Origin of the sequence: Glutamicibacter sp. MNS18 (assembly GCF_026107515.2) — a bacterium.
GTDB lineage: Bacteria > Actinomycetota > Actinomycetes > Actinomycetales > Micrococcaceae > Glutamicibacter.
Genome location: NZ_JAPCHW010000007.1, coordinates 115,343 through 221,310, shown reverse-complemented (window position 1 = coordinate 221,310; position 105,968 = coordinate 115,343). Strand labels below are relative to the sequence as shown.

Below are 105,968 nucleotides of genomic sequence, written 5' to 3'. Positions count from 1 at the left end.
GCCCCGGCCCGCTGCAACAACGACCGGATAATGAACTGGGCCCGCTCGGTCCCCTGCGACTCGATCAACGAATCAAAAGAATCCAACCATTCCTGGGTCTCTTCCGGATCCCGATCAGAGAGCTGATACGTCAGACCACTACGGATCTGGGAGATATGTTCCTCGATAGCCACGGTTACTCCTTTTATTGAAGCGGCTACATGCCGGCGGTGAGTTTCAGACACCGACATGAGTGGGATTACAGACAGGTGCGCACTGGAGTGGCGTGCTTTGTCCGTTCACCTTCAACTCTAGTTCGACTTGTCGTGATTTGTGGACATGATTTCGTCGCCGGAAGCGAAAAATGACCAAAATTGAGTGAGCTATACAACAACGACAAGGTGTATCTTTATAGATGCACCTGACATCGAGATATGTAACACTCGGAGGTCAAGGGAAAATACCGGCGTGTTGTATCGCTAGCGCTTGAATGGGCAGGCAAAAGCGTGTTTCGTTGGTACTAACGCTTTGCACCAGCAGGAGGAATGAAGTGAGCGACGCCGTATCGGCAAATGTGGAACCCGCGAAGAAGTTGGGTTTCAAAGATGAAGACCTGGTCCAGGAATTGGGATATGACGATGACGTGGACTACGACCTTCGTGAGTCCATCGAGGATTTGATTGGCTCTGAACTGCTCACGGAAGAGGACCATGACGTTGTAGATGCCGTGATCTTCTGGTGGCGCGATGGCGACGGGGACCTGGCCGACGCGCTAATGGATGCACTGTCGAACCTTGAGGACAATGGTGTTGTCTGGCTATTGACCCCCAAGCAGGGACGTGATGGCCATGTCGCACCGAGCCTGGTCCAGCAGGATGCGCCTACTGCCGGCTTGCATGTCACCAGCAGCGAAGGCGTCTCCAGGGAGTGGTCCGCTACTCGACTGGTCCAGCGCCGTAAGAACTAATCCATGAATATCGGGGAACACCTCCCGGTGTTCCAACTAGAGAACCAATACGGGGAACGCATCTTGTCGACCGATCTATCGGTTGGCAAGGTGTTCCTTGTTTTCTACCCTTGGGCATTTTCCCGGGTCTGTGGATCCGAACTGGCTCAGTTGCAGGCAAACCTGCAACTATTCCATGACCGCTCGGTGCGCTTGCTAGCAGTATCCGTCGACCACAAGTTCGCGCTACGCTCCTATGCCGAGCAAGAAGGCATCGACTTCGAACTACTGGCGGATTTCTGGCCCCATGGCGGGGTGGCATCACTGCTTGGTGCCTTTGATACCGAACGTGGAGTAGCCCGTCGTGTCAGCCTGTACATCAAGGACGGCATCATCATCCGCGGGTTCGAAACCGGACTGGACCAACCGCGAAGCCTGGAACAATACATTCACGCCATGGAAACCTAGAACCAGCAAGAGAGCCAGATCACTGCGTTGCGATTTGCGCGCATGAACAAAGATCAGTAAAGTTATTCCCTGTTGGCAAGGGATAATCCCTCAGGCCGGCAAGGTTAGGGCCTTTAGCTCAGCTGGTAGAGCGTCACGTTTACACCGTGAATGTCATCGGTTCGATCCCGGTAGGGCCCACCAATAAGTAACCCGCTCTGACTAGTCTGAACAGACTGAACAGAGCGGGTTTTCTGCTGGTTCTGGCGGGTGTCACAAATGACCCAATGAGCGCGTATTAGCACGCTTTGATACGCCTTGTGCGATCCATACACCTAAACAGACCGTACATAACGGGCTCTACGGATAGGCGATGCCTTGCACACCGCCCAGGGGTCGGCACTTTTTTCAATCTTCTTGCCGCGCTCAGCGGGCCGCTGCTACCTCTATATGGGTACTACTGAACACTTTGATCGGCCCCGTGGACGACCCGTGATCTTTGCGTGTGCACTGAGGCAAAGCTTGCCGAAGAAGGCCCGGTTGGCGATGCGCCGCAGGACATCATCGATACTCACCTACAACGTGAATCCGATCACTTGTTGACATTCGACATCGGCAGGTTCTGTTTCAGTCCTTGGACGACAGGACAAGTTTTCGACTGCCGAAGGTAGCTGTGACTTCGAGGTTGCCACCAAGGGCTTCGACGTAGGCCTTCAGCGTGGCGAGGCCGGAGCGCTCGATATCACCGGCTTCGAGGGCGGATATAGTGGGCTGGGTGAGTGCCATGCGGTCGGCGAGTTCCTTCTGGGTCACACCCTGCTCTTCACGGATCTCGCGGAGCCGGTAGGCTCGTTCCTCAGCCCCCATCCGGGCGACATGCTTGGCCACTGCGACTTCGTCGACCGGGCGTTGGGCGCGCACGTCGTTCCACGACACGGTATTGGCATTGCTCATTTCATTCCACCTCACCGTCGAGCCACTCATCGAATCGTTCATCGGCTATCGGGATGTTCTGTTCGTACCATTGCTTCCACCTGCCCGTCTTGTCTCCTGCGACCAACAGAATGGCTCGGCGTTTAGGGTCGAAAGCGAAGAGGATCCTAACCTTGCTGCGTCCGGCAGAACCGGGGCGAAACTCCTTCATGTTGTGGTGGCGAGAGCCTTTAATCCGGTCTGCGGTCAGCCTCCCACGTGCGGGCCACTCGGACTCCAACCGGGATCGCCGCGGCGACCAGATGGTAGGTCTCATCATCGAACTCAAGGACCCACGAAGCCACGTCCTTCCAAAGCCGCACATCCCAGTGCACACTCTCATAATAGACCGTGTACGATATTGCTTTAACTCTATATGCGTCGGGATGCCCAGATCGGCGCGACCAGCACATGGTTGAGACTTCCCCAATGTCGTCGTCAGACACGCCTGCCATCAGGCGTGGACACACCGACTTCCTTGCGGCCAAGTAGTACCCCAGAGGCGATCAGCGACCTGACCCTAGGCCCGTCCATGTACGCCATCCAGGCGTTCAACTCGACTCGAGACACACCACGTGTTCGGGCTTTCGGCAAACCTGGCCGGACCAGACCGGACTGATCGGGAGAAGTAGCTCCCTCGGGTATCCCCGGCGTCCGGAATCGGCCTTTATCCGCTCCCGCCATTGGGCCTACACTGGGCGTCACCCCGGTCGTGGGCGATGGCTCCCGAAACCGGGAGGCCATCCTCCATAGTGGGAGTGAACATGAACCGGATCTACTCGCAGCTGAGCATCTCGGATTCAATCCGACTGGACTACGTGGTTCAGGGGTCATGCCACGCACCAGCCGTACTGTTGCTTCCCGGCCCAACGGATTCCTGGCGCAGCTATCATCCGGGGCTGGATGCACTACCCACCTCGGTGCGAGCCGTGACCATGTCACCTCGGGGACACGGAAATTCGGACAAACCCGCCGACGGCTAGGGCATCCGGGACCTGGCCGCCGACCTGTCCCAGGCGCTGGCGATCCTGGATCTTCAACAACCAGTGCTGGTAGGGCATTCGGGTTCCTGCCTGATGGTTCGCCGACTGGCCCTGGATTCTCCACGCCACGTGGCCGGATTGATCCTGGAAGCCTCCCCCGCCGCCATGGTCGAGCACCCGGCATTTGCCGACTTCGTCACCGGATCGCTGGCGCTGTTGCGTGATCCCATCGATCACGATTTCATTGCGCAATTCGTCCGCAACGGAGCCACCAGCCACGCCGAGACCCGCCGCGCCGAGGAAGAGATCAACGACGTGGCCAAGGTCCCCGCCCACGTCTGGCAGCGGCTGTCCACCGGCATGCTGGAATACGACGACCGCGCCGACCTGCCGCGCATTACCTGCCCGGTGCTGCTCCTCTGGGGTGATGCCGACCCGCTGGTGGATGGCAGCGTACAGCAACGGCGCTCCGCCCTGATGCCCAGGGCGCGACTGGTCATTTTCCCTGGCGCGGGACACAGCCCCCGGCTCGATTCGCCACAACGTTTCGCCGACGAAGTGGCCCACTTCATGTCACAGCTGGACCGTTAAGCTGTTCGCGCCCCAGTGAGTATGCTCTTAACCATGAACGACAAGGCCGAAGCCGTCTCCGCCCGGACCCGGAGCAGCCGTCTGGCCAAGCCCAGCCCGGAGACGATCAAACGGCTCAAATCCCATCTGGGCGTGCTGTCCACGACGGCGCTGAAATACCTGGACCAGTCCCTGCCCTGGTACCGGTCCCTGGAACCCGAGGAACGGGCAGCGCTCGGGTTGGTGGCGCAAAAGGGCATAGCCACCTTCGTGAACTGGTACGAACACCCCGAATCCACCCCGGCCTGGGTGATGACCGACGTCTTCGGCGCCGCCCCCACCGAACTGACCCGGTCGATCAGCCTGCAGAAGGCGCTGGCGCTGCTGCGCACCATCGTGGAAGTCGTCGAGTCCCAGGTCCCGGACATCGTCGCCGAATCCGAGCAGGGGCAGTTGCGCGAGGCGGTGCTGCGCTACTCCCGCGAAGTGGCCTTCGCCGCCGCCGATGTTTACGCCCGGGCCGCCGAAACCCGCGGTGCCTGGGACTCGAGGCTCGAAGCCCATGTGGTGGACGCGGTGCTGCATGGTGAATCGCAGGACTCGCTCTCCAGCCGGATCGCGGCCATCGGCTGGAAGTCCCAGCAGAACATCCGGATCATGGTGGGCACCACCCCGGCTTCCCCCCCGGTGAACTTCGTCTCGGCCCTGCGCCGGGTGGCCGTGCGCTTCGGACGGGACTCACTCATCGGCATCCTGGGCGACCGGGCGATCCTGATGCTCTCGGACACCCGTTTCGAGGACACGGACCTTTCGCGTTTCGTCAAGCTCTTCGGCCCGGGCCCGGTGGTGTACTCGCCACTGGCTCCCACCGTGAAGGAAATGCACTACGGTGCCGCCGCGGCGATGGCCGGCTATTCCGCGGCGGCCGGCTGGCCCGAGGCCGAGCAACCCGTGGCGGCCGACGACCTGTTGCCCGAACGCGTGGTCAACGGGGATCCGCTGGCCGCCGACGCCCTCTATGAGCGGGTCTACCAGCCGTTGCAGCAGGCCAGCAACGCACTGACCGAAACCCTGGCCAGCTACCTGGCCCTGGGGCATTCGCTGGAGGGCACCGCACGTGAGCTCTTCGTACATGCCAATACGGTGCGCTACCGGATGAAGCGGGTTAGCGAGGTCACCGGGTGGGATCCGCTGGTCCCCAGGGATGCCTTCGTGCTGCAAACCGCGCTACTGGTCGGACGCCTGCGCGAGGCCCGCGGCTAGTGCTCCCGAGACGGTTTTTGGAGGGTGCGCACAGTATGCTGGAACACAAAGACGTGGTTTGATGGGGTTTTCTCGACAGCCCGACGGAGATCTTTGTAGAATTCCTACAAAGAGGTGCCGCGAGCTTGGTACTGAAATAATGAGCGAAACCCTCCCCTTATTTGGAAAGCTGGAAGAGTGCTAGCAATTGTATGCCCGGGACAGGGCTCCCAGACCCCAGGATTCTTGACCGACTGGCTTGACGTGGCCGGTGTACGCGAGCACCTGGGGGAGCTTTCCGAACTGACCGGACGCGACCTCGTGGCCCACGGGACCATCTCCGATGAGGAGACCATCAAGGACACCGCGGTGGCCCAGCCACTGATCGTGGCCGCCGGCTTGGTGACCGCCCGGGCACTGTTCGGTGCGCAGCTGCCGGCCAACTCAGTGCTGGCCGGCCACTCGGTCGGTGAGATCACCGCCTCCGCGCTGGCTGGCGCCCTGGGCGAAGCCGATGCAATGGCCTTCGTGCGCGAACGCGCCAACGCCATGGCCCAGGCCGCCGCCGTACAACCCACCGGGATGGCCGCGGTACTGGGCGGGGATGCCGACGAGGTACTCTCCGCGATCGAGGCCGCCGGGCTGACCCCGGCCAATATCAACGGCGGGGGCCAGGTGGTCGCCGCCGGCACCATCGAGCAGATCGAGGCGTTCACCTCCAACCCGCCGGCCAAGGCCCGGGTGATCCCGTTGAAGGTCGCCGGCGCCTTCCACACCGCGCATATGGCTCCGGCCGTGGGCGTGCTGGAGGAACTCTCCGGCTCACTGGCCCCGCAGGACCCGGTACGTCCGCTGCTGTCGAACTACGACGGCCAGGCCGTGACCGATGGCGCTGCGAACCTTGAGTCCCTGGTGGCACAGGTTTCCCGTCCGGTGCGCTGGGACCAGTGCATGGACCAGCTGGCAGGCCTGGGAGTCACCGGCCTGCTGGAGCTGGCCCCGGCCGGCACCCTGGTGGGTCTGGCCCGCCGCGGCCTGAAGGGTGTGAAGACCCTGGCTGTCAAGACCCCGGCCGATCTGGAGGCCGCGAAGGCCTTCATCGCCGAACACACCGCCTAGCCCACCCACGCCCCACCCGCGAGGCACGGATTCAAGGAAAGAAGCAACCATGAGCGCCGTACTGAACCAACTCACGCCCAATGCCCACAGCCGCATCCTGGGCACCGGCTCCTATCGTCCGGACGTGGTGGTCACCAACGAGGATGTCTGCCAGTGGATCGATTCCTCCGACGAGTGGATCCAGCAGCGCACCGGCATCGTCACCCGCCACCGGGCCGATGAGAACACCTCACTGCTGGACATGTGCGAAAATGCCGGACGCTCGGCGATCAGCGACGCCGGGCTGGAACCGGATCAGATCGGCGCGGTCATCGTCGCCACGGTGACCTTCCCGCACGCCACCCCCTCGGCCGCGGCCGCGGTGGCCGACCGGCTGGGGCTGACCCCGGCCCCGGCCTACGACATCTCCGCGGCCTGCGCCGGCTACTGCTACGCGGTGGCCCAGGCCGACGCCCTGGTGCGCGCCGGGCTGGCGCAGAACGTGCTGGTCATCGGCGCGGAGAAGCTCTCCGACTACATCGACAACCACGAGCGCACCATCTCCTTCCTGCTCGGCGACGGTGCCGGCGCGGTGGTGGTGGGGGCCAGCGACACCCCCGGCATCTCCCCCTCGGTGTGGGGTTCGGATGGCGGGAAGTGGTCCGCCATCGGGATGACGCACTCGCAGCTGGAACTGCGCGATGTGGTGCTGGACGCCGAACAGGCCACCGCGGGCGATTCGGTCATGGCCTCCAGCGAGGCCAAGCTGTGGCCCACCCTGCGCCAGGACGGGCAGACCGTCTTCCGCTGGGCCGTGTGGGAAATGGCCAAGATGGCCCGCAAGGCCCTGGAGGACGCCGGGATCCAGGCCTCCGACCTGGCCGCCTTCCTGCCGCACCAGGCGAATATGCGCATCATCGACGAGATGGTCAAGCAGCTGAAACTGCCCGAGTCGGTGCTGGTGGCCCGGGATATCGCGGAGAACGGGAACACCTCCTCGGCCTCCATCCCGATGGCGATGGACCGGCTGCGCCGCGAACACCCGGAGGTCTCCGGCGGGCTGGCCCTGCAAATCGGATTCGGTGCCGGGCTTGTCTTCGGCGCCCAGGTCGTCCTCCTGCCATAAACTAAACACTTGACGGCGCAGTGAAATTTTCACCAAGCCGGGCGTACCCCTCCTCCCCGTGCGGGAAGGAATCGCGCCCAGATCATCGTCGGTATCACCGGCACAACACAAGAAAAGGAGCCATCCATGGCTAGCAACGAAGAAATCCTGGCGGGCCTCGCCGAAATCGTCAACGAAGAAACCGGCCTGGACGAAGCAGACGTGCAGCTGGACAAGTCCTTCACCGAGGACCTGGACATCGACTCGATCTCGATGATGACCATCGTGGTCAACGCCGAGGAGAAGTTCGACGTGAAGATCCCGGACGAGGAAGTCAAGAACCTCAAGACCGTCGGCGACGCCGTCAGCTTCATCGTTTCGGCCCAGGGCTAAGCACCCGGCCTTCCGGGACCGGAGATCCGGCCCCGGAGAACACCCCGAAGCCTGCATGGTCCGGCGGCATAGTTGCAACCTGCCGGACCATGCGCTTCACCGTGCGGATCCCGCACCGGTGGGACGCCCAGGCGCCCACCACCCCAAGATTTTGATTCCCGCCCAGTAGAGAGTTAGACGATGGCGCGCAAAGTAGTGATCACCGGTCTCGGAGCCACCACCCCGATCGGTGGAGATGTCCCCACCCTGTGGGCCAACGCCCTGAAGGGTGTATCCGGAGCAGCCACCTTGACCGACGAATGGGTGGAGGAATTCCAGCTTCCGGTGACCTTCGCAGCCCGGGCCTCGAACCCAGCCAGCGAGACCCTGTCCCGCGTGGAGATGAAGCGCATGGACCCGTCCACGCAGTTCGCCGTGGTGGCTTCCCGCGAAGCCTGGAAGGACTCGGGCATCGAGGAGGTGGACAAGGACCGCCTGTCGGTGGCCTTCGCCACCGGCATCGGCGGGGTGTGGACCCTGCTGGACGCCTGGGACACCCTCAAGGCCAAGGGCCCGCGCCGCGTGCTTCCGATGACCGTGCCGATGCTGATGCCCAATGGGCCGGCCGCCGCGGTCTCCCTGGACCTGGGCGCCAAGGGCGGGGCACATACCCCGGTCTCCGCCTGCGCCTCGGGCACCGAGGCCATGCATGTGGGACTGGATCTGATCCGCTCGGGCAAGGCCGACGTGGTGATGGTCGGTGGCGCCGAAGCGGCCATCCACCCGATGCCGATCGCCGCCTTCGCCTCGATGCAGGCGTTGAGCAAGCGCAATGACAACCCGGCCGGGGCCTCTCGGCCCTACGATGTGGACCGCGACGGCTTCGTGATGGGCGAAGGCGCCGGTGCCTTGGTACTGGAAGCCGAGGAGCATGCCCTGGCCCGCGGGGCGCGTATCTACGCAGAGCTGGCCGGGTCCTCGGTCACCGCCGACGCCCACCACATCACCGCCCCGGACCCGGAGGGCCTGGGTGCCACTCGTGCGTTGAAGGCCGCCATGTTCGACGGGCGGATCCAGCCCGAGGATGTCGTGCACGTCAACGCGCACGCCACCTCCACCCCGGTGGGCGACGTGCCGGAGTACACCGCACTGCGTGCCGCCCTGGGCGACGCGCTCGATGACGTGTGGGTCTCGGCCACCAAATCGCAAATGGGCCACCTGCTCGGTGCCTCCGGCGCCGTGGAGTCGGTGCTGACCACCCTGGCCATCTACAACCGCACCACCCCGGTGACCATCAACCTGGAGAACCAGGATCCGCAGATCCCGCTCAAGGTCGTCACCGGTGAGCCCAAGGAGCTGCGCGAGGGATCGATCGTCGCGCTGAACAACTCCTTCGGTTTCGGCGGGCACAATGCCGTGGTGGCCATCCGCAGCATCTAGGTTCCGCACCTAACTTCCTGTGGCGGCAGCCCCCGCATTACCGGTGGGGGCTGCCGCCACAGACCCGGTTAAGCCCGTCGATGCCCCGCGAACCCTTTGCAAGCACAGCCCGTCACGGTAGCTTGGAGGAAACCGAAGAGTCTGCGGAAGGCACACCATGCGCACCCTGATCGTCACGGCATTCATCTCCCTGGACGGCGTCGCGGAGGCTCCGGGAGGCGAGGAGGGCTACCGCAATACCGGCTGGACCTTCACCGAGGTTGAACACCTCGATGCCGTCTACGAGCTCAAGGCCAGCGAACAGTCCGAATCCACCGGCATGCTGCTGGGCCGCAAATCCTATGACTCCTTCAGCGCCGTCTGGCCGGATATGGACGAGGAATTCGCCGATTACAACGACCAGCCCAAATTCGTGGTCTCCAGCACGCTACAGGAACGGGACCTGCACCCCGGGTGGGGTCAGACCAGTATCCTGCGCTCCATGGCCGATGTGGCCCGGCTGCGTGCTTCGGACGGCGGGCCGATCACCGTCCATGGCAGCCTGGAACTGGTTCACTGCCTGCAGGAGCACAAACTGGTGGACCGCTATCACCTGCTGGTTTTCCCGTTGCTGCTTGGAGAAGGCCGGCGGCTGTTCAGCAGCGCCGAACTGCCGACCCAAAAACTGGATCTGGTTGAGTCCGAGTCTTATGCCAACGGGGTCCAGAAAATGGTCTTCGACGTGGTGCGTTAGCACGGGCGGAGCACCAGCCCTACTACGCCGGCCCTGGCCTGGAGCCCGTGGCTACCTGGATTGCCGGGCAGAGCAAAGGGGCCCGGTGGGGCCCCTTCACCTATTGTGGTAACACCCCGCACCATGTGGGGCATCAACCGAGTGGCTCGTGACAACTCACTCGGAGACTTGATGACTATTGGCTAAACCACCTGGTTGAGCCAGCGCACAGGAGCTCCTTCACCTGCATGGCGGAAGGGTTCCAGTTCCTCGTCCCAGGCTTCGCCCAACGCGATGGACATTTCCTGGTAGAACACCGAAGGGTTGCCATCGCCCTTCTCATACGCCCAACGGATACGGTCCTCGCTAACCATGATGTTGCCGGCGGTGTCGACGGTGGCATGGAAGATCCCGAGCTCGGGGGTGAAGGACCAGCGGCTGCCATCGCAGCCGCGGCTGGGTTCCTCGGTGATTTCGAAGCGGAGGTGTTGCCAGCCGCGCATGGCCGAGGCGAGAATCGCCCCGGTTCCCTGTGGGGCATTCCACTGCATTTCTGCGCGACGAAGCCCGGGTGCGGCTTCCTGCTCGGTCCAGTCCAATTTCACTGGACGTTCGAGCACCGACCCGATGGCCCACTCCAGATGCGGGCATAGCGCAGCAGGGGCCGAGTGAATGAATACTACTCCCCTGGTTATCGACGCAGACATGCCATCCTCCGTTATCGTGTTGATCGTCTTCCCCTACGTCAACCACAACAGAATCCAGCTCGCTGAGCGATGTACTCCTATCTTGCCTGACAACGGGGTGCTTTCGCCAGCTGAAAGGGGATTTGCCCCAAACATTGGGTGAATGTTCAGGCTCGCGGATGGGCCTGCCGATAGCTCTGGCGCAAGCGGTCCACCGATACATGGGTATACAGCTGGGTGGTGGCCAGTGAGGAGTGGCCCAGGAACTCCTGCACGGCGCGCAGGTCCGCACCGCCATCCAGCAGGTGGGTGGCCACCGTATGGCGCAATGCGTGCGGTCCGCTGGCAGCCGTGTCCCCCAGCTTGTGCAGGGCCTTGGCGATCACATCGCGGGCCTGACGCACGTTCAACCGTCCGCCCCGGACTCCCAGCAACAAGGCACGGTCGCTGGCGTCGGTGGCCAGCACCGGACGCGCATGGTCCAACCACAGTTGCAGCGCGCGTTGCGCCGGCAATCCGAACGGCACCATCCGTTCCTTATTTCCCTTGCCCAGCACGCGCAGGGCACGGCGCTCGAAATCCACGTCCGCCACATCCAGTGTCACCAGCTCGCTGATACGTAGCCCACTGGCGTAGAGGATCTCGCCGATGACCTGGTTGCGTACCGCCACGGCGGCCTCGCGTTCGCTGGGCAGGTCAGCTGCGCCGCCGGATTCTGCGCGGGCAACGGGTTGCGGGATCTTGATGTCCCGAAGTAGTCGTTCGACCTGGCTTGGCTGCAATACCTGCGGCAGCCGGCGTTCCTTCTTGGGCGCCTGCAGACGCAGGGCCGGATCCTCGTCGAGGAGCTTCTCACGCAACGTCCAGGCGAAGAAATTCTTCGCGGCCGAGATCTTCCGGGCCATGCTGGTTCGACCCAGCCCCGCATCCTGCAAGTGCCCCAGCCAACCGCGCAGGTGCTCGATGCGCACCTGATCAAGCCCAGCCGCGCTCCGGCCGGCCAGATAGCCCAGTAGCGAGCGCAGATCCGATTCGTAGGCACGCACCGTATTCTCGCTGCGGCCACGCTGGTACAGCAGGTAGCCCAGGTAGTCCTCCAGCACCTGCAACTGCTCCGGGCCGATCTCCGGTGTACCGCTATCGGGGTGTCTCGTACTCATCACCTTCAATCTACCGTGTTGTACCACGTGTGCGGCTCAGAGCCCCACCCTTTTCCACCCGCTGTCTTCGGCCGTCGCCTGCCCCCGGTGCTGCAACACATGCAGTGCCCGCAGGGTTTGCATGGCCGGCACGCCGCTACGGGCGCAGAGCTCATCGACCACCGCGCATCTGGTGCGCGAAAGCACGTCCAGGATCAGGGCCTGTTCGGAGCTGAGCCCGTCGGTGGCCCGTGCGGCCTGCGGGACCAGTTGCGGTTGGGCATCCTGCACGAGAACCCCGGGCAGCAGTTCAAGGGCATCCTGGACATTGGTGATCAGCCCGGCCTCCCCCGCACGCAGCAGCCGGTGGGTTCCCACGGAGTTCGGGGAGAAGACGCTTCCGGGGATCACCGCCACCTCCCGGCCCAGTTCCACCGCCTGCCGGGCGGTGTTCAGCGCGCCGGAACGGAATCGGGCCTCGGTGACCACAATCAGGTGGCAAAACGCCGCGATTAGCCGATTCCGATTCAGGAACCTGAAACGTGCCGGAGTGGTTCCCGGGGGAGCTTCCGAGAGCAGCACCCCACGGTCGATGACCTGGTTGAGCAGGGCGCTGTTTCCCGCCGGGTATAGCCGATCCAAGCCGCCGGCCAGGAAAGCGATGGTCGGGGCAGCCGACAGGTCACTCACCTCGGCCTGCAGCGCCGCATGGTGGGCTGCGGCATCGACTCCGTAGGCACCGCCACTGACGATGCACACGCCGCGCTGGGCCAGCCCGAGTGCCAGTTCACGGGTGACCTGGTTGCCGTAGTCGCTGCTGTCCCGTGACCCGACGATGCCGACGTTGCGCCCGAGCTGCTGGCCGGCCAGCCGTTGCGGATTGCTGCTGCGCCACCACAGGCACAGGGGTGCACCCAGTCCCAGGTCGTCGAGTTGTGACGGCCAGAGATCGCTCTGCGGGGTGAGGATTCCCCCACCGACGCGGCCGATGCCATCAAGCAAGGACTGCGGATCCGGAGCGTACGCTATCCGGCGGCGCCAGCGCTTGAGTGCCGTCGTGAAGTTGATCTGGTTCCCCGCCGACGGGCAGATGCCCAATTCCTCGCTGACCTGCAGGTCCAGGTCCGCCGGGTACCAGTCCGGTCGGTGGATCAGTTTCAGTAGCTCCTCGGCGCCGATCAACTTCATCAGCGCCCCGGCCACGTAGTCATTGGCTTCGATCAGGAAGCTCAGCTGGGTGTAGAGACGTTCACGCGAATCGGGGGCAGTCGAGAGTACCATGATGCTCAGCTTTCGATGTTCTGCCGCAGGTACACGGCCAGGTCCAGGTCTTCGGTGGTGGGTGCGGGGTGCTGGTTCAGATCCGAAATACTCCAGGCCACGCGCAATACGCGGTCGATGCCGCGCGCCGAGAGTTCGGCCCGGACAGCCAGATTCCGCAGGTGGCCCATCGTTCCCGGGGCGTAATCCAGCTGGTGGCGCAGAATGCTGCCGGGCACCCCGGCATTGCAGCTGATCCCCCATGCCGCCAGACGGCCCCGAGTGCGTTCACGCGCCGCCAGGACACGGGCACGCACCTGGGAACTGGGCTCGTTGCGTTGCCTGCCAAGGATCTGGCTGGCCGACACCGGGGTGATCGCCAGCTGCAGGTCGATCCGGTCCAGGATCGGACCGGAGAGCCTGGTGAAATATCGCCGGCGTTGCATCGGTGTGCAGTCGCAGCCGCTCCCGCTACCGTAATTGCGTCCGCAGGGGCAGGGGTTGGCGGCCAGCACCAGCTGGAACCGGGCCGGCAGCCTGGCGTTGATCCGGGCGCGGGCCACGCAGACCTCCCCGTCCTCCAGCGGTTGGCGCAGCGCGTCGAGCACCCCGGAGGAGAATTCCGGGGCCTCGTCGAGGAACAGTATGCCGCGGTGCGCGCGGGTCACCGCCCCGAGCTTCACCTGCCGCGTGCCTCCGCCGAGCAACGAGGCTGTTGATGAGGTATGGTGCGGGGCGATGAACGGCGGCTGGCTGTCCAACCCGGTGACCGGTGCCGGCCCGTTCGCGGTCAGCGAGCGGATGGCAGCCACCTCCAGCGCGTGCTGGGCCTCCAGCGGGGGTAGGATCCCGGGCAGGCACCTGGCCAGCAGTGTTTTGCCGGCTCCGGCCGGGCCGGTCATCAGCAGGTGGTGACCTCCTACCGCGGCCACTTCCAACGCCCAACGGGCTTCGTGCTGCCCATTGACCTCGGCCAGGTCCGGGGGTGGTGGTATCGGCGGCGCCTGGTCCTCGGTACGGGCGGCATGTCGCAGGCTCGGACGCAGTCTTTCAGCCGGTGCCCCGAAGAGTTCGAGCACCTGGGTCAGGTGGGCGGCGGAGCGCACTTGCGCCCCGGGAACCAGGTTGGCTTCGGCCTCGTTGGCCTGGCTGACCAGGAAGCTGGTGGCCCCGGCGGCCATTGCCACCAACATGGCCGGCAGGATCCCGGGGATGGGTCGCAGGCTGCCATCCAAACCCAGTTCGGCCAGGTACACGGTCCGGGCGCAGGGCCTGATCTGCTGGTCGGCGCCGAGCGCGGCCAACACAATGGCCAGGTCGAACCCGGATCCGTATTTCTGCACGGTGGCAGGTGAGAGGTTCACGGTGAGTTTGCGGTTTGCCAGCGGGATCCCACAATTGCGGGCCGCTGATTTGATGCGCTCCCGGGCCTCGCGCAGGGACGCGTCGGGCAACCCCAGGATGATGAATCCGGGGATACCCGATCCAAGGTCGGCCTCGACCTCCACCAAGGTCCCGCCCAGTCCGTCCAGCCCGACGCAACGGGTTCTGGCAAGCGTCATGATCCCACCTGCCGGTGATGCTCGATCCGCCAGCCAACGTTCTCCTTGTAGATGCAGAGCACATCCACTCTGACCTGCATGGTCATGAGGTTGTTTTCCCTCGCCCACTGCCGGATCAGCCGATGGATTCTCCGGAATTTCGCGGCGTTAATCGCCTCGAATGCCGTCCCGAATTTGTCACTGGTCCGGGTCTTGACTTCCACCGCTATTAGCTGCTCCCCGGCTACCGAAATCAGGTCCAATTCCCCCGTACTCGTACGCCAATTCCTAGCCAATATCCGGTGTCCGATGCCGGATAAATATTCGGCGGCCACCTCCTCGCCGGCCCGTCCCAAGCGCTGTTTGTGCTGCCCCATGTCCCAACCCCTACCTGAATTCCGCATTTATCCCGCCAGTATCGCCAGTGAATTCAGGGCTCGAACGCTGATTTGGGCGCTTTGTGGACAGCGACGCATAACATTTTCATAACTTCGCCGATACCCCCGGGATCATGCGGCAAATTCGCCCTAGACTTGGAGCAATTCTGAGAGGATTGATGCGTGTGAATGTGAGAACCGACCGCCGGTGTTGTTAGGCTGGGATTCCGGCGGCGACGCGTCCGACACGACCGCCAGCAAAGAAACCAAGGACCACACGCGGTCTAGAAGTTGCTCCTTTGGATCGCGTCAGCCAGGATGAACACTCGCTACCAGTTCCGTTCGGCTACGAGTCGAGCGCCAAAAATCCTGCCGGTCCGCTACCGGCCCGTACCGCGTGAGCGGTAGACGGGCAGTGGAGAACATGAGCACCAATATCGCTGTGAAGGTCGAAAACCTTTACAAGGTTTTCGGCCGCAAACCGAAAGACGCGGTCAAGAAGCTTAGGGCGGGCGCGACCAGGGACCAACTGCCCTCCACGACGACCGCCGCCGTTATCGATGCCTCCTTCGAAGTGAAGGAAGGCGAAATTTTTGTCGTCATGGGACTGTCGGGTTCCGGCAAGTCGACCCTCATCCGCACCCTGAATGGGTTGTGGGAGGCCACCGAGGGCACCGTGGTGCTCGGAGGGGACACCATCACCGGGATCTCAACCAAACGGCTGCGTGAAGTACGCCGCCGACGGGTCTCGATGGTCTTCCAGCATTTCGCGTTGTTGCCGCACCGCAGTGTCCTGGACAACGTTGCCTACCCGCTGGAGCAGCAGGGTGTGGGCAAGGCCGAACGGCTGGGTGCCGCGGCCAAGATGCTCAAGATGGTCGGGCTGGATGGCTGGGGCGACAAGATGCCCAGCGAGCTCTCCGGCGGCATGCAGCAGCGTGTGGGTATCGCCCGCGCGCTGGCGGCCGACACCGAGCTGTTGCTGATGGACGAGGCGTTCTCGGCACTGGATCCGCTGATCCGCCGTGAAATGCAGGAGCAGCTGGTTGAGCTGCAGGCCACCTTGAACAAGACCATCGTGTTCATCACCCACGATCTGAACGAGGCCATGTTCCTCGGGGACCGGATCGCGGTGATGCGCGACGGGCAGATCGTGCAGGTGGGCACCCCGGAGGAGATCCTGATGGACCCGGCCAACGACTACGTGGCCCAGTTCGTGCAGGATGTGGACCGGGCCCGGGTGCTGACCGCATCCTCTGTCATGGTGCCGACCCACGCGGTGATCCAGTCCAATGCCGGACCGCGCTCGGCCCTGCGCACCATGCGCGACCAGTTCCTCTCCGCGGCCATCGTCACCGGACGCGACCGCAAGGTGGTGGGGATGATCTCGGACCGCGATGCGCTGAAGCTGGTGCGTAAGTCGGAGAGCTCCATCGAGTCCAAGATCCAGCCCCTGGAGACGGTGAACCGCGACACCCCGCTGTCCGAACTGTTCGTCCCGGCCGTGGAGTCCCCGCTGCCGGTCTCGGTCACCGACAGCGAAGGCCGGCTGCTGGGCGTGATCCCGCGGGTGACCCTGCTGGCCGCCCTGGCCCAAACCAACCCGCCCACCGAGGAAATGGCCATCCTGGACAAGCCGCTGCCCAGCGACGTTGTCGAGCAGGCCCTGAAGAATAGTCCGGAGGCCAGCTAATGGATGAGTTCCGTATTCCACTGGGCGATACCGCCGAAAAGGGTATCGACTGGATCATTAACAACCTGTCCGGGCTGTTCTCGGTGCTGCGTACCATTTTCATTGAAATGTACGATGCCCTGTACATGGTGCTGGGCACCCCGCCCTTCTGGGTGGTGATCATCGCCGTGGGCGTGATCTCCCTGCTGGCCCGCGGCTGGCAGTTCATGCTCGGCTCCGTGCTCGGCCTGGTGCTGATCGTGGGGATGAACCAGTGGACCAACGCCATGGTCACCCTGGCCCTGGTCCTGGTCGCCACCTTCTGGGCGCTGCTGATCGCCTTGCCCCTGGGCATCTGGGCGGCCAAGTCCACCACGGTGTCCAACATCGTTCGCCCGGTGCTGGACTTCCTGCAAACCATGCCGGCGTTCGTCTACCTGATCCCGGCACTGATGCTCTTCCGTGTGGGTGTCGCCCCGGGCATCGTGGCAACCATCGTCTTCGCGCTGGCTCCCGGCGTGCGCTTCACCGAACTGGGCATCCGTTCGGTGGACAAGGAAGTGGTGGAGGCCGGCTACGCCTTCGGCTCCTCCCCCGGACGCATCATGCGCCAGATCCAGCTGCCGCTGGCCCTGCCGACCATCATGGCCGGTGTCAACCAGGTCATCATGCTCTCGCTGTCAATGGTCGTCATCGCCGGCATGGTCGGCGCCGGAGGCCTGGGTGGAGACGTGATCTCCTCGCTGTCGCGGCTGGATACCGCGCTGGGTGTCGAGGCCGGTTTGGCCGTGGTCATCCTGGCGATGATCCTGGACCGGCTGACCAACGCCTTCGGCCGGCAATCCGGGGTGTTTGCGCTGCTGATGAAGAAGCGCAAGGCCGCCCGGACCGCCCGCGAGCAGGAACTGGCCGCGTAGCACCGAAGGCTCCAAGACTTACCGGCGGGGCCGGCCACACCCGGTCCCGCCGCTGGCACCGTTCGCGGTGCCGGTGGTACCGCGGAGATACCGTGGCACCGCGGAAAGGAAATACGAACATGATGAAGAATCGTTTGCTGAAGTTCGGTGCGGTTACGGCCGCAGCCGCCCTGGCACTGACCGCTTGCGGAAGTGACGATGGTGGTACCACCGGGGCCGCTGGGGAATCCAAGGGTGAGCTGACCATCGCCGTGTTCAATGGCTGGGATGAGGGTATTGCGACCTCCGAGCTGTGGAAGGCGGTGCTTGAGGAGCAAGGCTACGATGTCGAGCTGACCTACTCGGATGTCGCCCCGCTGTTCCAGGGCCTGTCCGATGGGGACTACGACCTGACCACCGACGTGTGGCTGCCGGTCACCCACAAGGAGTACCTGGAGAAGTTCGGAAGCCAGATCGAGGACCTCGGGGCCTGGAACAACGAGTCCAAGCTGACCGTCGCGGTCAACGAGGACGCCCCGATCGATTCGCTGGAGGACCTGGCCGCGAATGCCGGCGAATTCGGCAACAAGATCGTGGGCATCGAGGCCGGTGCAGGGTTGACCAATACGGTGCAGAATTCGGTCATCCCGGAGTACGGCCTGGAGGGCATGGACTTCTCCGTCAGCTCGACCGCCGCCATGCTCACCGAGCTGCAGACCGCCACCGATAATGGCGAGAACATCGTGGTCACCCTGTGGGAGCCGCACTGGGCCTACGCCTCCTTCCCGATCAAGAACCTCGAGGATCCCAAGGGCGCCCTGGGCGGCACCGAATCGATCCACAGCTTCGCCCGCGGCGGATTCAGCGATGACCACGCGGAAGTCGCCGGCTGGTTCAACAACTTCGAGATGGACCTGGAAACCCTCTACGACCTGGAGAACCTGCTGTTCGTCGAGAACGACACCGATGACTACCAGCCGCTGGTCAAGCAGTGGATGGAAGCGAACCCGGAGTTCGTCGAGGGCATGACCTCCTAGTCATTCCTCGCGGCAAGAAAAGACCGTGGCCCGGACCCCTTGCGGGGGTCCGGGCCACGGTCTTGTCCTTCCGGCGGATCTCCGGCTAGCCGGAGATCCCCTCCTTGGGGATCTGCAGCTCACTGCGGTTCAGTTCCTCGATGTTCACGTCCTTGAAGGTCAGCACCTTCACCGACTTCACGAACCGCCCCTGCCGGTAGATGTCCCAGACCCACGCATCGGTCAGGTTCAGTTCGAAGTACACCTCGCCGGCATTGGACAGCGTATTCAGCTCCACCTGGTTGGCCAGGTAGAAGCGGCGTTCGGTTTCCACCACGTAGTTGAAAAGCGAGGCGACATCCTTGTACTCGCGGTACAGCTTGAGTTCAAGATTCGATTCATAGTTTTCCAGGTCTTCGGCGCCCATTAGTCTCCCTCACTTCCTCTGGCTTCACTCTCAGTCTTTTCACTACCGGAAGTCAAGCGCCAGCTCAGCCGGTGCAGCGGGCTGGGCCCGTGTTCCGCGATGGCCTGGCGGTGCGATGCGGTGGCATAGCCCTTGTTGACCTCCCACCCGTAGGCCGGATGCCGCAAGGCCGCGCCGGTCATGATCCCATCGCGTTCGACCTTGGCCAGGATCGAGGCCGCGGCAATGGCCTGGCAGGTCATGTCGCCCTTGATGAGGGTGCGCACGGGGATATGCAGGCCGCTGGGCTCGGTGGCCGGTTCCAGCAGGTCGAAGAGGTCCGGCTCGGTGGCCGAGAGCCAGTCGTAGCTGCCGTCGACCAGCGCCGCCTGCGGTGCCACGGCGCACTGCGCCGCCGCGCGGGTGCCGGCCAGGCGCAGGGCCGCGGTCATCCCCAGCTCGTCGATTTCCGGGGCCGAGGCGTGCCCCACCCCGTAGCCCACGGCCCAGTGCCGGATACTGTCGACCAGTTCTGTGCGCACATTGGCATCCAGCAGCTTGGAGTCGCGCAGTTCGGGGAATTCGGTGACCTGGTTGATGTCGATGACGACCATGCCCACGGTGACCGGGCCGGCCAGCGAGCCGCGACCGACCTCGTCCACCGCGCCGATGTAGGTCGCTGCGGTGTCGGCGGCCAGGGCCCGCTCGTGATCCAGGGTGGTTGGTTTCCCGGTGGCTTTCCTCGGCACGCGTCGCCAGCTTCCTTCGATGATGTGGGGGTGGGGTTAGTTGGCGCCGGCATCCGGGACCGCGTCGAAGACCTCATGGTGCGAATCCACTACGGACCAGCGCGAGAGCGGCCAGGAGATCACCTGCGCCTTGCCCTGGACGGTGTCGATATCGACGAAGCCCCCGTTGCTGTCCATGTGGTAGCGCGAGTCGGCGCTGGCTCCACGGTGGTCGCCCAGCACCCAGATCTTGCCTTCGGGTACGGTGACCGAGAACGGGATATCGCTGGGGGTATCCCCCGGGTAGACGTAGGGTTCATCGATGGCGGTTCCGTTGATGGCCAGCCGGCCATCGCTGTTGCAGCATTCCACGGTATCCCCTGGCATGCCGATGATGCGCTTGACCAGGTACTGCTCATCCTGTTCGGGCAGCAGTCCGATGAAGCTCAGCGCCTTCTGCGCGGCGTTCTGGTCCACCATGAGCGGTGGCAGCCAACCGTCGTCGTCCCGGAAGACCACCACGTCCCCGCGCTGCAGGTCGAAGGGGCCGGGGACCATCAGGTTGGCAAAGATCCGGTCGTCGATCTGCAGGGTGTTTTCCATGGAACCCGAGGGAATGAAGTAGGCCCGGAAGAAGAAGGTCTTGATCAGCAGGGACAGACCCACGGCAATGACCAGGATAATCAGGATCTCGCGCAACAACCGCCACGTCTTGGATAAAAGGTGCGGCTCCTGGCCCTTGGCTTCACCGGATTCGGCGCTCACGTATCCCCTTAGTGCCGTACTTAATGCGTGCACTTCACGATAGCGCATGATTGCCACCGGCTCCCGGCACGCCACGTGTGATGCGCCCACGAAGAGCATGCGCACCGGGCTGCCGTCCCGTGTCAGGAAAGTGGCGGGTGCACACGACTCGCACTGCGTGCACACCCACCACGGCTGTTGGCCACGGCGTCGCCGCCGGCTGCCAGTTCCGCACCCGCAGTGCTGCGGGCCCCAAGGGCGGACCTGCCCCTGGACAGCTGCCTTGATCGCACGGGGCCCTCATCGGCGGGACGCTCGCAGAACCGCCGTGAGGGCACTGGTGACCAGGCAATCCCAGAATTACCGCACTCCGGGATTTGTGCCAGTACCCTGGCCGCCTTGTGGGGAGAACCCCACAATCCCCTACACTCCGTGGGGCCACCCCACCCGGAGGCTGCCCTGCGCCGGATCCGGGCGATTTCAGCCATCGGCTTGATGATGAAACCAGCGTGTGCCGTTCCGCGACGCGCCGCATCGAAATATTAGCCGGCGACCGGTACATCAAATTTTATTTGTCTATACTCGTTGACTAACAGCTCCACGGGTTGCCACATGCAGTAATCTCGGATTACCGGATAAGGTCGGGACTTCGTGAGGGGCAACGGGTAAGGACCAGGCGATTCAGCAGGACATTGGGGGAACATTGACGCCGAGCATTTCAGGGACCCCGGGCAGGCACCCGGGACGACAGGCGGTATCCGCTGCGCATCGGGCGCCCCGGATGGTCTGCCCCTGCACCGCAAGGTGGTGCCATGCGTAGTCGCAAGAACCTGCTCGCCACCCTCGTGTCCAAGATCAGCGGGCCCAGGGATGCTGCCATCCTGATCTCCGGCAGCCCCGGTGCAGGCAAGTCCTGGGTCCTGGACAGGCTCTCGGACCGGTTGGCCGGTCAGCCGCACACCTTCCTGCGCACCAGCCCCGGCGAGTCGGACTGGCCGCTGTCCGGGGTGATGATGCTGCTATCCAACCTGGAACTGGACGAGCAGATCGACCTGGAACCCTTCCTTCCGACCTTCCCCGGCGAACCGGTGGACACCTTCGCGGTGGCCCGTCACCTGCAAGTGATGCTGCCCGAGCGGCTCAAACCGGGCACCGTGGTACTGCTGGACGATCTGGATCTCATGGACCCGGCCAGCCTGAAGGTCATCAGCTTCCTGGCCACCAAGATGCAACGGATCCGGACCAAATTCGTTGGCACCATCACCCGCAACCCGGTGCCCGCGGAACTGGCCGCCATCCAGGTGATCAAGCTGCATGAACTGACCGGCACCGAATCCCTGGACCTGGCCCGGCAGCATGCCGGCCCGGCAGCCGACACCTCGGTGCTCTCCCTGGTCACCGCCCAGGCCCACGGGGTGCCCGGGGCGATCCTGGCGCAGCTGGAGATGCTCACCCACCGCCAGCTGCGCGGACAGAGCCCGCTGTGCCTGCCCTTGCATCCCACCATCGAGTACACCGCGGCGCTGCCCTCGCTGCTCGCGTCCCTGGACCCCGGGCAGGAAAGGCTGCTGCAGCTGGCGGCCATGGGGCCGCTGTGCGAACGGGCGGCGCTGCTGGGCATCGAGGCGGATCCCGACGGGCTGGATGAACTGCTGCACCAGGGGCTGCTGGAAACCGTGGGACCGTATGTGGAACTGCGCGATACCGCCCTGCGCTCGGCCGTGTACTGGTCGCTGGCGGTGGAGCACCGGCGGGAACTGCATGGGCAGCTGCAGGCGGCCACCTCCTGCCCGGCGTTGCGGATGTTCCACCACAGTTTTGTGCACAGTGCCCGGGTGCCGGCGATCGACCTGGCGCAGCAGGCCAAGGAGCTGCTGCTCGGCGGGCAGGTCACCGCGGCCGTCGAGGTCTCGGAGCGCTCCCTGAACCTGGCCAGCACCGATCCGCGGTTGCCCACCGTGCTCACCGACCTGGCCGCGGAGTTCTTCCTCGCCGTGAGACTGGAAACCGCCCAACGCTACCTGCGCTTCGCCCAGCGCCGTTCCCCGGATGCGGCCACGGAACTACGCCTGGCCACCTTGCACGTGGAAATCGCCGCCATCGCCGGGCGCCCGGCCCCGGAGGTGGATGTCTCCGTCCTGGTCAGCACCCACCAACAGGACCATGCCGCGGCCTGCGGGAAGCTGCTGGCCGCGACGGCCTGCGCCCATGCGCTGCGTGAGGAGGCCGCGGCGGCCCGCACCGCCCTGGACGGGGCCACCGCCCTGCTCAACGGTGCCGCAACCGGGCAGCAGGTACGCCTGACCCAGGCCAAGATCCTGCTCGCCGCGTTGGAACTGGACCACGCCACGGTGCTGGGCATGCACCAGCAGCTGCTGGTCGCCCCGGGTGACGGGCTGGGTCTGGAAGTCAAGCAGTCGCTGGCCCTGGCCCTGCTGAATACCGGATACCACCAGGAGGCCCGCGAGGTGCTGTCCCGGTTGACCCCGGCCGGCAGCGAACCGAACCTGCTGATGCAACGGCTGACCCTGCTGCTGTCCGCGGCCAATGCGATCCAGAACGAGAACCTGCCCCGGGCGATGGCGCTGGTGGAACGCTGGATCGCCGTGGATGGACCGGCGCTGCTTGAACCCATGCCGCAGCTGATCCAGGCCTGGTACTGGATGAACAAGAACCGCCAGGATATGGCCGGTGCCTACTTCGAGAGCATGCAGCCGCACGTGATGGGCGAGATGAGCCCGAAGTTGCTGGCCCGGATCTCGATGCTGGCCGGGGACAACGCGCTGATGAACGCCCAGCACGAACGGGCCGTGGAGGCCTACCGCCGCACCCTGCACATCTACCAGGGGGCGGCGGATATCCGCTACGTGCGTACCACCACCCACCTGATCGAGGCACTGGTGATGCTGGGGCGTGCCGAGGAGGCGGTGGCCGAATACCGGGCCCGGCAGCACCAGATGAACCAGGTCCCCGGTCGCCGGGCCAAGCTGACCATGCGGCTGGCCCAGGCGATGGTGCTGGAGTCCGAGGCCTCGCTGCCCCGGTTCCGCGCACTGATCGAGGAGTGGACCCCTTCGGACAGCCCGTTCGAGTTGGCCCGGGTGCGCCACGCGCTGGGCAACCGGCTGCGGGCCATGGGCCAGCCGGAAGCCGCACGCGAGCACCTGGTGGCCGCGCGGTCGCTCTACCGTTCCCTGGGTGCCAAGGCCTGGGTGGTCAACGTGGAGGACTGCCTGGCGGTGCGTAACCCGGTTGCGGCGGCCAGCGCCCCGGTGGACCTGAGCCGCGAGGAGTTCGAGGTGGTGCGCATGGTCCACGAGGGACTGACCAACAAGGCCATTGCCAAGGAACTGTACATCTCGGTCAGTGCCGTGGAAGCCCGGCTGACCAAGCTCTACCGGCGCACCGGGGCGAAGAACCGGCAGCAGCTGGCCGCCCGGTTCGTTGATACGCAGCCCAGCGGCGCGGTATAGCGCCTCCGGTTTACCTCCCTTGGCGCGACAACGCCGGCCCGCGACGCGTGATGCGTTCGCGGGCCGGCGTGTCTGCGGGAACCGGTGCGGCGGTTAGCCGGCCGCGGGGCTGGCGATGCCGGTACTCGGGGCAAAGCTCAGCGGGATCTGCCCGGCCGGCTGGGCCTCATCCAGCAGTGCCTTGACCTCGTCGATATGCCCCGGATCCACGCGCAGGATCAGCCCGCCTTCCTTGCCGTTGAGCTCATAGCCGTGGATGGCGGTACGGATCGGATCGTCCTGCTGCGCCTGCCAGTTCATGATCTGTGCGATGCCCTCACGCAGCTGCTGGGCGTTGAACTCCACCACGGTGGGCACCGCCCCGGCAGCCTCGATTTGCCCGGTGCTGGATTCGTCGGTGGTGGCCACATGCATCTGGCCGTCCTGGATCCAGCCCTGGACGAAACTCTGGCCCAGTTCCGCCGAGAGCTTGTCCTGGATCTGCAGCAGGGCTTCCTGGTCCACGGTGCTCTCCGTTGGTTGGGTTTCGGTGTCCGGGGATTCGCTGGCGGTGGGCGTCGAACCGGTGGGGGTGCCACAGGCCGAGAGTGCCAGTGCCGCGATGGCGGCACCGCCGAGGATTTGGGTCAGCTGTCGTTTCTTCATCCGGTCTCTCACTTCTCTTGGCTCACGATCCATGTCCTTGCCAACCAGCCTAGGCGGCGTGCTGTAAAGGCGGCCGTGAGGCCCATGGGTGTTGAATGGGAAAGGCCCCGGTTACAGGGAACCGGGGCCTTTCTTTTCAGTGTCTACCGTCGTGCGGCATCAACTGTCGCGGCGGTGATTAGCCGTGGCGACGGTTTCCGCGACGCAGCATCAGCAGCAGGGCGCCGCCCAGGCCGAGTGCACCGGCAATCGCCAGAACCGGGGTGACAGCCGAACCGGTGTTAGCCAGCGGGTCGTCATTGTCATCGTTCTGCTTTGGCGAAGTGGTGGCCTCCGGGGACTTGGTCTCCTCAGGCGACTTGGTGGGCTCCTGCGTCTCGGTCGGCGAAGCCGTTGGCTCGTCGGTCGGGGTAGCCGTAGGCTCCTCGGTTGGCTCCTCAGTCTGCTCGGTTGGAGTCGGCTCTTCGGTTGGCTCGGTCGGGGTAGCCGTAGGCTCCTCGGTCGGCTCGGTTGGAGTCGGCTCCTCGGTTGGCTCGGTCGGGGTAGCCGTAGGCTCCTCGGTCGGCTCTTCAGTTGGCTCGGTCGGGGTAGCCGTAGGCTCCTCGGTCGGCTCTTCAGTTGGCTCGGTCGGGGTAGCCGTAGGCTCCTCGGTCGGCTCGGTTGGAGTCGGGGTCGGCTCCTCGGTCGGCTCGACGGCAACAATGGTGTAGTTACCCGAGGTCAGTTCCGACTCGTTGAAGTTGCCCGAACGGGTCTGCAGCTGGAAGCTGAACTCGCCTTCGGTGTCCGGGGCGTTGAAGGAGAAGTTGCCGTTGCTACCGACATTCACGGTGTCGATGACGTCGCCGCCGACAGTGATCTCCACCCGGGCGCCGGTGGGGGCGTTCTGCACCGAACCGGTGATCTCGGCACCTGGTTCGATCTCGCTGCCGTTGGCAGGAGCGGTCACGGTGGGGGCGTTGACGAAGAACTTGACTTCGTAGTCGCCAACCTCGGTCTTCTCCATGGCGTCGGCCAGACCGGTGTACTGGGCACGCAGGCCACCGTTGCCGTAGGCACTGTTGATGCCCACAGCGCGGTTACCCACGACTACGGCACCGCCGGAGTCACCTGGCAGCAGGTTCGGTTCACCGGAGTCGACCTCGGAGGTGTAACCCCACACGGTGCGGACGTTGTTGTTGTCCGGGTTGCCGTTTTCGTCGAAGCCGATGACGTAGAAGACGCCTTCACCGGTGATCGGTGCGCAACGCCAGCCGGTGGTGCGGCCGGAGTTGCATGCCTCGGCGCCCACGGTGGCGGCACCGGCGTTGGTGATGGCCAGGGTCTCGTCACGCACGTCCTGGCCGGCAGGCCACTGGGAAACCCCTGGCAGCAGGTTCAGCTCGGGGTTGATGTCCTCGATGATGGCGATGTCGGTGCCTTCGGCCCAGTTCTCCCAGTTGGGATCGTCGGCTTCGAAGCCGGCATTGCCCGGCATGCCGAACTGGTTGAACCCGAAGGTACCCAGCAGGTTGCTCAGCGTGGTGTACTCGTCCGGAGCACTGTGCTCCAGGACCGCGGTATTGCGGGTCACTCCGTCGTGCGAGCAGTGTCCGGCAGTGATGATGGCATCGTTGCCACTTGAATCCCAGGCGGTGAAACCGATCGAGCACAGCCCGATCTCCCCCTGGAAATCGTTGCTGTCGTCAATGGCGTAGCCAATACCGCCGTAGATGTCTTTGAGATCGGCAGCAGGCTTCTCGGCGCCGCCCTTGCCCTCGGCCACGAGCTCGACGCCGTCAACGACCTCGTTGAACTCCTCCAGGGTCAGGCCCTCGGAGGCCGGCTTCGAGGCGCTGCGCGAAAGCTTGGAATTGTTCACGCTGTCCGGACCACCGGCGGTGATCACGATGTCACCCTTGATGTTCTTGGTGACAGAAGTCAGGCGGGAAACCTGGGAAGGGTCAAGCTGCTTCTCAAGCTCCTTCAGGGCCTCGCGAACGCTGGAAACCTCGGCCTGCTCACCCTCGGGAACCGCTTCGACCTTGATCTCGCCTTCGGCTTCCTCGGCCTCGACGGCATCCGTGGTGGCCTCAGCCTCTGCAGTGGCTTCAGCCTCTTCAGTGGCCTGCGCTTCCTCAGTCTGCTCGGTCGGCTCGGCTTCTTCGGTCTCGGTGGCCTCTGCGGTTTCCTCGGAGGCATCGGTGGCTTCGGCGCTGGCCGGAGCTACGTCGGAGTCGCCATTCACGGCGGCAACGATCTTCTCAACGGCCTCCAGGTCGGCTTCGCCCACCTGGACCAGCACGACGCCATCTTCGATGACCACGTTGTGGTCAATGTCCGCTTCCTGCAGCTGCTTCTTCAGCTCGGTGGCAGTGACATTGAGCTCGGAATCCTTGAGGTACTGCTTCGGGGACTTACCGAGGTCACGCTCGATAGCCTCTGCCAGACCAGTGGTATCAACACCGTCTGCCTGCGTTGGCGCAGGAGTCGCTGCTTCTACCGGCGCTTCAGACGCCTCGGTCGCGAACGCGGGATATGCCAGGACGCTGCCGCCAAACACCAATGCGGTGGAGGCGACAACGACAGCACCACGCTGCGCGATCTTCTTTTTCGGATTAGGCATTAATGCTTCTCCCATTAATTCGGTGCGAAGCCCAATGGATGCCGATATGTGATATCGCCGCCCATCGGGCACAGATGTGTTACCAAATTGAAACAATATCGGCAGGAGATATTCAGATTCAAGTACCCAGAGGCCCTGGTCGCCCGCCCCGCGACACAGTTCGCGCTAAGTCAATATAAAGGAAGCCATAAGGTTTTACATGCATCTGAAGGCATCGGCCCGGTTAGCGATCGCGATTCGCTTATTAGCCCCATGTCAGGACAGATGTCACAGATCCCGGGCTAGGCACACCCGATCTCCGAGCGACGCTCGTTGAAGATTGCACCATTCTCACTGAGTAAGACGGGCGAGGTGGCCGAAATTGATGGAAAAATATTGAAAATTTCGCCCCGTGTCGGCTCCGACTAGTCGACGGTTGCCCGTTCTTCCATCGGCCAGATAATTTCACCGACCCGGCCCTCGACCCGTTCGATGGGGATCATCCCCCCGCCGCTGGCGCCGAGCAGGGCCCTGGAATCCTCGGAGCGCGACCGGTGGTCGCCCATCACCCATAACCGTCCGGCGGGCACTTCGACGCTGAACGCGCTCTGGCTCGGTTGGTCCCCGGGCATCAGGTAGGGTTCATCCACTGGTGTCCCGTTCACCAGGATCCGTCCATCATCCCCGCAGCACTCGACGGTGTCCCCGCCGATGCCGATCACCCGTTTGACATAGGTGGTGCCGGTCCCGCCCAGCCGCAGTGCGCGCGCGATGGAATCACCTGGCGATTGCCGCTGGTAGGGCAGGAAGGAACCCCGTCCGTCGAACACCACGACGTCTCCGCGTTGCGGGTCGGCATCGCCGTAGGCACGGCGGTCTACCGTGATCGACTGTCCCGGGTTCAGCGTGGGCTGCATGGAGACCGATTCGATCCGGTACAGGTCCACGACGGTGGCGCGGATGAGCAAGGTGGCCAGGAATCCGAGGATGACGGCGGCAAAAACAAAGCGCCAGACCCAAAACCAGGTCCGGCGCTTTGTGGTTGCCCGCTCGGTGCGTGCAATCCGATTCATGAAGGAATACGGACTACTTCTTGGTACCGAATTCGCGCTTCTCGCGGATACGTGCTGCCTTACCATGGCGATCGCGCATGTAGTACAGCTTGGCACGGCGCACGTCGCCCTTGGACACCAGCTCGATCTTTTCGATGATCGGCGAGTGAACCGGGAAGGTACGCTCGATGCCCACACCGAAGGAAACCTTGCGGACGGTGAAGGTTTCACCGACACCACGGCCCTGGCGACCAAGGACGTAGCCCTTGAAGATCTGGACACGGGAGTTCTTGCCTTCGATGATGTTCACGTGGACGTTCAGGGTGTCACCTGGGCCGAACTCGGGAACATCGTTACGCAGCGAGGCTGCGTCCAGCGAATCGAGAATATGCATGGTTGCATCTCCTAGGACAAATGCCGCAGGTCACCGGTCCCTATTGGCAAGGCCCGTGCACCATGGCACGGCCTTGAAAAGGTCTTAGCCATCCCCAGGACTCTAGCCTGGTGATGCGGTGGTTCCTGCTGTCGGCAACACCCCCTGCGGCAGGCAGCACGACAGAACACACCAAGAGACTATTTTGCCACATGACTTCGGCTCAAGCCAGTTGCCCCTGCCGCGGGTGGCGGTGATCTATGACTCGGTGTCCCAATCCAATTCGGATTTGGGGATGATCTTGCCCTCGTGTACGGCGAAACCCGCATGCCAGAGCTGGTCGCGGTCCTTACGGTTCAGCCTGGCGGCATCCAGCCGGGTGATCAGGTCCGGGCGGCGGGCGGCCGTGCGCCGGATCTGCTCGTCGCGCCGGAAGCGTGCCACACGTTGGTGGTTTCCGCCCAGCAGGACCTCGGGCACCTGGCGTCCGCGCCATTCGGAGGGCTTGGTGTACACCGGGTATTCCAGCAGCACATCCGAGTGTGATTCCTCGACCAGGGATTCCGGGTTGCCGATGACCCCGGGGATTAGCCGGGCGATGGCCTCGACCATCACCAGCACCGCCACTTCTCCCCCGTTGAGTACGTAGTCGCCGATGGATACCGGGATCACATTGAAATGCTCGTGCGCGTAGTCGATAACCCGTTCGTCGATGCCCTCGTAGCGCCCGCAGGCGAAGACCAGCTGGTCTTCCTCCGCCAGTTCGTAGGCCATCTGCTGGTTGAATACCGCACCTGCCGGGGAGGGAACGATCAGTGTGGGGCGCGTCGTCGAGCCCTCGGCGTTGCGGACCGCATCCAGGGCCAGGCCCCATGGCTCGGGCATCATCACCATGCCGGCACCACCGCCATAGGGGGTGTCATCGACCTTGTGGTGGCGGTCGTAGGTGAAGTCACGCAGGTTGCTGACATTCAGGTCCAACAGCCCGTCCTGACGGGCCTTGCCGATCAGCGACAGATCCAGTGGACCCAGGTATTCGGGGAAGATCGAAATGACATCGATGCGCATCCGGTGGCTACTCCTGGCCGTCTTCGCGGTTGACCTCCAGCAGGCCTGCCGGAGGGGTAATGGTGATGGTGCCGGCGTCGATATCGACAACCGGGACGAATTCCTCCACGAACGGCAGGTAGACCTCTTCGCCGTCGTTGTCCTTGAAGACCAGCAGGTCCTGGGCGTTACCGGTGCGCAGTTCGGTGATGATCCCGACCTGTTCGCCTTCGAGCACGACCTTCAGATCCACCAGCTCGTGTTCATACCACTGGTCCCCGTCGTCCTCCTGCTCGTCATCGGTGTCGAATTCCAGGCGGGCCTGGCGCAGGGTTTCGGCCGCGTTGCGGTCGGCGATCTCCTCGAAGCCCAGCAGCAGGATGGCCTTGTTCCAGCGGGCGCTGCGCACGGTCAGTTCCTTGACCGGACCATCGACCACGTGGAACGTGGCGCCTTCCACGAAACGGTCCTCGGGTGCATCGGTGAGTACCTGCACGGTCACTTCGCCGCGGATGCCGTGGGGCTTTCCGATTCGTGCTACCTGCATGCGCATGATGAAAGGATCATTCTCCTTGGAAGAGGTGGAAGGTGCCTCGGGCACCGAACAGTAGTCTATGTGTTGTGGCGTATCGGTGGGACAAAGCGAAAAGGAGTCCCCACCGTTTCCGGCGGGAACTCCCTTCCTGGCGGAGTCATCTTGCGCATGACTCCAAAGTTTCGCGGCTAACGGCGACGGTCGGTGTCAATGACATCAACACGGATCGGCTCATTGGCCAGCGCAGCCATCACTGTACGCAATGCCCGGGCGGTGCGACCCTGACGACCGATCACACGACCGAGATCCTCAGGATGGACACGCACCTCGAGCAGGTCTCCGCGTCGGGTGGACTTCAGGGCGACCCTGACATCCTCCGGCTCGTCAACCACTCCGCGTACCAGATGGTCAAGCGCATCTGCGAGCATTGTTACTCAGCCTCGGTGGCTTCAGCAGCTTCGGCTTCGGCCTCGGCTGGCTTCTCGGCCTTCTTGGTCACGGCCTCCGGCAGGATGACCGAGCCCTTCTGCGGGGCAACGAACTCAGGCTTAGGCTCGGCAACCTTCAAGGTGCCTTCCTGGCCTTCGATGCCCTTGAACTTCTGCCAGTCACCGGTGATCTTCAGCAGAGCGTGGACCTGCTCGGTCGGCTGGGCACCAACGGACAGCCAGTACTGGGCACGATCGGAATCGATCTTGATCAGCGACGGGTTCTCAGTCGGGTGGTACAGACCGATCTCTTCGATCGCACGGCCATCGCGCTTGGCACGCGAGTCGATGACGATCACACGGTAGTGAGGGGCGCGCATCTTACCGAAGCGCTTCAAACGAATTTTTACGGCCACTTTTGTGGACACTCCTGTTATCTCAACATGGTCGAGCCGATGGTTTCTGCGCTTGTGGGGCAAGCCATACTGGATCAGCTCTAAGGACAGGACCTGACATGGAGAGAGGGGCCACATCAAATCAAGTACCCTGCAATTATGCCAGAGCGTGCCGGTATAAACCAACTTCCCGATGGAGAGCCGCCTAACACTGGTCAAGCCACGGTCCCGCACCGCTCAAAGTTGATTGAATGGAACTTCTCTTGAACTCCGTTCGCCTCTGGCGATTCGACTCACTGAAAACACAGCTCCAGCCGATGAGAGCATGACTAACTGGCCGGGATAATTCGTCTCAGCCCCGTCTGCGATGCTCTCCGGATTCACGGATCTTCGGATGAGACTCTTGAGCGCATTGGTGGCAACGACGCCGCGAGGACGCTCCGTTGGATGCGGGACCGGCACACCACAAGGCCATCGGCCATGATGCTCCGTAGCCAGATTTACTCCAACTCCCCGCGGGCTCAAAGTATCCCAATTCGGAGAAATCGGCACCACGGAGTACTCGGTTCGACAACGGCTACTTGTTGTCAGAGAAACGAATTTCGCCACCAATCGCGCGCACCAGTTCCTGGTGCTTCTTGATGGTATCAATCCCGCTGTAAGTCCCTTTCGGATGCGTCACAGGCTCGACAATCCGATAGGCAGCGGATGTATTCATCGGACTCCGGTCATCGCGAATGACCCACTGCCCAGCTGTCACCATCTCATCGTCCTCTTCATACCGAGGCATCTCGAGGGTTTCCTTCCAGCAACATGAATTCGGACGGCATTCGCACTACATACTCAAGATACCGCAGTAGAAGCGCGGCTGTACAGCATACGATGGGTACAGTCCAAAGCACTGCCCACACCCATGGCTGCCACATCGCGGATAAGGCGGCGGCCATGCTGAAGATCCCCATCGCCAACCAGATATTGATCAGCCTCAACCGATGGAATGCGCGCTTCACTACGGCGGCTTCGGGTGTCCTGGCTATCCATGAAAGCAGTAATGCAGGAAGAGCCAGGATCACGGCTGCGGTACTGTGGTTGCGCCAGTTCTTGTGGAGGAATAACGCCGAGTCCCCAAATCGGATACAGGCGAGAAATATGACCACCAAAGTAACCGCAACCAGGACGAAATCGGTAAACCGACGCAGTCCAGCCTCTACCGGACGGACACGGAATTCAAGATGGGCAACGCAAAACCGGGGAATGAACAAGTCGTTTTGCATGTGTGCCACGCTATTCGGCAGGGTCGTATTACCTATAACCCTTGAGCGTGTCTGGTCCGCGTTAACATGTACGAGACTGATCTCGAATATCTCCAGTTCGGGTGGCACCCGAACCTCGAGATGAAGGCTCGACGAAAAGCCGGGGTCACTGATCGGTATCCAGTAACTATCGTTGTCTTCATTGACGTCCAACGGAGACACCAAAGCTTGCAGATCATATCCGTACTTGATGATCATTCTTTGGCCTACCTGAGCTTCAGGAACTTCGACCAGCACGACCCAGGACGACTCCAGAACCCGCACAAGGTCCAAAACGAACTCCATATAGGCCGCGTTTTCTTTATTGGTTCGCTTTTTGCATGCTCGAAACAGGGCTTCAGCCGATTTCACAGGTGCGTTATCACCGTTATTGACAAATCCAAGCAACGTCTCCCGTTCCGTCCCGACGTTGGCAACAGCAACTCCTGCGGATTCTAGCGCATGGCACAACATTTCTTCGACGAGTTCGCTGCTCCTCCTTCGGCTGACAACCGAAAGAGGCGCACCCCCACCGTCCTGAACCCACCAAGACCAGAGAACACCCTTGGGGAGAACTGCGATCGGAATGATCACCTGCCCGGTACTGCCGCGGATCATCGCATTCTCCGGCACTCTTAGATCAAGGGATTCTTGAATTCGAACACGCCCGGGGAGAGTGTGGTCCAACGAATGGACTCGTCGCTGAATCCAACTCGTGGACGAGATCAATAGTGAATTCAATGCGGTACCTTGACTCATATTCCGCCCCCAGTAGTAATCGTTATGCTGAAGTTAACATCAGAGCGATTCAACTAGAAGAGCTGCAGAAGAATCTGTGGACAATCAATGGATTGGGCCTGGGGCCACGATCGACCGCCAGGGGAGTTAATCCACCGCCCCATGGGTTGGACTTCGAAGGAGTAGTCATGACCACCAATGACAAGATCGCGATCATCGGCGGGGCACGCACCGCCGTCGGACGCTTCAACGGCATGTACAGGAACCTGTCCACGGCCCAGCTGGGCGCGGCGGCAGCCACCGGGGCGCTGGAGCGCAGCGAGGTGCCCGTCGACGCGGTGGACGAGGTGATCATGGGGTGCATCGGCCAGGTGGGCCCGGAGTCCTACAATGCGCGCCGGGTGGCGCTGGCCGCCGGGTTGTCCGAGTCGACCACAGCGTTCAACGTGAACCGGTTGTGCGGCAGCGGGGTGCAGGCGGTGTTCAGTGCCGCGCAGTCGCTGGCTTTCGGCGCCACCGAACTGGTGGTGGCAGGCGGCAACGAGTCGATGACCAACATGCCGTACCTGGACTACTCGGCGGCGGCCGGACGCACCCTGGGGCACCGCAAACTGCTTGATGGCACCCTGGCGATGCTCACCGACCCGTTCAGCAACAAGCACATGGGCACCACCGCGGAGAACGTGGCACGCAAGTACGGAATCAGCCGAGAAGAGCAGGACGAGTTTGCGCTGCGTTCCCAGCAGCTGGCCACCTCATCGCAGGGGCGGGCGGCCTTCGCCCAGGAAATCCTCGCCAGCTCGTTGGCCGGTGGCGAAACGCAGGATGTCGACGAGCATCCGCGGGAATCGGTCAGCCGGGAATCCCTGGCCGCGCTGGCACCGGTGTTCGATCCCGAGGGTTCGGTGACCGCGGGGAATTCCTCGGGTATCAACGACGGGGCCGCGGCCATGGTGCTGGCCAAGCAGTCCTGGGTCACGGCGCACGGGGTGGCAGCGCTGGCGACCATCGAACAGGTGACGGTCACGGCCATGGATCCGGCCTATATGGGTTATGCCCCGACGTTCGCGCTGCGCAAGCTGTTCGACCAGTCGGGGCTGGGGCCAGCGGATGTGGACACGGTGGAACTCAACGAGGCATTCGCTGCCCAGGCACTGGCGGTGATTCGCGATGCGCAGCTGATCCCGGAGCGGGTCAACCCCTATGGCGGGGCGATCGCGCTGGGACACCCGGTGGGGGCTACCGGCGCGATCCTGGTGCTGCGTGCGGCGCTGGACCTGCAGCGCAGGGACCTGACCTATGCGGTGGTGAGCCTGTGCATCGGTGGCGGGCAGGCGATCGCGATGCTGTTGAAGCGGGCCTGAACCGGATTGACCGGGCGCCGATTTATCCTTGAGCCATGACTGTTACCACCGCCCTGCTTTCCTTCGCCCTGGTGGCCGGGCTGATGACCCTGGTGCCCGGGGTGGATACCGCGTTGATCCTGCGCTCCGCGGTCACCCGCAGCCGCAGGGAGGCCCTTCTGGCGGCGCTGGGGATCTGCACCGGCGTGCTTCTCTGGGGTGTGGTGGCCGCGGCGGGTGCCTCCGCGGTGCTGGCCGCCTCGCAGCTGGCCTATCGGGTACTGACCTTCGCCGGTGCGGGCTATCTGGTGTTTCTCGGTGCCCAGATGATCTATCGCAGCTTCACCCGTCGGCAGCCTGGCACGGTCGACGTGGGTGTGCCCGGCAGGACGCATCGGGCCTTCGGCGTGGGTTTGCTGACCAATCTGCTGAATCCGAAGATCGGGGTGTTCTATCTGGCGGCGATCCCGCAGTTCACTCCCCCGCAGAGCCAGGCGCTGTTGATGGGCCTGGCGTTGGCCACGGTGCACGTGGTGCTGAGCCTGGTCTGGGCCGGGGTGCTGATCTTGGGGGCGACGCTGGCCAGCCGGTGGCTGCGCACCGGGAAGGCGGTGGGCATCATGGACCGGATCACCGGGACGATACTGATCGGGTTCGGGCTGCGGGTGGCATTCAGCCGACCGTAACCGGGCACCAGGAGCGGGTTTCGGGCAGACTACACCCAATAGCTGTTGCGGCGCGGTATCTGTTCGGGGTCCAGATGCCGGGGCAATATCGCGTAGGGCAGGCCGTCGATGATCCTGATCGTGATCAGCCCCTGGTGGACCAGGGCGTGGTGGCCCTTGCACAGGCAGGCGCAGTTTCCGATATCGGTCTTGCCGCCTCGTTGCCACCATGTGCAGTGGTGGCATTCCACCAGTTCCGGTGGCACGGTACAGCCCGGGACGATACACCCGCCATCGCGGGCCAGGGCCAGCTGGCGTTGCAACGGGGAGAAGAGCCGTTGGGTCGCGCCGGCGTCGATGACCTGGCCCTTGCCGTTGAACACGATCGGCAGGATGTCGGCCTCGCATAGTTGTTGGCGCATTTGCCCCGGATCCAGTTCCACCCCGTGAGCGGTGACGCCCCGGGCGGAGGCCAGGTCCTGCAGGTCGTCGATGACCAAGCGGACGGTCACCAGTGGGGTGATGGTCTTGGCGGTACCCTTGCCGGACGGTCGGGCCAGGGCCGCCATGAAGGCGTTCAGCCGCCGTTGCGGGACAGACACCTGCAGTCCGGGCAGCAGCTCCACCTCGGTTTCCGCGGCGGATTCAGCCGGCTGGTTGGCCGGGTTCCCGGTTTGATCCGAGTGGGCCTGCCCCGCATTGCCGCCGGTGTCCTGCATGGTGGAGTCCCGGACCGGGCCCGCTTGGCTGGATTGCGCGGGTACCGGGGCCGGCGCGGAGTCATCGGGCGGCTGCGCCCAGTCCGGTGCCGGGTCGGTGCTGGTGAACAGATCCGGCAGCGGAGGTTGGATGGACTGCTCGGGTTTCCGGGCCGCGGACCCGGCCTGGGTGCGCGGGTTATCGGCCTGGGCGAGCAGGGAACGAACCTGTTCGGCCTGGACTCCGGCGACCCGGACGACGTATTCGTCCACGCCGTTCTTGGTGCCGCGCGGATAGATCCCCGTTTCCGGGATGGCGACCAGGTTGTTGTCCGTGCGGTAGCCGGTGAGCAGCTGGCCCATCTTCTTGGTTGCCGTGCGCTGGTCCGTGGTGGACAGGATCGTGACGGCGTGGTCTTCCAGCAGCTGCCCGTCGCGATGGCGGGCGGAGGGCTGCACCGGGATGCCGTCGAAGGTGGTATCTTCCGGTTCGAGCTTGTCCAGCTGGCGGGCGGTGCGGGCCACCAGTCGCGGATCGACGGCGGGCGACTGCCCATGCAGTTTCGCCAGCCCAGCAAAGCGTGGGGTACCGGTGGAACCATCCATATTGCGGCGGGCCACCAGCAGCCGGGAGTCGGCCAGCCGGCGTTTGGCTTCGAAGTAGTCGATGCCCAGCCAGGCGGCAATGAATTCGCTGGTGTCCTGGTAGCAGCCGCGGCCGGTAGCCAGTGCCGGTTCGCTGCCGAAGTCCACCCGGTGGCCGGTGATGGCCTGCAGTTCCGTATCATCCAAGGCGTGGGCACCGGTGGATTCGCAGTCCACCATGACCTGCAGCTGCTCGCGCAGGCTCCAGCGGTAGATGGCCTCCACCCGTTGGGCATGGGCGGCGGCGAGCCGGGGGTCCTGCCCGGTGCGCACGTATCCGGCGACCTTGAGCAGCAGGGCAAGGCAGAGATCGGTGATCTCCAGGACCAGCCCAGCCATACCCCGCGGCCACGCCGCGGACACCAGATCGCGCAGAACGCTCAATGCGCCTGGCAGTACGTTGCTCTTCATGCACCCCAGTGTGCCCCGGAAACCGGGTGCGCAACCGGGGTGTCGGCCATCGGTGGATAACTTTCCGGCAGGTGTGTGACGCGACGTGGCCCGGCGGCCGGCACCCGGTGCGCAACGCCGGTTAGGGTGGGGGCATGGATGAGTACCCCGTCGCACCCCAGCTGGAATTTTTCGCCTCCGCCACCGTGGAGGTGGACCCGCCCATCGAGATCGGGCAGACCATCGACGGGATGCGCAAGCTGATCCCGATCCGTGGCGGCAGGGTGCGCGGCAGGGGCTGGAACGGGCGGGTGCTCGATGCCGGGGCGGATTTCCAGTTGTATCCCAGCGCCACCACCTCCTACCTGCATGCGGTGTACGTGATCGAAGCCGAGGACGGCAGCCGGCTGTTCGTCGACAACCAGGCGCTGCGCACCGGCAGTGCGGCGGACCTGGCCAAGCTGGTGGGCGGTGAGCCGGTGGATCCGGCGCGGATCTATTTCCGCTTCACCCCGCGGGTGACCACCGCGGTGGATAACGGCTTCGCCTGGGTCAACGACACGGTGTTCCTGGGTAGCGGCAGGCGGCTGCCCGGGGCGGTGCAACTGGATTTCTTCGCGGTGCGCTAGCCTCCGGAGGGACCGGCCGTGAGTTCGGCCACCAACGGAGCATAATTCGCTGGGCGTCCGTGGCGTCGGATGGCCTGCACACACGTCGTCAAGTAGCGTTTAGGGGGTCGGGTCCGGTGCCGGATCCGGCACCCGATAGTGATCCGTCTGCCTCACCCCGTTGGCCACCGCGCACCGGTGGTGGAAACGGCCCCAGCTAGCGAAAGGCCACCATGCACGCACTGACCCGTTCCCGCACGATGCTCGCCGGTGCCCTGCTGCTCACGACCGCGCTCGTGGGTTGCTCGGCCTCGACCCCCGATGCGGGGCAGTCGGCCGCTCCGACCAGCGCAGACCAGCAGGAGCCCAGCCCGCAGCCGCAGGTTGCCGCCGAACGGGTGCAGCTGGCCCAGGGGCATTTCGCCATCGCGCTGCCGCAGGGCTGGGCGATGCGCGAGATCGAGAACGAGTACTACCAGTACAACCAGGATTCCGCGGCCAGCGTTGAGTTCCTGAATCCGGCCGGCGAGCTGATGGCCACCTTGCGCACCGGGGCCGAGTCCCTGGCCGAGGATGCCATGCCCAGCACCCCGGAGGAGAATGTGCTGATCGACGGGGCGACCCTGGACGCCACCGAGGGCCCGCACCTGTCCTTCATTGCCGCGGCCGCGAACCCCGATAGCGCGCTGATCGCACTGACCGAGGTCAGCCCGGACCAGCAGGCCGACTACCAGCCGGTCTCCGCATCCTTCAACTACCAGGGCGGCAGTGCCAGCTTCCAACGGCAGATCGAGCCCGATGACCAGCTCACCGATGTGGATCCGGACCTGCACGGCACCAAGCGGATGCGTGCCTACCTGGAAACCGGGGAGTACAAGCAGCTGAAGACCCTGATGATGTCCTTCGAGCAGCTCAAGGAGATCACCGGGCAGCCGCCGCAGGAGCCGACCAGCACCCCCGAGGGCTGAACCGCTTTCCGCAAACCCGTCGTGACCGGGTAACGGTCCGGCGGGTTGTGTGCCGCCACGGGGCCATCCCGACAACCGGTGCCGGAGCCGCGGCCGGTCAGCCCACAGCCACGCGCAGCGCGTTGTTCCAGGGGTCGCGGAAGCGCAGTTCGGCACCGGTGTGGTGGTTTTCCAGCTTCGCGTGATCCAGCCGTTCGGCGATTTTGCCCACCTCGTCCGTGCTGGGGACGTTGATCAGCACCTCGCCCAGTCCCAGGGTGTCCCTGCGGGGCCCGGCGCCGCGCGAGTTCCACACGTTCATGGCCAGATGGTGGTGGTAGCCGCCGGCGGAGACGAACAGGGCGGTATCACCCAGGGTGGCGGTGGCGTCGAAGCCCAGGGTGTCCACATAGAACCGCCGGGCGGTGGCCAGGTCGCCCACCTGCAGGTGCACATGTCCGATGCCGGCGCCGGCGCTTCGCAGGTTCGTGAAGGATTCCTCGCTCAGGTGGTTGTCGAGGTAGCTGTTCGGATCCAGGTAGATGGTGTCCATGGCCACCTGTCCGCCGTTCCAGTTCCAGGTTTCGCGCGGACGGTCCCAGTACAGTTCGATGCCGTTGCCCTCGGGGTCGGTGAAGTAGAAGGCCTCGGAGACCAGGTGGTCGCTGGAACCGACGAAGCGGGACTTATCGTGGCGTGCGGCGGCGTAGACGGTGGCGGCCAAATCGGCCCGGGTGCCAAAGAGCAGCGCGGTGTGGAACAGTCCGGCTTCGCCGCGGGCCGGCAGTTGCAGGCCCCGGGCATTGCGCAGGTTCACCAGCGCTGTGCCGCCGCGGCCCAGCAGGGTTCCCGCAGCATCCTCGGCCAGCACCTCCAGGCCCAGGGCGTTGCGGTAGTAGTCGCCCATGAGTTCGATGTCGCCGACCTTCAGCTGCACCGCGCTCATGCTCAGCTGCTCCGGGAGCTTGTTCTCCGATATGTTCTGCATGCCTTGCCGTCCCCTCCGGGGTCTTCCGTGTGATCCTGCTGGAACCAATCCTACGCTTAAGTGATTGAAGCTTCAAGTTTTTATGTGGGTACGGGGACCCGGTTCACGCACTGGAGGCAAGTTGGAGCTTCCGCCGGAAACCGCTTCAATAGTCCTGAGGGTCGAAGGACCTGATCACACGCATTATTTGGGGAGAACACACGATTAGCATGATGAGTACCAAGAGCAAGTGGATCGCCGCCCTGGCCACCGGGGCGCTGGTCACCACCGGTGTCGCCTATGCGGCGGCGCCACCCAAGGATTCCCGCGGCACGATTGTCAAGGTCATTGACGGTGACACGGTGGATATGAGGATCGCTGGCGAAATGACCCGGGTGCGGCTGCTGAATATCGATACCCCGGAAACGGTGCACCCCAATATGGAGGTGGAATGCCTGGGCCCGGAGGCCAGCAACTATCTCAAATCGCTGCTCTCCCCGGGAGACAAGGTCAAGCTCGAATACGATATCGAGCGGACCGACCGCTACGGACGAACCCTGGCCGGGGTGTACAAGGATGACAGCCTGGTTAATGCGGATATCGCGGCCGCCGGGTTGGGCATTGCCGTGAAGTACGAACCGAACACCAGGTTCTACCCCGAGGTGCTCGCCGCGGAACAGGGCGCCCACGGCAATGCCTTCGGATTATTCAACGCCGAGACCGAATGCACGCTGCCGGCCCAGTTCACCGAGGCACTGGAGGAACTCGAGCAGGTCCCCGAGGCGCTGAGCGGCGATATCGCCGAAGCGGGCTCGCTGGCCGGCCAGGCCGCAGCGGCCATCGCGGTCGGCGTCGGCCTGAAATCCGCACTTGAGGCCATCACCCCCGATACCCACCCGGTCACCCATGCGCTGCTGGTCGGCCGGTACGCGCCGTCGGTGACCACACTGAATGAGTCCATCGCCCATGCCGAACGGACCGAGAAGGCGCACAAGGACCAGCAGGCGAAGCTGGTCAAGGCCGAGGAGGAACGACTAGAGGCCGAGCGCAAGCGGAAGGAAGAGGAGGAGCGCACAAAGCGGGAGGCCGAAGCCCGGAAGAAGGAAGAGCAACGCCAGGCCGCCATCGCCGAGCAGAACCGCATCCAGCAGCAGAAAACCCAGCAGCCAAGGAAATCAACGCAACCGGCCCCGCGGAAGACGACACCCAAGAAGAGCACCCCGAAGTCGACCCCGAAAAAGAACAACTCCAAGTACACCGGCCCGCGATGCTACGCCCCGGGCGGCAAATCCTGGAAGCCGTGTTAACCCGGCCTGCGGGCCAGCGGGAACGCTGAACCAACCAGCGACCATGGCTGATACCGGGGCCCTGAAGGAGGTGCCCACCCTCCTGATCGGGGCCCCGGTCCCCCTGGTGACCGATGAACCCTGCGCCCCTGGACACGCCGCCCGGTCACCGGGCCAATTCCCGCCGCACCGGCACTTCCAATTGATAGGACATCAAAGTATATTGGCGAGTGACTCGCATCACGATTGCCCATGGTTTGCATGACAAGGTAGGAAAGGTTGTTCCATTGAACGTCACCGAAGAATTCCGGGCTGCCCGCGACCACCTGCTGGCCCTGCGCGAGGACTATGCGCAGGCCCGATCCACCTTCCGCTGGCCGGCCTTCACGCACTTCAACTTCGGGTACGACTGGTTCGACCAGGTAGCCGCCGGTGAACGCGGGTCATCCGATGCGCTGGTGATTACCGAGATGGATGGAAGTTCGACCCGGCGGACCTGGCGGCAGCTGGCCGAGCGCTCCACCCAGCTGGCCGCCTGGTTGTCCTCCCAGGGGGTGCGGCGTTCGCAGAAGGTCATCGTGATGCTGACCAACCAGGTGGAGCTGTGGGAAACGATGCTCGCCGGAATCAAGCTCGGGGTGGTGCTTATCCCCTGTACCGTGCAGCTGACCCCGGCCGACCTGGCCGACCGCATCGAACGTGGCGGGGCGAGCTGGGTGATCACCAATGCCGACCAGCTGGGGAAGTTCGCTTCGGTGCCCGGGGATTTCACGGTGATCCAGATCGGCGGCGACCCGACGCCCGGAACCCTGGACTATGCCCGGTCCCTGACCGCCCCGACACACTTCAGCCTTCAGGAACCGACCCGGGCCGATGAGACCCTGCTGCTCTACTTCACCTCCGGCACCACCTCACGCGCCAAGCTGGTGGAGCACACCCATGCCTCCTACCCGGTCGGCCACCTGAGCACCATGTTCTGGATCGGGTTGGAGCCCGGGGATGTCCACCTGAATGTGGCCTCCCCGGGCTGGGCCAAGCACGCCTGGTCCAACCTGTTCACCCCGTGGATCGCCGAGGCCACGGTGTTCATCTACAACTACGACCGCTTTGATGCCGCGGCGTTGATGGAACAGATGGATACCGAAGGGGTGAGCAGCTTCTGCGCCCCGCCCACGGTCTGGCGGTTGCTGATCCAGGCCGATCTGGGGCAGCTGCGCAACCCGCCGGGCAAGCTGGTTTCCGCCGGGGAGCCGCTGAACGCCGAGGTGATCGGCCAGGTCGAACGTGCCTGGGGCCAGGTGATCCGCGATGGTTTCGGGCAAACCGAAACCACCGTGCAGATCGCCAACCCGCCCGGTGAACGGATCACCATCGGGGCCATGGGACGGCCCATGCCCGGCTACGAGGTGGTGCTGCTTGATCCGGCCACCGGTGAGCCGGCCGACGTGGGCGAGATCTGCCTGCGGCTCACCGATCGCCCGCTGGGCCTGATGAAGTCCTACTACCAGGACCCGGAGAAGACCGCGGATGCGTTCCGCGACGGCTACTACCACACCGGGGATATCGCCCAGGCCGACGAGCAGGGGGTCCTGACCTATGTGGGCCGGGACGATGACGTGTTCAAATCCAGCGACTACAAGCTCAGCCCATTCGAACTGGAATCGGTGCTCATCGAGCACCCGTTGGTCGCCGAGGCCGCGGTGGTCCCAGCGCCCGATGACCTGCGGCTGAGCGTTCCGAAGGCATTCGTGGTCCCGGTCAACGGCCAGGAACCCGGCCCCGAACTGGCCGAAAGCATCCTGGCCTTCTGCCGTGAGCACCTGGCCCCGTACAAGCGGATCAAGCGCCTGGAGTTCACCGAGCTGCCCAAGACCATCTCCGGCAAGATCCGCCGGGTGGAACTGCGCCAGGCCGAAGCGCAACGGCATCGCGATGGCGCCGGGGCCGGGAGGGAATACCGGGACACCGACTTCCCGAGCCTGGGCCACCGCGCCAAACGGTAGCCGGCAACGGATCCGCGGCGGCCAGTGCGGCAGCCGCGGATCCGGGAACGGTGCTCAGTGCTTCTTGCGCAGCGCGTCGCGCACACCGCGCGCCAGGTAGTAGGCGGCATCCGAGTACCAGAAGAACATGATGGTCCGCCGCCAGCCGGTGCCGGGCTTGCCCTTGAGTTTCATCCAGCGGTGGAACAGCACGCCGGCGGCGATCACGCCCAGTGAGGAGGTGATCAACGCGGTGGGGCTCCACCCCGTGCGGTAGACCAGTTTCCAGATGCCCTGGGCCGAGGAGATTTCCTCTTCCAGGGCCAGGTTAAGGCCCGTCACCATGCCGCCACGCAGGTCCTCGAAGTCGGAGGGCACCGGATCGCCGTTGGCCAGGTCGACGATCTGCTCGGGCAGGTCAAGTGAACGGATGAAGTCGCGCAGCGCCGCCTCGGTGCGTTCAGCACAAAGCACCTTCACTGCCGCGGCGGCTTCGGGCCACAGCTCTTCGAGTTCCTCCAGCTCCGCGGTATCGGCGCCATGCAACCAGAGCCCCAGATCCTGCTGTAGCTTGGCTGCGGGGCTTCCGGAAGCCACGGCGGGCACCGCGCGTTCCCCGGTGGACATCCAGTACTCCAGTGCCACGCTCCCGGCCACATTCAGCGTCCCGGACCGGGCATGGAGGCGGATCTGGTAGACGTCCTCGTGCCGGATGATATCCACTGCGGGCACCATCTTGCGGCCCAGCACGATATCCACCGATTCACCTTCGCGTACCGCCAGCAATCCCTGCTGGTCTTCGCGCAGTTTCCAGCCGCCGCCCTGTCCGACGCTCGACATGGCCAGCTCGCTGCGTGGCAGGCGCGGACCGGCGACAACCTGGGGCGTGGTGGTTTGATCCATGCCCTCGAAGGCGGCTTCGTCGTCCAGGTCCAGTTCCTCACCGGCCGCCAGTTCGCCGTCGAGGTAGATCGAGTCGGCCCCACTGGCCTCAAGCAAGGCCTTGGCGAGCTCTTCGGTGCTGCCCTTGGCAAAGGACAATTCTCCGGCGGCATTGGCGGTCAACGGCACCTCGTACTCGTCCATGGCAAGGTCCGCGGCCACGAAGGTGAAGTGGTCCCCCGCATCCGAGCTGCCGCAGTAGCCAACCAGGTCCAGTGCGCTCAGCGCCTCGTAGACCCGCTGCCCGGCTTCCGCCCGGCGCCCGCGGTAGTGGAAGCTCAGCGATAGCACATTGAATTCTTCGGTACTCATAGACTTCTTTCGTTCGAGAAAATCTCACCTCCTCTCATCCTATGCCGCAGCACGGCCGTGGCCATCAACCTCGGGGCGGATCTCCAGCAACGGGCAGGGACACCGCATCCTTCCAAAGACGGAACCGGGCTCACGTGGCCCGGTGGCTTCGGGCTTCAGAAACCGGCTGTCCGAATGGTCAATAACGCCGGCCCAAGGCAAATCCACCGCTCACGGTGCCGCAACACTTCTTGATTATTGGACACCAGCGTATATTGGCAACAGATTCAGCGACCTGACCAGTCGGGTTCAAGCACTTGCGGGAAAGGGCCCTGCCATGTCCACAAATTTCGACACCTTCCGTGCGGCACGTGACCTGCTGCTGGAGACCCGCGGGGACTACGCCCGGGCGCGTAGGGAGTTCCGCTGGCCGGAGTTCACGGATTTCAATTTCGCCTACGACTGGTTCGACCAGATCGCCAGGGACCCGCAACGCGCCGACACCCCGGCACTGATCCTGACCGAAACCGATGGCAGCAGCGCCCGGTATACCTGGGCCGAACTCTCCGCCCGTTCCTCCCAGGTGGCCCGGTGGCTCAGCGAGCAGGGCTTCGAACGCGCGGACACCATGATCGTGATGCTGGGCAACGAAATCGCATTGTGGGAGATCATGCTGGCCGGGATGAAGCTCGGCGCGGTGATCATCCCTTCCACCACCCAGCTGACCAGCACCGACCTGGTGGAGAGGATCGAACGCGGCAAGGCCAGCTGGGTGGTCACCAACGCGGAACAGGTGCCGAAGTTCGCGCAGGTTCCCGGCACCTACCGGCTGGTTCAGGTGGATGGGACGCCCGGTGAGGGCATCCTGGACTATTCGCAGTCCCGGAATTCGGAGGCGGACTTCTGCCTGCAGACACCGACTGCCGCGGATGAGAACCTGCTGCTCTACTTCACCTCCGGCACCACCTCACAGGCCAAACTGGTGCAGCACACCCATGTGTCCTACCCGGTGGGGCATCTGGCCACCATGTACTGGATCGGCCTGGAACCAGGCGATGTCCACCTGAACGTGGCCTCCCCCGGCTGGGGCAAGCACGCCTGGTCGAACTTCTTCGGACCGTGGATCGCCGAGGCCACAGTTTTCGTCTACAACTACGACCGTTTTGATGCCAAGGCCCTGATGCAGCAAATGGATGCTCAGGCGGTCACCAGCTTCTGCGCCCCGCCCACCGTCTGGCGTTACCTGATCCAGGCGGACCTGGGTGAACTGCGCAACCCGCCGGGCAAGCTGGTCTCGGCCGGCGAGCCGTTGAACGCCGAGGTGATCGACCAAGTCGAACGTGCCTGGGGCCAGATGATCCGTGACGGCTACGGCCAGACCGAGACCACCGTGCAGATCGCCAACCCTCCCGGTGAACGGGTGAGCATTGGCGCCATGGGGCGGCCGATGCCCGGCTACGAGGTGGAATTGCGCGATCCGACCACCGGGGAACCGGCTACCACCGGTGAAATCTGCCTGCGGATCGACCCGCGCCCGGTGGGGTTGATGAAGGGCTACTTCCAGGACCCGGCGAAAACCGGGGAGGCGATGAGCGGCGGGCTGTACCATACCGGGGATATCGCCGAACGTGATGAGCATGGGGTCCTGAGATATGTGGGCCGTGCCGACGACGTGTTCAAGTCCAGCGACTACAAGCTCAGCCCCTTCGAACTCGAATCGGTGATCCTGGAGCATCCCGCGGTGGCCGAGGCGGCCGTGGTACCCGCCCCCGATGCGATGCGTCTAAGTGTGCCCAAGGCCTTTGTCATCCTGGCAGCAGGTTACGAAGCCTCTGCCGAGGTCGCCGAATCGATTCTCGGCTACTGCCGTGAACACCTGGCACCCTACAAGCGGATCCGCCGCCTGGAATTCGCGGACCTGCCCAAGACGATTTCGGGCAAGATCCGCCGGGTTGAACTACGCCAGGCCGAGCAGGCCGCCTCCGGCAACGGACGGGTTCCGGGCACCGAGTTCAGGGATACCGACTTCCCGGCGCTGCGAAGTCTGGACAGGTCAAAAGATTGATACCTGCTTAGCCCATCCGCTTACCAAGCCTCCAACATGCATGGGCTTTGCCCCGCGATCAACCAATAGGACGTTCACTTGGGACACGCAATAGAATCCCATGTTTCGAAGTGCATTCGAGGTTCGATGTTCGTCGGACCATTTCGCGGTGTTTGAACCAAGGTGTCAGGGTTTCCATCTAGGATCAAGATAATTCACTTGCTATGGGTGCAAGCGGTCTTGAATCATGAGGAGTCAATGTGAATGACGAAATCGAACTAATCAACGACGGTGAGGGCCTTGCGGTGATTGGTGACCCGGCCGCGGTTGACCGCTTTTTGAATAGTCACGGCCTTGAATCTCGTGAGCTGAACGTTAACCGTGTCAGCAAAACCCTTGGCACTGGAGCTGGACTGGCGAAGACAGCGGGGCAGATCTCGACCGAGTCAGGACGCTGGGTTAAACTGACCGAAAAATCAGCACAGGCCATGAAGGTCGACAAGCTGATGAAAGGTTCTACTCCGCTATATAGTCGTGGTGTCCTGACCAAAGACGGCAAAATCACCGGTTTGCTGGAGTTCGTTAAAGCGGACAGCCTGCTTGCCGCGCCAGGCACATTACTGACCAATCCTGCCCTTCTGTCGGGACTTTCAGGCATCATGACTCAATTAGCCATGGAGCAAACCATGGAAGAGATCACCGATTACCTGAAAACCATTGACGAAAAGCTGGACGATGTCCTCAGAGGGCAAAAGGACACGGTTCTGGCCGGCATGATCGGTGTTGGTTTCGTCATCGAGGAAGCTCTCACTGTCAGGGATCAAGTTGGACGTGTCTCCGAAGTCACCTGGTCCAAGGTACAAGCCACGACCTTGACAATTGCCCATACTCAAGCCTATGCATTGCGAGCCATTGATCACTTGGTCGAGAAAACCGAAGCCAAAGGAAAATTAGGCGACCTCGGCAACGAAATCAAACAAACCGAAGCCAAGGTCAACGAATGGCTAGCAGTTCTCGCGCGCTGCTTCCAGTTGCACGATGCGATTTCCGTTCTTGAGCTGGATCGCGTGCTGGATCATTCGCCGAAGGAGCTCGACAAACATCGTGATGCACTGTTGGTTGCCCGCAACAACCGGATTGAACATATCATCCGATGTACTGAACGGTTGATCGACAGAATGAATGCTGCAGCGGCTTTTGCCAATACGAAAGTCCTGTTTAACCCCGTGACGGCCAAGAACACGGTTCGTTCCAGCAACACCGTCAAAGACGCGGTCACTCACTTTCTGGTGGGTATCGGCATCGAAAGTAGTCACGCAACCAGCGACGCGAAGCGCTGGCTTCAAGCGTTGTCTGAGTTAAGGGATGATGTCGTTGAGACGGCATCAGACGGAGTCGATGCCGCCAAACGTATCGGCGGGGAAACCGCGGAACTGGCAGCGGCTGCCAAGAGCAAGGCGGTCGAGTCCGGTACTGAAGGAATACATGCAGCCAAGAGCTTGGGCACAGACGGTGTAAACCGGGTGTTGTCCATAACGGAGAGACTCTCTCGCGGCTTGGCCGATCGGCTCGGCCAACGAAATGGTGAACCGCCGGCGTTGGAATCCTCCGCCGAAGAGAAGTAGTGGTGCCCGGTGCCAATGGTCAGGACTCGACCCGGGGATATACCAATGTTCTGGTATTCAAGCTCGAGCAAGCCTTAAACGAAAGATGCACATGTCCCCGCCGAATCATGAGCGGGGCATGTGCAAACTTTGGCGCCCGGTGGCTTGCCGGGCAAGAAGCTAACTACTTGGCGGCTTTGCGCACAGGCTCGATGACTGAGTCTGCGGCATTCTTCATGCGCTTTTCGGCACGCTTTTCCTTGATGGATTTGGAAGGTTTCTTCGCTTCGCTCTTACGCGGTGATTTCGACACAGATGCCGTCCTAGCTGGGAATCGACCGATTCCCAAGAAAACGGGGAAAGTACCCCTGGGTCCCATCGTAGCCGACGACGCTGGGCATAGGCCCGGACAGGGCTGTACGCGCCGGTTTGATCACCACCGGCGCAATCCGGGGTGGGCGTGTGCGGAAAAGCGGTCGAACGCAATCGCACATCCACGATGCACCGGTTCCCGGGGAGCCACCCGTGGCCCGAGGCCGGCAGGTGAGGACTCATGCCGCGGGTGGAGATGTTCGCCAAGAAGTTGCCCCGACCGGTGGACGCGCTGGCCACTTGGAGTTTTCTAGTGTGTAACCATGATGAAAAAGAAGACTCTCACCGCCGCCGCATTGGCCGTTCCACTGGCCCTGGCCCTGACTGGCTGCGGTATTTCCTCTGCATTTGACGACAGGTACGAGGACTCTGCCTCGAAGTCGGCCAAAACCTCCCAGGATGGTGTCGCCTCCGGCCTGCTACCCGGCTGGGTTCCCGCCGGAGGCAGCGATATCCGCCTTGAGCAGCGCAGCACCGGTCATGAACGGATCTTCGTCATGGACTATGCAGGGGAACTACCTGCTGGGCAGTGCACCAAGATCAAGGAAGAAGGCGCACCCTCCGCAGCGGAACTGGAGGCCGCCTACGGCGGTGACCCGCGCACCAAGGATATCGACCCGGAGGAGTTCGTGACCTTCCGGACCCTGGAAGCGGACTGGTGGCCCGACGCCACCGAGCAGCGAACCACGCACCTGTGCGGCCGGTGGTGGGTCCATCAGCAGCAGGGCAACCTGTACGCCTTCGCCCCGGATATCTCCGGTGTCGCCACCAAGGTGGTGCAGGAGCGCGCCGAAAACCAGTAGGGCGGTGAGCGCCGGCATCCGATCTTCCCGCGCCGGTCCCTAAAAACAGTGGTGGCCCCGTCCGGACGGGGCCACCACTGTTCCTACGTTTTTACTTGCCCAGGTACTTTTCGAACCCGGCAGGCAGGTTCAGGCTTGAGGGATCAAAGTCCTCCGGAACCCCGCCCTTGCCGAAGGCCGCACCGGCAGGGGCCGCGGCCTTCTTGTTCTTGGCCTCCAGCTCCGCCTGGGCCGCCTTGGCCGGATTGCCGTACTTGACCTGCTTCTTGCCCTTGCCTTTGCCCTTGGCCTTGCGGGCGGCACCGCGTCCGGCACCGGGCATACCCGGCATGCCGCCACCGGCGGCCATCTTCTTCATCATCTTCTGCGCTTCGGTGAACCGTTCGAGCATCTGGTTGACCTCGGAGACCGAGACGCCCGAACCCTTGGCGATACGGGCGCGGCGCGAACCGTTGATGATCTTCGGGGCATTGCGCTCATGCGGGGTCATGGAGCGCACAATCGCCTCGACCCGGTCGATCTGGCGCTCATCGAACTGTTCAAGCTGCTGACGGGAGATCTGCGTACCGGGCATCATGCCCAGCAGCTTCTTCATGGAGCCCATCTTCTTGATCTGGGCCATCTGGGCGAGGAAGTCCTCCAGGGTGAAGTCTTCCTGGTCGGCGAATTTCTTCGCCATCCGTTCGGCTTCGCCCTTGTCCCAGTTCTTCTCGGCCTGTTCGATGAGCGTCATGATGTCGCCCATCTCCAGGATGCGGCTGGCCATCCGGTCCGGGTGGAAGATCTCGAAATCGTCCAGGTTCTCACCGGTGGAGGCGAACATGACCGGCTTGCCGGTCACCGACGCCACCGAGAGGGCGGCGCCACCACGGGCGTCACCGTCCAGCTTGGACAGCACCACACCGGTGAAGTCCACACCCTCGTGGAAGGCCTGCGCGGTGTTGACCGCGTCCTGGCCGATCATGGCGTCGATGACGAAGAGCACTTCGTCGGGGTTGATGGCGGCGCGGATGTTCGCGGCCTGCTCCATCATTTCGGTATCGACACCCAGGCGGCCGGCGGTGTCGACGATGACCACATCGTGCAGCTTGGCCTTGGCCTCGGCCACACCGTCGCGGGCCACGGTGACCGGATCCCCGGTGGGGGTGTCGAATTCGCTGGAGACTCCCGGGTGCGGCGCGTAGACCGGCACCCCGGCACGCTCGCCGTTGATCTGCAACTGCTTGACCGCGTTCGGGCGCTGCAGGTCACAGGCCACCAGCATCGGGGTGTGCCCCTCGGTCTTCAGGTGCTTGGCCAGCTTGCCGGCCAGGGTGGTCTTACCGGCACCCTGCAGACCGGCGAGCATGATCACCGTGGGAGGGTTCTTGGCCAGGTTGATGCGGCGGGTCTCCCCGCCGAGGATGCCCACCAGTTCCTCGTTGACGATCTTCACGACCTGCTGGCCCGGGTTCAGCGCCTCGGAGACCTCCGCGCCCAGGGCGCGTTCCTTGATCTGGGCCACAAAGGCACGCACCACGGGGACGGCAACGTCGGCGTCCAGCAGGGCGCGACGAATTTCGCGGACTGTACCGTCAATGTCAGCCTCGGTGAGCTTACCCTTGCCACGCAGGTTCTTGAAGGTGGCTGTCAGGCGATCGGAAAGTGAATTAAACACGTGCCGGGCACTTCTTTCGGTAGGTCGTGTGGTGCGTCAAAAAGGCGCACAGGACTCAACGAACAAGAATATCAACAATCGCCGGTCTTCTTTGCCTGTTTCACCCATTGCGTGAATAACCCAACGCAAATTCACAGTCCTGCGCGTTGCGCCTCGCAGCTGGGATACTGGCCGGATGGATCGAGATCTGCTTGCCGCCCCGGCCCTGGACGTCGCCCCGCTGCTGCTCGGGGCGCTACTGAGCGTGGATTCGGACGAGGGCCCGGTGACACTGCGCATCACCGAAACCGAGGCCTACCACGGTCTGGGAACCACCGGGCCCTATGATCCGGGGGCGCATTCGAAGGACCGGAGGACCGAACGCACTGCCTCGATGTTCGGGCCACCGGCCCATGCCTACGTGTACCTGAGCTACGGACTGCACCATGCCCTGAACCTGGTCTGCTCGCCCGAGGGGGTGGCCTCGGCGGTGCTGGTGCGTGCCGGTCGGGTGATCGACGGATTGGAGCTGGCACGATGGCGGCGCACCCGGAACCGGCCAGGTAGCGGACAGCAGGCGCTACCGGTCAGGGACGAGTTCCTCGCCCGCGGGCCGGGAAACCTCGGAAGGACCCTGGGCATCACCCGCCAGGAACATGACGGTCTTGACCTGTTCAGCAAGCCGTTCGGGCTGCAGTTGCCGGCCTCCCGGGCGCCCCGGATCGCCCACGGGCCGCGGGTCGGCGTGTCCGGCCCGGCCGGGGGCAGCGATTTCCCGTGGCGTTTCTGGATCCCGGGTGAATCGAGTGTCTCGGCGTTCCGCCCGGGCCGCAACGCCCCGCGCTGGCGTTACGACCCGCTGCGTGATGCCTTCCGCGAACCGCGGTAGCCCGCCAGAACCGGGACAGGCGCCGGTGCCCGTACAGTGCCCCAGTGCATAAGAAATACCCCGGGTCCGGCACCACCAACCACTGTGGTGCCGGACCCGGGGCCCCCCTTTTTTGTTGCCCCGGTTACCTCGCCAGCTGGTAACCGGACTCCTCGTGCTCTGCCGCATCGATGCCGGCAACTTCCACGTCGCTGTCGATGCGCCATGGGATGATCTTATCGACCAGGGTGGCAATCACCCAGGTGGCCGCGGCGGAGAAGATGATCACCACGACACAGGCCACAACCTGCGAGACCAGCAGGGCGAATCCGCCACCGTAGAACAGGCCGCCGGCGGTTTCCTCACTGGGCAGGGCGATGAAGCCCAGGGCCACGGTACCGATCAGGCCGGCGACCAGGTGGACACCCACCACATCCAGCGAGTCGTCGTAGCCGAGCTTCCACTTCAGGCCCACGGCCCACGCGGCTGCCGCGCCGGAGACGATACCCAGCAGCAGGGCCGCCCACGGGGCGATGTTGGCGCATGCCGGGGTGATGGCCACCAGGCCGGCCACCAGACCCGAGGCCACACCTACCGAGGAGGGCCGCGAACCGCGCAGCTTCTCCACCAGTACCCAGCCCAGCACTGCGGCGGCCGGAGCGGCCAGGGTGTTGACCCAGATCAGGCCGGCCTGCTCGATGGTGGTGGCGGCACCGGCGTTGAAACCGAACCAGCCGAACCAGAGCAGTGCGGCGCCGAGCATGACCAGTGGGGTGTTGTGCGGCTGCGGGCGGTCGTGGAAGTTGTGGCGCTGGCCCAGCTTCAGGGCCAGGACCAGTGCGGCCACACCGGCGTTGGTGTGGATCACGGCGCCACCGGCGAAGTCGATCGCTTCGCCGAAGAAGCCGCCGAGCACGCCATCGGCGCTGAGCATGCCGCCGCCCCAGATCCAGAAGGCGATAGGTGCGTAGACCACGGAAACCCAGACCGGCACGAAGACCAGCCAGGCGCCGAAGCGGCTGCGGTCGGCGATGGCCCCGGAGATGATGGCCACCGCGATCATGGCGAAGGCCCCGGCGAAGCCGACATCCAGCAGGTCTGCCGGATCGGTTTGCGCCAGCCCGAAGTCACTGAGCGGGTTGCCGATCAGTCCGGCAATGGCCGGCTGTCCGGCGGAGAGCGAGTAGCCCCAGAGCACCCAGACCACTGCGGTGATTGCCGCGGCCGAGAAGCTCATCAGCATCATGTTCACCACGCCGGTTGCGCGTGTCATGCCCCCGTAGAACAGTCCCAGTGCCGGTGTCATCAGCAGCACCAAGGCCCCGGCGATCAGTATCCATAGGCTGGCTGTTGTCAGTTCCATATCAGCCACTTCCCCTCATTGCGGTGTTCGATGAATTGTCTTGACGGGGAATCGCTCGTCCTTGGGCTAACCCCTCGGTATCAATCATTGACCACCGGTGTTTCAGGTAATACGCAGTTTTCGTTTCGACGGTGTGACATTGGGCTGACCCAGGTAACGGTTGGTGTCATCCCGTGTTTCGGCGAGGTTAACTCACCGGCGGGGTGCCGGAACGGGTCCGTCGCACCCCGCCGGAGGCCGCAGGCTAGAGCCGCTTGAGTTTGACCACCTGGAACTCGGGCACCGTGGTGCTGCCACCGATCTGCGTGCTGTAGGTCAGCGATCCGGTGATCTCCGCGGTGACTTCGATGATGTCCTCGGCCACCACGTCATCGAGGATCTCGCAGTTGATCAACCCGTCCCCGGCGTTGAACATCGAGTTGTGTTCGTAGGAGTACTTGCCTACGTGGGCGTGGGAGATCTCGGCACGGAAGGTGCATGGCCCGGTTGCCGAATCGAATTGGGTGACGCGGGCGTAGATGATCACATTGCGTTCCAGATGTGAATCCGGTTTCTTCACGATCTGGGCCAGTTCCCGCTTGCTGATCTTCTTGGCCTTGTTCAGCTTCTCCTTTTCCTTCTTTTCGGCTTCTTCCTTGGCCTTCTTCTCCTCGGCCTTGCGCTTCTCCTCGGCCTCAGCTGCCTGCTTGCGTTCACTCTCCGCGGTTCGCAGTTTTTCCAGCTCGGTTTCCGCGGCCGCCAGTTTGGCTTCGGTGCCGGCCAACCGGGATTTGAGTGAATCGCGGTCTTTTTCGGCGGCGGCCACGGATGCCAACGCCTGGTCGTGGTCTTCCTGCGGCACTCCGCAGGCCACGAGGGTGAATGCCATCACGATGGCAATGAAACTAACAGCAGCCTTTTTCACGGCAAACCATCCTTGGTACGAGTAGTGGATCCGGATTCCCCAACTTTGATCCGGATCACCCATAACGTATCGGGCGCCCCCGACAGAATGGCTTGGTACGCCCTTCGGCTCAGTTCCAGAGCCTGGCGGAGTCCACGGCGTCACGCAGGCGTTGCTCCAACGGCGCACTCATGCTTTGGGCGAAGGTCCGGCTCAGATGCGAGTGGTCGTAGTAGGCCAGCACTCCCCCGATGACCGAATGGCAGGTGCCGTCCTGGCAGAAGTAGTCATTAACATCCACCGCAGTGATCCGCGGATCCTCCATGGCTTGCGCGGCGTCGTATTGCGGATCCATGGGGACCCAGTCCTCCGCGCTGCCGGTACACAGCGACAGGTCATCCGGGTTTTCGGCGACGCAGTCCGGCACATTGTCCAATGTGGTCCCCGGCCATGGGGTATCACGCAGTACCACGATCTCTGCTCCGGAGTCCGCCCAGGCCTCAAGGATCCGGGCGTAGGCGTCTTCTGCAGGGGCGGCACTGTCCGCGCGGTTGTAGCCGACCACCGTCTTGGATTGCCGGTTGGAGGAGACCACCAGATCGTATCCGCCTTCGGCGATTTCTTCGGCGGCCCACTGCCCGAACTCGGCGCAGCCTTCTTCCTGCTGCGGATTGTCGAACTCCTGGGCAAGCCCCATGGGCGCGCAGGCGCTGGCCACATAGGTGTCGATCTGCCAGTCGTTGTCCCGGGCCACGGGTTCCAGGGCCGGGACCCAGTGCCCGGCGTGGGAGTTGCCCACCAGTGCCACCTTGGTATCCCCCGTACCGTATTGGCAGACGGTCCGGGTGGAGAATTCGCTCTCGGCTTCGGCAAAGCAGTCGTCTTCGTAGACCGGTGGCCGGTCCTCCTTGGCCACCACCGGTGCCGGTGCCAGTGTGTCGAAGCTGGTCTCGGTGTCTTGGCAGTCATTGGCCAGGGACGCGGCCCCGAAGCATTCGATACCGACCTCGTCCTTGACCCGTTCGATCCCGGCCTGGATGTCCTTGGATTCCTCGGTGAGCTGTTGGCTGACGGTGTAGAAGTTCCCGCCCAGCACGGCCAGGGCCAGCGATCCGGCCAGCAGGAATCGCGGGGCGGTGACGATCCTGGAGCGCTCCATGTAGCGGCGGAACCGGGTCTCGACCAGCTTCTGCGTGGCCACGGCCAGCAGCACGATACCGGCCAGGGCAATGAGCTTGTGGACGGCAAGGAAGTCGCTGAGGACAAATGGTGCCAGGATCAGCACCGGCCAGTGCCACAGGTAGATGGCATAGGAGTGATCCCCGGTGAATCGCATAACCGGATGGGACAGCAGGCAGAGCGGTGAATACCGGCCGGTGGCATGCGTCCAGAGCACCAGCATGGTTCCGATCACGGGAACCAGCGCCACCGCCCCGGGGAAGGGAAGCTCGGCGTTGAAACCCACCGCACTGCCGGCAATGGCTACCAGGCCCAGCCAGGCCCCCATGGCCGGCAGCAGGCCGCTCTTCGGGGCACAGGCCTTGGCGCCGAGTACCGCCACCAGCGCCCCGGCGGCGAATTCCCAGGCCCGGGTGAAGGTGGAGAAGTAGGCGATCCCGGCGGACTGGGCGGTGGCGTATACCGAATAGGCCAGGGAACCGGCAAAGAGCACGCCAATCCCCGCTCCGACGGCGAGCGCTGGCCTGCGCCCGGATCTCACCCCGAGCAAGACCAGCACGCCGATCAGCACCGGCCACACCAGGTAGAACTGTTCTTCCACGGAGAGCGACCAGAAGTGCTGGAAGGGGCTGGGTGCGTCCGCTTCGGCCAGGTAGTCGACCTTGCTGGAGGCCAGGAACCAGTTCTGGAAGTAGAAGGTGGAAGCCAGCGCCTGCAGCCCCCAGTCCTTCCAGACCGTGGCCGGTGCCAGTGCCCACGTGCCGGTAAGGGTGGCCAGGATGACCGCGAAGGAGGCCGGGAGCAGTCTTTTGACCCGGCGCATCCAGAAGCCGAGGATGTCTCCGACGTGCCGTGGCGGCTTGTTCATCAGGTGCCCGGTGATCAGGAATCCCGAGATGACGAAGAAGACGTCCACACCGATGAAGCCACCGGGCAGGCGGTGTGGCCAGAAGTGGTACAGCACCACCACGGCCACCGCGATGGCGCGCAGTCCCTGGATGTCGGCGCGGAAACCGGCGCGCGGGGTGGACGCAACCTGCGGCGTACTCATTTCCGGTGTGGTGCTATGGCGGCTCACGTTCGGCGCGGTTCCTTCGGTAGACCAGTGGTGCTGTTGCCTGCCCCGGAACGCGGTACGGACTGCGTATCTGCCAAGGCGACAGGGACCAGCGTCACCGTTGGCCCCAGCTATCCTGTCTACCGGCGGATGCTGACCGGTTCATCAAAGAATCCTGACCCCGCCATCAATAAGGATGCGTATTGCGTTCCTGGTGGATTGCCACTCACCGGCCGTGACGTGCAGCCACACGTTTCGGCGGAGCGGAGGCGCGGATCCGGGACGCGGGCGGCAGGTTGTGGGCGTGTCCCGTGTCCCGGGGTGTGGTGAATTGCGCCGGGAGTCATAGGTCCAGGAGCCCGGCCGGCTTTCGCCCTGGAACCACGAATGCCCCGGAACCACCAGATGGTGGTTCCGGGGCATTTCGGCCGTGGGTCTTGCCTAGCCTTCGAGCAGGGCGTCCACGAATTCCTCGGGGTCGAACGGTGCCAGGTCGTCCGGGCCTTCACCCAGGCCCACCAGCTTGACCGGCACACCGAGCTGGCGCTGGATGGCCACCACGATGCCGCCCTTGGCGGTTCCGTCCAGTTTTGTCAGGACGATGCCCGAGACGTTGACCACCTCGGAGAACACCTTGGCCTGGGTCAGGCCGTTCTGGCCGGTGGTGGCGTCCAGGACCAACAGGACCTCGTCCACGGTGGCCTTCTTCTCGACCACGCGCTTGATCTTGCCCAGCTCATCCATCAGGCCGACCTTGTTCTGCAGGCGGCCGGCGGTGTCGATCATGACAATGTCCACGCCCTGGTCGATACCTGCTGCCACGGCTTCATAAGCCACGGAGGCCGGGTCAGCCCCGTCGATCTCGGAGCGTACCGTTGGCACACCGACGCGGTCGCCCCAGGTGGCCAGCTGTTCGGCGGCTGCGGCGCGGAAGGTATCGGCCGCGCCGAGCAGCACGTCCTTGTCCTCGGCGACCAGCACGCGGGCCAGTTTGCCAATGGTGGTGGTCTTGCCCACGCCGTTGACGCCGACCACCATCAGGATGCTGGGACGGTCCGGATGCGGCTCGGGCAGGTAGTTGCGGTCCATGCTCGGGTCAACGAGCTTGAGTAGTTCCTCGCGCAGCATCGCCTTGACGTGCTCGGGGTCGCGGCTGCCTTCGACCTTGACCCGTTCACGCAGCGCGTCAACCAGTTCGAGGGTCGGCTCGGTGCCGAGGTCCGCCAACAGCAGGGTTTCCTCGATCTCGTCCCAGACGTCCTCGTCGATCTTGTCCTGGCTGAGCAGGGCCAGCAGGCCCTTGGAGAACATGTTGTTCGATTTGGTCAGCCGGGCACGCAGCCGGGCCAGTCGTCCCTGGACCGGCTCGGGGACATCCAGCTGGAATCCCGGTGCTTCCTCAATGACATCCGCCGGCAGGCCCTCGCCCGGTACGGCCGGGGCTTCGGTGTCCTCACGTTCTTCGGTGAGGGTCCCGGTCCCGGAAGGCGGGTCGTTCGCGTCGCGTTCGCTGGTGTAGGGGGTCTTTGGTTTACGGCCCTTGGAGACCAACGCGATGGTTCCAATGCCAATGATCGCTATGACCGCGACCACAATGATTATTGTCAAAAGCTGATCAGACACGTTTAGATCATCTCACAGTCTAGAATGATGGCTGGCAGTTCAATCCGAAGCTCCCACAAGGAAGCTGGTTAGCCCGCTGCCCTGGATGGATTGGGCGGGCAAAGCACTTATGTCCAAAATTGTTCCACGTACCGAGCGCCCCCGGATTCCACGGGAAATCACCATTCTACTGATTGCGGCGTTCATCATTGCAGTAGGTTTCGGGCTCATTGCGCCCATCTTGCCGCAGTACGCGGTCAGCTTCGATGTGGGTGCCGCCGCGGCCAGCGTGATTGTCAGTATTTTCGCCTTTGCCCGGCTGATCTTCGCGCCGGTGGCCGGGGCGCTGACCGCCAGGCTCGGCGAACCCAGGGTGTATGTCACCGGCGTGTCCCTGGTGGCGCTATCCACCCTGTTGTGTGCCGTGGTCCAGGACTACACCCAGTTGCTGATCGCCCGCGGGCTCGGCGGATTCGGCTCCACCATGTTCACCATTTCGGCCATGGCGCTGATCGCCCGGCTGGCCCCGGAAGGGTCCCGGGGACGGATCTCGGGACTGTACGCCGGGGCCTTCCTGCTGGGCAATGTCACCGGTCCGGTCATTGGAACCCTGCTGGCACCCTTCGGGATGCGCCTTCCCTTCGTGATCTACGGGGTGGCGCTGGTGATCGCCGCCCTGGTGGTGTATTTCACTCTGGCCCGCAAACCCGTACTGAACAAGCTGGATGGGGCCGGGGAGGTGCTTCCGGTCGCACCCATCCCGGTATTGACCACCCGTGAGGCGTTGCGCTCCCCCACTTTCAGGGCGGCCATGGCCTCGGGTTTCAGCTACGGCTGGCTGGCCTTCGGCATCCGCACCTCGATGATCCCGCTGTTTGCCCTGGCGGTCTTCGGAGAAGGCACCGGACAGCAGGTCGCCGGGATCTCCCTGGCGATCTTCGCGGTGGGCAACGGCATCGCGTTGACTTTCTCGGGCAAGCTGACCGATGCGGTCGGGCGCAAGATCCCGGTGATCGTGGGCATGGGGATCCTGCTCTCCTCGATCGTGCTGATGGGCTACTTCACCTCATTACCGGCCTTCATCGTCTTCTCCATCCTGGCCGGTTTCGGCGGAGGGATCCTGGGACCGGCCCAGCAGGCCGCGGTCGCGGATGTGATCGGTTCGGGACGCAATGGCGGCAAGGCGTTGGCCGGCTTCCAGATGGCCACTGATTTGGGCGCCATCATCGGCCCGCTGATTGCCGGGTTCATGGCCGATAATCTCAGCTACCAGGTGGCGTTGAGCGCGTCGGGAGCGGTATGCCTGATCGGGGTGGCGGCCTGGCTGCTGACCCCGAGCACCATCAAGCCCGTGGCCAAGGAAGATCCCGAGGCACCCGCAACACCCTAGGCGTTCTGCCGGTCCATCTTCTGGCTGATCACCGTGGTGACCCCGTCGCCTCGCATGGTGACCCCGTACAGCGCGTCGGCCACTTCCATGGTCTTCTTCTGGTGGGTAATCACGATCAACTGCGAGGACTCCCGCAGTTCCTCGAAGATCGTGATTAGCCTGCCCAGGTTCACGTCATCCAGTGCCGCCTCGACCTCATCCATCACGTAGAAGGGCGAGGGCCGGGCCTTGAAGATGGCCACCAGCAGCGCCACCGCCGTCAGGGAGCGTTCCCCGCCGGAGAGCAATGACAGGCGCTTGATCTTCTTGCCGGCCGGGCGTGCCTCAACCTCGATCCCGGTGGTCAGCATGTTCTCCGGGTCAGTCAAGACCAGCTGGCCCTCGCCACCGGGGAACAAACGGTCGAAAATCCTCTTGAACTGCACGGCGGTATCGTTATAGGCCTCGGTGAAGACCCGCTCCACATGCTCATCCACATCCCGGATGATCTGCTGCAGATCGGCCCTGGACTTTTTCAGGTCTTCGAGCTGCCCGGAAAGGAACTTGTGGCGTTCCTCCAGCGCGGCGAACTCCTCCAGGGCCAAGGGGTTGACCCGGCCCAGTGCGGCCAGGTCCCGTTCGGCCTTCTTCAGCCGCTTCTCCTGCTCGACCCTGTCGTAAGGTTTGGTTCCTACCGGGTTCCCGTCCTCGTCCACGTTCTGGCGCAGCTCTGCCCATTTGTCTTCCGGATCGATCTGCTCCGGGATCAGCTGGTCCGGGCCGAAATGTGCGATCAGGTAGTCCGGGGTGTAGCCCAGCTCCTCCAGGGCCCGCTGTTCCAGGTTCTCGATCCGCATCCGCAGTTCGGCGCGCGCCACCTCGTCACGGTGCGCATCATCGGAGAGCCGGGCAAGTTCCGCGGCCAGTTTCTCGGCTTCGGCACGCTCACTGGCCAGTAGCTGATCCACCTCGCCCTGCCGCTCGGCCAGCTCTCCGCGTTCGGAATCTGCCATCTGCACGGACACCTCAATGAACTGCAGGATACGTGCGGCGTGTTTCTCGACCCGTGCAGCGTTCTCGGCCTGGGCCCGGCGTTCCTCGGCCCGGCGTGCGGCCACTTCGCGGTGGCTGCGTTCGGCGGCGGCGGTACGCCGCAGTCCCTCGATGCGCGAGCGCAACGCGGTGACCTGTTCTTCGCTGCTACGCAGGGCCAGCCGTGCTTCGAGTTCCTGCTGCCTTGCTGCGGAGGCCGCGTCGGCCAGGGCGGCACGTGAGGCGTCATCAACGGTTTCCTCGTCCCGGTCCTCCGATGCCATTTCCATGCGTTCGGTGATCTCTTCCAGGGACTCCTGTTCCATGACCAGTTTGTCCTGGGCCTGGGCGAGCTTCTCCCGCTGGTCTTGACGGTCCTTCTCGGATCGACGTAGCCGCGCGCCGAGCTCGGCGAGGTAGTCGGTCAGTTCGATAATGGCGGCATCCGAATCACGTAGCGCGGCCAATGCGTCATCATGCCCGCTTTCGGCTTCGAAGAGAACCGGTTCCCGTTCGGCCAGGGAGCGCTCGACTCGCTGCAGGTCTTCACGGACCTGGAGCAGCTCGTGTTCTGTGGAGTCGATCAGGGCCTGTTGGGCGATGAGCGAGGCGCCCGCGCTATCACCCAGGATGCTGCGGCTGGCGGAGACGAGTATTCCGTCAAGTGTCACCAGGGTTGCATCGGGGTACGTTGCGAGCAGGACACGGGCCCCCGGGAGATCTTCGACAATGAAATACCCTTGTAGCAACACATCCACCAAGGACGACAAGTTGTCCTGGCAGCCGACGACTTCCCGCGCGCTGATGGCGTCATGGACGCTCAGAACCGTCTGCGGTGAGGTGACCGAAGCATGTAGCAACGAGACATTGATTCCGTCTTGACCTGCCAGCGTCTCTACCAGCCCCAGGCCTTGTTCAAGATTCCGGACAACCAGGGCCTCGGAGGTTTCGCGCAGGATCGCCGCGATGGCTGTTTCGTAGCCGCTGCTGATGGTCAGCAGCTCCCCGAGCCGGCCTTGCAGGATCGCCCCGTGTTCCTGAAGCAGCGCTTCGGAAACATCATCGCCTTTGGCGTTGAGTTTCAGTGCGTCCAGTCGCGCGCTCAGACCGGTGTTCCGTGCCGCGAGTTCGCGTTCCTGCTGGCGCTCGGCACGCTGCTGCGCCCGCAGTTCAGTGTACCGATGTTCCACGTTTTCGAAGTTGGAGTTCAATTCCTCCTCCGCGACGGTGCGCTCTTCCAGTTCCGCTTGGAGGTTCTCGAAGGATGCACGGTCCGCAGCCAGGTTGGCGTCAAAGGATTGGTCGTTGTCCTTCAGCCGGGCGATCTCCGCGCTGGTGACATCCACACGGCTACGCGCGGAGGCGACCTGGGAGGCCAAACGGGCCATACCCTCCCGGCGATCCGCGGCGGCGCGCAGCAGTGCGGCCATCCGTTGCTGTTCTGCACGAGCGGCCTCTTCCGCTTCTTCCTTCGCCTCGACCGCTTCGGCAAGGATCTCGTGACGGTCCTCGAGTGCCTCTTCCAATTCGTCGAGTTCCTCGGACAGTCGCTGTGCCTGGGCTTCCAGCTTTTCCGGGTCACGGCTGGCATCGAAGTGGGTCTGGTTGCTCGCCAGCAGGTTCGAGCGTTCCCGCGCCAGGGCCACCAGGGAACGGTAGCGTTCCTGCAACGTGGTCAGGCCAACCCACGTTTCCTGAATCTGGGATAACCGCGGGGTGATCTGCCCGAGCTTGCCTTCCAGGGATGCCACGTGGCGTTTGACGTGTTCCAGCCTGGTGCTGGTTTCCTGTTGGGCCGCCTGGATCTTGGCTTCGTCGTTGATGTCATCAGCCAGCTTGTTATTAAGGATCACCAGGTCATCGGCCATCAGGCGGGCTTTGGCATCCCGGACGTCAAGTTGGACGGTTTGGGCGCGCCGGGCGATTTTCGCCTGCCGCCCCAATGGCGCCAGTTGACGGCGCACTTCGGCACCGAGATCCTCCAGTCGGTCAAGGTTGCCCTGCATGGCCTGGAGTTTGCGTAGCGTCTTTTCCTTGCGCCGGCGGTGCTTGAGCACTCCGGCTGCTTCCTCGATGAACCCGCGCCGGTCCTCCGCTGTGGCATGCAGGATCCGGTCCAACTGCCCCTGGCCCACGATCACGTGCATTTCCCGGCCCAGTCCCGAGTCGGAAAGCAACTCCTGGATATCAAGCAAGCGACAGGAGCTGCCGTTGATGGCATATTCCGATCCGCCAGCACGGAAGAGCGTACGGGAGATGGTCACTTCGGCGTAGTCGATCGGTAATTGCCCGTCGGCATTGTCGATCGTCAGGGAGACGTGGGCACGCCCCAGGGGCGGACGGCCGGCGGTACCGGCGAAAATGACGTCTTCCATTTTCCCGCCGCGCAGCGTTTTCGCCCCCTGTTCGCCCATGACCCAGGCCAGGGCGTCCACCACATTGGATTTCCCTGATCCGTTGGGGCCAACCACAGCGGTGACGCCTGGTTCGAACTCGAAAGTGGTCGCCGAGGCAAAAGACTTGAACCCGCGGACGGTGAGTGTCTTTAGATGCACGGTGATGGATTCCTGGGTTCTCTGTGTCGGATATAGGCTGGTGAGGTGGATAGGGTTGACTGGACCCTGCAATTCTATCGAAGCTAACCCCTGATATTGCGCTTGCCCCGCGTGATACCGATGTGAATAACCCATGAGATTGGATTCAATGTGGATGCGCTGAAGCAGATCGAACAATGGCCGGTGGACAGTGCGGTGAGCCTGGTAGTTGATGGCTCCGGTAAGGTCTCCGGATCAGTCGGTGACGTAAGCCGCCAGTACCCGCTGGCCTCGGTCACCAAACTGCTCAGCGCCTATGCTTTCCTGCTGGCACTGGAGGAAGAAGCCATCAGCCTGGAGGATCCCGCCGGCCCCGAAGGCGCCACCGTACATCATCTGCTGGCGCACACCGCCGGGTATGACTTCGACAGCGACAAGATCCGTTTCGAGCCGGGCAGCAAACGAGGGTACTCCAACATGGGATTCGATGTGTTGGCTCGTCACCTGGAGGGATCTGCGGGAATCGGGTTTACCGAGTACGTGACCGAGGCTGTTTTCGCTCCCTTGGGTATGTCCCGCACCACCCTGGTAGGCAGTGCTGCCAAGGACGGCGTGTCCACCGCCCAGGACCTCGCACTCTTCGCCGCGGAGCTGCTGAATCCCACTCTCCTTGCGCCGCAGACCCTGGAGGATGCGACCAGGGTTCACTTCGAGGGCGTGGCCGGGATCCTGCCGGGGTACGGGCGACAGAGCCCCAACGACTGGGGTCTGGGCTTCGAGATCCGCGGTTCCAAATCACCGCATTGGACCGGTGCCAACCATCCGGCGACCACGTTCGGCCACTTCGGCCAGTCCGGCACCTTCCTCTGGGTGGACCCGGAGCACCGGCTGGCATGCGTCACGCTCACCGACAGGGCGTTCGGTCCCTGGGCGGTTGAACTCTGGTCGGATTACAACACGCAGGTGCTCAAGGATTTTTCGTAGGAAGATGCGGTCACCCTCGGCTCAGCTCCGACGGGGTCGAGGCTGGCACACCGGGCAGGTAAAGGAGGAGCGGCCCATGAAGGCGTCACGCCGGATCAGCGAGATGCGACCTTCGCCGGCGCATCGTTGGCATTCCTTGCCTTCCCGCCCATAGACGTTCAGCGACCGGTCGAAGTAGCCGCTGGCCCCGTTGACATTCACGTAGAGGGAGTCGAAGCTTGTGCCACCGGCCTCCAGTGCCCGGAGCATGACATCCTTCAGCGCTTCATCCAGCCGGGTGACTTCAGGCCTGCGGATCGTGGCGCTATTGCGTAGACCGGAGAATCCGGCCTGCCACAATGCTTCATCCGCGTAGATGTTGCCGACCCCGGCGATGACACCTTGGTCGAGAATGGCACGCTTGACCTGCGTGGTCCGCCGGCGCAGGGCAGAGTACAGCATATCTGGGGTCCTGAAAGGGTCCAGCACGTCCCGGGCTATGTGGGCTGCCGCATGGGGCATGAGCGGAAGATCGCTGCCTGCTCCCCCGGGACCACCGTCAGGGGTCTGCACCAGGGGCGAGAGGAACATCCCGCCGAAGATACGCTGATCAATGAATCTCAGTTCCTCGGGGGCATCAGCCCGCTCGCTGAGCGATAGCCGAACCTTGAGGTGTTTTTCGTCAGGTGCATCGGGCCCCTCGATCAGCAGCTGACCACTCATTCCCAGATGCGCCACCAAAGCCGCGGGAGTTGGCAGCCCTGACAGGTTCAGCCACAGGAACTTACCACGGCGCACCACGGATTCCACGGTGCGACCTTGGAGGGTCTGCCTGAAGTCCTCGGGACCTTCGACGTGACGGCGTACCGAACGGGCATCGAGCACCTCGGCAGCTTCGATACGTCTGCCCCGGACCCAGGAGTCCAGTCCTCGGCGAACTACTTCAACTTCGGGAAGTTCAGGCATGTATAACCCACGTCATTTTGAGGTGGGAGTTCCCGGTTCATCCGGGTGCAGCAGTTTCCAGCTCAGGCGGGCGGCTTCCTGTTCGGCTTCCTTCTTGGACGGTCCGTGGCCTTCGGCCAAGACCCTCTGACCAATGTTGAGGATGGCTGTATAGGCGCGGGCATGGTCCGGACCGGTACCGGTGACCTCGTAGAAAACTTCACCGAGCTTGTTGCCGGCGGCCTCTTCCTGGATCACAGTCTTCCAGTCGGTGGCTGCCCCGAGCAGTTCACCATCTTCAAGCATGGGAGTGATCAGGCGCAGGATCAAGGAACGAACGACTTCGATCCCATGGTGCAGGTAGACGGCTCCGAAGATCGCTTCCACGGTATCGGCGAGGATCGAGGCCTTATTGGCTCCGTCAGACTGTTTTTCACCACGGCCAAGGTAAATATGGTGGCCCAAGTCCAGCTGCCGGGCCACGGAGGCCAGGGCGCGCATGCTCACCACGGCGGCACGGCGTTTGGCCAGGTCTCCTTCGGCGAGATCCGGTTGGGTCTCGTAAAGGTACTCGGCGATACAGAAACCCAGGATCGAATCACCCAGGAATTCGAGGCGCTCGTTGGTGGGAATGCCACCGTTCTCATACGCGTAGGAACGGTGGGTCAGTGCAAGACGAAGCGTCTCGGAGTCAATAGTGACTCCGAGACGCTTCTGAAGTTCTTCTTTAGAAGACATGCTTAGACGTCGGCGACCTTGCGACCCTTGTACTCAAGGAACAGCTCGGTACCGGCCGAGTCGGTTACGACCTTGGCCTGGTGCGGCAGGCTGTAGGTGACGCGGCCGTTTTCAACGGTCTTCACCAGGTTCGGTGCGGTAGCCTTCCACTGAGAACGGCGGGCACGAGTATTCGCACGGGACATCTTCCGCTTTGGAACAGCCACGACTACTTCTCTTCTCTCTCGTCTGACGTTTTACTTGGTGTCGCATCCTCTGCGACTATGTCGGCCAGCTGCGCAAGCGCTGCCCAACGAGGATCAAGGACCTCATGGTGATGCTCAGGATCCTCGTTAAGGTTCTTGCCACATTCGCTGCAAAGCCCTAAACAATCTTCCCGGCATACCGGCTGGAACGGCAGGGCGGTTACCACTGCGTTCCGCAGCACCGGGTCGATATCGACGTAATCGCCGATGACCCAGTACTGGTCTACTTCATCATCTTGCTCGATTTCGGTATTCTCTTCATAGTAGAAGAGCTCCTGAATATCGGCATCATAATCATACTCGATGGGTGTCAGGCAACGGCCGCATTCACCGGCGATTTCCACCGTGGCGACTCCGGAAACCAGAACACCCTCATGTACGGATTCGAGCCTCAGATCCAAGGAAATCTCGGATCCTTCACGAACACCAATGAGTGCTACGCCCACTTCCGTGGGCGCGGGTATCTGCTCAATCAGAGATATCATCGACCCGGGTGATCGCCCGAGCTCTTTGGTTGAAATAACCAAAGGAGAGTTGTGATCAGGGACGCCGTGTGACGACCGATCAGAACGCTTTTCGCTGATGATAACTCCTCTTGAACATAGACCGACATTTCATCTTAGCCCACCTTAATCGCACTGACCAAACGCGCGACGACCCGAGGTGCCTATTCGGGCAGTTTTGCGATGAGCCTCACAACGTGGGGGTTCTCGCGCTCGAACGGTGCCAGTCCGGTACCTTCCTCCCGGTGGATGATTTCCACCCCGATCTGCTGCAGCTGCCGGGCGAATTCCTCGGTGTTGATGAAGCGGCGGTAGGAACGGAAGCGCGCCTTCTTGAGTTTTTCATCCTGGTCAGTGCGGTGTTCAAAAGCCAGCACATCCCCAGGGCGCAGTACCGCTTGCAGCTCTTGGAGCAGTTGCCCTTGTTCGGCGTCCGTCAGGCCGTTGAGGACGAAGCGCACGTAGAACAAGCGTGATCCGGTCGTTTGGTTTTCAGTGACGATTGAGCCGATCGCACCGGGTTGCAACACGTCGATTTGGTGCACCGCGATAGCCGACTGATCAGCCACATGGCTGGTGGCGGCAGCGACAGCGTAGGGGCTGCGTTCCAGGCCAATAACGGATTTCGCCACGGTTACCAGGACCTGCAGGTCTCGACCGTTGCCGCACCCGAGATCGTAGGCTGCAGAGAGTTCGGGTAGCACTCCCGATTCGGCCAACCACTGGCTGAATGCGGATGGTTCCGCGGTTTCGGGGCGGGAATAGTAGTCGTCCATGGCGATACGGGTACGTTGGCTGTAGTCCAGCAGGGGTTCGGGGTCGCGACTGCGCCGACGTTCCCCCCATTTGAAACCTGGGTCCGGGGTGGACCATTCTTCACCGTAGACATGTTCCACGACCGCCTCGGGTTGTGAAGGAATACCGACCCGGTACCCGTTGAGTTCACCGGCTTCGACAGGGTGAAATACTCCCGGGTCGACGTCATCGGTACCCACGCGCCCGAAGGGGAAACCTACGTTACCATCGGATTTGATGAACAGGTGCGCAATATCCACCATGATCTTCGAACCGGTAGTCCGTCGCACCGAGATGCACGATGCCTTCGGGGTCACCGAGTAGCCTGCCTTGACCAGGGCATGTCCGACCTGGGCGAATTCCTCTGCGACTTGCTCTGCCGTGGCCTTCGAACTCAGGTAGGCGCAATCCATATCCTTGTCATGGGGTATGAATCCGTTGTGTCGTACGTATCCCAGCAAGGTTCCACTGAAAAGGAACGACCTGGACCCAGTGACTTCCTCGATGACCCGGTCGACTTCTTGATAGAGCTTCATCACGCCGTCTTGCCAAGTATGGTCCTGGTCCTTGGCCTGCTTGGTGATCCGGCCCTTGGCGTCAAAGGACTGACCAGCCGCATAGCGCTGAAGCAGTTTGTCCAGGTCTTCCTTGCCTTCCCGTTCCGGATGGGAAAAATCCTTGCCGTTGGGCATCCGCAGAGGGGTCCCGTCGAACAGCACGGTAATCCGGTCGGATGGGTTAGCGAACCGCCACACGTCATAGACGCCGATCTCGAACGGGAGCTTGCCGTTGATCCCAGGGTTCAAGGTCGTCCTGGTCACCAACGTGTCATTGATGAAAAGTTCTACTGGCAGATCCGAGCTGGTTACTTTGCGTGACCGTACATACCCGGAGATGGTGCGGGTATCAATACGCTCCACGGCACCGACGTCGCCGATATTGGTCACACGTCCGAGCATTTGGGTGATCTTGCGCAAGTTCAGTTTCCTTACTGTGTGTAGCACCGCCAGCGCAGGCCGGCAGTCAAATCAACTACCGTTTATTTTTCGAAGCTGGACTTCGACGGGAAATAGGATTCAAGGAACTCGGTGACGAATTCATCGTCGATCGGCCGGGCTCCTTCCACGGGGGCATCGTTGATGCAGAAGGTGTCACGGTGTCGTCGCCGCAAGGTAGATTCCATGGTTCCCACGTATCGATCGTCAAGGATGTTGATGTAGTTGTACCGCAGCATTGTCGGGACGGCGCGCCCTATGACTTGTGCATAGTAGTGGTGCAACTGGTCTGCGACGATGTCCTCATGATGGCGGAAGCGGCTGGCCCAAGTCCGCTCGTAGACCTCCTTGAACTTTTCTTCCATCTCAAAGTGCACGGATTTCAACTGCGGGTGGGGAGTGTGTTTGATTGCCCGGGAGATCGTAATCCCGAACTCGTCATCGATGATCTGACGCATGTTCCGCGTCAGATTCAGGTGCGGCTCGTCGGCCACGTTCGGGTCCCCGAAAGGTCGTCGGTTATTCGATGTGGATACCTTTGCGATCCCGTTGCCCAGGAAAAACTTGTCTTTACTGATCGGGCGACCGAAGAAGACGTCGTCATTGATATAGACATAGTGTTCGCTCAATCCCTCAATGTGATGAAGACGGGAAATGATCGAGTTGCTATTGAATGTTGGAAGGTACTCCCCTTCAGGATAGATGTCCTGGTGATCGATGATCTCGATCTGTGGGTGGTCCGTAGCGAGCCAGGATGGCCGCTGGCCGGCGGTGACGATAAAGATCTTCCGGAACCAGGGCGCGTACATCTCCAACGAGCGCAGGGAGTACTTCAGTTCGTCCCGGGAACGGAATCGTGCCTCGTGATTGGCTTCCTCATGGTAGCCACCACCGACAACAGTGGGATCGAATTTCCGCTTGGAAGCCAACCAGTCCGGGTCATCGCCATCGACCCAGGTATATACCGCATCGATCGGGAACGTGACGTCGTCCAGCATCCGCTTGGTGAGAACCTTGGGTGTACGAACCTCGAAATTTCCGGCGGTGGTCGTCACGCGTTCAAAGTCGGTGGCCGACAGTACCTTGGCAGCACGGTTCTCGCGCGGAGCAGTGGCTCCCCCGGTCTCGTCGATCTCCCAGAACTCGATCTGCGTGGCCGAGTTGCGTGCCATAGGCATCTGTCTGGAACCTACAAGCCGCGGTTCCAGGAACTCCAAGATGTCCGCTTCAGCGAATTCATTGGATTTAGCCACCTTTGACACATGGCGAAGCAGAACCGATCCATCGCGCACGTTGAGGTACACCGGAGCCGCGACGAAATCGTTGGAAATAACGCGGATGAGCTCTGCCCGGTTCTGTCGGTCCACGCCAATCACCGGTGGATGTGCCGGTTCCATCGAGATCAGCCACCATTCAATGGCTGCCCGATCCAGGCTTTCGGTCAGTAATCGGAAGTTCGCCTCGATCGCCTCGGACAGGTTGCAGTTCTCCACTGTTGTCCAGACAATTCCGTCCCGCACAATACCGAGCTCCGGATCCAGATCAACCCCCCGATTGGCCGTCCGTTGCACGACTGACGAACGAATCTTCCCGACCTTGCGCTCGACTTTAATACCTTGGGTTCGCAGGGAACGGTAGGCTTTCTTGCCCAGCGCGCCTTCGACGAGCTCCTTGGCCTTAAGTTGTTTCATTACTGTTCGAATCACAGTGCCCACTTTAACCCCTAACCGACGACTTCTTGTGTACCTCGGGTCCGCCCATCGGTCGCGATCCCCGAATCCGGCGCCACAGTTGCTCACGTGGATCCCTGATGCGATGCAACCCGAGCATCGCGCGGTAGACCTGCCGCACGGTGATGGCAGGAAGTCCCGAATCCAACCAGGGACTGGTACTGCGCTTCGATAGCCATCGTGGGCCCTCAGCGACGGCCAAGTAAATGGCCCGGTATCCCGACGTTTCAAGGCACACCAGTTCCTTGCGGGTAAATCGGTACGCGGATCCGGCTTGGAGTATTTCCTGCAAATCCTGCGTGGTCGCCGCGAAGACAAGATCAACAGTTTTGTTATGTAGCTCGACGTGCCGCTCTTCTGCTGTGTAGATGGGAGTCAGAAACACGTAGTTTGGTCCGCCCGGGACTTCGTTTTGCGGGTTCTTGTCAAGGTTCGGCAGGCATTCCGTTGTCGTGGTGGCGACAAGTCCGGCAGTATCCAGCGCCAAGCGATAGGTCGACGAGCCGTACTCGATCAGCTCTGCGCCTAGTGCCGACAGTCGCTCCCAATCCGGCGAGTCAGGCAGGAGCACAAACCGTGTGGGAATTGCCGAATGATGCCTCGAATACCAGTACATGGCCTCGGCATGCCCGCCAGCCCAGCCGGGGGAATCCATGAATAGCCACAGCTCTGCATCTTCATTGTCGAGTACTGCGCCTTGCCTGATTGCCAGTGATCCATCGTGCACCGCTGTCATCGGATTCTTCTCATCGTATCCTCCGACCCAAAGATAGTGGTACCTGAATAATTCGCGCCCAAACACCCTGATCGGCAACGAATTTGCGAATTCCGCCCGGTACTCGTTATCGCCAATCGCGAGTGTACGCCCAGGACCATCACTGTTGCCCGGGTATCGGACGAGAGTAAGACCGCGGTCCACATCCCTGCGCAGCAACACAGCAGACCCAGAATCCGATGGAGACGATCCCTTGTATCCGAAAGACAGGGCGTCTCGTAACACATCAGTCATTCGGGGAAGGTCGTAGCTGCCAATGGCTTCGGCCGAAATCCCCTCCATGATTCTTTCCATGAGGAAGTGGAACCGCTGCTCTGCCGCAGCTTCGAGGTTCACCCGCACCTCACGGGGTTTCATCCCTGCGCGCACATAGGTCAATAGGTCATAGATCAGCATGAATTCGAGCCATCTGGGCATAGGACGATTATCCCGGACCAAAGTCTCAATCAGTTCCAAGTGCCCGTGCTCGAGGACTTGGTCGTATTTTTCCGGTCGACGAGAACCGGACTGAACCGCTGAATCATTGGTGGCACGGATGCGGTAGAAATACTTGGCTTTCGTCACGAAAGAAATGGTCGGATCATCGTGACCCAGGAGGTACTTGGCCACGAAGTGGGCATCTTCGAAGTTGAAACGAAGTTCCTCATTAAAATTCAGGGACAACCGCAAAAGATGCTCTCGCTTCACGACGGCCGTGGGACCGTGCATGTGAAAGTACCCGGGTTCGGCCCTCAGGTGAACTGTCCTGCTTCCACTGCGAAAACGGTAGTTCAATGGGTGCTTGGAGGAGAACTTCCCGGATGACTCAACGTATTTGACCAAACGTGTGACATACATCGACGGCGGTGTTTCTCCGCTTGTTCTTATCGTGTCACAGAGTTCGCTCACGTAGTTCGTAGCCAAGAAATCATCCGGGTCGCAGAATGTCACCCATCCGCCCGTCGCTACCGTCATGCCCAGGTTTCGTGCCGAAGCTTGTCCACCGTTGGTCTTGGATAAAATCCGGTGGCGCACTGTGGTGTCCCGCCCCCAGGCCTCGATGATCTCTTCCGATCCGTCCGTTGATCCATCAAGAACGAAGATGGTCTCGAAGAGGTGGCGATCGACTTCTTGGTCATCGAGAGAGTCCAGGTATCGCTGCAAATACCGTTCCACATTGAAGACAGCTGAAACTATGGACAGAAGCGGCTTCTCACTTGAAATCGTCGCGGTCATCTACCGAACCTTCCCTTTAAAAATACCGGCTCCCCAGGTCTCCACAGGCGGTGGAGTTCGCGCTCAACGTGCTACTTTTCGAAGGAGGATTTGACCGGAAACTTGGATTCAAGAAGGTCGCGGACGATGGGGCCACGGTTTAACTCGTCATCCACCTTGAGCACCTCGTTGAGGCAAAACATGTCCAGTCCCGGATTGCGGGCAAGGCGCAGCATGTCGAGGTAAAAAGAGTCCGAACCTATGTCCACATACTGGTAGTTGACTTTATTGGGAAATCCCAGGCCCAAGCGGGCTGCGAATTGATGGGCCAAAGAGGAAGGGATGGACAAATCGGTGTCAGAGCGGAATCGCTGGCGTGCGATCTGGGCTAAACGCTCGGGATACAGCTTCTGGATTCCTTGAAGGACCTGCATGCGTTGTGGATGGGCAACATGCTGGAACTTACGTGAGGTAGTTCGTCCGAACCGTTCAACCACCAGCTCGCGGTTATTTGCCGCGGCGCGGTTCACCGGAAGCTCCTGGTTCGCCGCACTGGCGAAGTGACCCGTTGCCAGACAGTACTTGGCTTGACCAGCAGGCCCGTAGAACGTATTCGGAAACAGGTACCGGCCAAAAAACACATCATCATTGACGTAGATGAAGTTTTCGTTCAAACCCGGAATGTTGACCAATTGCGATTCGATGGCATGGGAATTAAAGGTTGGCAGACATTCGTTAGGATCGGTGAAAATCTCGCGGTGATCCACAAGCGTTAGCTTGGGGTGGGATTCAGCGAGCCACGCCGGCTTCTGACCGGCCGTTACCAGGTAAACGTGGTTGACCCAGGGCAGGTTCATTTCCAGGGACCTCAAGGAGAAGAGCAACTCGTCACGCGAAGTGAAGCGGGCCATATCCGTGGAGCTCTCGTCTACCGGGCGACCGGCTTGTTCACGGGCATACCGATAGTCTGCAGCCCATTTGGGATCCGAGGAGTCCACCCATGTGTAGACCACGTCAATTGTGCCGACGAAGTCCTGCGCATCAGCGCAAGGGATCAAAGTGCCTGGAAAAACTTGCCAGAGCGCGCCTGCCCCCCGAAAGCCCGAGTCGGCGGTGTGCGAAATGCTCCACGCGGATCCTGCGGCATAGGAGTGCTGCTCCTGGATACGGTCACAGGCATACCCGGCGCGTTGCAATTCGCGGCGGAAACTTGGCCAATCGTCCTGGCTGACGCATGAAGTGGAGCTGTTTGGGTCTTCGGTAAATGTCAGTCCCAGGGTTCGGGCGATTGCCGTGGAGCCTTCGAGATTCCGTTCCCTCAGCTCCCTGATCGTTAACTGCCCCTTGCTGCTGTCCATCGCCCTGAGCTTTGAGGACAGGTGCCTGCGAAGCAACTGGTCCGGGACTGCACGCCCCAGTCGACCCCGCCATCCTTCAAACACGTCCAACCACCTAAACTTTTCCCGTTGTATCCCCATGATCCGGCCACTTACGACCACACAACAACCTGATAGTACGCTGTCCAACCGGGAAGATGGCGTCTTTCCCGCGCCGACACCGAGACTTCTAGGGACTCCCTAGGGGACTACTAGGGACTCTCTAGGGTTTATGAAGCCGACGCCACAGAGTGCCGGCGGCATCTGCCATCGTATACCCGGGCTGACCGGCTGGGGTGACGGAAAAGTCCGCGTCTTTTGTCCTAGCTCAGTTCCTTGACGATCTGGCTCAGGGTGTCCAAGGTGTCCTTGAGCGACGCGACATGGCGTTCGTCGAATGCACTGAGGATCCGTTTCATCTCGGTGGTCGAAATCCCACTGGTTCTTGGCAGGTAGACAACTTCTACTTCGTCGCCGAGGTCATCGAATTTGCCTTTCCAGTCCTCACCGATTCCGAAGACGTTGGCCCCGTACTTGGCAATGTCCAGGCGCTTCTGTTCCCAATTGTCCTCCGGGATCGCTTCGTCGACATATTGGATGGCGCGCACGATCTCGATGCGCTGGTCGAAAGGCACTACTGGCTTCTTGCCCTTTATGGCATTGAATTCATCAGTTGAAACACCGACAATCAGTCGATCGCCCTTTTCCTTCAGCCGCTTCAGGATATTCAGGTGCCCGATGTGGAAAAGGTCGAATGTTCCGTAGGTGAGAACCGTTTTCAATGCGTAAACCTCCGAAGTCTTTGTAACAGTACTAATTTAGTGGATGTAGCAAATAACGCTAAATCAGAGAACCGGTGGACGTCCGGCTAACCCCATACGCCCAACAGTTCGCCAACTGATTTTTTGGCGTGGTGTCTGATACCACGGGCTACCTTTCCAACCGGCTCGCCATCCCGAAAGGTACTGTTGTACGGCCGACTTGTTCCGCCGCAAACGTAGGCATTCAACCAACATCCAATTCACCGAATAGATCCAGCGCAGGGGTGCGGGCAGGTTCCGTCGAGCGAGCCAGACCCGGTTACGTGCGTTAAGGCGATAGAACTCATCGTGCCGGCGTGGATCGACGACCGGATGCCCGATACGCATGTCGCCGGCATACCAGACATAATTTCCGGTATCCCAGACCCGCCAGGCCAACTCGATTCCCTCATGTGCGTACCAGAATCCACCAGCCCACCCACCGGTCTGGTCGAAGACCTTCCGGGGCATGACCAGGCAGGTCTCCCCCACATGGAAGACCTTGCTGGGTTCGGTAGCGGTCCTCTTGTTCAACCGCGGGATCCACCTTGTTGGGTCGTCGTCTCGATACGGGTCGGTAATCCTGGGCTGCAGCAACCCCATCTTCGGATACCGATTGAACCTTTGGATGGCGCTGATCAGGAAATCGGTGTCTAGGAACCACGAATCGTCATCCAGGAAACAGAGGTACTCACCGCTGACGTGTGGGACACCGGCATTGCGTCCCGCGGGGATTCCCAGGTTCTCGGGCAGGAAGTGGGTTCGAATCGGCGAAGGGATATCCACCGGATCCCAACCGTTTCCGACCACCACCGCGTCAACGGTTACGCCTTCCTGTGCCAGCAGCGAGTCCAGGGCGCGACGCAACTCGGCGGGACGTGTCCCCATGGTGAGTACCACAACCCCGACGGTGGGTTTGCTTTCAGGTGTCATGCTGCTGGTCCCTTGGTAGCTGAACTGATCTTGGGTTACTTCAGGCGCGATGAGGCCATGGAGGACAGGAAGTGGCCGATATTCACCAGCACGGTAGCCGGCAGCAAGATCCAGATCATCCACTTCTCGGCAATTCCGGGGGTACCCAAGATCGCCGAAACCACGGCACATGCCAGAATGACCAGGCCCAGCTCGACCGCGTGCAGCAACTTGTGGAAGGGCAGGAACCGGGCCAACGAACGCAGTCGTCCCACCAGGGAAGTGGTGGGTACCGAACGCGCGGCAGCGGTGTCCGGAAGTTTGCCCAACCCGGCCATGCCGCGTGCCGCGTGAACCATGAGCGACTGCGAACGGTTGAGCACCAGCAGCACCGAAAGACAGGCCGCCATGAACAGCGTTGGCCAAGCCTGGGATTCCGTCGAGGCATCACCGGACAGTTCCATGAACACCCGGTACCCCAGTGCGATCGGGATCAACGCCTCGGTGGTGTGGTGTCCCACCATGTCGATGAAGATGCCCTTGGGTGACTGGGTACCGCGCCAGCGGGCCACTTCACCATCCGAACAGTCGAAGTAGAGCTGCAGCTGGGAGAAGAACACCGCAAGCAGCGGACCCCAGATCCCGGGGATCAACAGTGCCAGCGACATCAACCAACCCGAGAGAATCATCAATCCGGTCACGCCGTTGGCGCTGATCCTGGTCCGCACCAGGATCGAGGTGAGGTAGATGGAGATGTGCCGCAGGTACAACTCGGCGGTCCAGTGTTCGGCGTTGCGGCGCGCACGGACTTCAGGCGGTTGGCAGATTTCGCGCAGTTGATCCAGTGTGGGGTTCTTGGGCCGATCCACGCTCATATTATTTGACCCTGCCCTTGTCCACGGTTCCCTGGGCGCCGAACACCCGGCCGCGAATGTAGCCGATGGCCCAGGGGAAGTGGATCGAGGGGAACACGGCCGCAGTGAGTGCTTTCTCCTTCAGTGTCGAGGCGTTGCTCTTTAGGCCGGCGACGGCCACGAAGGCGCCATAGAGGGCCGGCGCCAGCGATAGTGCCGCCAGCGCACGCTTGGCCACAGGGTTTCGTGTCCCATTAACGAAGGAGGCAACGATCGCAGCAATGGATCCTGCCGTCACCCCGGCGACCATCAAGGGTGGCAGCGCATGGCGCAGTGATTGGCCATTGGAATACCGGCGGGCGATTTCGGCGCGCCAGGTCCCGGAGGCAAAGGACTGTGCGGCCAGCGCGCTGAATGTCTCTCGGGGGTAGTACCCGACCTTCAGCTCGGGATCGAACCAGACCTTGTGCCCGGCGGAGCGGATCCGATGGCACAGCTCCCAATCCTGGGCCCGCCACATGGATTCGTCATACATCCCGATGTCCTCGAAAACCTCGCGACGGAAAATCCCCAGGTACGCGGACTCGGCCGGCCCTTCGGGTGCGCCGGAGTGGTAGGCGGCTCCACCGAAGCCGAATGGTGAGTTGTATGCCGCCGCAATAGCCCGCTGCAAGGGGGTGCGTCCGCGGGCGTCCATCAGCCCACCCACGTCATAGGCTCCGACCCGATACAGTGTCTCCACACCTCGTTTGGTGTAGTTCCGGGGAAGCTCGCTATGTGCATCAACCCGGGCGATCACCGGCATCGTGGACGCTTCAACCGCCAGGTTCAAGGCGCTAGGTGTCCGTCCCTTGGGGTTATCCACGAGGATGATGCGTTCATCCTTTTCGGCCAGGCGCCGGGCTACGTCATTGGTGTCATCGGTACTTGGCCCCAAGGCCAGCACCAGTTCCTTCTGCCCGGGATAATCCTGGTTCAGGATGGATGACACCGCTTCTTCAAGGTACGCGGATTCGTTGAGTACGGGCATGACATATGACACGCCGGGTAGTTCAGTCATGTATTATTTCTTGAATTTCTCGTAGGCCTTGATGACGGTGTTCGGATCCCCGTCCATTTTTTGGACACCCTTTTCAATCCAGATGACCCGGTTGCAGGTATCCCTGATGGATTTCATGGAGTGGGACACGAGGAATACCGTACCGGCGTTTTCGCGGATCTCACGGATCTTGGCTTCGGACCTTTTGCGGAATCTGGCATCGCCCACCGCAAGCGCTTCGTCAACGATGAGGATGTCATGTTGCTTGGAAGCGGCAATTGCGAATTTCAAACGCGCACTCATACCGGAGGAATAAGTGCGCATCGGCAGGTCGATGAATTCCTCAAGTTCGGCAAAGGTGGTGATGTCCTGGCGCATATTCTCGACTTGGGCACGGTTATATCCCAGAGCCAGTCCGCCCAGGGTAATGTTCTTGTCGCCGGAAAGATCCGGGATCAGCGCTGCGCCCACACCCAACAGACTGGGGCGTGACCTGGCATAAACGGCCCCGTCGGACGGAGGGGTCAGGCCGGTCACGGCGCGTAGCAGCGTGGATTTTCCGGAGCCGTTCGACCCGATCACACCGATCGATTCGTTCTCGTAGGCTACGAACGAAATCCCTTTCAGTGCATGCACCGTACGCATGCCCTTGACCTTGGACTGCAGCAGGCGTCTGGCTCCGGCATTGCCGGCGGCCTTGCCCGATGAGTAGACCTGGTATTTCACGTGGAGATCGTCAACGATCACGACGGGATTACGCGAAGGGTCGATCTGCAGTTCGGGGGTGACCTGCTGTGCCGGTTCGACAATGTCGATAAACGAGGTGTCGTCACTGAATATCGGCTCCGGCTCGTATTCGGGGTGGAGGTTCGGATTGATCAAATCCTCAAAACTAATTGGCACGACCGTAACGCTCCTCTGCCTTCCAGAAGTACACCATGCCGAAAATCAGCAGGAGTATGGCCCATACGGAAACCACGACCCAACCCATCGGATCATAGGGCTCGGTATCCATGATCACGCCTCGCGCAATGCTCAGAGTCTGGTAGATCGGGTGGAAATCGAATACCGTCACCATCCACGGCCACATCCCCAAGATCCGGTCAACGCTGAACAAAACACCGGAGGTGTAGAAGAGCACACGACTGATCAGCGGCAGGATCTGGGTAAAGTCACGAATATGCACGGTAATCCGGGCGCAGACCAGGGCAACACCCATATTGAACACGGTGAACACCGCGATGAGCGGGATGATCAAAAGCCAAGACCAGGTGGGCCAGGTGCCCAGAATCATCGCGTAGATGAACATCACCACGACCATCGGCATGAGAGTCAGCACGTTCTGTGTGATCTGGGCCACCGGCAGGGTCAACCGCGGAAAAGCCAGGGATTGGACCAGCGAGGTATTCCCGGTGATTGATTTGGCTCCTCCGTTCATGGAGGTGGAGAAAAACTCGAAGAGGAACACACCGATGACCACGAACACCGGGAAGTTCTCAGGTCTCCGGTCACCTTGCAGGATCCCGAACACGAACCCATACATCAGGGCATTGAGGGTCGGCTTGAGCACTACCCAGATCATGCCCAGGCGGTTGCGCTGGTTCTGGGACTGCACACGGGCCTTGGCCAGCTCGTAGATGAAGGTCCTGCGTTCCCAGGTTTGCTTCAGATAGTCGCCCAATGACGGACGCGCGCCGACACGGTGCAGGCCGTGTTCTTCGGCGATCTTGGCAACTGTCATGACTTATGAATTCCTCTGGTGGTGCACAAAATTAGAAAGTGTGGTCTGTCGGGACAGCTCAAAGTCTAGTTGATTCTTCCGAAATCACTCGTCAAGCTCCGACGGGAGACTTGGTGAATCATCTCGCAATGTCCCATAGAGCCTTTAGTCGGGTGGTGGATTTTGCTCTAGGTAGTCAGCCATTGTATCGTTTTGCAGCGCCGAGCCGATTTGGGCCACAGCCAGCTCGCTGGCCAGTTCGATGGATTGCCCGTCCGCACTGGTGGCACTTCCGGCCGTGGGCATGGTGAACATGACCAGGTTCTCGGCCGAGACGTTCTTCAACTGCATGCCAAGGCCGACGATGGTCGCGGCATCCAGTGATTCGTCAAAGGTGAGATACGGCGAGACCGTGTCAACCAGCGAGTACACCTTGGCCGGATTGGTCAGTGTCCCGGGGGCCAACAATTGATCAACGGCGGCTGCAATGAATTTCCGCTGGTTCCGCACACGTTGGTAGTCGCCATCGGTGAACGACTTGCGTTCCCGGACGAAACGTAGGGCACGGTCTCCTTCAAGGACTATTCGACCCTGGGGGTAGAAATACTCCGTACCATGTGCCGTAAACGCGAAGTCGTTATCCACCTCGACTCCCCCGAGGGCGGTACTCAATTCCCGAAACCCCTCGAAGTCGATCATGGCCACGTGATCAATCTTGGTATCGAAAGTGCCTTCGATGGTCTGCATCAGCAAGGGGACACCGCCCAGGGCAACCGCAGCGTTAAGCTTGTTCATCCCGTACCCGGGGATTTCGATCCACGTGTCCCGCACGATGGACATGATGAACACTTCATCCCGGGCTTCCGGGATGTGCACCAGCATCATCGAATCGCTTCGCTGGCCGGCTGCTTCGGTCAAGGAGTCGGCACCCTGATCCGCTTCGTCACTGTGATCCACGCCCAGCAGCAGGATGTTCATCGAACCGTCATCCGGGTCCTTGACTGGCCGGGCTCGTTCCTGTTCCGGTGTCATGGCCAGTGAGACGGTTTTGGATTGGGTATTGAACTTGTTGGTCAGGCTGAAGACGTAGTATCCAGCGCCCAATGCCGCGACAAGAACCACGGCAACGGCTGAAAGGATCACGGCCTGGATCCTGCGCTTGCGGCGGCGTTGCGCACCGTAGCGCGCGCTGCGCGAAGTGAATTCGCTGGGCTCACGCTGCCTGTCAGTACTCATGGTTCTATCCTCCGCCCCATCTCGCCTGCAGCACACCGGTGTTGGTTCCGTTTTTCGCCACGGCAAATGAAAAGGCTACCCAACGTAAATGTGATTACGCTGAGTAGCCTGTCAATGTCTTATTTGTCCAGGGAAGCGGTGAATTCGCTGAGCCAGGGCTTGAGTCGATCGCCGAGTTCCTCATGCTCCACTGCCAGGGTGATGATGGCCTGCAAATAGCTGAGCTTGTCGCCTGTATCGTAGCGTCGTCCGCGGAAGACCACGGCATGTACCCCCGCGCCCTCACCGTCTGCCGTGGCCAGTTCCTGCAGTGCGTCCGTGAGCTGGATTTCGTTGCCACGTCCGGGCTCGGTGTGCTCCAGGACATCGAATACCCGCGGATGCAACAGGTAGCGGCCGATCACTGCCAGGTTACTGGGAGCTTCGTCAACGGCTGGCTTTTCCACCAGTCCGTTCACACGGACAAAGTCGACACCGTTAACTGCGGCCACGTCGGCGCAGCCGTAGGCGCTGATGTTCTCCGGCTCGACCTCCATCAGGGCGATGACCGAACCCCCGGTACGTTCCTGAACCGCGATCATGGTGCTCAGCAGCTCGTCACGCTCATCGATCAGGTCGTCGCCCAGCAGGACGGCAAAGGGCTGATTCCCCACATGCTGCTTGGCGCACAGCACCGCATGCCCCAGACCCTTGGGGTCTGACTGGCGAACGTAGTGGATATCACCGAGCTCGGTGGCTTCCTGAATGCTTCGAAGCTTTTTTTCGTCTCCCTTGGCCATCAGGTTGTGTTCCAGGGCAGGGACCCGGTCGAAGTGGTCTTCCAAGGCGCGCTTGCTGCGCCCGGTGATCATCAAGACATCGGTAAGTCCTGCGTTCACTGCTTCGGCGACTACGTACTGGATGGCAGGTTTATCCACAACGGGGAGCATTTCCTTGGGCATGGCCTTGGTGGCTGGCAGGAAGCGTGTGCCTAAACCGGCTGCCGGGATAACGGCCTTGGTGACGCGAGGTGATGATGACATTTGTGGATTAGACCTACCATTCGACGTTCTGGAGCGCCTCTTCTTGGGTGGTGCCCCGCTAGGGAAGAGTGTTTCCTGCTTCAGCTTAGAGCTTGTCGATTCTCTTCATGACAGCACGAGGAAAATACTCAGCGACATCCCCACCCAAAGCGGAAACCTCTTTTAATAGTGACGATGACAAATGAGTATAACGGGTATCAGCTTGAAGAAACACTGTCTCCACCCCGGTCAAGTGTCGATTCATGGTGGCCATGGGTATTTCGTAGGCGTAGTCGACCGTACTGCGCAGCCCCTTGACGATGGCCTCGGCACCGTGGTCCTTGCAGAAATCGGCCAGCAGTCCTTGGCCCATGGCCACGGCGCTCACCCCGCGCAGGCCGCCCAGCGTCTCCTCAACCATGGCCACCCGTTCCTCCTCGCTGAAGAGGTACTTTTTCGAGTAGTTGGTAGAGACGGCAATGATCACCTCATCAAAAAGGCTTGCCGCGCGGGCAATGATTTCAACGTGTCCGTTGTGAATGGGATCAAAGGATCCTGGGCATACAGCTCTACGCATGTATTGAATCTATCAAGAACACGGGAAGTCGCGGAGATGGACAACACGGGTAGCTGTAACAATGTTCGCCGTGTACACCGCAGGAATCTCGGCATGGACACCATAATGGTGACATGACGACTGTAGAGACCCCCTGGCTTCGAACCGCTCATGGAGCAAACCTGATCGGCCCCGATGGAGAGCTGGGACGGACCATTTTCGAGGAAATCACGGGCTTGGCGATTGAACACGAGGCCATCAACCTGGGGCAGGGTTTTCCCGACACCGAGGGACCCGAACATATTCGCGACCTGGCCATCCAGGCCATTGCCTCTGGCGACAACCAGTACGCCCCCGGCGGCGGCATTCCGGCACTGCGTCAGGCCATCTCAACCCACCAGTCTCTGTTCTACGGGTTGCAGGTCGATCCCGACACGCAGACGGTCGTCACCACCGGTGCCACCGAGGCCATCGCCGCTGCAGTGCTGGCCTTTGCCAACAGCGGGGATGAGGTCGTGACCTTTGAGCCCTATTACGATTCCTACGGTGCGATGATTTCACTGGCCAACGCGGTGCACCGTGTGGTGCCGCTCAACGCCCCGGAGTTCCAACCCGATCTCGATCAGTTGTCATCGGTGGTCAATGACAACACGAAGCTGATCATCCTGAACAACCCGCATAATCCGACCGGAGCGGTGTTCGGCGTGGATGTACTGCAAAGAATTATCGAGTTGGCCCATCGCCATGACTGCCTGATCATTTCCGACGAGGTGTACGAACACCTGACCTTCGGGGTTTCCCATATCCCGATTGCCCAGCTACCAGGTGGTTACGAAAGAACCATCACCATCTCTTCGGCGGGCAAGTCGTTCTCCTTCACGGGCTGGAAGGTGGGCTGGGCCACCGGACCGGAAGAACTGATCACCGCGGTACGTACCGTCAAGCAGTTTCTCAGCTATTCCTCGGGACCGGCCTTCCAAAAGGCGGTGGCCCAGGCGCTGGCCCTACCGGACGAGTTCTACACCGGCTTCGCCGCCGATCTGGGACGTCGTGGAGGCTTACTGGCTGATGGGCTGGAACAGGCTGGGATGGACGTCATGCGCCCGGCGGGGACCTATTTCCTCATCGCGGATGTTGCCCCGCTGGGGTTCACCGATGCCGTCCAGGTGGCCCGGATGCTGCCGGCCAGCGCGGGTGTCGCGGCCATTCCGCTCTCGGTCTTCTGCCACGAGGAAGGGCAAGCCAGGACCGCCTCGCTGCTGCGGTTCGCCTTCTGCAAAAAGCCCGAGGTCCTTGGGCAAGCTATCGAGCGCCTGCACGGACTATCCGGAAAGCTGGTGTAGCCGGTGGCGACTACGGCCCAACGCTGGCTTGGCGGGATCCAGGCCCATGCGGTGATCGAGGATGACATGTTCATCGAAGGAGCCAAAATACTCTCCATTGGAGGAGCGGAGCAATCGCATGTGAACATTGCGAACCAGGGCCAGGTCTTTTACGAATACCTGGCTCGGATTGCCAATCACCTGGCGGTTCTCCACCCCCGGCATGAGCCGCTGCGCTTCCTGCATCTGGGTGCAGGTGCGCTGACCCTGGCGCGTTGGGCGCAGGTGAAGTACCCGGGCAGTGAACAGGTGGCCGTGGACATTGAACGCGAACTGATGGATTTCGTACTGGAGAACCTGCCGCTGCCTGCCGGCACCAGGCTGCGCCCGATTGTGGCCGACGCCAGGACGGTATTGGAAGACCAGCTGTCTGATCAGCAGTTCGATGCGATCATCCTGGACATCTTTACCGGGGACGACGCACCGGAACACCTGACCACCCCCGACTACTATGCCCTGCTTGCCAGCAGGCTCACACCGAAGGGAACGTTGTTTGTGAACGTTGGTGATGACCCACCGCTGAGGTTCACCGACAGGCAGGTGGACGCGGCCCGGGAGCACTTCGCTTTCGTGGCCCTGAGCGCGCCCCCGGAAATGTTCAGCCGGAAGTTCCCGGGAAACCTGGTGCTCACCGCAACCAACGCACTGATAGAGCCCGAACTGGTGGCCGCCTGCCAGACGGCAGGGCCCCACCCCTCAGAGGTCAGGGCCGGTCTGGACCTGGACGGGTTCGGCAAACCATAGGTGTGTTTCGCCGTATTTCTTATCCGCAATGACCACCAGATCCTGTGGCCACAGCGGCTCACCGGAACGGCTGGAGCGTTCCACGATCACCGTGGCGTCCTCGGCCAGGACACGCGAGACTTTTTGCAGGGTCAGTTCGAGCTCGGATTCGGTTAGCGGGTAGGGCGGATCAAGGAATACCACGTCGAAGGTCTTGCTGGGGTTGCCGGTCACGTGGTTGAAGAAGCTCTCCAGCACGCTGTCCACGCTACCGCGCTGTACTTGGACCGTTTGGGACTTCAAGGCCCGGTTGACCGCCGCTGCGTTGTGCTGGCACACCGTCACCGCCTTGGGCGCTTTCTCCACCAACAGCACGCTTCTGGCTCCGCGGCTTGCCGATTCCAGGCCCAGTGCACCGGAACCGGCGAAGAGGTCCAATACGCGGGCCGAGTTCAGCACATTCCAGCTTTCCAGACGTGAGAACAGAGCTTCCTTGACCCGATCCGTGGTGGGCCTGGTGGCATCCCCGGGCACGGATTTCAGGGTCAATCCACCGGCCGCACCGGCAATAATTCGACTCATGGGGTTCTTCTCTTCGTAGGCAATGAATGTGGTGCTAGTTCTTGTCCAGGAATTCACGGGTCGCCTCGTCGACCCAGGTACCCAGTGTGACGGCAAGCAGCGGATATGATTCGCGCCATCCGGCGGCCGATGTCAGTTGCCCAACATCCTTCCGGGCCCGTTCGATGATTTTCTGGTCCTTCATGACGCTGAGTACCCTCAGTGAGGAGCGGCTGCCCGACTGTTGCACGCCAAGGATATTGCCTTCCTTGCGCTCGGCAAGGTCGGCTTCGGCCAGTTCGAATCCATCGGTGCTTCCCTCCACGGTGCGCAGCCGATTGACCGAGGGATGGTCGGCATCCAGCCAGGTGGTGAGCAAGCAGGTTCCAGGCAGGCCGCCACGACCCACGCGTCCTCGCAACTGGTGGAGTTGCGAGATGCCGAAATTCTCGGCATCAATGATCACCATGAGCGTAGCGTTATGCACGTCGACACCGACCTCGATCACGGTGGTGGAGATCAGGATGTCCACTTCCCCGGAGGAGAACTCCTCCATGATCGCGTGTTTGTCCTCGGTTGGCAGTTGCGAATGCAGTGCTTCAACACGGATGTCGTTGAACAGCGGAATCGAGTTGACCAATTCGAACATGGCTTCCACGCTCATCGGATCGTTGCCGCTGCCTTCGGCTGTTACGCCAAGGCTGCCCGGTTCGGTTTGCGAGTCGGTGATCCGCGGGCACACCACGTAGACCTGGTGTCCCTTGGACACTTCCTCGGCCATGCGCTGGAATAACCGCTGCTGGTATCCGGGCAGTTGCATGGGGACCAGATGGGTCGTGATCGGTGCCCGGCCAAAGGGCATGCGCCTGATGGTGGAGATCTCCAGGTCTCCGAAGACGGTCATCGCCACGGTCCGGGGTATCGGGGTGGCGGTCATGACCAGGGTGTGGGGAACCGTGTTGTTGGCCTTGGCACGCAGCGCATCGCGTTGCTCGACACCGAACCGGTGTTGCTCATCAATTACCACCAGTCCCAGATCCGCGAATTGCACCTGGTCGCCCAAGAGCGCGTGGGTGCCGATAATCAGCCCTGTTTGGCCACTGGCGATGCCCAGTAGCGCCTCCTTGCGTTGGGCGGTCTTGGCCGAACCGGTGAGCAGGGCCACCCCGGTCCCGTTGCCTTCCCCGAATAGGCCGGGTTCCGCCAGGGGTCCGAGCATGCTGCGGATCGATTCGAAATGCTGGGTCGCCAGGACCTCCGTGGGTGCCAGCAGGGCCGCCTGTCCACCGGAATCGATGACCTGCAGGATGGCGCGCAAGGCCACCACGGTCTTACCCGAGCCGACCTCACCTTGCAGCAACCGGTGCATCGGATGCGGGGTGGATAGATCGCTGCTGATTTCCTGGCCGACCAGAAGCTGTTCCTCGGTCAGTTCGAAGGGCAACCGCTCATCGAACTGATCCGCCAGTCCCCCTGGGATCGAGGGACGGGCCACTGCCAGCTGCCGCCCCATGGCGGCACTGCGCTCGGCCAGCGACAGCACCAGGAGCAGCGCTTCCTCATAGGCGAAGCGGTTGCGTGCACGATAGCCGTCGGCCACCTGCTTGGGACGGTGACGGTCATTAAAAGCGGCGAAGCGTGTGGGGTAACCGTGAAGCCGCAAGAGGGCAGCGGGAATGAATTCGGGCACGTCGGTCTCCCGCACCTGATCCATCAGCAGGTTCATCAAGTCACGGATCTTCTTGTTCGGCATTTTCGCCGAGGCAGGGTAGATGGGAATCGGGCGCGGGTCGGCCTGCGCGGCCTCGTCGAGGATCGCGTACTCGGGCTGGCTCAACTGCAGGTGGTCCTGGTACCAGCTGACTTTTCCGGAAAACATGGCCACGGTGTCATGTTGCAGTTCGCTGCGTGCCTGGTAGCCGTTGAAGAAGGTCATCCGCAGTTCCTGGCCGCTGGCATCGAGTTCGTCGCTGACGGTGACTTCGAAAATGAAACCCTTGCGTGAATGCATTTGCCGTTGGCTGGTGTTCACCACCCTGGCCACGATGGTCACATGCTCGTCATAGGGCAGTTCGGCAATCGGGGTCAGTTCCCCGACCTCCACATACCGGCGTGGAAAGTGGTGCAGGAACTCCTCGACGGTGGTGTAGCCAAAGGCCTTTTCCAACGCCTTGGCGTTATTGGTGCCCACCACCGGACCCAGTTCACTGGCCAGTAGCGAGGTGTGGGTCTCAGACATCATCTTGGCACAGGTCCGTGACGGACAGGTTCACCGGATCGGCAAGCTTGCGGATCAGCGTCAGGGCATGATCCGCCTCCGGTACGTGCACATGGACACGCCACCGGTAGGTTTCGCCGTGCTGGTTGACCGGAGACATGATCACCGAGTCGCCCACCGAGTCGAGTTGGCCACGCAGCGTGGCCGCCCCCAAGGCATCCAGGGTCACGGTGCACATGACCTCGACACCTTCGGCGTTTTGCACATCCAGGTGTACGTGCGGGTCCTGGATGTTGTATCCGTGGAAGTTCTCGTAGCTTTCGAAGCTGGCGTCGGATCCGCGGATGGCGGCACACAATTCGTCAATGAGGATCAGCATGCCCACAGCACCGGCATCCACCACACCGGCAGCGGCCAGGCTCGGCAATTCGTTCTCGGTCCCCTGCACGGCCAGCTTGGAGGCCTGCGCCACCTGGGTCAGCAGGGTATCCAGGGCCGCACGGCTTTCGGGGTCCTGCTTCAGATGCATCATGGTGGTCCGGGCCGCCAGCGCTGCCGCGTTAATCACCGAGAGCATGGTCCCATCCACCGGATCGCTCAACGCCGACCAGGCCCGCACCTTGGCCCGTTCCAAGCCGGCGGCCAGGCCCGGGGCGGTTAGACGCTCGTCACCGGCCAGCGGCTCGGACAGGCCGCTGAGAAACACGGCTAGCAGCGTACCGGAATTACCCCGGGCGGATTCCATGGCCGCTCGAGCGGCCACCTCAAGATAGCCGCCGACATCCGGGCTTTCCAGTTCCGAGACCGCGTCATGGCCAGCCCGGGCTGTCAGGTAAAGGTTGCTTCCGGTATCGCCATCCGCCACGGGAAAGACGTTGATTGCATTAAGCCGATCCGAATGGTTGCCCAGACTCTTAACGCTCCGGTCCAGCCATCTGGAAATGGCGCGTCCGGAGGTATCGAGTTTGTGGCTCATGGGGAATCAGGCTTTCTGGGTCAACGCGACAGGTCGGTGGTGGCAACGAACTCATCCACCTTATCTTCCTGCAACGCCGTTCCGAACTTGTTGATGACATCCATATCGGGAATCACGATCGATTGCCCGTCGGCCGAGCGTCCGGGGCCCTTGTTGGGCAGCGTGAAGAAGGTCATGTCATCTGAGCGCACGTCCAGCATTCCACTGGCCAGCTTGACAATGGTCGAAGCCTTCAGTGATTCGTCCACGGCAATGAACGGTGACATCTCGCTGACGACATTGGAGACCTTTGTCGGGCTGGTCAGCGTGTCACGGGAAATGATCTGTCCCAGCAGGGCCTTGACGAAAAGCTGCTGGTTCTTCACACGCTGGTAATCGCTTCCCGGGAACGCCTTGCGTTCACGTACAAAGGCCAATGCCTGGTCCCCATCCAGGGTCTGGGTTCCTTGCGGGAAGTAGTAGCTCTTGTTGTGCACCGGCCGGAAGGCGTTGGGGTTGTTGATGGTGACACCGCCTACGGCGTCGGTTAGTCCCTTGAATCCCTCGAAGTCGATGGAGGCGACGTGGTTGATTCGGACCCCGAACAGCCCTTCAAGGGTCTCCACGGCCTTGGGCACACCACCGCTGGCGAAAGCGCGGTTGATCTTGGCGGTGCCAACGCCCGGTATGTCCAGCCAGGTATCGCGCATGATCGAGGTGACGTAGATGCCATCGCGATCGGCAGGGATGTGCACCAACATCATCGTGTCCGAGCGTCCGCCGTTAGGCAGGGTTGCGAAACCGTCCGCATCCTCGTCTTCATCACGTGTGGCTCGGGTGTCACTTCCCAGTAGCAGGATGTTCACCGCGTCCTTGGATTCCTCCTTGACCTCCGGCCTGGTTTCCTCGGCCGGAAACGCGTCCGGCAGGCGCTGGGAATTATCGTCGAAGGTTCGACCCAGATTCCAGATATACATCCCCGCGACCAGTCCGGCCACAAGAAAGAGAACGAGGACGGTTAGGAGAACTGCCAGACCGCGGCGTTTCTTCTTGCGCGGTCGTACGGGTCCGTCGACCTCGGTGTATCCCTGGGACATATGCAACCTTTCACACTTTTGACTCACTACATCTTAGCTTTCAGAAATGAAAGGTACGCTGATTAGGTGGTCAATTTCAGTTTTCCCGGTAAACCGTTACCAAGACGAGTCTCAAGTTCCAGTAAACACGCAGGTTTGCTGGTCGGCATAGTGACGGTGACCACCATATTAACCGGTTGCCAATCGATCATCTCGGTGGAGGCTGCCGACGACGCGGCCAACCCGCTATGCGCGAACATGATGGTCCTGCTTCCGGAAGTCATCGGCGATGTGGAAAAACAGCCGACAAGCTCCCAGGCGACGGCTGCCTGGGGTAGCCCCGCAGAAGTGGTTCTCCGGTGCGGAGTCGAGGTACCCGGCCCCACTACGGACCCCTGTGTGTCCGTGAACGGGGTGGATTGGATTGCCCGTGAGGGTGAGGACGGCGTGTGGACACTGACCACCTATGGCCGCAATCCGGCGACCGAAGTGCTGTTGGATCCGCAGGTCATCCCCTCAAGCACGGTGATCGCATCGCTCAGTGACGCGGCGTCCAAGATCCCGGCCGAACGTGAGTGCGTGTCCTACGACAAGTCCATGGATTTGTAGAAGTACCAAAAAAGCCAAGTCTGGGCTGGGTCGGTTTCCCGGCCCGGCCCAGACCTGGTGTTCTTCAAGCCGCTTAGCGCAATCCCGTGGGACGTTCCAGCGCCAGCCCGATGAGGCTCTCGATCAACTCGTGGTAGTCAATGCCGGTCTTTTGCCACATGTGCGGATACATGCTCGATGGGGTGAAGCCGGGCATGGTGTTGATCTCGTTGATCACCCAGTCGCCATTGGGCGTGTAGAAGAAATCGACCCGCGAAAGCCCCTCGGCGTTCACCGCGTCAAAGGCCTTGACCGCCAGCTCCCGCACGGTACTGATCGCTTCATCGCTCAGGGCCGCGGGGCAGCTGAGTTTCGCGGCCGCACCGTCAACGTACTTGGCCTGGAAATCATAGAAGGCGTTATCGGTGCCTTCCACGGCGATTTCGCCAGGCAGCGAGGCCTTCGCTTCGCTGGCTCCGTTTCCTTCGAGCACACCGCACTCGATTTCCCGGCCTTCGATCCCTTGCTCCACAATGACCTTGGGGTCTTCGGCCCGCGCAACCTCGATCGCTGCGCGCAGTTCGGAAGGTGAATCGACCTTGGTGATCCCCACCGAGGAACCGGCCCGCGCAGGTTTGACGAACAACGGGTATTCCAATGACTCGCACTGGGACATACTCCCTTCGGGGTCACGGAGCCATTCCTTGTTGCTGATCACCGTGTAGGGTCCAACGGCAAATCCGGCCGCCGCGAAAACTACCTTCATGAAATGCTTGTCCATGCCCACGGCGCTGGCGGCAATGCCGGACCCAACGTAGGGGACGCCGCTGATTTCCAGCAGTCCCTGGATGGATCCGTCTTCGCCAAAGGGACCATGCAGCAACGGGAAGACCACATCGATCTGACCGAGATCCACGATCTTCTCTCCGTCTCGGGCGATCAGGCGCGTCTGTTGTCCGTGGCTGGACAGCGCCACCGGGGTGGTGACTTCCTTGATCTCGGGTATCTGACCACCGTTCAGGCTCCACTGACGGGGATCGTCCTCAACTAGGGTCCAATCCCCCTCGCGGGTGATCCCCACAGGGATCACTTCGAATCGCTCGGGGTCGATGGCCTGGATGACCCCGCCTGCGGTGACACAGGAAACGGGATGTTCGGAAGAACGACCGCCGAAGAGTAATGCGACCCGTGGTTTGGTTGGTGTTTCCTGGCTCATGCTTGCAGCTCCCCTTCGGCTTTCAGTTCTCGTGAGAGTAGACGCTTGGCCATGTTTTCCACACTGAGAGTACCTTCGAGGACCATGACCACGGCTTCTGTAATCGGCATTTCCACTCCATGGGTGGTGGCCAGGTCGAGTACGGCCCGGGCCGATTTAATGCCCTCCGCTGTCTGGGACATACGGTCATTAACTTCCTCAAGGAACAGCCCCTGGCCTAGCAACCGTCCTGCGGTGTTGTTTCGCGACAAGGAGGACGAACAGGTAGCCACCAGGTCACCCAGTCCGGAGAGCCCCGCCAGGGTATCCATCCGGCCGCCGAGCGCCAGAACCAGCCGGGTCGTTTCGGCCAGTCCGCGGGTGATGACGGAGGATTTGGTGTTGTCGCCGAATCCCATTCCGTCACACATGCCCACAGCCAAGGCAATGACGTTCTTGACGATTCCCCCGAGTTCAACTCCGAGGACATCATCATTAGTATACGGACGGAAATACGGTGCCGAGCAGAGCCGGGCAATCCATGCAGAGGTTTCCTCGTTCGTGCAGGCAACCACCGACGCTGTGGGCTGTTCACGGGCGATTTCCATGGCCAGGTTGGGTCCCGAAAGTACGGCTATCTGCTCAGAGGCAAATAGCGTGACATCCGCAATGACTTCACTCATGCGCAAATCCGTGCCCCGCTCCAGTCCCTTCATGAGCGAAAGCAGGACGGCATCGGGTTCAAGAAGGGGGACAAACTCGGCCAGTTCCTGCCGCAGTGACTGTGCGGGGATCGCCAGAACCACCAGATCGGCTCCGGTGAGCACTGCGACCTTGTCATCCGAGGCACTGATGCTGGCAGGGAGTTTGGTATCTCGCAGGTACCGGGAGTTCGTGTGCCGTTCGTTGATCTCGGCGGCGGCCTCTGCACGTCGGGCCCAGATCATCACGGAAATGTCCAGGTCCGCGACCGCGTCAGCTATCACCTTGGCGAATGTCGTGCCCCAGCTTCCGGCACCCATGATGGCGATCTTTCGAGGCAAGGTTTTCGTCACAGAGATGTCCCCTTAGGCTGGCTTGTTCTTATCATCTGTCGTTGGCTTTTTGGTCTCGTAACGTGACCCGGTGGCAGCCTGACCATGCTCAGCCGGATCCCAGAAGGATGCCGGCGGTGTCTCACCACGAAGTTCCGCCTGTAGCCCGGTGATGCGTCCCATAATTCGGTCGGTGGCCTCCTGCAGGATGCTGCGGGTCCGTGGTCCGCCGCGCAGGTCGTCCAGGTCCACCTCCTGACCGACGGAGACCACCACGTGTTTGCGTGGGAAGAGGCTCAGCTTCTTGCCGTAGCGGGGCAACAGCTCCTGGTCACCCCAGTGGGCCAACGGAACCACGGGTGCACCGGTTTGCAGCGCAAGGCGGGCGGCTCCGGTGTGTCCCTTCATGGGCCAGAGGTTGGGCTCGCGGGTCAGGGTGCCTTCCGGGTAGATGACGATGACTCCCCCGGCATCGAGCACCTGCTTGGCGGCCAGCAGGGATTCCCCTGCCGAACTGCTCTTGCGTGCCACCGGCACTTGGCCTGTGGACTTCATGACCCATCCGATCACCGGGGCGGTGAACAGCGATTCCTTGGCAAGCCACCGCGGCAACCGCCCATGGCTGTACAGCGCATGGCCGACAACAAGCGGGTCGATCTTGGTGGTGTGGTTAACACAGAGGATAAACCCGCCTTCGGGCAAGGATTCGAAACCCTTCCAGGTCTTGCCGATCAGGGCATTCATGGCTGGACGGACAATGCCGGCCAAGACCGCGAAAACCGTCTTGGTCTTCCGGGTTTCCTGTTGGTTGGCACTCTCAGCCACGAACCGCTTCCCCTTTACTCGCTAAGTTCCACATTTGCGCCGAGTTTACGGAGCTTCTCGGTGAAATGTTCGTAGCCACGGTTGATGATCTCGATTCCCGTCACGGTGCTGGTGCCTTCGGCGGCCAGAGCGGCGATCAGGTGGGAGAACCCGCCACGCAGGTCGGGGATGTCGATATTGGCGCCCTTGAGTTCCACCGGGCCCACGATGACGGCCGAGTGCTTGAAGTTGCGGTGGCCAAAGCGGCAGGGTGTGGAACCCAGGCAGTCGGTGTGCACCTGGACGGTCGCGCCCATGCGCTTGAGCGCCTCGGTGAAACCGAAGCGGTTCTCGTATACGGTTTCGTGGATCACCGAGACACCGGTGGCCTGGGTCAGGGCCACGACCAAAGGCTGCTGCCAGTCAGTCATGAAACCCGGGTGCACATCCGTTTCCAGGATCAGCGGGTTCAGTTCGCCGCCCGGATGGTAGAAACGGATGCCGTTGTGCTTGACCTCGAACTCGCCACCGATCTGGCGGTACACGTGTAGGAACGCGGTCAAATCGCGCTGCTGGGCATCTTCGACGAAAATGTCGCCCTTGGTGACCAGTGCGGCCGAGGCCCAGGATGCGGCTTCGTTGCGGTCCGGCAGTGCCACGTGGTCGTAGCCGCGTAGCGACTCGACTCCTTGGATGCGGATGATGCGGTCGCGGTGCACAGAGATGATGGCGCCCATCTTCTGCAGCAGGGCGATCAAGTCGAGGATTTCCGGCTCGATGGCGGCGTTGCGTACCTCGGTGACACCGCGGGCGCGCACTGCCGAGAGTAGCACCTGCTCGGTGGTTCCCACCGAGGGGTACGGCAAATCCAGTTTGGCACCGGTCAGCCCGTTGGGGGCGGAGATCCGGATACCCTCCTCACCCTTGTGCACCTCGGCACCGAATTCGCGCAGGACGTCCAGGTGGAAGTCAATGGGGCGGTCACCGATCCGGCAGCCACCCAGGTCCGGGATGAAGGCCTGGCCGATGGAATGGATCAGCGGACCGCAGAAGAGGATCGGGATCCGTGAATCCCCGGCGTGAGCATCGATGGCGCGATTGGATGCCGTCTTGGCTTCCGAGGGATCCATGGTCAGATCGCCGGTCTCCCGGTCGCGGGTGACCGTGACGCCATGAAGCTCAAGCAGGCTGCGGACCACCGAGACGTCCTTGATTTCAGGTACGTTGCGCAGAACCGAAGGGGTGTTTCCCAGCAGTGCGGCAACCATGGCCTTGGGAACCAGGTTCTTGGCTCCGCCGACGCGTACGGTGCCAGTCAGTGGCACACCACCATGGATCGTTAAGATCTTGCCCATGAATGAATAAACCTCATCACGTAGTTGAAATCGTCCACTGCCTTCGGAAGTACGAAAGTGGATAGGACTTAGTAAGCATACCGCTAAGTACATGGCCCTCTGGACTTCAACGGTGCGAGCCGCTGACAATATTCCCGGTTATCAGGGAACTCACACCAGGCCTTGAGGCACCCCTCATTGAAGGCAAAACCATGGCGGTGACGCGGCCTCGCTGTGGGCGAAGCTGTGTCACCGCCAGGGTGGGAAAATTCGGTGGAAGATCAGTCAGCGGTTCGTGCCGGAAGGGTCAGCGGCTTGAACCCCGGACGCGAGGTCTCGTACTCCGAGATATCCTCTTCATGCTTGAGGGTCAATCCGATGTCATCCAGCCCTTCCATCAGGCGCCAGCGTGTGTAGTCATCAATGTCGAAGGGTGCCACCAGCGACCCGCAGGTCACCGTGCGGGCCTCCAGGTTCACGGTGATCTGGGTCCCGGGGTTGTTGTCCAGTTCCTTCCAGATCAGCTCGATGTCATCCTGGGCCAGTTCCGCGGCCACCAGTCCCTGCTTGCCCGAGTTGCCGCGGAAGATATCGGCGAATCGGGAAGAAAGCACGGCCTTGAAACCATAGTCCTTCAGGGCCCAGACGGCATGTTCACGTGAGGAGCCGGTACCGAAATCCGGGCCGGCCACGAGGACCGAACCCTGGTTGAAGGGTTCCCGGTTCAGGATGAAGTTCTCGTCCTTGCGCCATCCGGCGAACAGCGCGTCCTCGAAGCCGGTGCGGGTGATGCGCTTGAGGTAGACGGCAGGGATGATCTGGTCGGTGTCCACGTTGCTCGAACGCAGGGGAACACCGATTCCGGTATGGGTGGTGAATTTTTCCATGGAAGTGTTCCCTTCTAGACGGCGGCCGGGGTGCTGGCCAGGTCGGATGGTGAGGACAGGGTGCCGCGAATCGCGGTGGAGGCCGCGACCAGTGGCGAGACCAGGTGGGTGCGTCCTCCCTTGCCTTGGCGCCCTTCGAAGTTGCGGTTGGATGTCGAAGCGCAGCGTTCACCCTCGGCCAGCTGATCCGGGTTCATGCCCAGGCACATGGAGCAACCGGCGAAGCGCCATTCGGCACCGAAGTCCTTGAACACCTGATCCAGACCTTCAGCTTCGGCTTCCAGGCGGACACGGGCGGATCCGGGGACCACGATCATGCGCACCTGCGGGTCCTTCTCACGGCCCTTGATGATTTCCGCCGCCGCACGCAGGTCCTCCATGCGGGAGTTGGTGCAGGAGCCCAGGAACACGGTGTCCACACGGATCTGCTTCATGGGGGTTCCGGCTTCCAGCCCCATGTAGGTCAGTGCGCGTTCGCAGGCCTGGCGGTCGTTCTCGTCCGCGAAGTCTTCCGGGTGCGGAACACTTTCGGACAGCGAGATCCCTTGGCCGGGGTTGGTTCCCCAGGTGACGAAGGGTTCGAGTTCATCCGCGTTGAGGAATACCTCGGCGTCAAAACGTGCCCCATCATCGGTGTGAAGGGTCTTCCAGTACTCCACGGCGGCATCCCATTGCTCACCTTCCGGCGCATGGGGGCGTCCCTTGACGTAGTCGAAGGTGGTCTGATCAGGGGCGATCATGCCGGCGCGGGCGCCGGCCTCGATGGACATATTGCAGATGGTCATGCGTGCATCCATGGACAGCGAACGGATCGCCGATCCTCGGTATTCCAGCACGTAGCCCTGCCCGCCACCGGTGCCGATCTTGGCAATCACGGCAAGGATGATGTCCTTTGAGGTCACGCCGGGCTTCAGGGTTCCCTCGACATTGATGGCCATGGTCTTGAACGGCTTCAGGCTCAGCGACTGGGTGGCCATGACATGTTCCACCTCGGAGGTACCGATGCCGAAGGCCAGGGCGCCGAAGGCGCCATGGGTGGAGGTATGCGAGTCGCCGCAGACCACGGTCATGCCCGGCTGGGTCAGCCCCAGCTGCGGGCCCACCACGTGAACGATTCCCTGTTCCTTGTCCCCCAGCGAGTGCAGGCGGACACCGAACTCCTTGCAGTTGTCCCGCAAGGTATGGATCTGGGTGCGGCTGGTCAGATCCGCGATCGGCTTGTCGATATCCCAGGTGGGGGTGTTGTGGTCTTCCGTGGCAATGGTCAGATCCGGTCGACGCAGTTTGCGCCCGGCCAGACGCAGACCCTCGAAAGCCTGCGGGCTGGTGACTTCATGCAGTAGGTGAAGGTCGATGTAGATCAAATCCGGCTGCCGGGCGGCACCTTCGCCTTCACCCTGACGCACGACATGGGCGTTCCAGACCTTCTCGGCCAGTGTCAATGGAGACTGCTGCGCAGACATGAGACACACTCCTTCAATAACGTTCTTCCTACATGTTCAAGTGTGCCAGCACCCGGAAGCCATTTCCAATATGCGGACTTGAATCTCAAATACTGAGATGCAACGATGGTTCCATGACTACAAGCAGCGGGGTGGGCGTCCTGGACAAGGCGGCCGCCATTCTCAACGCCCTGGAGCACGGCCCCACCTCATTGTCCCAACTTGTGGAAGCCACGGGAATATCCCGGCCCACGGTGCACCGGCTGGCGCAGTCCCTGGTGCACCATGGACTGGTGGGCAGGGATATGCATGGCCGGTTCGAATTGGGCAACCGGCTGGTGGAACTGGCCGGGGCCGCCGGGGAAGACCGCATGGTGAGCACCGCAGGCCCCCTGCTGATCAAATTGCGCGACCTGACCGGTGAAAGTACCCAGGTGTTCCGCAAGCAGGGTGATTTCCGTGTCTGCATTGCCAGCGCCGAACGGCCTGTTGGCCTCCGCGATACCATCCCGGTGGGTACCCAGTTGTCCATGAAGGCCGGCTCCGCCGCCCAGGTCCTCCTGGCATGGGAGGACAATGAGCGGATTATTGACGGGTTGCGCAATGCACGATTCACCCCGACCATCCTGGCCGGGGTGCGCCGCAGGGGGTGGGCCCAGTCACTCGGTGAACGCGAACCCGGTGTGGCTTCGGTCTCGGCACCGGTACGAGGCCAGTCGGGTCGGGTGATCGCCGCGTTGTCGATGTCAGGTCCCATTGAACGGCTGACCCGGCAACCGGGGAAGGTCCATCACGAGGCCGTGGTGCGGATCGCCGATGAACTATCCGAGCTGTTGCGTGTGCAGAACGAACACCGGCTCAACGTGGGTCTCTAGAACCCTTGAAGAGCCTAGGAGAAGTGGTCGAATCCCTTGGATTCGGCCATTTTTTCTCCGTCGATGTAGACCGCAGGCCCGGTGGAATCCGCCGCACCGACCGTGCCGATGATGGTGAATTCCTCGGGTACGGCCTGTTCATTCGGGAACGTGGCCAGCAGCCCGAAGTCCTCGCCACCGTAGAGTACCCATTGCAGTGGTTCGGTGTGGAGCAGGTGGGCGGCCGGTTCCAACCGTTCGGCGAACTCGGTCAGGGCGGTCGAGTCGATCTTCAGGGACACGGCACTGGAAGCGGCCAGTCGACCGCCATCAACAATCAGCCCGTCCGAGAGATCCAGCATCGCCGTTGCCCCGGCTTCCTCGGCCCGTGGCCCCGATTCCAGGGGAGGTACCGGTCGGCATTGGCCTTGGACCAGTCGGCGTAGCGCCCTGCCCCACAAGTGGCTTGAGTCCGGGTGCTCAAGCAGGGCGAGCCCGGCCGCGGCCACGCCAACCCGGCCGGCTACGGCGATCACGTCTCCTGTCTGGGCACCGGAGCGCAGCATCTTGCGCCCTGCGCTCTCCCCCAGGGCGGTGGTGGTCACCGAGATTTCGGTGGAGAGTCCCAGATCCCCGCCGAGGATCGCCGGTGGTGTGGTGGGCAATTCCTTCAGCGCCCGGGCGACACCGTGGGCGAAGTCCTCCACCCAGGCAATCGCTGTCTGCCCGGGCAAGGACAGGGAAATGACCACCCCGGTGGTACGTCCGCCCATGGCATTGATATCGGAAAGGTTCTGGGCGACGGATTTCCACCCGATATCGAACGCGCGGTGCGTCAGACCACTGGGCCATTGCTGCTTGAAGTCCTGGTCCTGCACCATGGTGTCAACGGAAACCAGTACCTCACCCGAGGCGACCTTCAGGGCTCCGGCATCATCCCCGGGGCCCAGCAACGGGTTCTCGCTACGCAAAATGGGCAGAATGACCTGGAGAATTCCGCTTTCGCCGAGTTCGGATACGGTCTGTTCGGAAGTCTTTACGCTGTGAGCCACACTATCCCTATTGCACTCTCTTTGCCGCTTGGCGGATGAGACCGGCATATTGGTTATATCGATCCAAATGTCCCCTACTTGGATCAACAACCTCTTGCCGCACCACATACGCCACCGATTTGTTTAAGCTCCCCAAAGCCTTCCTGCGCTTGATCCTAGCGATAAGTCGATTAAATATCGAGCCGCCGATGCCCAGAACCACCCCAATCAGGACACCAATCACCAGAAACAGCGTGGGATAGGCTATGCCTTCAATTCTAGGGGGTTCCGGGAGTGAAAATTGCAGGAAGCCGGCCAATGCCAACCCGCCGAGCCACAGGCCGCCGACCAGGGCGGTGAGCAGGCTGAGCCATTGCAGGAATTTGACTGCCGGCCACCACCAGGAGCGTTTCTCCACCCCGAGTTTCGTGGAGGCAATGGCCTGGTCGATAGGGCCTTCCATGGTTTGGGGTGCATTCCTCAGCTGGTCGTGCAGCGACTGCTCCCAGGGCTCTGGCAGGTCCTTCACTGCGGTTGACACGTAGCGGTTCACCGCCTGCTCCACCTGGGCGGTTTCCGCGACGGACAGTTCGGGTCGGGAGGTCAATGACAGGTCGGCGGGTTTCTCGTTCCGTCCCAGGTTCATGCGTTTGAGCGGGTCGTTGCGCAAGCGGGTGAGCCAGGTTGTCAGGGGCCAGCCGGTGCTGCGCGCCGCACGCAGCCGGTAGGAAGTGGCCACCGCCTCCGCGATCCGCTCCGTTCCGTGGGCTTGCCCGATCTGCTGTTCGAGTTTCTGTTGCTCCGCCCTGGAGGGCGGCTTGGCCTCGGTCGCCGGCAGCGTTTCCGCCCAGGTTGTGGCCAGCTGATCGATATCGTTGCGTACCCGTTGCACGGCCAGTTGGTGGCGGCGCATCACGGTCAGTATTTCGGCGCGGACTTCCTCGATCCCCTCACCGGTGCGCGCCGAGGCGGGCACCACCGGCACCTGGCCGAGTCCCTCGGTTTCCAGCAGGGCTTCAAGCGAGGAGATCACGGCTGTCCGGTCCTGCTGCGCAATCATGTCGATTTGGTTCAGCACGACCATCAGGTTGCTCGATTGGCCGGCCAACGCTGCAAGGTACCCATGGTGGATTGAGGCATCAGCGTACTTCTGTGGATCCAGCACCCAGATCAGGAAGTCGACCTGCCCGGCCAGCTTGGCCGCAATCTCGTGGTGTTCCACGGCCGTGGAATCCATATCGGGAAGGTCCAGGAGCAGCAGACCGCTGGTATGTGCGGCCTTCCGGCTGTTGGCCACCCCCGCCAGCGGCTCGGTGACGATATGCCGTTCGTTCACATTCAGCCAGTCGAGCAGTTCGGCGGAGTTCTCCGTTTCCCAGATGGCCGCCACGGCGCTTTTCGTGGTGGGTCGCACGACTCCGGTCCGTGCGATCTCCTGGCCGGTCAGGGCGTTAAAGAGGCTGGACTTCCCGCTACCGGTGGCTCCGAACAACCCGATCACGGTGTGGTCGGCCGACAGCGCCCGGCGTTCCCCCGCCCGTTCAAGAACCACGGTGGCCTGTGTCAATTGCTTATGCTCCAGGTACGGTGCACCGATCTCCATGGCCTGGTTCAACAGCTGGATCTGTTCGGTCACCGTGGATTCGGCGCGCAGGCGCTGGCGTTCACTCATGCGGTTCCCCCGTTACCGGCCAATCCGCTGATCTGTGCGTCAAGTTCGGCGCAGACACTGTCATCGAGCACCCGAGCGGTGACCGTGGTGTAGATCTGCCGGTTCCGCTCAATGAGTTGGCGGCAGTGGTCCTTCAGCATGATGCTGGCCCGTTGGGCCATGCGCCGCACCGCGTCCTCGCCGAAAATGGCCTCCAGCAGTTTTTGTCCGACCACTGCCGAGCCACCGGCGATCCCCACTTCCACCCCGGTCAAACCCGCCGTTGAGGCGAATACAACGACCATGAGCGCTACCGCCAGCCCATTGACCCCAAAGGCCGCGAGACGGGCGGTTTTCCGTTTGCCGGCCCCTTCGGTACGGATCATCTCCAACACGTCCTTCTGCCAGGCGCGTATGGTCTGGGAAGCCTGGTCTTCCAGGTCAGCGGCCGGGCGGGGCACCGGTGCTTCGAGAAGCAGTTCGGTGCCGAAAGCCGTGCCAATCCATTGCCGGTCCACCTCCTGGCAGGCCTTGGTGATTTCGTTGACCAAAACCGTGTGCAATCCGGTTTCAATGGCGTTCTCGACCTTGTGGGTGGCCGGCGGCTTGCCGGTGAAGAACCCGGCGACCTTGTCGCGCATCCGCCCCACGGTACCCTCGATCCCCCGCATGAGTTCTCCCGCACCAACAAAATCCTGCCACCTGGCCAGGATCTCGCCACGAAGGAGCGACCCGTCATGCAGCGAATCCAGGGTCTTGTCCAGGGCCTGGTCGAAACGCCGGGTCGCGGATTCCTCCAGGTCCCGTACCTGCGCGTCCTGGTCGGATGCGGCCTGCCGGAGGGTGCCAAGATCCATGGCCAGTTGTTCCAGTGCTCCACGGAGTGTCTGGGCGGCAACCCGTTGCCGTTCAACGGTGTTCCTGGCCAGCCCGGTGAGCCATTGCTGCAGGGCATGGATCTGGTCATGTCGGATCAGTCCGTTGGCTCCCAGATCGGATTCATGGATGGTGTGCAGCAGGGCGGGGTCCAACGCGTTGGATTCCATCAACCGCACCAGATCCGGTCGGATCTGCTCCACGGCACCGTGTGGCACCCGGTTGAGCACAACGCTGACGGTCACGGCCCGCTGGCCCGCCTTTTCCAGCAGCGCCCACGGCACCGCGTCGGAATACCTGTTCGCTGTGGTGACAAAAAGCCACAAGTCGGCGGCGCTGAGCAGCTGGGTGGACAAGGTCCGGTTCTCATCGGATACGGAGTCGATATCCGGGGCGTCGAGCACGGCCACCCCTTGCGGTATCCCCTCATGTGGGATCAGCAGCAGGGCATCGGTGCGTTGCAGTGTCGCACCGGTGTCATACCCGCTGCCTTGCAGCCGGGTCAGGGTGGGGAGCACCCGGTCCCCGGTGAACCAGTCGGCATCCTGGGGGTGGTGGATCAGCACCGGGGTGCGTGTCGTGGGGCGGATCGCCCCAGCCCTGGTCACTGTTGCGCCAACCAGTGAGTTCACCAATGTCGATTTGCCCGCCCCGGTGGAACCACCCACCACGGCCAACAGCGGGGCGTGGGCATTTTGTGATCGCGGTAGCAGATAGTCGTTGATCTGATTAATCAGTTGGCTGCGGAGGACTGCGGGATCCGGGGCGCCCGGAACCGGGTTGTGCACGAACTGCAGACGTTGCAGGATGTTTTCCAGCCGGCCCAGGGTGTTCTCCAGTGCGGCGGTGCCGACGCCAGCAGGATCATGCTGCTGGGCCGAAGGCTGACCTGAAGGAAGTTTGGGATCCATAGTGTCCATCTTGCCTGATACGCCTTAGCTGGCAAGTACACACACGCGTGGTGATACGCAAAAAGCCACGGATAACCGTGGCTTGTCTTGCGTGACCCCAGCGGGATTCGAACCCGCGTTACCGCCGTGAGAGGGCAGCGTACTAGGCCGCTATACGATGGGGCCGCATATCTCCGGCAAGCGGAGGACCTATGAAGAAGAACTTGTGACCCCAGCGGGATTCGAACCCGCGTTACCGCCGTGAGAGGGCGGCGTACTAGGCCGCTATACGATGGGGCCGCACGCTAAGAACTTCTTCTTAGCTCATCAAATAATTTTGATGAAGCGCTGGGATACCAGGACTCGAACCTAGAATGACGGAACCAGAAACCGTTGTGTTGCCAATTACACCATATCCCACTGTGACTTGCGGCTTTTCGATCAGCTCAGCTTCCTGAACTTTTCTGTTTGCCTCAGCACGAGATATAACTATACATACGTTTTCAGCAAGAGACAAATCGGGAACGGCTAGGGGTGCACAAGCCCAAAGAACCCCGGATTCTCGCGGATTTCACGGTCAATTTCCCCCAGGTTTTCAACTCTGGGAAATGCCGAATTCCTGTGACGTACCCCACGATCTACGAGGACCGCAAGTAGCCCAGCGGCGTGCGCACCCTGGGCATCGTTGATCGGGTTATCCCCTACGTACAAGGTCCGTCCCGGGCGGGTGCCCAGTGCAGCGCATCCGGCGAGGAAGGGAGCGGGATCGGGTTTGGGTGCCCCGGCGGTGTCGGAACCGATGACCACCTGGATCATGGACAGTCCGGCCAGGGAGAGTTTATTGCGCTGGTAGTGCTCAACATTGTTACTCACCGCGCCAATGGGGATCCCCAGGGTCTGTAGCCTGTCCAGATGCGGCAGGACATCGGCGAAGGGCCGCCAGGCCTGCTGGACGCGTTGTTCGTACCGCTCAACCCAGGAAACCATCTCGTTGGCGTCCGGAACAGTAATACCGGCCATCCGGTAGGCCCGCTCCACACGCAGGGCCCGTTGCTGGAGAAAGGTCAGTTCACCGGACATGTAGCGTTCATAGGCCCCGGCACCATCATCGGCAAAGTCTGCCGCGATGCGGTGCCGCTCGGCTTCCGGAACGCCGTCCATCTGGTGGGCGGACATGGCGAGGAATCCGTTGAGGGAAGCAGTGCGCAGATCCACCAACGTGTCATCGATATCATAAAGAACGCCCTCGATACCGGCTGCGGACGCAGTGGTATCGAGGGCGGCATCTTGGCGCTTCATTTGCCTGACAGACCCTGCCTAGCGGCCTTCACCGAAGGTGCGCAGGCGGTTCAGGCTCGATTCCTTGCCCAGGATCTCCATGGATTCAAAGAGCGGAGGTGAGACCTTCTTCCCGGAGACCGCCACGCGGGCAGGTCCGAAGGCGTGACGCGGCTTGAGTTCCAGTTCTTCGACCAGCTTGGCACGCAGTGCGTCCTGGATTGTTGCCGCGTTCCATTCGTCGAGCGGCACCAACGCCTCGATGGTGGCCTGGATGACCTCTGCCAGGTTGGCGGGCATGCCCTTCAGCGCACCATCGGCCACCTGGATCCTGGCGTCCTCCAGGAACAGGAATTCCATCATGTCGGCGGCTTCACCCAGCAGCCCCACACGCTCCTGCACCAGCGGGGCGGCGGCATCGAGGATGGCGTTCTCGCGCTCGGTGAGCTGCTCCCCCACCAGGTTCGCGGCCTGCAGGTACGGTACCAGGCGGTCCCGAAAATCCTTCGGATCCAGCATGCGCACGTGCGTGCCGTTGATCGCTTCGGCCTTCTTCTGGTCGAATCGCGCCGGGTTGGACAGCACATCGGTGACATCAAAGGCCTCGATCAGCTGTTCACGGCTGAAAATGTCCTCGTCGGCGCTCAGCGACCAACCGAGCAACGCCAGGTAGTTCAGCAGGCCCTCGGGGATGAACCCGCGGTCCCGGTGCAAGAAGAGGCTCGATTCCGGGTCACGCTTGGACAGCTTCTTTTTGCCCTGGCCCATGACATAGGGCAGGTGCCCGAAGCGTGGCATGTACCGGGCCACACCCACATCATGCAACAGCGCATACAGTGCGATCTGGCGTGGAGTGGAGGAGAGCAGGTCCTCGCCGCGCAGCACATGGGTGACCCCCATCAAGGCATCATCCACCGGGTTCACCAGGGTGTACAGCGGCTTGCCGTTGGCGCGGACCACCACGAAGTCCGGCACCGAGCCGGCCTTGAAGGTGATTTCCCCTCGCACCAGGTCGGTGAAGGTCAGATCCGAATCGGGCATGCGTACACGCAGTACCGGTTCGCGCCCCTCGGCCTTGAAGGCGGCAATCTGTTCGGCGCTCAGTTCCCGGTCGAAGTTGTCGTACCCCAGCTTGGGGTCACGGCCGGCCGCCCGGTGGCGGGCCTCGATTTCCTCCGGGGTCGAGTACGACTCGTACAGGTGGCCGGCCTCGCGGAGCTTGGTGATGACCTCCTGGTAGATGTCATCCCGCTGTGACTGGCGGTAGGGTGCGTGGGGGCCTCCCACATTCACGCCTTCATCCCAGTCGATACCCAGCCAGTCCAGGGCGTCCAACAGCTGGTTGTAGCTTTCCTCGGAGTCGCGCTTGGCGTCGGTGTCCTCCACGCGGAAAATCATCTTGCCGCCGGTGTGGCGGGCGTAGGCCCAGTTGAACAGGGCCGTGCGGATCAGGCCAACGTGTGGCGTACCGGTCGGCGACGGGCAAAAACGTACCCGTACCGGGGTGTCTTCGGTTACAAGGGGAATCAGCGATAGATCAGTCATGATGACTTCATTCTATGCCCAGAGTTCCATGCACTCCATTTGGGTGATGCAAAAGCTCCTGGCCACGAATGGCCAGGAGCTTAGTGCGGGTCCGCCGTTGATGGCTTGGGCGGACTCAATAAACCCTACATGAAATACGGGCGCGGGAAGAAATGTCAGCGGCGGAACACGCTGCGCAGGGTTCCGATGCCCTCGATCTCGATCTCGATGCTCTCCCCTTCGCGGACTTCCCCTACCCCGGCAGGTGTGCCGGTCAGGATCACGTCCCCGGGCAGCAGGGTAAAGGCCTCGGAGGCGCGGGCCACCAGTTCATTGACGGACCAGATCAGTTCGTTGGTTCCACCGTCCTGGCGCACCTGCCCGTTCAGCCGGGTGACGATCCCGACATTATCCGGGTCATCCAGTTCGGTTTCGATCCATGGCCCCAATGGGCAGGAACCGTCAAAGCCCTTGGCCCGGCCCCACTGTAAGTCGGTGCGCTGCGCATCGCGGGCGGTCAGGTCATTGGCCGCCGTGTACCCGAAGACGACCTCGGGCACCTTCTCCGCGGGGACGTCCTTGCAGATGCGACCGATCACCACGGCGAGTTCCCCCTCGAAGGAAATCTCATCCGAGAAGGACGGCAGCGTGACCGGCTCGTTGTGCCCGACCACGGAGGTATTGGGCTTCAGGAACATGATCGGTTCGGCCGGCACCTGGTTGCCCAGTTCCTCGGCATGCTTGCGGTAGGTCCTGCCAAAGGCCACGACCTTGGAGCGTGGGATGATCGGAGCGACAAGTCTCACATCATCCAGTTCATGGCTCTGGCCGGTGGGCTTGATTCCCTGGAAAAACGGGTCCCCCGCCAGGACATGGACCTTCTGGTCTTCGACGACTCCGTAGAGTGGGTCGCTGTCGACAACAAAACGAGCTATGCGCATTCAATGCCTCTAATTCTTGTTCGTGGTGGGATCGGTGGCTGTGGCCGCCTTCGACGCGGCCAGCCTGATCTGTTCGTTCAGTTCCTCATCCGGGAGAGACTCCGGCTGCTCGTCGGGGAACCCGTAGGGGTTCTGCTCCTGCCAGCGCCACATGTCCTGGACCATCTGTTCCAGGCCACGTTCGGCCTTCCATCCCAGTTCCAGACGGGCCTTGACCGGATCAGCATAGTTCTCGGCAACGTCGCCGGGACGGCGATCAACGATCTGGTAGGGCACGTCCTTGTCGGCCGCCCGGGCGAAGGCCTGGATGACTTCCAGCACGCTGGAGCCTTCGCCTGTTCCCAGGTTCCAGACAAAACTGCCGGTCCGCTGCGCCAGGTAATCCAATGCGGCCAGGTGGCCTGCGGCCAGATCCACTACATGGATGTAGTCGCGCACCCCGGTCCCGTCAACCGTGGGGTAGTCTCCGCCGAAGACATTGACTTTGTCCCGCCGTCCCACGGCCACCTGGGCCACGAATGGCATCAGGTTGTTGGGGATTCCCTGTGGGTCCTCACCGATCCGGCCGGACTCGTGGGCCCCGACGGGGTTGAAATAGCGCAATGCTGCGATGGACCACCGCTCATCAGCGGCAGCCAGTTCCTCCAGCATTTCCTCGATGTGCAGTTTGGTCCGGCCATAGGGGTTGGTCGCGCTGCGTTGCGTGGTTTCCACCAAGGGCAGTTCCGTGCATTCCCCGTAGACGGTCGCGGAGGAACTGAAGACCAGATTGCGGCATCCTGCCAGCTCCATGGCGTCAAGCAGGTTCAAGGTGCCGGTGACGTTGTTGCGGTAGTACATCAACGGCTTGGCTACCGACTCACCCACGGCCTTCAGTCCAGCAAAGTGGATGACTGCATCGGGTTTGGTCTCACCCAGAACACGGTTAAGCGATTCGGCATCGAGCAAATCAGCCTGGTAAAGGGTGGCGGCACGTCCGCTGAGTGCAGCCACTCGGCGCAGGGACTCCGGTGATGAGTTGCTGAAATTGTCCACGACGAAGACCTCATGGCCTTCTTCCAACAAAAGCAATACCGTGTGGGAGCCGATGTAGCCAGCCCCTCCGGTCACCAATACACGCATTCGATTCCTTACCAAGAGAAGTTAAATGACCCGGACAGGATATCCCTGTCCGGGTCATTCTATCGATCGTATTGACCGATCAGGCCAGCTGCTCCAGCCAACCGTGTCGGTCTTCCACCGTACCGAGCTGGATCCCCAGCAATTCCTCACGGATGGCCATGGTGACTTCACCGGCCGGGGCATCGGGGTTTCCGATCAGTTCGTCGCCGTTCTTCAATACGCCGATCGGGGTAATCACCGCGGCGGTACCGCAAGCGAAGACCTCGGCAATCGCGCCGCTGTTGACGCCCTCACGCCATTCCTCCAGGGTGATGGTGCGTTCCTCGATCTTCATGCCTCGGTCCTTGGCCAGCTGCAGTACTGATTCGCGGGTCACACCTTCCAGGATGGTTCCGGTCAAGGCCGGGGTGACCAATGTCCCGTCTTTCATGACGAAGAAGACATTCATCCCACCAAGCTCTTCCACGGCATTGTTGTTGAACGGGTCGAGGAACAACACCTGCTTGCAATCGTTGGCTTCGGCCTCCATTTGCGCGATCAACGAGGCGGCGTAGTTGCCACCGCATTTGGCATTACCGGTACCGCCGCGGCCGGCACGGGCGTACTGGGTGGATACCCAGATGGAGACCGGCTTCAGCTCCCCGCCGAAGTAGTTGCCAGCCGGCGAGCAGATAACCCGGTAGGACACCTTGCGTGCTGCGCGAACCCCGAGGAATGCCTCGGTGGCGATCATGAAGGGACGCAGGTAAAGGGACTCGCCCTCTTCGGCGGGCACCCAGTCCTGGTCGGCCTTGACCACACGACGCAGGGATTCAACAAAAACTTCCTCATCCAGCTGCGGCAGGGCCAGTCGGGCCGCCGAACGGTTCAGGCGTGCCGCGTTCTTGTAGGGGCGGAAAGTCCAGACGGTGCCATCGGCATGACGGTAGGCCTTCAGACCCTCGAAGATCTCCTGGCCATAATGCAGCACGGACGCTGCCGGGTCCAAGGCGATCGGGCCATAGGGTTCAATACGGGCATCGTGCCAGCTACCGCCGGTTGCGTCCTCATTGGCGCTCCAGTCGATAACAGCAGTGTGGTCCGTGAAGAAGTCTCCAAAACCGGGGTCAGCCAGGATACGGGCCCGTTGCTCGTCGCTTGCGCGATTAGTTGAGAGATTTTCGGTGAATTCCATTTCGACCTTGGACTTCCTTACTGGGTGACGTAAAACGGGTGTCCCACG

General features: G+C 62.2%; 96 protein-coding genes and 4 tRNA genes. 31 read left to right on the top strand and 69 right to left on the bottom strand.

Annotated features, from left to right (window positions below):
* Nucleotides 1-230: hypothetical protein (locus OK351_RS12260; RefSeq protein WP_265159315.1), on the bottom strand; the 230-nt coding region annotated here is incomplete at its 3' end.
* A gap of 239 nt (nucleotides 231-469) precedes the next feature.
* Between OK351_RS12260 and OK351_RS12255 the strand changes: the two genes are divergently transcribed.
* From OK351_RS12255 to OK351_RS12245, 3 genes are all read left to right on the top strand, one after another.
* A complete protein-coding gene (locus OK351_RS12255) occupies nucleotides 470-946 on the top strand; it encodes a DUF3052 domain-containing protein (protein ID WP_371931435.1) in 477 nt (158 codons plus the stop codon).
* 3 nt (nucleotides 947-949) lie between these two features.
* On the top strand, nucleotides 950-1,393 hold the full coding sequence (locus tag OK351_RS12250) for a redoxin domain-containing protein (RefSeq protein WP_265159309.1): 444 nt from the start codon (nucleotides 950-952) through the stop codon (nucleotides 1,391-1,393).
* A 107-nt stretch (nucleotides 1,394-1,500) separates the two neighbouring features.
* Nucleotides 1,501-1,576 (top strand) — tRNA-Val (locus tag OK351_RS12245).
* Between the two features lie 423 nt (nucleotides 1,577-1,999).
* Here the strand turns inward: OK351_RS12245 and OK351_RS12240 are convergent.
* Together OK351_RS12240 and OK351_RS12235 are read right to left on the bottom strand one after the other, a co-directional pair.
* Complete coding sequence (locus tag OK351_RS12240; RefSeq protein ID WP_265159308.1) at nucleotides 2,000-2,326, bottom strand: helix-turn-helix domain-containing protein; 327 nt, start codon at nucleotides 2,324-2,326, stop codon at nucleotides 2,000-2,002.
* Nucleotide 2,327: 1 nt separating this feature from the next.
* Nucleotides 2,328-2,621: a type II toxin-antitoxin system RelE/ParE family toxin gene (locus tag OK351_RS12235; protein WP_265159330.1), complete on the bottom strand. Its 294-nt coding sequence runs from the start codon at nucleotides 2,619-2,621 to the stop codon at nucleotides 2,328-2,330.
* Nucleotides 2,622-3,108: 487 nt separating this feature from the next.
* On the opposite strand from OK351_RS12235, the gene OK351_RS12230 reads away from it, so the two are divergent.
* From OK351_RS12230 to OK351_RS12195, 8 genes are all read left to right on the top strand, one after another.
* Nucleotides 3,109-3,327 carry an alpha/beta fold hydrolase gene (locus OK351_RS12230; RefSeq protein WP_265159307.1) on the top strand — a complete coding sequence of 73 codons (219 nt, stop codon included), beginning with the start codon at nucleotides 3,109-3,111 and terminating at the stop codon, nucleotides 3,325-3,327.
* A 3-nt stretch (nucleotides 3,328-3,330) separates the two neighbouring features.
* Nucleotides 3,331-3,918 (top strand): alpha/beta fold hydrolase, encoded by a 588-nt coding sequence (locus OK351_RS12225; protein ID WP_306349487.1) that lies wholly within the window; start codon nucleotides 3,331-3,333, stop codon nucleotides 3,916-3,918.
* A gap of 33 nt (nucleotides 3,919-3,951) precedes the next feature.
* Nucleotides 3,952-5,160, top strand: coding sequence for a PucR family transcriptional regulator (locus OK351_RS12220; RefSeq protein WP_265159305.1), 1,209 nt, complete (start codon nucleotides 3,952-3,954; stop codon nucleotides 5,158-5,160).
* A gap of 177 nt (nucleotides 5,161-5,337) precedes the next feature.
* Entirely contained in the window at nucleotides 5,338-6,258 is a 921-nt protein-coding gene (locus OK351_RS12215; RefSeq protein WP_265159304.1) for an ACP S-malonyltransferase, read from the top strand.
* A gap of 49 nt (nucleotides 6,259-6,307) precedes the next feature.
* On the top strand, nucleotides 6,308-7,363 hold the full coding sequence (locus tag OK351_RS12210; protein ID WP_265159303.1) for a beta-ketoacyl-ACP synthase III: 1,056 nt from the start codon (nucleotides 6,308-6,310) through the stop codon (nucleotides 7,361-7,363).
* A 126-nt stretch (nucleotides 7,364-7,489) separates the two neighbouring features.
* Nucleotides 7,490-7,735 (top strand): acyl carrier protein, encoded by a 246-nt coding sequence (locus OK351_RS12205; protein ID WP_265159302.1) that lies wholly within the window; start codon nucleotides 7,490-7,492, stop codon nucleotides 7,733-7,735.
* Nucleotides 7,736-7,915: 180 nt separating this feature from the next.
* Entirely contained in the window at nucleotides 7,916-9,154 is a 1,239-nt protein-coding gene (locus OK351_RS12200; RefSeq protein ID WP_265159301.1) for a beta-ketoacyl-[acyl-carrier-protein] synthase family protein, read from the top strand.
* A gap of 157 nt (nucleotides 9,155-9,311) precedes the next feature.
* Nucleotides 9,312-9,887 (top strand): dihydrofolate reductase family protein, encoded by a 576-nt coding sequence (locus OK351_RS12195; protein WP_265159299.1) that lies wholly within the window; start codon nucleotides 9,312-9,314, stop codon nucleotides 9,885-9,887.
* Between the two features lie 182 nt (nucleotides 9,888-10,069).
* On the opposite strand, the gene OK351_RS12190 is transcribed toward OK351_RS12195, so the two are convergent.
* From OK351_RS12190 to OK351_RS12170, 5 genes are all read right to left on the bottom strand, one after another.
* Complete coding sequence (locus tag OK351_RS12190; protein ID WP_265159297.1) at nucleotides 10,070-10,573, bottom strand: DUF3145 domain-containing protein; 504 nt, start codon at nucleotides 10,571-10,573, stop codon at nucleotides 10,070-10,072.
* Nucleotides 10,574-10,719: 146 nt separating this feature from the next.
* Entirely contained in the window at nucleotides 10,720-11,712 is a 993-nt protein-coding gene (locus OK351_RS12185; protein ID WP_265159295.1) for a tyrosine recombinase XerC, read from the bottom strand.
* 36 nt (nucleotides 11,713-11,748) lie between these two features.
* Nucleotides 11,749-12,972, bottom strand: coding sequence for a DNA-processing protein DprA (gene dprA, locus OK351_RS12180; protein ID WP_265159293.1), 1,224 nt, complete (start codon nucleotides 12,970-12,972; stop codon nucleotides 11,749-11,751).
* A gap of 5 nt (nucleotides 12,973-12,977) precedes the next feature.
* On the bottom strand, nucleotides 12,978-14,513 hold the full coding sequence (locus OK351_RS12175; RefSeq protein WP_265159291.1) for a YifB family Mg chelatase-like AAA ATPase: 1,536 nt from the start codon (nucleotides 14,511-14,513) through the stop codon (nucleotides 12,978-12,980).
* The gene (locus tag OK351_RS12170) at nucleotides 14,510-14,869 is read right to left on the bottom strand and encodes a YraN family protein (protein WP_265159289.1); all 360 of its coding nucleotides are present in this window, start codon (nucleotides 14,867-14,869) and stop codon (nucleotides 14,510-14,512) included. Before OK351_RS12170 ends, OK351_RS12175 begins: the two co-directional genes overlap by 4 nt.
* Nucleotides 14,870-15,293: 424 nt before the next feature.
* On the opposite strand from OK351_RS12170, the gene OK351_RS12165 reads away from it, so the two are divergent.
* The 3 genes from OK351_RS12165 (at nucleotide 15,294) to OK351_RS12155 (ending at nucleotide 18,474) form a co-directional block, all read left to right on the top strand.
* Entirely contained in the window at nucleotides 15,294-16,562 is a 1,269-nt protein-coding gene (locus OK351_RS12165; RefSeq protein ID WP_265159287.1) for a quaternary amine ABC transporter ATP-binding protein, read from the top strand.
* Nucleotides 16,562-17,458 carry an ABC transporter permease gene (locus OK351_RS12160; protein ID WP_265159285.1) on the top strand — a complete coding sequence of 299 codons (897 nt, stop codon included), beginning with the start codon at nucleotides 16,562-16,564 and terminating at the stop codon, nucleotides 17,456-17,458. The genes OK351_RS12165 and OK351_RS12160 overlap by 1 nt, the downstream gene beginning before the upstream one ends.
* A 119-nt stretch (nucleotides 17,459-17,577) precedes the next feature.
* A complete protein-coding gene (locus OK351_RS12155) occupies nucleotides 17,578-18,474 on the top strand; it encodes a glycine betaine ABC transporter substrate-binding protein (protein ID WP_371931434.1) in 897 nt (298 codons plus the stop codon).
* Nucleotides 18,475-18,559: 85 nt separating this feature from the next.
* Here the strand turns inward: OK351_RS12155 and OK351_RS12150 are convergent, their stop codons facing one another.
* Genes OK351_RS12150 through lepB (OK351_RS12140) form a run of 3 tightly spaced genes read right to left on the bottom strand, consistent with a single transcriptional unit; the run spans nucleotide 18,560 to nucleotide 20,400 of the window.
* Nucleotides 18,560-18,880 carry a DUF2469 domain-containing protein gene (locus tag OK351_RS12150; protein WP_265159283.1) on the bottom strand — a complete coding sequence of 107 codons (321 nt, stop codon included), beginning with the start codon at nucleotides 18,878-18,880 and terminating at the stop codon, nucleotides 18,560-18,562.
* A complete protein-coding gene (locus OK351_RS12145) occupies nucleotides 18,880-19,608 on the bottom strand; it encodes a ribonuclease HII (protein ID WP_265159281.1) in 729 nt (242 codons plus the stop codon). Before OK351_RS12145 ends, OK351_RS12150 begins: the two co-directional genes overlap by 1 nt.
* A 36-nt stretch (nucleotides 19,609-19,644) precedes the next feature.
* The gene (lepB, locus tag OK351_RS12140) at nucleotides 19,645-20,400 is read right to left on the bottom strand and encodes a signal peptidase I (protein ID WP_265159279.1); all 756 of its coding nucleotides are present in this window, start codon (nucleotides 20,398-20,400) and stop codon (nucleotides 19,645-19,647) included.
* Nucleotides 20,401-21,143: 743 nt separating this feature from the next.
* Between lepB (OK351_RS12140) and OK351_RS12135 the strand changes: the two genes are divergently transcribed.
* A complete protein-coding gene (locus OK351_RS12135; RefSeq protein ID WP_265159277.1) occupies nucleotides 21,144-23,804 on the top strand; it encodes a helix-turn-helix transcriptional regulator in 2,661 nt (886 codons plus the stop codon).
* 93 nt (nucleotides 23,805-23,897) lie between these two features.
* Here OK351_RS12135 and OK351_RS12130 read toward each other — a convergent pair whose 3' ends face one another.
* The 10 genes from OK351_RS12130 to OK351_RS12085 form a co-directional block, all read right to left on the bottom strand.
* Entirely contained in the window at nucleotides 23,898-24,449 is a 552-nt protein-coding gene (locus OK351_RS12130) for a hypothetical protein (protein ID WP_265159275.1), read from the bottom strand.
* Nucleotides 24,450-24,627: 178 nt separating this feature from the next.
* Complete coding sequence (locus OK351_RS12125) at nucleotides 24,628-27,054, bottom strand: S1 family peptidase (protein WP_265159273.1); 2,427 nt, start codon at nucleotides 27,052-27,054, stop codon at nucleotides 24,628-24,630.
* Between the two features lie 404 nt (nucleotides 27,055-27,458).
* Entirely contained in the window at nucleotides 27,459-28,106 is a 648-nt protein-coding gene (gene lepB / locus OK351_RS12120; RefSeq protein ID WP_265159271.1) for a signal peptidase I, read from the bottom strand.
* Between the two features lie 13 nt (nucleotides 28,107-28,119).
* Nucleotides 28,120-28,479 (bottom strand): 50S ribosomal protein L19, encoded by a 360-nt coding sequence (gene rplS / locus OK351_RS12115; RefSeq protein ID WP_265159269.1) that lies wholly within the window; start codon nucleotides 28,477-28,479, stop codon nucleotides 28,120-28,122.
* Between the two features lie 237 nt (nucleotides 28,480-28,716).
* On the bottom strand, nucleotides 28,717-29,526 hold the full coding sequence (gene trmD / locus OK351_RS12110; RefSeq protein ID WP_265159267.1) for a tRNA (guanosine(37)-N1)-methyltransferase TrmD: 810 nt from the start codon (nucleotides 29,524-29,526) through the stop codon (nucleotides 28,717-28,719).
* A 7-nt stretch (nucleotides 29,527-29,533) separates the two neighbouring features.
* A complete protein-coding gene (gene rimM, locus OK351_RS12105; RefSeq protein WP_306349486.1) occupies nucleotides 29,534-30,052 on the bottom strand; it encodes a ribosome maturation factor RimM in 519 nt (172 codons plus the stop codon).
* Between the two features lie 176 nt (nucleotides 30,053-30,228).
* Complete coding sequence (locus OK351_RS12100; RefSeq protein WP_265159263.1) at nucleotides 30,229-30,468, bottom strand: RNA-binding protein; 240 nt, start codon at nucleotides 30,466-30,468, stop codon at nucleotides 30,229-30,231.
* Between the two features lie 2 nt (nucleotides 30,469-30,470).
* Complete coding sequence (gene rpsP / locus OK351_RS12095; RefSeq protein WP_265159261.1) at nucleotides 30,471-30,884, bottom strand: 30S ribosomal protein S16; 414 nt, start codon at nucleotides 30,882-30,884, stop codon at nucleotides 30,471-30,473.
* Between the two features lie 556 nt (nucleotides 30,885-31,440).
* Nucleotides 31,441-31,653 carry a hypothetical protein gene (locus OK351_RS12090; RefSeq protein WP_265159259.1) on the bottom strand — a complete coding sequence of 71 codons (213 nt, stop codon included), beginning with the start codon at nucleotides 31,651-31,653 and terminating at the stop codon, nucleotides 31,441-31,443.
* Entirely contained in the window at nucleotides 31,640-32,788 is a 1,149-nt protein-coding gene (locus tag OK351_RS12085; RefSeq protein ID WP_265159257.1) for a hypothetical protein, read from the bottom strand. The genes OK351_RS12090 and OK351_RS12085 overlap by 14 nt, the downstream gene beginning before the upstream one ends.
* Nucleotides 32,789-33,081: 293 nt before the next feature.
* Here OK351_RS12085 and OK351_RS12080 point away from each other — a divergent pair, with 293 nt between their 5' ends.
* Nucleotides 33,082-34,257 carry a thiolase family protein gene (locus OK351_RS12080; RefSeq protein ID WP_265159255.1) on the top strand — a complete coding sequence of 392 codons (1,176 nt, stop codon included), beginning with the start codon at nucleotides 33,082-33,084 and terminating at the stop codon, nucleotides 34,255-34,257.
* A 35-nt stretch (nucleotides 34,258-34,292) separates the two neighbouring features.
* On the top strand, nucleotides 34,293-34,922 hold the full coding sequence (locus OK351_RS12075; protein WP_265159253.1) for a LysE family translocator: 630 nt from the start codon (nucleotides 34,293-34,295) through the stop codon (nucleotides 34,920-34,922).
* Between the two features lie 29 nt (nucleotides 34,923-34,951).
* On the opposite strand, the gene OK351_RS12070 is transcribed toward OK351_RS12075, so the two are convergent.
* Nucleotides 34,952-36,655: an HNH endonuclease signature motif containing protein gene (locus OK351_RS12070; RefSeq protein ID WP_265159251.1), complete on the bottom strand. Its 1,704-nt coding sequence runs from the start codon at nucleotides 36,653-36,655 to the stop codon at nucleotides 34,952-34,954.
* A 134-nt stretch (nucleotides 36,656-36,789) separates the two neighbouring features.
* On the opposite strand from OK351_RS12070, the gene OK351_RS12065 reads away from it, so the two are divergent.
* Nucleotides 36,790-37,263 (top strand): DUF3237 family protein, encoded by a 474-nt coding sequence (locus OK351_RS12065; protein ID WP_265159249.1) that lies wholly within the window; start codon nucleotides 36,790-36,792, stop codon nucleotides 37,261-37,263.
* 212 nt (nucleotides 37,264-37,475) lie between these two features.
* On the top strand, nucleotides 37,476-38,210 hold the full coding sequence (locus OK351_RS12060; protein ID WP_265159247.1) for a hypothetical protein: 735 nt from the start codon (nucleotides 37,476-37,478) through the stop codon (nucleotides 38,208-38,210).
* Nucleotides 38,211-38,307: 97 nt separating this feature from the next.
* On the opposite strand, the gene OK351_RS12055 is transcribed toward OK351_RS12060, so the two are convergent.
* Nucleotides 38,308-39,177, bottom strand: coding sequence for a VOC family protein (locus OK351_RS12055; protein ID WP_265159244.1), 870 nt, complete (start codon nucleotides 39,175-39,177; stop codon nucleotides 38,308-38,310).
* Between the two features lie 212 nt (nucleotides 39,178-39,389).
* Here OK351_RS12055 and OK351_RS12050 point away from each other — a divergent pair, with 212 nt between their 5' ends.
* Both OK351_RS12050 and OK351_RS12045 read left to right on the top strand, forming a co-directional pair.
* Nucleotides 39,390-40,463 carry a thermonuclease family protein gene (locus tag OK351_RS12050; protein WP_265159242.1) on the top strand — a complete coding sequence of 358 codons (1,074 nt, stop codon included), beginning with the start codon at nucleotides 39,390-39,392 and terminating at the stop codon, nucleotides 40,461-40,463.
* A gap of 266 nt (nucleotides 40,464-40,729) precedes the next feature.
* A complete protein-coding gene (locus OK351_RS12045) occupies nucleotides 40,730-42,445 on the top strand; it encodes an AMP-binding protein (protein WP_265159240.1) in 1,716 nt (571 codons plus the stop codon).
* Nucleotides 42,446-42,499: 54 nt separating this feature from the next.
* Here the strand turns inward: OK351_RS12045 and OK351_RS12040 are convergent, their stop codons facing one another.
* Nucleotides 42,500-43,678, bottom strand: coding sequence for a hypothetical protein (locus OK351_RS12040; RefSeq protein WP_265159238.1), 1,179 nt, complete (start codon nucleotides 43,676-43,678; stop codon nucleotides 42,500-42,502).
* Nucleotides 43,679-43,994: 316 nt separating this feature from the next.
* Between OK351_RS12040 and OK351_RS12035 the strand changes: the two genes are divergently transcribed.
* Both OK351_RS12035 and OK351_RS12030 read left to right on the top strand, forming a co-directional pair.
* The gene (locus OK351_RS12035) at nucleotides 43,995-45,722 is read left to right on the top strand and encodes an AMP-binding protein (protein ID WP_265159236.1); all 1,728 of its coding nucleotides are present in this window, start codon (nucleotides 43,995-43,997) and stop codon (nucleotides 45,720-45,722) included.
* Between the two features lie 239 nt (nucleotides 45,723-45,961).
* Nucleotides 45,962-47,326: a hypothetical protein gene (locus OK351_RS12030; RefSeq protein ID WP_265159234.1), complete on the top strand. Its 1,365-nt coding sequence runs from the start codon at nucleotides 45,962-45,964 to the stop codon at nucleotides 47,324-47,326.
* Between the two features lie 163 nt (nucleotides 47,327-47,489).
* On the opposite strand, the gene OK351_RS12025 is transcribed toward OK351_RS12030, so the two are convergent.
* Nucleotides 47,490-47,618 carry a hypothetical protein gene (locus OK351_RS12025; RefSeq protein WP_265159232.1) on the bottom strand — a complete coding sequence of 43 codons (129 nt, stop codon included), beginning with the start codon at nucleotides 47,616-47,618 and terminating at the stop codon, nucleotides 47,490-47,492.
* Between the two features lie 322 nt (nucleotides 47,619-47,940).
* On the opposite strand from OK351_RS12025, the gene OK351_RS12020 reads away from it, so the two are divergent.
* Nucleotides 47,941-48,480 (top strand): hypothetical protein, encoded by a 540-nt coding sequence (locus tag OK351_RS12020; protein WP_265159230.1) that lies wholly within the window; start codon nucleotides 47,941-47,943, stop codon nucleotides 48,478-48,480.
* A 91-nt stretch (nucleotides 48,481-48,571) separates the two neighbouring features.
* On the opposite strand, the gene ffh is transcribed toward OK351_RS12020, so the two are convergent.
* Nucleotides 48,572-50,137 (bottom strand): signal recognition particle protein, encoded by a 1,566-nt coding sequence (gene ffh / locus OK351_RS12015; RefSeq protein WP_265159228.1) that lies wholly within the window; start codon nucleotides 50,135-50,137, stop codon nucleotides 48,572-48,574.
* 175 nt (nucleotides 50,138-50,312) lie between these two features.
* Between ffh and OK351_RS12010 the strand changes: the two genes are divergently transcribed.
* Nucleotides 50,313-51,005, top strand: coding sequence for a DNA-3-methyladenine glycosylase (locus tag OK351_RS12010; protein ID WP_265159226.1), 693 nt, complete (start codon nucleotides 50,313-50,315; stop codon nucleotides 51,003-51,005).
* Between the two features lie 124 nt (nucleotides 51,006-51,129).
* Here OK351_RS12010 and OK351_RS12005 read toward each other — a convergent pair whose 3' ends face one another.
* The 4 genes from OK351_RS12005 to ftsY form a co-directional block, all read right to left on the bottom strand.
* Complete coding sequence (locus OK351_RS12005; RefSeq protein ID WP_265159224.1) at nucleotides 51,130-52,347, bottom strand: ammonium transporter; 1,218 nt, start codon at nucleotides 52,345-52,347, stop codon at nucleotides 51,130-51,132.
* A 244-nt stretch (nucleotides 52,348-52,591) separates the two neighbouring features.
* Entirely contained in the window at nucleotides 52,592-53,251 is a 660-nt protein-coding gene (locus OK351_RS12000) for a hypothetical protein (protein WP_265159222.1), read from the bottom strand.
* A 109-nt stretch (nucleotides 53,252-53,360) separates the two neighbouring features.
* Nucleotides 53,361-55,487: an acyltransferase family protein gene (locus OK351_RS11995; protein ID WP_265159220.1), complete on the bottom strand. Its 2,127-nt coding sequence runs from the start codon at nucleotides 55,485-55,487 to the stop codon at nucleotides 53,361-53,363.
* Between the two features lie 420 nt (nucleotides 55,488-55,907).
* Nucleotides 55,908-57,089, bottom strand: a complete 1,182-nt coding sequence (gene ftsY / locus OK351_RS11990; RefSeq protein ID WP_265159218.1) for a signal recognition particle-docking protein FtsY — start codon at nucleotides 57,087-57,089, stop codon at nucleotides 55,908-55,910.
* A gap of 109 nt (nucleotides 57,090-57,198) precedes the next feature.
* Here ftsY and OK351_RS11985 point away from each other — a divergent pair, with 109 nt between their 5' ends.
* Nucleotides 57,199-58,458: an MFS transporter gene (locus OK351_RS11985; RefSeq protein WP_265159216.1), complete on the top strand. Its 1,260-nt coding sequence runs from the start codon at nucleotides 57,199-57,201 to the stop codon at nucleotides 58,456-58,458.
* Here the strand turns inward: OK351_RS11985 and smc are convergent.
* Entirely contained in the window at nucleotides 58,455-62,024 is a 3,570-nt protein-coding gene (gene smc / locus OK351_RS11980; protein ID WP_265159214.1) for a chromosome segregation protein SMC, read from the bottom strand. The genes OK351_RS11985 and smc overlap by 4 nt on opposite strands.
* Nucleotides 62,025-62,174: 150 nt before the next feature.
* On the opposite strand from smc, the gene OK351_RS11975 reads away from it, so the two are divergent.
* The gene (locus OK351_RS11975; RefSeq protein ID WP_265159212.1) at nucleotides 62,175-62,987 is read left to right on the top strand and encodes a serine hydrolase domain-containing protein; all 813 of its coding nucleotides are present in this window, start codon (nucleotides 62,175-62,177) and stop codon (nucleotides 62,985-62,987) included.
* A gap of 21 nt (nucleotides 62,988-63,008) precedes the next feature.
* On the opposite strand, the gene mutM is transcribed toward OK351_RS11975, so the two are convergent.
* The 17 genes from mutM to coaD all read right to left on the bottom strand — a co-directional run bounded on the left by mutM (nucleotide 63,009) and on the right by coaD (nucleotide 80,401).
* A complete protein-coding gene (gene mutM / locus OK351_RS11970; RefSeq protein WP_265159210.1) occupies nucleotides 63,009-63,932 on the bottom strand; it encodes a bifunctional DNA-formamidopyrimidine glycosylase/DNA-(apurinic or apyrimidinic site) lyase in 924 nt (307 codons plus the stop codon).
* 12 nt (nucleotides 63,933-63,944) lie between these two features.
* Nucleotides 63,945-64,649 carry a ribonuclease III gene (gene rnc / locus OK351_RS11965; protein WP_265159208.1) on the bottom strand — a complete coding sequence of 235 codons (705 nt, stop codon included), beginning with the start codon at nucleotides 64,647-64,649 and terminating at the stop codon, nucleotides 63,945-63,947.
* Between the two features lie 2 nt (nucleotides 64,650-64,651).
* A complete protein-coding gene (gene rpmF / locus OK351_RS11960) occupies nucleotides 64,652-64,855 on the bottom strand; it encodes a 50S ribosomal protein L32 (RefSeq protein WP_013348816.1) in 204 nt (67 codons plus the stop codon).
* 2 nt (nucleotides 64,856-64,857) lie between these two features.
* Nucleotides 64,858-65,421 carry a YceD family protein gene (locus OK351_RS11955; protein ID WP_371931431.1) on the bottom strand — a complete coding sequence of 188 codons (564 nt, stop codon included), beginning with the start codon at nucleotides 65,419-65,421 and terminating at the stop codon, nucleotides 64,858-64,860.
* A gap of 140 nt (nucleotides 65,422-65,561) precedes the next feature.
* The gene (locus OK351_RS11950; RefSeq protein ID WP_265159187.1) at nucleotides 65,562-67,169 is read right to left on the bottom strand and encodes a class I SAM-dependent methyltransferase; all 1,608 of its coding nucleotides are present in this window, start codon (nucleotides 67,167-67,169) and stop codon (nucleotides 65,562-65,564) included.
* 62 nt (nucleotides 67,170-67,231) lie between these two features.
* Nucleotides 67,232-68,878 carry a stealth family protein gene (locus OK351_RS11945; protein ID WP_265159185.1) on the bottom strand — a complete coding sequence of 549 codons (1,647 nt, stop codon included), beginning with the start codon at nucleotides 68,876-68,878 and terminating at the stop codon, nucleotides 67,232-67,234.
* A gap of 25 nt (nucleotides 68,879-68,903) precedes the next feature.
* Complete coding sequence (locus tag OK351_RS11940; RefSeq protein WP_265159183.1) at nucleotides 68,904-70,907, bottom strand: glycosyltransferase family 2 protein; 2,004 nt, start codon at nucleotides 70,905-70,907, stop codon at nucleotides 68,904-68,906.
* Nucleotides 70,908-70,978: 71 nt separating this feature from the next.
* On the bottom strand, nucleotides 70,979-72,244 hold the full coding sequence (locus OK351_RS11935; protein WP_265159181.1) for a stealth family protein: 1,266 nt from the start codon (nucleotides 72,242-72,244) through the stop codon (nucleotides 70,979-70,981).
* A gap of 341 nt (nucleotides 72,245-72,585) precedes the next feature.
* Nucleotides 72,586-73,044, bottom strand: coding sequence for an FAD synthase family protein (locus OK351_RS11930; protein WP_265159179.1), 459 nt, complete (start codon nucleotides 73,042-73,044; stop codon nucleotides 72,586-72,588).
* Nucleotides 73,045-73,107: 63 nt separating this feature from the next.
* Entirely contained in the window at nucleotides 73,108-73,995 is an 888-nt protein-coding gene (locus tag OK351_RS11925) for a glycosyltransferase family 2 protein (protein WP_265159177.1), read from the bottom strand.
* A gap of 35 nt (nucleotides 73,996-74,030) precedes the next feature.
* Nucleotides 74,031-74,849 carry a CDP-alcohol phosphatidyltransferase family protein gene (locus OK351_RS11920; RefSeq protein WP_265159175.1) on the bottom strand — a complete coding sequence of 273 codons (819 nt, stop codon included), beginning with the start codon at nucleotides 74,847-74,849 and terminating at the stop codon, nucleotides 74,031-74,033.
* 1 nt (nucleotide 74,850) lies between these two features.
* Nucleotides 74,851-75,888 (bottom strand): glycosyltransferase family 2 protein, encoded by a 1,038-nt coding sequence (locus tag OK351_RS11915; protein WP_265159173.1) that lies wholly within the window; start codon nucleotides 75,886-75,888, stop codon nucleotides 74,851-74,853.
* Between the two features lie 3 nt (nucleotides 75,889-75,891).
* Nucleotides 75,892-76,677 (bottom strand): ABC transporter ATP-binding protein, encoded by a 786-nt coding sequence (locus OK351_RS11910; protein ID WP_371931437.1) that lies wholly within the window; start codon nucleotides 76,675-76,677, stop codon nucleotides 75,892-75,894.
* Between the two features lie 82 nt (nucleotides 76,678-76,759).
* Nucleotides 76,760-77,608, bottom strand: a complete 849-nt coding sequence (locus OK351_RS11905) for an ABC transporter permease (RefSeq protein WP_265159169.1) — start codon at nucleotides 77,606-77,608, stop codon at nucleotides 76,760-76,762.
* A gap of 144 nt (nucleotides 77,609-77,752) precedes the next feature.
* Complete coding sequence (locus OK351_RS11900; RefSeq protein WP_265159167.1) at nucleotides 77,753-78,823, bottom strand: LCP family protein; 1,071 nt, start codon at nucleotides 78,821-78,823, stop codon at nucleotides 77,753-77,755.
* Nucleotides 78,824-78,942: 119 nt separating this feature from the next.
* Nucleotides 78,943-79,845, bottom strand: coding sequence for a UTP--glucose-1-phosphate uridylyltransferase GalU (gene galU / locus OK351_RS11895; protein WP_265159165.1), 903 nt, complete (start codon nucleotides 79,843-79,845; stop codon nucleotides 78,943-78,945).
* 85 nt (nucleotides 79,846-79,930) lie between these two features.
* Nucleotides 79,931-80,401 carry a pantetheine-phosphate adenylyltransferase gene (coaD, locus tag OK351_RS11890; protein ID WP_265159163.1) on the bottom strand — a complete coding sequence of 157 codons (471 nt, stop codon included), beginning with the start codon at nucleotides 80,399-80,401 and terminating at the stop codon, nucleotides 79,931-79,933.
* Between the two features lie 113 nt (nucleotides 80,402-80,514).
* On the opposite strand from coaD, the gene OK351_RS11885 reads away from it, so the two are divergent.
* Together OK351_RS11885 and OK351_RS11880 are read left to right on the top strand one after the other, a co-directional pair.
* Nucleotides 80,515-81,723, top strand: coding sequence for an aminotransferase class I/II-fold pyridoxal phosphate-dependent enzyme (locus OK351_RS11885; RefSeq protein ID WP_265159161.1), 1,209 nt, complete (start codon nucleotides 80,515-80,517; stop codon nucleotides 81,721-81,723).
* Nucleotides 81,724-81,726: 3 nt separating this feature from the next.
* On the top strand, nucleotides 81,727-82,506 hold the full coding sequence (locus tag OK351_RS11880) for a spermidine synthase (RefSeq protein ID WP_265159159.1): 780 nt from the start codon (nucleotides 81,727-81,729) through the stop codon (nucleotides 82,504-82,506).
* On the opposite strand, the gene rsmD is transcribed toward OK351_RS11880, so the two are convergent.
* Genes rsmD through OK351_RS11860 form a run of 4 tightly spaced genes read right to left on the bottom strand, consistent with a single transcriptional unit; the run spans nucleotide 82,459 to nucleotide 87,316 of the window.
* Nucleotides 82,459-83,067: a 16S rRNA (guanine(966)-N(2))-methyltransferase RsmD gene (gene rsmD / locus OK351_RS11875; protein WP_265159157.1), complete on the bottom strand. Its 609-nt coding sequence runs from the start codon at nucleotides 83,065-83,067 to the stop codon at nucleotides 82,459-82,461. The two genes, OK351_RS11880 and rsmD, sit on opposite strands and share 48 nt — an antisense overlap.
* 34 nt (nucleotides 83,068-83,101) lie before the next feature.
* Complete coding sequence (locus tag OK351_RS11870) at nucleotides 83,102-85,288, bottom strand: ATP-dependent DNA helicase RecG (protein ID WP_265159155.1); 2,187 nt, start codon at nucleotides 85,286-85,288, stop codon at nucleotides 83,102-83,104.
* The gene (locus OK351_RS11865) at nucleotides 85,278-86,240 is read right to left on the bottom strand and encodes a DAK2 domain-containing protein (RefSeq protein ID WP_265159153.1); all 963 of its coding nucleotides are present in this window, start codon (nucleotides 86,238-86,240) and stop codon (nucleotides 85,278-85,280) included. The genes OK351_RS11870 and OK351_RS11865 overlap by 11 nt, the downstream gene beginning before the upstream one ends.
* A 20-nt stretch (nucleotides 86,241-86,260) precedes the next feature.
* A complete protein-coding gene (locus OK351_RS11860) occupies nucleotides 86,261-87,316 on the bottom strand; it encodes an LCP family protein (protein ID WP_265159151.1) in 1,056 nt (351 codons plus the stop codon).
* A gap of 66 nt (nucleotides 87,317-87,382) precedes the next feature.
* Between OK351_RS11860 and OK351_RS11855 the strand changes: the two genes are divergently transcribed.
* The gene (locus OK351_RS11855) at nucleotides 87,383-87,904 is read left to right on the top strand and encodes a DUF3515 domain-containing protein (protein WP_371931429.1); all 522 of its coding nucleotides are present in this window, start codon (nucleotides 87,383-87,385) and stop codon (nucleotides 87,902-87,904) included.
* 73 nt (nucleotides 87,905-87,977) lie between these two features.
* Here OK351_RS11855 and OK351_RS11850 read toward each other — a convergent pair whose 3' ends face one another.
* The 6 genes from OK351_RS11850 to leuC all read right to left on the bottom strand — a co-directional run bounded on the left by OK351_RS11850 (nucleotide 87,978) and on the right by leuC (nucleotide 94,600).
* On the bottom strand, nucleotides 87,978-89,099 hold the full coding sequence (locus tag OK351_RS11850) for a D-alanine--D-alanine ligase family protein (protein WP_265159147.1): 1,122 nt from the start codon (nucleotides 89,097-89,099) through the stop codon (nucleotides 87,978-87,980).
* Nucleotides 89,096-90,100: an NAD(P)H-dependent glycerol-3-phosphate dehydrogenase gene (locus tag OK351_RS11845; protein WP_371931436.1), complete on the bottom strand. Its 1,005-nt coding sequence runs from the start codon at nucleotides 90,098-90,100 to the stop codon at nucleotides 89,096-89,098. The genes OK351_RS11850 and OK351_RS11845 overlap by 4 nt, the downstream gene beginning before the upstream one ends.
* 45 nt (nucleotides 90,101-90,145) lie before the next feature.
* Nucleotides 90,146-90,937: a lysophospholipid acyltransferase family protein gene (locus tag OK351_RS11840; protein ID WP_265159143.1), complete on the bottom strand. Its 792-nt coding sequence runs from the start codon at nucleotides 90,935-90,937 to the stop codon at nucleotides 90,146-90,148.
* A 14-nt stretch (nucleotides 90,938-90,951) separates the two neighbouring features.
* The gene (gene murA / locus OK351_RS11835) at nucleotides 90,952-92,271 is read right to left on the bottom strand and encodes a UDP-N-acetylglucosamine 1-carboxyvinyltransferase (protein ID WP_265159140.1); all 1,320 of its coding nucleotides are present in this window, start codon (nucleotides 92,269-92,271) and stop codon (nucleotides 90,952-90,954) included.
* 260 nt (nucleotides 92,272-92,531) lie between these two features.
* The gene (gene leuD / locus OK351_RS11830) at nucleotides 92,532-93,137 is read right to left on the bottom strand and encodes a 3-isopropylmalate dehydratase small subunit (RefSeq protein ID WP_265159138.1); all 606 of its coding nucleotides are present in this window, start codon (nucleotides 93,135-93,137) and stop codon (nucleotides 92,532-92,534) included.
* A 14-nt stretch (nucleotides 93,138-93,151) separates the two neighbouring features.
* Nucleotides 93,152-94,600, bottom strand: a complete 1,449-nt coding sequence (leuC, locus tag OK351_RS11825; protein WP_265159136.1) for a 3-isopropylmalate dehydratase large subunit — start codon at nucleotides 94,598-94,600, stop codon at nucleotides 93,152-93,154.
* 113 nt (nucleotides 94,601-94,713) lie between these two features.
* Here leuC and OK351_RS11820 point away from each other — a divergent pair, with 113 nt between their 5' ends.
* Nucleotides 94,714-95,454, top strand: coding sequence for an IclR family transcriptional regulator (locus OK351_RS11820; protein WP_265159134.1), 741 nt, complete (start codon nucleotides 94,714-94,716; stop codon nucleotides 95,452-95,454).
* Between the two features lie 14 nt (nucleotides 95,455-95,468).
* Here the strand turns inward: OK351_RS11820 and thiL are convergent, their stop codons facing one another.
* The 11 genes from thiL to OK351_RS11765 form a co-directional block, all read right to left on the bottom strand.
* Nucleotides 95,469-96,485, bottom strand: a complete 1,017-nt coding sequence (thiL, locus tag OK351_RS11815) for a thiamine-phosphate kinase (protein ID WP_265159132.1) — start codon at nucleotides 96,483-96,485, stop codon at nucleotides 95,469-95,471.
* 7 nt (nucleotides 96,486-96,492) lie between these two features.
* Nucleotides 96,493-98,136, bottom strand: coding sequence for a GTPase (locus OK351_RS11810; RefSeq protein WP_265159130.1), 1,644 nt, complete (start codon nucleotides 98,134-98,136; stop codon nucleotides 96,493-96,495).
* Nucleotides 98,133-99,902, bottom strand: coding sequence for a dynamin family protein (locus OK351_RS11805; RefSeq protein WP_265159128.1), 1,770 nt, complete (start codon nucleotides 99,900-99,902; stop codon nucleotides 98,133-98,135). The genes OK351_RS11810 and OK351_RS11805 overlap by 4 nt, the downstream gene beginning before the upstream one ends.
* 92 nt (nucleotides 99,903-99,994) lie before the next feature.
* Nucleotides 99,995-100,067 (bottom strand) — tRNA-Glu (locus OK351_RS11800).
* A 41-nt stretch (nucleotides 100,068-100,108) separates the two neighbouring features.
* Nucleotides 100,109-100,181, bottom strand: a tRNA-Glu gene (locus tag OK351_RS11795).
* A gap of 48 nt (nucleotides 100,182-100,229) precedes the next feature.
* Nucleotides 100,230-100,301, bottom strand: a tRNA-Gln gene (locus OK351_RS11790).
* Between the two features lie 108 nt (nucleotides 100,302-100,409).
* Entirely contained in the window at nucleotides 100,410-101,180 is a 771-nt protein-coding gene (locus OK351_RS11785; RefSeq protein WP_265159126.1) for an HAD family hydrolase, read from the bottom strand.
* Nucleotides 101,181-101,198: 18 nt separating this feature from the next.
* On the bottom strand, nucleotides 101,199-102,704 hold the full coding sequence (gene gltX / locus OK351_RS11780; RefSeq protein WP_265159124.1) for a glutamate--tRNA ligase: 1,506 nt from the start codon (nucleotides 102,702-102,704) through the stop codon (nucleotides 101,199-101,201).
* Between the two features lie 155 nt (nucleotides 102,705-102,859).
* Nucleotides 102,860-103,624 (bottom strand): fumarylacetoacetate hydrolase family protein, encoded by a 765-nt coding sequence (locus tag OK351_RS11775; protein WP_265159122.1) that lies wholly within the window; start codon nucleotides 103,622-103,624, stop codon nucleotides 102,860-102,862.
* Between the two features lie 9 nt (nucleotides 103,625-103,633).
* The gene (gene galE / locus OK351_RS11770; RefSeq protein ID WP_265159120.1) at nucleotides 103,634-104,746 is read right to left on the bottom strand and encodes a UDP-glucose 4-epimerase GalE; all 1,113 of its coding nucleotides are present in this window, start codon (nucleotides 104,744-104,746) and stop codon (nucleotides 103,634-103,636) included.
* 79 nt (nucleotides 104,747-104,825) lie between these two features.
* Nucleotides 104,826-105,920: a branched-chain amino acid aminotransferase gene (locus OK351_RS11765; protein WP_265159118.1), complete on the bottom strand. Its 1,095-nt coding sequence runs from the start codon at nucleotides 105,918-105,920 to the stop codon at nucleotides 104,826-104,828.
* Nucleotides 105,921-105,968 lie beyond the last annotated feature (48 nt).

What these genes read in the sequence shown, in the direction of transcription:
- OK351_RS12255 (WP_371931435.1), top strand. Translation starts at nt 470, where the DNA reads ATGGGCAGGCAAAAGCGTGTTTCGTTGGTACTAACGCTTTGCACCAGC.
- OK351_RS12250 (WP_265159309.1), top strand. Translation starts at nt 950, where the DNA reads ATGAATATCGGGGAACACCTCCCGGTGTTCCAACTAGAGAACCAATAC.
- OK351_RS12240 (WP_265159308.1), bottom strand. Translation starts at nt 2,326, where the DNA reads ATGAGCAATGCCAATACCGTGTCGTGGAACGACGTGCGCGCCCAACGC.
- OK351_RS12235 (WP_265159330.1), bottom strand. Translation starts at nt 2,621, where the DNA reads ATGAGACCTACCATCTGGTCGCCGCGGCGATCCCGGTTGGAGTCCGAG.
- OK351_RS12230 (WP_265159307.1), top strand. Translation starts at nt 3,109, where the DNA reads ATGAACCGGATCTACTCGCAGCTGAGCATCTCGGATTCAATCCGACTG.
- OK351_RS12220 (WP_265159305.1), top strand. Translation starts at nt 3,952, where the DNA reads ATGAACGACAAGGCCGAAGCCGTCTCCGCCCGGACCCGGAGCAGCCGT.
- OK351_RS12210 (WP_265159303.1), top strand. Translation starts at nt 6,308, where the DNA reads ATGAGCGCCGTACTGAACCAACTCACGCCCAATGCCCACAGCCGCATC.
- OK351_RS12205 (WP_265159302.1), top strand. Translation starts at nt 7,490, where the DNA reads ATGGCTAGCAACGAAGAAATCCTGGCGGGCCTCGCCGAAATCGTCAAC.
- OK351_RS12200 (WP_265159301.1), top strand. Translation starts at nt 7,916, where the DNA reads ATGGCGCGCAAAGTAGTGATCACCGGTCTCGGAGCCACCACCCCGATC.
- OK351_RS12195 (WP_265159299.1), top strand. Translation starts at nt 9,312, where the DNA reads ATGCGCACCCTGATCGTCACGGCATTCATCTCCCTGGACGGCGTCGCG.
- OK351_RS12190 (WP_265159297.1), bottom strand. Translation starts at nt 10,573, where the DNA reads ATGTCTGCGTCGATAACCAGGGGAGTAGTATTCATTCACTCGGCCCCT.
- OK351_RS12185 (WP_265159295.1), bottom strand. Translation starts at nt 11,712, where the DNA reads ATGAGTACGAGACACCCCGATAGCGGTACACCGGAGATCGGCCCGGAG.
- dprA (WP_265159293.1), bottom strand. Translation starts at nt 12,972, where the DNA reads ATGGTACTCTCGACTGCCCCCGATTCGCGTGAACGTCTCTACACCCAG.
- OK351_RS12175 (WP_265159291.1), bottom strand. Translation starts at nt 14,513, where the DNA reads ATGACGCTTGCCAGAACCCGTTGCGTCGGGCTGGACGGACTGGGCGGG.
- OK351_RS12170 (WP_265159289.1), bottom strand. Translation starts at nt 14,869, where the DNA reads ATGGGGCAGCACAAACAGCGCTTGGGACGGGCCGGCGAGGAGGTGGCC.
- OK351_RS12165 (WP_265159287.1), top strand. Translation starts at nt 15,294, where the DNA reads ATGAGCACCAATATCGCTGTGAAGGTCGAAAACCTTTACAAGGTTTTC.
- OK351_RS12160 (WP_265159285.1), top strand. Translation starts at nt 16,562, where the DNA reads ATGGATGAGTTCCGTATTCCACTGGGCGATACCGCCGAAAAGGGTATC.
- OK351_RS12155 (WP_371931434.1), top strand. Translation starts at nt 17,578, where the DNA reads ATGATGAAGAATCGTTTGCTGAAGTTCGGTGCGGTTACGGCCGCAGCC.
- OK351_RS12150 (WP_265159283.1), bottom strand. Translation starts at nt 18,880, where the DNA reads ATGGGCGCCGAAGACCTGGAAAACTATGAATCGAATCTTGAACTCAAG.
- lepB (WP_265159279.1), bottom strand. Translation starts at nt 20,400, where the DNA reads ATGCGCTATCGTGAAGTGCACGCATTAAGTACGGCACTAAGGGGATAC.
- OK351_RS12135 (WP_265159277.1), top strand. Translation starts at nt 21,144, where the DNA reads ATGCGTAGTCGCAAGAACCTGCTCGCCACCCTCGTGTCCAAGATCAGC.
- OK351_RS12130 (WP_265159275.1), bottom strand. Translation starts at nt 24,449, where the DNA reads ATGAAGAAACGACAGCTGACCCAAATCCTCGGCGGTGCCGCCATCGCG.
- OK351_RS12125 (WP_265159273.1), bottom strand. Translation starts at nt 27,054, where the DNA reads ATGCCTAATCCGAAAAAGAAGATCGCGCAGCGTGGTGCTGTCGTTGTC.
- lepB (WP_265159271.1), bottom strand. Translation starts at nt 28,106, where the DNA reads ATGAATCGGATTGCACGCACCGAGCGGGCAACCACAAAGCGCCGGACC.
- rplS (WP_265159269.1), bottom strand. Translation starts at nt 28,479, where the DNA reads ATGCATATTCTCGATTCGCTGGACGCAGCCTCGCTGCGTAACGATGTT.
- trmD (WP_265159267.1), bottom strand. Translation starts at nt 29,526, where the DNA reads ATGCGCATCGATGTCATTTCGATCTTCCCCGAATACCTGGGTCCACTG.
- rimM (WP_306349486.1), bottom strand. Translation starts at nt 30,052, where the DNA reads ATGCAGGTAGCACGAATCGGAAAGCCCCACGGCATCCGCGGCGAAGTG.
- OK351_RS12100 (WP_265159263.1), bottom strand. Translation starts at nt 30,468, where the DNA reads ATGCTCGCAGATGCGCTTGACCATCTGGTACGCGGAGTGGTTGACGAG.
- OK351_RS12090 (WP_265159259.1), bottom strand. Translation starts at nt 31,653, where the DNA reads ATGCCTCGGTATGAAGAGGACGATGAGATGGTGACAGCTGGGCAGTGG.
- OK351_RS12080 (WP_265159255.1), top strand. Translation starts at nt 33,082, where the DNA reads ATGACCACCAATGACAAGATCGCGATCATCGGCGGGGCACGCACCGCC.
- OK351_RS12075 (WP_265159253.1), top strand. Translation starts at nt 34,293, where the DNA reads ATGACTGTTACCACCGCCCTGCTTTCCTTCGCCCTGGTGGCCGGGCTG.
- OK351_RS12070 (WP_265159251.1), bottom strand. Translation starts at nt 36,655, where the DNA reads ATGAAGAGCAACGTACTGCCAGGCGCATTGAGCGTTCTGCGCGATCTG.
- OK351_RS12065 (WP_265159249.1), top strand. Translation starts at nt 36,790, where the DNA reads ATGGATGAGTACCCCGTCGCACCCCAGCTGGAATTTTTCGCCTCCGCC.
- OK351_RS12060 (WP_265159247.1), top strand. Translation starts at nt 37,476, where the DNA reads ATGCACGCACTGACCCGTTCCCGCACGATGCTCGCCGGTGCCCTGCTG.
- OK351_RS12055 (WP_265159244.1), bottom strand. Translation starts at nt 39,177, where the DNA reads ATGCAGAACATATCGGAGAACAAGCTCCCGGAGCAGCTGAGCATGAGC.
- OK351_RS12050 (WP_265159242.1), top strand. Translation starts at nt 39,390, where the DNA reads ATGAGTACCAAGAGCAAGTGGATCGCCGCCCTGGCCACCGGGGCGCTG.
- OK351_RS12040 (WP_265159238.1), bottom strand. Translation starts at nt 43,678, where the DNA reads ATGAGTACCGAAGAATTCAATGTGCTATCGCTGAGCTTCCACTACCGC.
- OK351_RS12035 (WP_265159236.1), top strand. Translation starts at nt 43,995, where the DNA reads ATGTCCACAAATTTCGACACCTTCCGTGCGGCACGTGACCTGCTGCTG.
- OK351_RS12020 (WP_265159230.1), top strand. Translation starts at nt 47,941, where the DNA reads ATGATGAAAAAGAAGACTCTCACCGCCGCCGCATTGGCCGTTCCACTG.
- OK351_RS12010 (WP_265159226.1), top strand. Translation starts at nt 50,313, where the DNA reads ATGGATCGAGATCTGCTTGCCGCCCCGGCCCTGGACGTCGCCCCGCTG.
- OK351_RS12005 (WP_265159224.1), bottom strand. Translation starts at nt 52,347, where the DNA reads ATGGAACTGACAACAGCCAGCCTATGGATACTGATCGCCGGGGCCTTG.
- OK351_RS11985 (WP_265159216.1), top strand. Translation starts at nt 57,199, where the DNA reads ATGTCCAAAATTGTTCCACGTACCGAGCGCCCCCGGATTCCACGGGAA.
- mutM (WP_265159210.1), bottom strand. Translation starts at nt 63,932, where the DNA reads ATGCCTGAACTTCCCGAAGTTGAAGTAGTTCGCCGAGGACTGGACTCC.
- rnc (WP_265159208.1), bottom strand. Translation starts at nt 64,649, where the DNA reads ATGTCTTCTAAAGAAGAACTTCAGAAGCGTCTCGGAGTCACTATTGAC.
- OK351_RS11945 (WP_265159185.1), bottom strand. Translation starts at nt 68,878, where the DNA reads ATGAAACAACTTAAGGCCAAGGAGCTCGTCGAAGGCGCGCTGGGCAAG.
- OK351_RS11940 (WP_265159183.1), bottom strand. Translation starts at nt 70,907, where the DNA reads ATGACCGCGACGATTTCAAGTGAGAAGCCGCTTCTGTCCATAGTTTCA.
- OK351_RS11935 (WP_265159181.1), bottom strand. Translation starts at nt 72,244, where the DNA reads ATGGACAGCAGCAAGGGGCAGTTAACGATCAGGGAGCTGAGGGAACGG.
- OK351_RS11925 (WP_265159177.1), bottom strand. Translation starts at nt 73,995, where the DNA reads ATGACACCTGAAAGCAAACCCACCGTCGGGGTTGTGGTACTCACCATG.
- OK351_RS11920 (WP_265159175.1), bottom strand. Translation starts at nt 74,849, where the DNA reads ATGAGCGTGGATCGGCCCAAGAACCCCACACTGGATCAACTGCGCGAA.
- OK351_RS11915 (WP_265159173.1), bottom strand. Translation starts at nt 75,888, where the DNA reads ATGACTGAACTACCCGGCGTGTCATATGTCATGCCCGTACTCAACGAA.
- OK351_RS11905 (WP_265159169.1), bottom strand. Translation starts at nt 77,608, where the DNA reads ATGACAGTTGCCAAGATCGCCGAAGAACACGGCCTGCACCGTGTCGGC.
- OK351_RS11900 (WP_265159167.1), bottom strand. Translation starts at nt 78,823, where the DNA reads ATGAGTACTGACAGGCAGCGTGAGCCCAGCGAATTCACTTCGCGCAGC.
- galU (WP_265159165.1), bottom strand. Translation starts at nt 79,845, where the DNA reads ATGTCATCATCACCTCGCGTCACCAAGGCCGTTATCCCGGCAGCCGGT.
- coaD (WP_265159163.1), bottom strand. Translation starts at nt 80,401, where the DNA reads ATGCGTAGAGCTGTATGCCCAGGATCCTTTGATCCCATTCACAACGGA.
- OK351_RS11885 (WP_265159161.1), top strand. Translation starts at nt 80,515, where the DNA reads ATGACGACTGTAGAGACCCCCTGGCTTCGAACCGCTCATGGAGCAAAC.
- rsmD (WP_265159157.1), bottom strand. Translation starts at nt 83,067, where the DNA reads ATGAGTCGAATTATTGCCGGTGCGGCCGGTGGATTGACCCTGAAATCC.
- OK351_RS11870 (WP_265159155.1), bottom strand. Translation starts at nt 85,288, where the DNA reads ATGATGTCTGAGACCCACACCTCGCTACTGGCCAGTGAACTGGGTCCG.
- OK351_RS11865 (WP_265159153.1), bottom strand. Translation starts at nt 86,240, where the DNA reads ATGAGCCACAAACTCGATACCTCCGGACGCGCCATTTCCAGATGGCTG.
- OK351_RS11860 (WP_265159151.1), bottom strand. Translation starts at nt 87,316, where the DNA reads ATGTCCCAGGGATACACCGAGGTCGACGGACCCGTACGACCGCGCAAG.
- OK351_RS11850 (WP_265159147.1), bottom strand. Translation starts at nt 89,099, where the DNA reads ATGAGCCAGGAAACACCAACCAAACCACGGGTCGCATTACTCTTCGGC.
- OK351_RS11845 (WP_371931436.1), bottom strand. Translation starts at nt 90,100, where the DNA reads ATGGGTGCCGGAAGCTGGGGCACGACATTCGCCAAGGTGATAGCTGAC.
- murA (WP_265159140.1), bottom strand. Translation starts at nt 92,271, where the DNA reads ATGGGCAAGATCTTAACGATCCATGGTGGTGTGCCACTGACTGGCACC.
- leuD (WP_265159138.1), bottom strand. Translation starts at nt 93,137, where the DNA reads ATGGAAAAATTCACCACCCATACCGGAATCGGTGTTCCCCTGCGTTCG.
- leuC (WP_265159136.1), bottom strand. Translation starts at nt 94,600, where the DNA reads ATGTCTGCGCAGCAGTCTCCATTGACACTGGCCGAGAAGGTCTGGAAC.
- OK351_RS11820 (WP_265159134.1), top strand. Translation starts at nt 94,714, where the DNA reads ATGACTACAAGCAGCGGGGTGGGCGTCCTGGACAAGGCGGCCGCCATT.
- OK351_RS11810 (WP_265159130.1), bottom strand. Translation starts at nt 98,136, where the DNA reads ATGAGTGAACGCCAGCGCCTGCGCGCCGAATCCACGGTGACCGAACAG.
- OK351_RS11805 (WP_265159128.1), bottom strand. Translation starts at nt 99,902, where the DNA reads ATGGATCCCAAACTTCCTTCAGGTCAGCCTTCGGCCCAGCAGCATGAT.
- OK351_RS11785 (WP_265159126.1), bottom strand. Translation starts at nt 101,180, where the DNA reads ATGAAGCGCCAAGATGCCGCCCTCGATACCACTGCGTCCGCAGCCGGT.
- gltX (WP_265159124.1), bottom strand. Translation starts at nt 102,704, where the DNA reads ATGACTGATCTATCGCTGATTCCCCTTGTAACCGAAGACACCCCGGTA.
- OK351_RS11775 (WP_265159122.1), bottom strand. Translation starts at nt 103,624, where the DNA reads ATGCGCATAGCTCGTTTTGTTGTCGACAGCGACCCACTCTACGGAGTC.
- galE (WP_265159120.1), bottom strand. Translation starts at nt 104,746, where the DNA reads ATGCGTGTATTGGTGACCGGAGGGGCTGGCTACATCGGCTCCCACACG.
- OK351_RS11765 (WP_265159118.1), bottom strand. Translation starts at nt 105,920, where the DNA reads ATGGAATTCACCGAAAATCTCTCAACTAATCGCGCAAGCGACGAGCAA.